The organism is Burkholderia sp. AU18528 (assembly GCF_002223215.2).
Taxonomy (GTDB): Bacteria; Pseudomonadota; Gammaproteobacteria; order Burkholderiales; family Burkholderiaceae; genus Burkholderia; species Burkholderia semiarida.
In genome coordinates, this window is the sequence record NZ_NKFC02000006.1 from 1,769,679 (window position 1) to 1,885,021 (window position 115,343).

The 115,343-nt window shown below is 67.4% G+C and carries 92 protein-coding genes, 1 tRNA gene and 1 pseudogene (2 of these 94 cut by a window edge); 38 read left to right on the top strand and 56 right to left on the bottom strand.

Annotated features, from left to right (window positions below):
• Positions 1–1,506, top strand: partial view of a DHA2 family efflux MFS transporter permease subunit gene (locus CFB52_RS24835; protein WP_099317708.1) — the 3' portion only. Its footprint begins 33 nt before the window's first position; only the last 1,506 of its 1,539 coding nucleotides appear in the window; its start codon lies beyond the left edge, outside the window; the stop codon is at positions 1,504–1,506.
• A gap of 213 nt (positions 1,507–1,719) precedes the next feature.
• On the opposite strand, the gene CFB52_RS24840 is transcribed toward CFB52_RS24835, so the two are convergent.
• From CFB52_RS24840 to CFB52_RS24860, 5 genes are read right to left on the bottom strand one after another with little or no spacing between them, the layout of a single operon-like run.
• Entirely contained in the window at positions 1,720–2,031 is a 312-nt protein-coding gene (locus tag CFB52_RS24840; RefSeq protein ID WP_099317709.1) for a DUF1330 domain-containing protein, read from the bottom strand.
• On the bottom strand, positions 2,028–2,384 hold the full coding sequence (locus CFB52_RS24845) for a non-heme iron oxygenase ferredoxin subunit (protein ID WP_099317932.1): 357 nt from the start codon (positions 2,382–2,384) through the stop codon (positions 2,028–2,030). Before CFB52_RS24845 ends, CFB52_RS24840 begins: the two co-directional genes overlap by 4 nt.
• Before the next feature lie 14 nt (positions 2,385–2,398).
• Positions 2,399–2,926, bottom strand: a complete 528-nt coding sequence (locus CFB52_RS24850) for an aromatic-ring-hydroxylating dioxygenase subunit beta (protein WP_059584605.1) — start codon at positions 2,924–2,926, stop codon at positions 2,399–2,401.
• Positions 2,927–4,186 (bottom strand): Rieske 2Fe-2S domain-containing protein, encoded by a 1,260-nt coding sequence (locus CFB52_RS24855; RefSeq protein WP_050018149.1) that lies wholly within the window; start codon positions 4,184–4,186, stop codon positions 2,927–2,929.
• A gap of 15 nt (positions 4,187–4,201) precedes the next feature.
• Positions 4,202–5,308: a 3-deoxy-7-phosphoheptulonate synthase gene (locus CFB52_RS24860; protein WP_063896793.1), complete on the bottom strand. Its 1,107-nt coding sequence runs from the start codon at positions 5,306–5,308 to the stop codon at positions 4,202–4,204.
• Positions 5,309–5,515: 207 nt separating this feature from the next.
• Between CFB52_RS24860 and CFB52_RS24865 the strand changes: the two genes are divergently transcribed.
• Entirely contained in the window at positions 5,516–5,956 is a 441-nt protein-coding gene (locus CFB52_RS24865; RefSeq protein WP_099317710.1) for a thioesterase family protein, read from the top strand.
• 41 nt (positions 5,957–5,997) lie between these two features.
• Here CFB52_RS24865 and CFB52_RS24870 read toward each other — a convergent pair.
• The 3 genes and pseudogenes from CFB52_RS24870 to CFB52_RS24880 all read right to left on the bottom strand — a co-directional run.
• A pseudogene (locus CFB52_RS24870) lies at positions 5,998–6,195 on the bottom strand (LuxR C-terminal-related transcriptional regulator); the annotation flags it as partial.
• A gap of 306 nt (positions 6,196–6,501) precedes the next feature.
• Positions 6,502–7,779: a LysR family transcriptional regulator gene (locus CFB52_RS24875; protein WP_306532426.1), complete on the bottom strand. Its 1,278-nt coding sequence runs from the start codon at positions 7,777–7,779 to the stop codon at positions 6,502–6,504.
• A gap of 689 nt (positions 7,780–8,468) precedes the next feature.
• Positions 8,469–8,906 carry a hypothetical protein gene (locus CFB52_RS24880; RefSeq protein WP_059584599.1) on the bottom strand — a complete coding sequence of 146 codons (438 nt, stop codon included), beginning with the start codon at positions 8,904–8,906 and terminating at the stop codon, positions 8,469–8,471.
• 297 nt (positions 8,907–9,203) lie between these two features.
• Between CFB52_RS24880 and CFB52_RS24885 the strand changes: the two genes are divergently transcribed.
• Positions 9,204–9,941, top strand: coding sequence for a sulfite exporter TauE/SafE family protein (locus tag CFB52_RS24885; RefSeq protein ID WP_059584597.1), 738 nt, complete (start codon positions 9,204–9,206; stop codon positions 9,939–9,941).
• A gap of 280 nt (positions 9,942–10,221) precedes the next feature.
• Here CFB52_RS24885 and CFB52_RS24895 read toward each other — a convergent pair whose 3' ends face one another.
• The 5 genes from CFB52_RS24895 to ftrA form a co-directional block, all read right to left on the bottom strand.
• Positions 10,222–10,800, bottom strand: coding sequence for an NnrU family protein (locus CFB52_RS24895; RefSeq protein WP_060011822.1), 579 nt, complete (start codon positions 10,798–10,800; stop codon positions 10,222–10,224).
• A gap of 301 nt (positions 10,801–11,101) precedes the next feature.
• Complete coding sequence (locus CFB52_RS24900) at positions 11,102–11,701, bottom strand: TfoX/Sxy family protein (protein WP_099317711.1); 600 nt, start codon at positions 11,699–11,701, stop codon at positions 11,102–11,104.
• A complete protein-coding gene (locus CFB52_RS24905) occupies positions 11,698–12,807 on the bottom strand; it encodes a malate/lactate/ureidoglycolate dehydrogenase (protein ID WP_060012004.1) in 1,110 nt (369 codons plus the stop codon). Before CFB52_RS24905 ends, CFB52_RS24900 begins: the two co-directional genes overlap by 4 nt.
• Before the next feature lie 60 nt (positions 12,808–12,867).
• Entirely contained in the window at positions 12,868–14,322 is a 1,455-nt protein-coding gene (locus CFB52_RS24910; protein ID WP_059639823.1) for a M20 family metallopeptidase, read from the bottom strand.
• 269 nt (positions 14,323–14,591) lie between these two features.
• The gene (gene ftrA, locus CFB52_RS24920) at positions 14,592–15,554 is read right to left on the bottom strand and encodes a transcriptional regulator FtrA (RefSeq protein ID WP_059584588.1); all 963 of its coding nucleotides are present in this window, start codon (positions 15,552–15,554) and stop codon (positions 14,592–14,594) included.
• Between the two features lie 114 nt (positions 15,555–15,668).
• On the opposite strand from ftrA, the gene CFB52_RS24925 reads away from it, so the two are divergent.
• Both CFB52_RS24925 and CFB52_RS24930 read left to right on the top strand, forming a co-directional pair.
• Positions 15,669–16,088, top strand: coding sequence for a rhodanese-like domain-containing protein (locus CFB52_RS24925; RefSeq protein WP_099317713.1), 420 nt, complete (start codon positions 15,669–15,671; stop codon positions 16,086–16,088).
• A gap of 90 nt (positions 16,089–16,178) precedes the next feature.
• Entirely contained in the window at positions 16,179–16,505 is a 327-nt protein-coding gene (locus CFB52_RS24930) for a superinfection immunity protein (RefSeq protein ID WP_006480800.1), read from the top strand.
• Positions 16,506–16,535: 30 nt separating this feature from the next.
• Here the strand turns inward: CFB52_RS24930 and CFB52_RS24935 are convergent, their stop codons facing one another.
• From CFB52_RS24935 to CFB52_RS24965, 7 genes are all read right to left on the bottom strand, one after another.
• Positions 16,536–17,696, bottom strand: a complete 1,161-nt coding sequence (locus tag CFB52_RS24935) for a cytochrome P450 (protein ID WP_099317933.1) — start codon at positions 17,694–17,696, stop codon at positions 16,536–16,538.
• Positions 17,697–17,807: 111 nt separating this feature from the next.
• Positions 17,808–18,074 (bottom strand): YodC family protein, encoded by a 267-nt coding sequence (locus CFB52_RS24940; RefSeq protein WP_059584584.1) that lies wholly within the window; start codon positions 18,072–18,074, stop codon positions 17,808–17,810.
• Positions 18,075–18,418: 344 nt separating this feature from the next.
• Positions 18,419–19,279, bottom strand: a complete 861-nt coding sequence (locus CFB52_RS24945; protein ID WP_059584582.1) for an oxaloacetate decarboxylase — start codon at positions 19,277–19,279, stop codon at positions 18,419–18,421.
• A 144-nt stretch (positions 19,280–19,423) separates the two neighbouring features.
• On the bottom strand, positions 19,424–21,091 hold the full coding sequence (locus tag CFB52_RS24950; RefSeq protein ID WP_099317714.1) for an ankyrin repeat domain-containing protein: 1,668 nt from the start codon (positions 21,089–21,091) through the stop codon (positions 19,424–19,426).
• Positions 21,092–21,293: 202 nt separating this feature from the next.
• The gene (locus tag CFB52_RS24955; RefSeq protein ID WP_059584579.1) at positions 21,294–21,719 is read right to left on the bottom strand and encodes an N-acetyltransferase; all 426 of its coding nucleotides are present in this window, start codon (positions 21,717–21,719) and stop codon (positions 21,294–21,296) included.
• A 54-nt stretch (positions 21,720–21,773) separates the two neighbouring features.
• Complete coding sequence (locus CFB52_RS24960) at positions 21,774–22,634, bottom strand: MurR/RpiR family transcriptional regulator (protein ID WP_099317715.1); 861 nt, start codon at positions 22,632–22,634, stop codon at positions 21,774–21,776.
• A gap of 55 nt (positions 22,635–22,689) precedes the next feature.
• On the bottom strand, positions 22,690–23,043 hold the full coding sequence (locus CFB52_RS24965; RefSeq protein WP_060310603.1) for a NirD/YgiW/YdeI family stress tolerance protein: 354 nt from the start codon (positions 23,041–23,043) through the stop codon (positions 22,690–22,692).
• Positions 23,044–23,276: 233 nt separating this feature from the next.
• On the opposite strand from CFB52_RS24965, the gene CFB52_RS24970 reads away from it, so the two are divergent.
• The 3 genes from CFB52_RS24970 to CFB52_RS34780 are packed head-to-tail and all read left to right on the top strand — an operon-like array spanning position 23,277 to position 25,511.
• On the top strand, positions 23,277–23,939 hold the full coding sequence (locus CFB52_RS24970; RefSeq protein WP_059584573.1) for a response regulator: 663 nt from the start codon (positions 23,277–23,279) through the stop codon (positions 23,937–23,939).
• Positions 23,936–25,312, top strand: a complete 1,377-nt coding sequence (locus CFB52_RS24975) for a cell wall metabolism sensor histidine kinase WalK (RefSeq protein ID WP_099317716.1) — start codon at positions 23,936–23,938, stop codon at positions 25,310–25,312. The genes CFB52_RS24970 and CFB52_RS24975 overlap by 4 nt, the downstream gene beginning before the upstream one ends.
• 19 nt (positions 25,313–25,331) lie before the next feature.
• Entirely contained in the window at positions 25,332–25,511 is a 180-nt protein-coding gene (locus CFB52_RS34780) for a hypothetical protein (RefSeq protein ID WP_180278253.1), read from the top strand.
• Between the two features lie 834 nt (positions 25,512–26,345).
• On the opposite strand, the gene blaPEN-B is transcribed toward CFB52_RS34780, so the two are convergent.
• Positions 26,346–27,284 carry a PEN-B family class A beta-lactamase gene (blaPEN-B, locus tag CFB52_RS24980; RefSeq protein WP_089465705.1) on the bottom strand — a complete coding sequence of 313 codons (939 nt, stop codon included), beginning with the start codon at positions 27,282–27,284 and terminating at the stop codon, positions 26,346–26,348.
• 136 nt (positions 27,285–27,420) lie between these two features.
• Here blaPEN-B and penR point away from each other — a divergent pair, with 136 nt between their 5' ends.
• A complete protein-coding gene (gene penR, locus CFB52_RS24985) occupies positions 27,421–28,311 on the top strand; it encodes a beta-lactamase transcriptional regulator PenR (RefSeq protein WP_099317717.1) in 891 nt (296 codons plus the stop codon).
• Positions 28,312–28,795: 484 nt separating this feature from the next.
• Here the strand turns inward: penR and CFB52_RS24990 are convergent, their stop codons facing one another.
• From CFB52_RS24990 to CFB52_RS25010, 5 genes are all read right to left on the bottom strand, one after another.
• Positions 28,796–29,047: a hypothetical protein gene (locus CFB52_RS24990; protein ID WP_006482135.1), complete on the bottom strand. Its 252-nt coding sequence runs from the start codon at positions 29,045–29,047 to the stop codon at positions 28,796–28,798.
• A gap of 96 nt (positions 29,048–29,143) precedes the next feature.
• Complete coding sequence (locus tag CFB52_RS24995) at positions 29,144–31,366, bottom strand: amylo-alpha-1,6-glucosidase (protein WP_059584565.1); 2,223 nt, start codon at positions 31,364–31,366, stop codon at positions 29,144–29,146.
• Positions 31,367–31,521: 155 nt separating this feature from the next.
• Positions 31,522–38,622, bottom strand: a complete 7,101-nt coding sequence (locus CFB52_RS25000; RefSeq protein WP_099317718.1) for an autotransporter-associated beta strand repeat-containing protein — start codon at positions 38,620–38,622, stop codon at positions 31,522–31,524.
• 684 nt (positions 38,623–39,306) lie between these two features.
• Positions 39,307–39,966, bottom strand: a complete 660-nt coding sequence (locus CFB52_RS25005; RefSeq protein WP_060011829.1) for a YdcF family protein — start codon at positions 39,964–39,966, stop codon at positions 39,307–39,309.
• A 187-nt stretch (positions 39,967–40,153) separates the two neighbouring features.
• The gene (locus CFB52_RS25010) at positions 40,154–41,188 is read right to left on the bottom strand and encodes a rod shape-determining protein (protein ID WP_059639835.1); all 1,035 of its coding nucleotides are present in this window, start codon (positions 41,186–41,188) and stop codon (positions 40,154–40,156) included.
• Between the two features lie 271 nt (positions 41,189–41,459).
• Here CFB52_RS25010 and CFB52_RS25015 point away from each other — a divergent pair, with 271 nt between their 5' ends.
• Positions 41,460–43,862, top strand: coding sequence for a patatin-like phospholipase family protein (locus tag CFB52_RS25015; RefSeq protein WP_060012010.1), 2,403 nt, complete (start codon positions 41,460–41,462; stop codon positions 43,860–43,862).
• Positions 43,863–43,957: 95 nt separating this feature from the next.
• Here CFB52_RS25015 and CFB52_RS25020 read toward each other — a convergent pair whose 3' ends face one another.
• Both CFB52_RS25020 and CFB52_RS25025 read right to left on the bottom strand, forming a co-directional pair.
• Entirely contained in the window at positions 43,958–45,088 is a 1,131-nt protein-coding gene (locus CFB52_RS25020) for an ATP-binding protein (RefSeq protein ID WP_059584559.1), read from the bottom strand.
• 64 nt (positions 45,089–45,152) lie between these two features.
• Positions 45,153–45,863, bottom strand: coding sequence for a response regulator (locus CFB52_RS25025; RefSeq protein WP_059584557.1), 711 nt, complete (start codon positions 45,861–45,863; stop codon positions 45,153–45,155).
• Between the two features lie 220 nt (positions 45,864–46,083).
• Between CFB52_RS25025 and CFB52_RS25030 the strand changes: the two genes are divergently transcribed.
• Positions 46,084–46,998, top strand: coding sequence for a glutaminase (locus tag CFB52_RS25030; protein WP_059584555.1), 915 nt, complete (start codon positions 46,084–46,086; stop codon positions 46,996–46,998).
• Positions 46,999–47,621: 623 nt separating this feature from the next.
• A complete protein-coding gene (locus CFB52_RS25035; protein WP_099317719.1) occupies positions 47,622–49,178 on the top strand; it encodes an ATP-dependent endonuclease in 1,557 nt (518 codons plus the stop codon).
• Between the two features lie 413 nt (positions 49,179–49,591).
• On the opposite strand, the gene CFB52_RS25040 is transcribed toward CFB52_RS25035, so the two are convergent.
• From CFB52_RS25040 to CFB52_RS25060, 6 genes are all read right to left on the bottom strand, one after another.
• The gene (locus CFB52_RS25040) at positions 49,592–49,801 is read right to left on the bottom strand and encodes a hypothetical protein (RefSeq protein WP_099317720.1); all 210 of its coding nucleotides are present in this window, start codon (positions 49,799–49,801) and stop codon (positions 49,592–49,594) included.
• Positions 49,802–49,902: 101 nt separating this feature from the next.
• Positions 49,903–50,352, bottom strand: coding sequence for a hypothetical protein (locus CFB52_RS34365; protein WP_144029758.1), 450 nt, complete (start codon positions 50,350–50,352; stop codon positions 49,903–49,905).
• Between the two features lie 111 nt (positions 50,353–50,463).
• Positions 50,464–51,174 carry a hemagglutinin repeat-containing protein gene (locus tag CFB52_RS25045; protein WP_144029759.1) on the bottom strand — a complete coding sequence of 237 codons (711 nt, stop codon included), beginning with the start codon at positions 51,172–51,174 and terminating at the stop codon, positions 50,464–50,466.
• Positions 51,175–51,358: 184 nt separating this feature from the next.
• Positions 51,359–60,811, bottom strand: a complete 9,453-nt coding sequence (locus CFB52_RS25050) for a hemagglutinin repeat-containing protein (protein WP_099317722.1) — start codon at positions 60,809–60,811, stop codon at positions 51,359–51,361.
• A 72-nt stretch (positions 60,812–60,883) separates the two neighbouring features.
• Positions 60,884–61,786 carry a hypothetical protein gene (locus tag CFB52_RS25055; RefSeq protein ID WP_099317723.1) on the bottom strand — a complete coding sequence of 301 codons (903 nt, stop codon included), beginning with the start codon at positions 61,784–61,786 and terminating at the stop codon, positions 60,884–60,886.
• A gap of 90 nt (positions 61,787–61,876) precedes the next feature.
• Positions 61,877–63,331 (bottom strand): ShlB/FhaC/HecB family hemolysin secretion/activation protein, encoded by a 1,455-nt coding sequence (locus CFB52_RS25060; protein WP_257220629.1) that lies wholly within the window; start codon positions 63,329–63,331, stop codon positions 61,877–61,879.
• 950 nt (positions 63,332–64,281) lie between these two features.
• Here CFB52_RS25060 and CFB52_RS25070 point away from each other — a divergent pair.
• Positions 64,282–64,917 carry an isochorismatase family cysteine hydrolase gene (locus CFB52_RS25070; RefSeq protein ID WP_099317726.1) on the top strand — a complete coding sequence of 212 codons (636 nt, stop codon included), beginning with the start codon at positions 64,282–64,284 and terminating at the stop codon, positions 64,915–64,917.
• Positions 64,918–64,964: 47 nt separating this feature from the next.
• Here CFB52_RS25070 and CFB52_RS25075 read toward each other — a convergent pair whose 3' ends face one another.
• Entirely contained in the window at positions 64,965–65,642 is a 678-nt protein-coding gene (locus tag CFB52_RS25075; RefSeq protein ID WP_180278254.1) for a TetR/AcrR family transcriptional regulator, read from the bottom strand.
• A 145-nt stretch (positions 65,643–65,787) separates the two neighbouring features.
• Here CFB52_RS25075 and CFB52_RS25080 point away from each other — a divergent pair, with 145 nt between their 5' ends.
• The gene (locus tag CFB52_RS25080) at positions 65,788–67,323 is read left to right on the top strand and encodes an FAD-dependent monooxygenase (RefSeq protein WP_099317727.1); all 1,536 of its coding nucleotides are present in this window, start codon (positions 65,788–65,790) and stop codon (positions 67,321–67,323) included.
• Between the two features lie 156 nt (positions 67,324–67,479).
• Here the strand turns inward: CFB52_RS25080 and CFB52_RS25085 are convergent, their stop codons facing one another.
• The 4 genes from CFB52_RS25085 to CFB52_RS34785 all read right to left on the bottom strand — a co-directional run bounded on the left by CFB52_RS25085 (position 67,480) and on the right by CFB52_RS34785 (position 70,797).
• The gene (locus CFB52_RS25085; RefSeq protein ID WP_099317728.1) at positions 67,480–68,211 is read right to left on the bottom strand and encodes a ribonuclease T2; all 732 of its coding nucleotides are present in this window, start codon (positions 68,209–68,211) and stop codon (positions 67,480–67,482) included.
• A gap of 127 nt (positions 68,212–68,338) precedes the next feature.
• On the bottom strand, positions 68,339–68,911 hold the full coding sequence (locus tag CFB52_RS25090) for a hypothetical protein (protein ID WP_099317729.1): 573 nt from the start codon (positions 68,909–68,911) through the stop codon (positions 68,339–68,341).
• Between the two features lie 96 nt (positions 68,912–69,007).
• The gene (locus CFB52_RS25095; protein ID WP_099317730.1) at positions 69,008–70,411 is read right to left on the bottom strand and encodes an HdeD family acid-resistance protein; all 1,404 of its coding nucleotides are present in this window, start codon (positions 70,409–70,411) and stop codon (positions 69,008–69,010) included.
• Positions 70,348–70,797 (bottom strand): hypothetical protein, encoded by a 450-nt coding sequence (locus CFB52_RS34785; RefSeq protein ID WP_180278255.1) that lies wholly within the window; start codon positions 70,795–70,797, stop codon positions 70,348–70,350. Before CFB52_RS34785 ends, CFB52_RS25095 begins: the two co-directional genes overlap by 64 nt.
• Here CFB52_RS34785 and CFB52_RS25100 point away from each other — a divergent pair.
• The 5 genes from CFB52_RS25100 (at position 70,796) to CFB52_RS25120 (ending at position 77,008) form a co-directional block, all read left to right on the top strand.
• Positions 70,796–71,362 (top strand): helix-turn-helix transcriptional regulator, encoded by a 567-nt coding sequence (locus CFB52_RS25100; RefSeq protein ID WP_099317731.1) that lies wholly within the window; start codon positions 70,796–70,798, stop codon positions 71,360–71,362. The genes CFB52_RS34785 and CFB52_RS25100 overlap by 2 nt on opposite strands.
• 78 nt (positions 71,363–71,440) lie before the next feature.
• Entirely contained in the window at positions 71,441–72,043 is a 603-nt protein-coding gene (locus tag CFB52_RS25105; protein ID WP_099317732.1) for an HD family hydrolase, read from the top strand.
• 304 nt (positions 72,044–72,347) lie between these two features.
• A complete protein-coding gene (locus tag CFB52_RS25110; protein WP_059640876.1) occupies positions 72,348–73,544 on the top strand; it encodes an efflux RND transporter periplasmic adaptor subunit in 1,197 nt (398 codons plus the stop codon).
• Complete coding sequence (locus CFB52_RS25115; protein ID WP_180278256.1) at positions 73,541–75,619, top strand: MacB family efflux pump subunit; 2,079 nt, start codon at positions 73,541–73,543, stop codon at positions 75,617–75,619. Before CFB52_RS25110 ends, CFB52_RS25115 begins: the two co-directional genes overlap by 4 nt.
• 6 nt (positions 75,620–75,625) lie before the next feature.
• On the top strand, positions 75,626–77,008 hold the full coding sequence (locus tag CFB52_RS25120) for an efflux transporter outer membrane subunit (protein ID WP_099317733.1): 1,383 nt from the start codon (positions 75,626–75,628) through the stop codon (positions 77,006–77,008).
• 37 nt (positions 77,009–77,045) lie between these two features.
• Here the strand turns inward: CFB52_RS25120 and CFB52_RS25125 are convergent, their stop codons facing one another.
• Complete coding sequence (locus tag CFB52_RS25125) at positions 77,046–78,584, bottom strand: MFS transporter (protein ID WP_099317734.1); 1,539 nt, start codon at positions 78,582–78,584, stop codon at positions 77,046–77,048.
• 177 nt (positions 78,585–78,761) lie between these two features.
• Here CFB52_RS25125 and CFB52_RS25130 point away from each other — a divergent pair, with 177 nt between their 5' ends.
• On the top strand, positions 78,762–79,682 hold the full coding sequence (locus CFB52_RS25130) for a LysR family transcriptional regulator (protein ID WP_099317735.1): 921 nt from the start codon (positions 78,762–78,764) through the stop codon (positions 79,680–79,682).
• Positions 79,683–79,734: 52 nt separating this feature from the next.
• On the opposite strand, the gene CFB52_RS25135 is transcribed toward CFB52_RS25130, so the two are convergent.
• The 6 genes from CFB52_RS25135 to CFB52_RS25160 all read right to left on the bottom strand — a co-directional run bounded on the left by CFB52_RS25135 (position 79,735) and on the right by CFB52_RS25160 (position 87,260).
• Positions 79,735–80,874, bottom strand: a complete 1,140-nt coding sequence (locus CFB52_RS25135) for an enoyl-CoA hydratase/isomerase family protein (protein WP_059584527.1) — start codon at positions 80,872–80,874, stop codon at positions 79,735–79,737.
• Positions 80,871–81,662: an enoyl-CoA hydratase gene (locus CFB52_RS25140; RefSeq protein ID WP_099317936.1), complete on the bottom strand. Its 792-nt coding sequence runs from the start codon at positions 81,660–81,662 to the stop codon at positions 80,871–80,873. The genes CFB52_RS25135 and CFB52_RS25140 overlap by 4 nt, the downstream gene beginning before the upstream one ends.
• A complete protein-coding gene (gene mmsB / locus CFB52_RS25145) occupies positions 81,662–82,561 on the bottom strand; it encodes a 3-hydroxyisobutyrate dehydrogenase (protein WP_060011849.1) in 900 nt (299 codons plus the stop codon). The genes CFB52_RS25140 and mmsB overlap by 1 nt, the downstream gene beginning before the upstream one ends.
• An 18-nt stretch (positions 82,562–82,579) precedes the next feature.
• On the bottom strand, positions 82,580–84,109 hold the full coding sequence (locus CFB52_RS25150) for a CoA-acylating methylmalonate-semialdehyde dehydrogenase (protein ID WP_099317736.1): 1,530 nt from the start codon (positions 84,107–84,109) through the stop codon (positions 82,580–82,582).
• A gap of 112 nt (positions 84,110–84,221) precedes the next feature.
• Positions 84,222–85,928, bottom strand: a complete 1,707-nt coding sequence (locus CFB52_RS25155; RefSeq protein WP_099317737.1) for an AMP-binding protein — start codon at positions 85,926–85,928, stop codon at positions 84,222–84,224.
• A 198-nt stretch (positions 85,929–86,126) separates the two neighbouring features.
• Positions 86,127–87,260 (bottom strand): acyl-CoA dehydrogenase family protein, encoded by a 1,134-nt coding sequence (locus tag CFB52_RS25160; protein WP_099317937.1) that lies wholly within the window; start codon positions 87,258–87,260, stop codon positions 86,127–86,129.
• Positions 87,261–87,397: 137 nt separating this feature from the next.
• Here CFB52_RS25160 and CFB52_RS25165 point away from each other — a divergent pair, with 137 nt between their 5' ends.
• From CFB52_RS25165 to CFB52_RS25175, 3 genes are all read left to right on the top strand, one after another.
• Positions 87,398–88,432 carry an AraC family transcriptional regulator gene (locus tag CFB52_RS25165; RefSeq protein ID WP_059584518.1) on the top strand — a complete coding sequence of 345 codons (1,035 nt, stop codon included), beginning with the start codon at positions 87,398–87,400 and terminating at the stop codon, positions 88,430–88,432.
• A 122-nt stretch (positions 88,433–88,554) separates the two neighbouring features.
• Positions 88,555–90,105 carry a nodulation protein NfeD gene (locus CFB52_RS25170; RefSeq protein ID WP_099317938.1) on the top strand — a complete coding sequence of 517 codons (1,551 nt, stop codon included), beginning with the start codon at positions 88,555–88,557 and terminating at the stop codon, positions 90,103–90,105.
• Entirely contained in the window at positions 90,102–90,875 is a 774-nt protein-coding gene (locus tag CFB52_RS25175; RefSeq protein WP_059584516.1) for a slipin family protein, read from the top strand. The genes CFB52_RS25170 and CFB52_RS25175 overlap by 4 nt, the downstream gene beginning before the upstream one ends.
• An 87-nt stretch (positions 90,876–90,962) precedes the next feature.
• Here the strand turns inward: CFB52_RS25175 and CFB52_RS25180 are convergent, their stop codons facing one another.
• Entirely contained in the window at positions 90,963–92,240 is a 1,278-nt protein-coding gene (locus CFB52_RS25180) for a haloacid dehalogenase-like hydrolase (protein ID WP_059584514.1), read from the bottom strand.
• Between the two features lie 505 nt (positions 92,241–92,745).
• Between CFB52_RS25180 and CFB52_RS25185 the strand changes: the two genes are divergently transcribed.
• The 5 genes from CFB52_RS25185 (at position 92,746) to CFB52_RS25205 (ending at position 97,410) form a co-directional block, all read left to right on the top strand.
• Complete coding sequence (locus CFB52_RS25185) at positions 92,746–93,645, top strand: M24 family metallopeptidase (protein ID WP_099317939.1); 900 nt, start codon at positions 92,746–92,748, stop codon at positions 93,643–93,645.
• Between the two features lie 49 nt (positions 93,646–93,694).
• Complete coding sequence (locus CFB52_RS25190; protein WP_099317738.1) at positions 93,695–95,482, top strand: SDR family oxidoreductase; 1,788 nt, start codon at positions 93,695–93,697, stop codon at positions 95,480–95,482.
• A 29-nt stretch (positions 95,483–95,511) separates the two neighbouring features.
• Positions 95,512–96,417 carry a metal-dependent hydrolase gene (locus tag CFB52_RS25195; RefSeq protein ID WP_099317739.1) on the top strand — a complete coding sequence of 302 codons (906 nt, stop codon included), beginning with the start codon at positions 95,512–95,514 and terminating at the stop codon, positions 96,415–96,417.
• A gap of 79 nt (positions 96,418–96,496) precedes the next feature.
• Complete coding sequence (locus tag CFB52_RS25200; RefSeq protein WP_059525440.1) at positions 96,497–96,784, top strand: hypothetical protein; 288 nt, start codon at positions 96,497–96,499, stop codon at positions 96,782–96,784.
• Positions 96,785–97,035: 251 nt separating this feature from the next.
• A complete protein-coding gene (locus CFB52_RS25205; RefSeq protein ID WP_059585091.1) occupies positions 97,036–97,410 on the top strand; it encodes a DUF2917 domain-containing protein in 375 nt (124 codons plus the stop codon).
• Between the two features lie 158 nt (positions 97,411–97,568).
• On the opposite strand, the gene CFB52_RS25210 is transcribed toward CFB52_RS25205, so the two are convergent.
• The gene (locus CFB52_RS25210) at positions 97,569–97,847 is read right to left on the bottom strand and encodes a hypothetical protein (protein ID WP_006480752.1); all 279 of its coding nucleotides are present in this window, start codon (positions 97,845–97,847) and stop codon (positions 97,569–97,571) included.
• Positions 97,848–98,670: 823 nt separating this feature from the next.
• Between CFB52_RS25210 and CFB52_RS25220 the strand changes: the two genes are divergently transcribed.
• Positions 98,671–99,972, top strand: a complete 1,302-nt coding sequence (locus CFB52_RS25220; protein WP_059584507.1) for an NCS2 family permease — start codon at positions 98,671–98,673, stop codon at positions 99,970–99,972.
• A gap of 243 nt (positions 99,973–100,215) precedes the next feature.
• On the opposite strand, the gene CFB52_RS25225 is transcribed toward CFB52_RS25220, so the two are convergent.
• Positions 100,216–100,503, bottom strand: coding sequence for a DUF1488 domain-containing protein (locus tag CFB52_RS25225; RefSeq protein ID WP_006486743.1), 288 nt, complete (start codon positions 100,501–100,503; stop codon positions 100,216–100,218).
• A gap of 240 nt (positions 100,504–100,743) precedes the next feature.
• Positions 100,744–101,019, bottom strand: coding sequence for a DUF2964 family protein (locus tag CFB52_RS25230; RefSeq protein ID WP_226291178.1), 276 nt, complete (start codon positions 101,017–101,019; stop codon positions 100,744–100,746).
• 184 nt (positions 101,020–101,203) lie between these two features.
• Between CFB52_RS25230 and CFB52_RS25235 the strand changes: the two genes are divergently transcribed.
• The 7 genes from CFB52_RS25235 to CFB52_RS25270 all read left to right on the top strand — a co-directional run bounded on the left by CFB52_RS25235 (position 101,204) and on the right by CFB52_RS25270 (position 106,641).
• The gene (locus CFB52_RS25235; RefSeq protein WP_099317740.1) at positions 101,204–103,108 is read left to right on the top strand and encodes a sigma-54-dependent Fis family transcriptional regulator; all 1,905 of its coding nucleotides are present in this window, start codon (positions 101,204–101,206) and stop codon (positions 103,106–103,108) included.
• A gap of 79 nt (positions 103,109–103,187) precedes the next feature.
• Complete coding sequence (locus tag CFB52_RS25240; protein ID WP_099317741.1) at positions 103,188–103,490, top strand: 2Fe-2S iron-sulfur cluster-binding protein; 303 nt, start codon at positions 103,188–103,190, stop codon at positions 103,488–103,490.
• A 58-nt stretch (positions 103,491–103,548) separates the two neighbouring features.
• Positions 103,549–104,043 carry an SRPBCC family protein gene (locus tag CFB52_RS25245; protein ID WP_059585090.1) on the top strand — a complete coding sequence of 165 codons (495 nt, stop codon included), beginning with the start codon at positions 103,549–103,551 and terminating at the stop codon, positions 104,041–104,043.
• A gap of 92 nt (positions 104,044–104,135) precedes the next feature.
• Positions 104,136–104,513 (top strand): DUF2946 domain-containing protein, encoded by a 378-nt coding sequence (locus CFB52_RS25250; protein WP_099317742.1) that lies wholly within the window; start codon positions 104,136–104,138, stop codon positions 104,511–104,513.
• Positions 104,514–104,806: 293 nt separating this feature from the next.
• Positions 104,807–105,172 carry a copper resistance protein CopC gene (locus tag CFB52_RS25260; protein WP_099317744.1) on the top strand — a complete coding sequence of 122 codons (366 nt, stop codon included), beginning with the start codon at positions 104,807–104,809 and terminating at the stop codon, positions 105,170–105,172.
• A 92-nt stretch (positions 105,173–105,264) separates the two neighbouring features.
• Positions 105,265–105,708: a copper chaperone PCu(A)C gene (locus CFB52_RS25265; RefSeq protein ID WP_099317745.1), complete on the top strand. Its 444-nt coding sequence runs from the start codon at positions 105,265–105,267 to the stop codon at positions 105,706–105,708.
• Between the two features lie 303 nt (positions 105,709–106,011).
• Complete coding sequence (locus CFB52_RS25270) at positions 106,012–106,641, top strand: LysE family translocator (RefSeq protein WP_099317746.1); 630 nt, start codon at positions 106,012–106,014, stop codon at positions 106,639–106,641.
• 14 nt (positions 106,642–106,655) lie between these two features.
• On the opposite strand, the gene CFB52_RS25275 is transcribed toward CFB52_RS25270, so the two are convergent.
• On the bottom strand, positions 106,656–107,969 hold the full coding sequence (locus CFB52_RS25275; protein WP_099317747.1) for a leucine-rich repeat-containing protein kinase family protein: 1,314 nt from the start codon (positions 107,967–107,969) through the stop codon (positions 106,656–106,658).
• Between the two features lie 144 nt (positions 107,970–108,113).
• On the opposite strand from CFB52_RS25275, the gene CFB52_RS25280 reads away from it, so the two are divergent.
• Positions 108,114–108,198 (top strand) — tRNA-Leu (locus CFB52_RS25280).
• 74 nt (positions 108,199–108,272) lie between these two features.
• Here CFB52_RS25280 and CFB52_RS25285 read toward each other — a convergent pair.
• Positions 108,273–109,145, bottom strand: a complete 873-nt coding sequence (locus CFB52_RS25285; RefSeq protein ID WP_089465715.1) for a LysR family transcriptional regulator — start codon at positions 109,143–109,145, stop codon at positions 108,273–108,275.
• A 139-nt stretch (positions 109,146–109,284) separates the two neighbouring features.
• Here CFB52_RS25285 and CFB52_RS25290 point away from each other — a divergent pair, with 139 nt between their 5' ends.
• On the top strand, positions 109,285–110,526 hold the full coding sequence (locus tag CFB52_RS25290; protein WP_060011878.1) for an MFS transporter: 1,242 nt from the start codon (positions 109,285–109,287) through the stop codon (positions 110,524–110,526).
• Between the two features lie 66 nt (positions 110,527–110,592).
• Here the strand turns inward: CFB52_RS25290 and CFB52_RS25295 are convergent, their stop codons facing one another.
• The 4 genes in view from CFB52_RS25295 to CFB52_RS25310 are tightly spaced (at most 22 nt apart) and all read right to left on the bottom strand, a layout consistent with a single transcriptional unit that may run on beyond the window.
• A complete protein-coding gene (locus CFB52_RS25295; protein WP_099317748.1) occupies positions 110,593–111,840 on the bottom strand; it encodes a RhtX/FptX family siderophore transporter in 1,248 nt (415 codons plus the stop codon).
• A gap of 22 nt (positions 111,841–111,862) precedes the next feature.
• A complete protein-coding gene (locus CFB52_RS25300; protein WP_099317749.1) occupies positions 111,863–113,374 on the bottom strand; it encodes a PepSY domain-containing protein in 1,512 nt (503 codons plus the stop codon).
• Position 113,375: 1 nt separating this feature from the next.
• Positions 113,376–113,639, bottom strand: coding sequence for a hypothetical protein (locus tag CFB52_RS25305; RefSeq protein ID WP_059640820.1), 264 nt, complete (start codon positions 113,637–113,639; stop codon positions 113,376–113,378).
• On the bottom strand, positions 113,639–115,343 hold the 3' portion of the coding sequence (locus CFB52_RS25310) for a TonB-dependent siderophore receptor (RefSeq protein WP_218964208.1). 479 nt of this gene lie beyond the right edge of the window; 1,705 of the gene's 2,184 nt are visible here — the last part of the coding sequence; its start codon lies off the right edge, out of view; the stop codon is at positions 113,639–113,641. Before CFB52_RS25310 ends, CFB52_RS25305 begins: the two co-directional genes overlap by 1 nt.

Sequence of the window (115,343 nt, forward strand, 5' to 3'; positions counted from 1 at the left end):
CTGCCGCTGGAGCCGCTTGCCGGCATGCCGCTGGCGCTCGTCGCGATCGCGGTCAGCGTCGCGAATTTCATGCAGACGCTCGACCTGACGATCGCGAACGTCGCCGTCCCGACCATCGCGGGCGATCTCGGCGTCGCACCGGACATGGGCACGTGGATGCTCACCTCGTTCGCGACGCCGCTCGCGATCACGCTGCCGCTCACCGGCTGGCTCACGCAGCGCTTCGGCCAGGTGCGGCTGTTCCGCGTGTCGGTGCTGCTGTTCGTGGTCACGTCGATCCTGTGCGGGATGGCGCCGAACTTCGAGTCGCTGCTGGTGTTTCGCGCGCTGCAGGGCGCCGCGTCGGGCCCGATCACCGCGCTGTCGCAGGCGCTGCTGATGGCGGTGTTCCCGTCGACGCGCCGCCACGTCGCGCTGGCCGTGTGGCAGACCACGACGTTCGTCGCGCCGGTGCTCGGGCCGATCGCCGGCGGCTGGATCACCGACAACCTGAGCTGGCCGTACATCTTCTACGTGAACGTGCCGCCGGGCGTGCTCGTGCTCGGCGTGCTCGCACGGCTGCTGAAGGGGCGCGACAACGCGACGCGGCGGCTGCCGGTCGACGTCGTCGGGCTGCTGCTGCTCACCGCCGCGTTCGGGTCGTTCCAGTTGCTGCTCGATCGCGGCCAGAACCTCGACTGGTTCGCCTCCGACGAAATTCGCATGCTGGCGGTCGTGGGCATCGCGTCGTTCGTCGCGCTGGTCCTCTGGGAGCTGACTGACGACCATCCGATCGTCGACCTGCGGCTGTTCGCGGACCGCAACTTCACGACGAGCACGCTCGCGATCACGGTCGGCTTCGGGCTCTACTTCGGCGCGCTGGTGCTCGTGCCGCTGTGGCTGCAGACCCAGCAGGGATACACGGCCACCTGGGCCGGCATCGCCACCGCGCCGCTCGGCGTCGCCGGGATCGTGATCGCGCCGCTGCTCGGCCGCTTCCAGGGCCGCACCGATCCGCGCCTGCTCGCGACCGTCGCGCTCGTCGGCTGGGGCGCCGCGTCGTTCTGGCGCATGCATTTCAACAGCGACGTGACCCTCGGCGACATCGCCGCCAATTCGCTGCTGATGGGCGCCGCCACCGCGTTCTTCATCACGCCGCTCGTGTCGCTTTCGCTCGCCGGGCTGCCCCGCGAGCGGCTGCCCGCGGCATCCGGGCTGCAGAACGCGCTGCGCCGGATCGGCACGAGCGTCGCGACCTCGGTCGCGCCGACCTACTTCGAGCGTCGTTCCCGCGTGCACAACACCTATCTCGTCGACCACATCACGCCGTACGATTTCGCGTCCGCCGACTGGTTCGCGCGGCTCGATCACGCGGGGCTGTCGCCGTCCGGCGCACTCGTGTCGGTCTCGCATGCGATCGACGTCGAAGCGCACATGCTCGCGCTGAACGATTTCTCGTTCGGCTGCCTGCTGCTGTTCGGCGCGACGCTGCTGGCGGTCTGGTCGATCCGCTCCCGCCACGCGTGACGCGCGACGGAAAACATCCGGAAGCCGTCTCGCCCGGCAGGAGCGACTGACCGGCTAACCGGGCGGCGGGCGGCGCAAGCCCCTGCCGGACCGCATCGCCGTCATGGATGAATCGGCCTGGCGGGCCGCGCTCGACGGCACCGCGAATGAAAAAGGGGCTGCGCGCCGATCGATACGGCGCGCAGCCCCTTCAACTGCGCCGCTTAACGCGGATCAACGCGGGTCGCTGGGCGCCGGCACGTAGCCGTCGGCGAGGATGCCGATCGTCCGCGCGGCCGGCTCGCGCAGGCGCTTGGCCGCCTGATAACCCTCCGACCGATACCACTCGCGGGCGCGCTCCGCCGACTCGAATTCGAGCACGACGACGCGCTTGGGCGCCCAGTCTCCTTCCAGCGTCTCGACTTCGGCGCCGCGCACGAGGAAGCGCCCGCCGTACTTGGCCACCGTCGGCGCGCCGAGCCGGCGGTACGCCTGGTAAGCGTCGACGTCGTGCACGTCGATGTCGAATATCACGTACGCGCTCATGATCGCGCCTCCGCGTGCGCCGGCGCCGCCGCGTCGGCCGGCGCGAGCTGCACGAACACGCGGCCGTTCTCGATCTTCACCGGGTAGGTGTGCACGCACGTCGTCAGCGGCGCGCACAGCGCCATGCCGGTCCGCACGCTGAAGCGCCCCTGGTGCAGCGGGCATTCGATCTCGTCGTCGAGCAGGAAGCCGTCGCTCAATCGCGCGTCGCCATGCGTGCACTGGTTCTCGGTCGCGAAGATCTCGTCGCCGACCGCATACAGCGCGATGTCGCGGCCCCCCACCCAGACGCCGAGTATTCCGTCGGCGCGCACCGTTTCCGGCGCGACTGCATCGATCCATTCCGTAGTCACGTTCGGCACCTCGTTCAGATCGGGTAAATCAGCGAGTTCGGAATCATCTCGCTGTCGTAGACGCAGATGCGCGACTCGAAACGCAGCCCGTGCGGCGTCCGCAGGATGCGGTCCAGGTAGCGCCCGGTGTTGTACACGTCGCTCATCTGCTCGGTCTTCGTGCGCAGCACCGCGTAGTTCGTCTCCGCCTCGATCACCGTGTCGTCGAGATACGTGACGAGCGGCAGCCCGATCACGTGGCGCTGATAGTACGGATCGAAGAACAGCGTCTCCTTGATCCCGTAGACGCGATCCTTCAGCATGCCCTTGCTTTCGAAATCCATCACCGCCAGCGGCAGGTTGCGCTCGTGGTTCTCGCGCGGCACCACCGTGTACCGGCATTGCTCGATGAAGAATTCCGGCCACGCGTCCCAGTCGCCGCCGTCGAGCACGGCCGCATATCTCGCGTTGAGCTGGACGAGCGAATAGAAATCCTCGAAGGTCGCGCCGCCCGCGTGCGGCTCGGCGGCCGGCCGGGCCGTTCTTGTCGTGATCGTGCTCATTCAGGCCTCCATCACTTGGCGCCAGTACTGGTACATGCCGCGCACCAGCGTTTCGCTGACCATGTGTTCGGTCTGCTCGTCGATCTGCCGGCCGCCGAGCTCGTTGTAAACGTTGCCGTGCTGGATCTGCTCGAAGCTTTGCTGCACGCATTCGATGACCTCGCCGTCGTCCGCCGACACGAAGCCGGCCGGCCCGAACAGATTGGCCTGGCGCAGGCGGCGCCGCGTCATCTCCTCGGTGTCGGTCTCGAAACCGAAATGCGTCCACACGTAGTCGAACACGCCCGGGCCGATCGGCCGGATGCGCCGCGTCGACAGCGCATTGACCTGCTGCTGGATGATGACGCTCGGCATCAGCGTGAGCATCACGACAGTCGGATCGCCCCACCACGGTTCGTGCACGACGTCGAGGAAGCGGTCGTCGTGCAGCGTCATGCGCTCCTTGAAGCTCGTCACGTTGTGGGTCACTTCTCCGCCGCCGCCGCCGCTGCGAATCGACACCATCGCGCCGTGCCGGTGATGCGCATCGGTCACGAGCCGGGCGGGATTGTCCGCGCGCCACAGGCCGAAGTTGACGAACCAGGTGTGCAGCAGCCCCGCGTGATACGGATCCTTGATGTTCTCGACCATCAGCTTCCAGTTGCTCGGCACGCGCTGCCGCGTATAGCCGAGCACGGTCAGCTTCGGGCCGTGGAACAGGCGGTCGTAGTAAGGCAGGATGCGCGGGCCGAGGAAATCCTCGAACGATTCGACGTTCTCGTCGAACGACGCGAACACGGCGCCGCCGCGCGTCGACACGCGCAGGCGCCGCAGCGCATGCTTGCCCGGCTCGAAATCCGCCGGCATGCCGCCGTTGATCGTGCCGCCCTGACGCACGCCGCGCCGGAACGGCACGCCGATCAGGTTGCCCTTCAGGTCGTAGTTCCACTGGTGATACGGGCAGTGGAAATCCTTCGCCTTGCCCGAGCGCTCGCGGCAGAACTGCATGCCGCGGTGCGCGCACGCGTTTTCGAAGACGACGATCTCGCCATCCTCCGTGCGCGTCATCACGACGGATCGCTCGCCGACTTCGGTCCGCTGGAAATCGCCGGGAGACGGCACTTCGGCTTCGAGGCCGATGTAGCACCAGTGATTCGCATAGAACAGGCGCTCGAGTTCCCGCTGGTACAGCGCTTCACTCGTATACGCCTCGTATGGCGTGCGGCTGGCGCCGTCGCCTTTCCAGTCGAGCGCGCGGGCGATGTCGATGGGTGAGTTCAAGAGAGCTCCTTTCATTCAGTAAGAAACGGCCTGCCTCGCGACGGCGGCACCGTGCGCGATGAAGCCGGCTGGCGAACGCCGCCGCGCAACCGCCGCGGCAGCCAACTGCTCGATGAGTTCGGCCGTGTGATCCCAGCCGAGACATGCGTCGGTAATGCTTTGGCCGAACACCGGCGGCGTGCCCGGCACCAGGTCCTGCCGCCCCTCGACGAGAAACGACTCGATCATCACGCCCACGATCGCGCGTTCGCCGCGATGCAGTTGCGCGGCGAGGTTGCCGCAGACGTCGATCTGCGCGCGGGTCTGCTTGCCGCTGTTGCCATGGCTCGCGTCGATCACGACGTACGGGGGAAGATGCGCGTCGCGCAGCGCGGCGCAGGCGGCCGCGACGCTGGCGGCGTCGTAGTTCGGGGTCTTGCCGCCGCGCAGGACGATATGCGTGTCGGGATTGCCGGACGTGGTCGCGATTTCCACGCTGCCGGAAACGGAGGGCCTCAGGTAGCTGTGCGACACGCGCGACGCGCGGATCGCGTCGATCGCGACCTTCACGTTGCCGTCGGTGCCGTTCTTGAAGCCGATCGGCAGGTCGAGCCCCGAGGCCGCCTGGCGATGGATCTGCGATTCGGTCGTCCGCGCGCCGATCGCGCCCCAGGACACGAGGTCGTCGAGATACGGCGCGGTCATCGGATCGAGAAATTCGGTCGCGGCCGGCAAGCCCAGCGCATTGATGCCGAGCAGCACCTTGCGCGCGACGCGCAGGCCGTCCTCGATCCGGAAGCTGCCGTCGAGATACGGGTCGTTCACGAGCCCTTTCCAGCCGACCGTGGTGCGCGGCTTTTCGAAATAGACGCGCATCACGATCTCGAGCACATCGGCGTACCGCTCGCGCAGTGGCGCGAGCCGGCGCGCGAACGCCAGCGCGGCGTCCGCATCGTGGATCGAACACGGGCCGACGATCAGCGCAAGCCGGTCGTCCTCGCCCGCGATGATGCGCGCCAATGCGCGCCGCGCATCGCCGATCGACCGTGCCAGGCCGGGATCGCACGGCAACTCGGTGCGCAACCGCTGCGCACTGATCACCGCCACGCCTTGCGTCAACGCTGCCTCAACGGGTTTTTCCATTTAACGCTCCACTCTCGCTGATCGGATGCCGATTTACGGAGGCAATTAGAGCGCGGTCAAATCCCCGGTGATACTGTCATTTATCTCAGAAGCATTTCACATGGTGGATATCTGTGATTTCCGACAGTATTCGGATATGCGGATCACGTCTAACTTAACTCCTGACAAAACACGTTCTCACCTGCTGTTCTGCCAAGGAGCCTCGCAATGAAAAGAAAATATTTTGAAACGCGAATCGACGTGAAGTATCGGGAAACGGACGCGATGGGCCATGTGAGCAGCCCCGTCTATTACGACTATCTGCAGCACGCGTACCTGACCTACATGCACGATCTGCTCGAGCTGCCCTATTCGGAAAAGCTGCCGCACATCATGGTCAAGACCTCGTGCGAATATCTGAAGCCCGCGCAGTACGGCGATACGATCACGGTCCGCAGCAGCGTCACGCGCTTCGGATCGAAGAGCTTCGAACTGGAATACCTGATGGTGCGCGACGGGCAGGCGGACGCCGACGATTCGGCCGACGATCATGCGGTGGTTGCGCGGGCCGTATCCACACACGTGATGTTCGACTACGGCAGCAAGACCACGGTGCCGGTGCCGGAAGAGTTCAGGACGCGCGTGCTGTCGTTCCAGGGCGCGATCTGATGCCGCAGCCGGGGGGCCACGAACGGCCACCCCGGCGCCGTTCAAGCAAACACGATCAGGCCCATCAACACGGCTTTCACGACCGCATTGGTCTTGTTGGACGCGTTGAGCTTGACGATCGATCTCGAGATGTGGAAATTGATCGTCCGCTCGGTCAGGCCGAGAATGATGCCGATCTCATACGCGGTCTTCCCCTCCGCCGCCCATCGCAATACCTCGCATTCGCGCATGCTCAACGCGACATCCACGGGAGCCTCTATATTCGCCGCACACTGAATCATTCGTTTCTCCATCTAGAATAAGACGCCAATGTTTCAGATTCATTTCCGCCGCTCATCTCGATTCACATGCCCCTCGGATTGGATGTTTATTATTTAAAGGCGTCACGAATATTCGGCGAATTCAAAAGCAACGATCTTCCCACCCATTATCTCCGGTGTTGTCACAATGGAATCGAGCATACCGAATCGATTTACGCTTCGGAAGATGCACGAGACGCAATGTATCAATGACGTTGACGCACGCCACCAGAGTTGCACGACACGTCATATCGAAACGGCCGCACGACTGGCGGGCGCGATCGCATCGGCCACGCGCGGCGCGCAGATACTGCGCACGCAATCGCGCAGCCAGCGATGCGCGGGGTCGCGATCGAAACGCGGGTGCCAGATCTGCGAGACGGTCAGGTCCGCGATCGGCAACGGCAGCGTGAAGCTGTACATGCCGGCGCGGGACCGCTCGGTCTGCCGCTCCGGCACGCTGGCGACGAAGTCCGAGCTGCGCGCGAGCGACAGCGCGGTCGGGAAGCTCGATACGACGGTGGTCACCGAGCGCACGATGCCGAGGGAATCGAGCAGCGTGTCGATCGGGCCGTTGAACTGCCCGCGGCGCGACACGCCCACTTGCGGGAACGACGCGAAGCGTTGCGGCGTGATTTCGCCGGTCGCCAGCGGATGATCCGCGCGGACCACGCCGATGAAGCGGTCGCGAAACAGCGCCTGCACGCGCAGTTCCGGGCCGGCCTGGCCGATCACGCCGACTTCGAGGTCGATGTCGCCGTTGCGCAGCGCATCGACATGCTTGTTGGGTTTCGGCGCGAAGCGCAGCCGCACGTCGGGCGCGACGCGCGACGCGTGTTCGAGCAGCGCCGGCGCGAACGTCTCGACGAAGGCCTCGTTCGCGCGAATCGAGAACGTGCGCTTGAGCGTACGCATGTCGACCCGCTCGCACGGGCACATGACCGAATGCGCCTCAACGACGAGCGCATGCACCCTGTCGCGCAACTCGAGCGCACGCGGCGTCGGCACGAGATCGCGCCCGGCCCGCACCAGCAACGGATCGCCCGTCATCACCCGCAGCCGCGCGAGCGACCGGCTGAGTGCGGACGGACTGAGGCCGAGCGCGTTGGCCGCGCCCACGACGCTGTTCTCGGACAACAACGCGTCCAGAACGACGAGAAGATTGAGGTCGATGGAAGTCGCCATGTTGCGCTCTTGCTGTACTGTCGGGACCGGCCGGCCGATGGGCCAGCGGCATCGTGCCTCGGGCGTATGTGCTCCGTGATTCGCGATAGACCGGAAATCGGCAGTCGCGCCGCCGAGCCCGACGCACGATCGTGCGTCCGCCGAAATGGCGGGCAGTGAATGGCGGGGAGTATTCGTGCCGCTGAGAAAAATCCGCTGCGGATTTATTGCACTTGTGAACGATTGTGCACCGCGTTGCAATAAATCGCAACCCGACACGATGCGTATCAGGTTTAAATGAAACGATGAACGCGAATGAACAATAAAACAAAACCGATTCGATTGCGTCGCGCCGCGCATCGCGCACGCAAGCAGGCCGGTGAAGCAAGGCCTGCCGCGGCGGAGCCCGCGCGAGCCTCGGCAGGCGCTGCACGGCCGGCCGGCACGGCGTGCGCGCAAAGCACCGCACGGTGCGCTCATCGCGATCGAATAACAGAACTTTTAGACTCTTCTATTGACTTTCTCGTCAATATTCCGTCGTGGCTCGCATACGTTTCACGAAACAAATCCCGATCAACCGATTTTGCGAAAATCTTCCGGCGATTCGAGAAAACCGGCTGGAGTGTCCGCCGCGCCCGTTTTGCGACTCGATCGGCATTTCACCAGAGTTCGGTGATGTTTCGTCCGACTCGCCCGGCCGGAATGTCCACCGTTGTCAAAACCGCGCTTCAATCTGGCCGGTCCGGCCGCGTATGCAATCGGCGCCGCACTCGCCCATACCTCGCTGCTGCAGCTTGCCCGTGCGCTCTCCCGCGAACCGTCCGCCCCAGGGTGAACGATTCCGCTGTGGCCTCGCCCGCGCCGCAAACAACAGGAATCCTCATGAAATTCGTCGACGCCGGATTACCCAGCGTCCGTCGCGATTCATGCTCGGCGATCACGGAGGCTTGCCGGGCCACCCGGCGCCATCGGCGCTTGCCGGCGGACGTGCGAAACGACGGCGCGACGATGTGCGCTCGACCCATCGCCGCTCGCGGGCGAACCGCCGGTCAGTCGTCGTGCTTGTGGCGCTTTTTGTTCTTGTGCTTGTTGCCGTGGTAATGATCGCTGGAACGCGAGTTGTTGCGCGACACGTGGCCGCCCAGCGCCGCACCTGCGCCGCCGCCCACGGCAGCGCCGACGAGGCTGCCGGCCGTGCCGCCCATCGCGTTGCCCGCAGCGGCGCCGGCGCCGCCGCCCAGAGCGCCGCCGACGACCGCGCCCGTGCGTTCCCGCTTGTTCGACGTCACCGCACCGCCTGCGCCACCGCCCACGGCCCCGCCGATGATCGCCCCCGTGCTCCCGCCGACCGCGTTGCCGACCGCCGCGCCGGCGACGCCACCCAGCGCGCCGCCCAGTGCGTTATTCGTGTCGCCTGCCACGGCAGGCAGCGACGCCACCGCAGTCGCACCGACCACCACTGCCATCCCGGCCAATTTCTTCAGCATTTTTTTGCCCCTTCCGCTTGATGAGATATCGGTGCGCGAATCTAGCACCTTTCCGCTAAGCCCATCGTAATGAAGCGTTAAATCGGGTGTTTTTTCTGACCGGGATCGCCGCGACGGCGCATCCCGTCGGCACGTTCGCCCCCTGCCACGACGCGACGGACGCTTCGTATCGCAGCCCCGGCCTCTCCCGCCGCGTCGGTCCTTCCCGCGCCCACGATCCTGCATTACCATCGTGCGTCCGCCGCGCCTGCCCGCTTCCGGCTGGCGAGCCCAGCCACCTCCCCGTTCCCGCAACCGATGCTTGCCCTCATCATCCTCGCCGGCCTCTGGGCCGGCCTCCAGAACGCCCTCGCGGGCGGCGGCTCGTTCATCACGCTGCCCGCGCTGATCGTGTCGGGGATGTCACCGCTCGCGGCCAACATCACGTCGACGGTCGCGCTGTTTCCCGGCCAGGTCACGACGGGCTGGGCGAGCCGGAACATGGTGAGCGGCGTCGGCAGGCTGCCGTTTCGCGCACTGTTCGCGATCAGCGTGGCCGGCGGCGCGCTCGGCGGCCTGCTGCTGCTCAAGACGCCGTCGTCGATCTTCTCGCACCTGGTGCCGTGGCTCGTGCTGTTCGCGACGGTCGTGTTCGCGTGGGGCAGTTTCTTCCGCAAACCGGGCGCAGGCGCGCAACATCTCGGCCCCGTCGCGGCCGGGGTCTCGCAGTTCCTGATCGCGGTCTACGGCGGCTACTTCGGCGGCGGCATCGGGTTCCTGATGATGGCCGCGCTGACGATGGCCGGCCTGCCGCCGCGCCACGCGATGTCGACGAAGAATGCGCTCGCGGGCGTGATGAACGCATCGGCCGTCGTGCTGTTCGTGACGTCGCCCGAACTGCACTGGCGGGCGGCGATCGCGCTCGGTGCGGGCGCGATCGTCGGCGGCCTGCTCGGCGCGTGGGCGCTGCATCGCGTGAACGAACGCGTGCTGCGCATCGCGATCGTCTGCATCGGCGCGCTGCTGACCGTCGGGTTGTTCGTCAAACCAATCTGACGCACGCCCGTTGCCGCCGCGATCGCGGCAAGCGACGCACAAACCGCAACACGTCTTTCGCGATCCGGTGCCGAACCGGGTCGCGCTGCCAGGGCTTGTCGCCGTGCCGGAGTCGCAGGCGTTCAACCCGGATTCGCGCGTCCCGTGTCGGTTCGCGGTCCTGACGGCGCGCGCGAACGTCGCGGCGCATTGCTTGCGGCGAAGGCAGCCGTCGTTCGGGCCGGCCGCCGGCGTGAAGCATCGCAGGCCGGCGCAAGGCCGACTGGTGTGTGCATTCCGTTCAGCCGAACGGCCGCACGCCGATCAGCGGGCCGTGCAGGAACCGCGCGAACACGGCCCAGGCGACGAGTCCGGCCACAACGGCCGCGACGTCGCCGGCCAGCCCGCCGGCCGGATAGCGGACACCGTCGCGGCGATCCCGCGCACGCGACACGACGAAATCGACGATCGACCACACGAAGAACGCGCCGAACAGCACGACTGCGTGCACGGTGCCGTTCACCAGCAGGTGCGCCACCGCCCAGACCATCACGCCGGCCAGCATCGGATGGCCGACGAGCGTCTTGATCCGGTTGCGCGGCACGTACGACGCGGCGATCAGCACGAACGCGACCGCAGTCAGCATGCCCGTCAGGTGGCGCACGCCGACCGGCGACACCCACAGCAGCGTCGCGCCCGCCCGGGCGATCCCGTACCCCCAGATGATCAGCGCGAAACCGACGATCGACGCGATCGCGTAACCGCCCTTCCAGCCCCTCTCGCCGATCCGCTCGATCGTCGCGGACCGCCAGCCGTCGGCGACGATCCGGATCGAGTGCACACCGAGGAAGATCGCTAAACCGAGAATCAGGACGAGCATCGGCTGTCTCCGTCTGGGATGGTGAGTGGGGAAGCGTTCCGCGCGGCGTACGGTGCGCCGTTCGCGGGGCCGGCGGCGAGGCCGGTGCGGGTCGCCAGGCACGGGCGCAACCCGCGCCGATCATAAACGCCGGGGCGGCCGTTGTGAAGCATGCAGGACGTGCGGTGCGTCAAGCTCGATGCATTCGTGCGCCGGATCGTGCGGGCGAGTCGGCACGCGCAGCGTGCGGGTGGGCCGCGACGGGCATACCTGAAATTCAGGAACGCGAAAATCGCGACGCCGTCGCTTCTCGTAACCGGTACTACGCCTGCTTGCGCTTCGCCGCAGGTTTCGGTGCCGGCGCGGGCGATGATTTCGATGCCGGTTTCGCTTTCTGCGCCGACACCGGTTTCGATGCGGATTTCGCCGCCGGCTTCGTTTTCTGTGCCGACGCGGGTTTCGTTGCCGGCTTCGTTGCCGGTTTCGTTGCCGGTTTCGCCGCAGCCTTCGCAGCAGCTTTCGGCGCGGCCTTCGGCCCCGCCCCGGCTACCGTCTTCGACGCCGCCCTCGCCTTGCGCTTCGGCGGCCCGGCCAGCAGCGCCGCGCGATACGCGCCGCGGCACCAGTCGAACAGCGCGCCCGCATCCTCGAGCACGTCGGCCGGCGTTTCGTAATAGCCCTCGAGCGCGACGGTGCGCGTGGGCCGCGCATACGAGAACGGCCCCATCCCCGCCGCGACGAACGCCGGCCGGTTCACGTCGTCCACACGCAGGAACAGCGACCCGCGCGACAGGAAGCCGAACATCACGCCGTCGAGCCGCAACGCCGCACCGCTGAAGAACCGTGCAACGGTGACCGTGCCGAGCGGCGCAAGCCGATACGCGATTTCCTCACCGTGCGCCTTCTCCGCCTGCCAACTCATGCGGACACCTCGCAGCGCCGCGTCCACGCATCGAACTCCGCCGCGTCGACACCGACGGCCGCCGCGCTCTCGCGAATCTGCCGCCACGTCGCGCGGTCGACCGGAATGCCGGCCGTGCCGCGCGCGGCGCGGCTCGCTTCTTCAGGTTCTCCAGGCATCCGCACCGGCGTATCGCCGGCCTGCGGCGACGCCTTCGCCCATGCAACGAATGCATCGGCTTCGCGTTCGGCATCGGCCGCGTCGAACGCGTTCGGATCGATCAGCACCGACAGCATCCCGTTGACGATCGCACTCGTCTTCTGCAGCGTATCGCCGTACGTCGTATGCCCGCCCACCAGCGCACCGCCGAAGATCTCGCACATCGCCGCGAGCGCATAGCCCTTGTGCAGCCCGAACGGCAGCAGCGCGCCGAACGGCTGCTCGTGCATCACGGCCGGATCGTCGGTCGGCTGGCCGCGATGGTCGATCAGCGACCCGGCCGGCACGCGCTTGCCCTGGTTGTAGGCGACGCGCGTCTTGCCGTACGCGATCGCGCTCGTCGCGAAATCGAGCAGCAGCGGCGGCTTGCCCGCTCGCGGATACGCGGCGCAGAACGGGTTCGTGCCGAAACGCGGATCGGTGCCGTGCAGCGGCGCGACCAGCAGGTCGCCCGGCACGTTGACGAAATGGAACGACACGAGCCCCGCGCGCGCGCACTGTTCGGCCCAATGCCCGATGCGGCCCAGGTGGTGAACGTCGCGCAGCCCGATCGCGCAGATGCCCATGCGTCGCGCGCGCTCGATCCCTTCGACCATCGCCTCGAACGCGATCACCTGGCCGAAGCCGCGCCCGCCGTCGATCGTCAGCACCGCGCCGCCGTCGCGGACGATCGACGCGTGCCCGTTCAGCTGCAACTGCCCTTCCCGCCACGACGCGACGTAATTCGGGATCATCCCGATCCCGTGCGAATCGTGTCCGGCGAGATTCGCGCCCACCAGATGATCGGCGACGAGCGTCGCCTCGCGCGGGTGGCTGCCGGCCCGTTCCCAAAGTGCCGCGACGAATGCATGCAGCGGTTCGGCGCGCATGCGCAGCGGTTCGGTATCGGGCGTCGGCAATGCGGTCATCGGCAACACTCCATCCAGTCGGTTCGGGTCGGGCAACCGGTACGTCGAACGTCGCGACGATCAGCGCGCGGTCGCGATCACGTCGGCCACCGCCGCCGTGAGCTTCTTCGCGTACGGCACGTGCAGGAACTCGTTCGGGCCGTGCGCGTTCGACTTCGGCCCGAGCACGCCGCACACCATGAACTGCGCCGCGGGAAAGCCTTCCTGCAGCACGTTCATCAGCGGAATCGTGCCGCCGAGGCCCATGTACGCGCAGTCGGCGCCGAAGTGGCGGCGCGACGCGGCGTCGAGCGACGACGCGAGCCACGGCGCGAGATCCGGCGCGCTCCAGCCGGTCGCGGCGCCCGCGTCCGGCTTGAACGTGACCTTCGCGTTGTACGGCGGATCGAGTTCGAGCAACGCCTTCAGTTGCTGTACGGCCTGCGCGGCGTCGACGAGCGGCGGCAGCCGCAGCGACAGCTTGAACGCGGTGCGCGGACGCAGCACGTTGCCCGCATCGGCGAGCGCCGGCATGCCGGCCGCGCCGGTGACCGACAGCGACGGACGCCACGTCGAATTCAGCAGCGCCTCGCGCGGATCGGTCGTGGTCGGCAGCACGGGCTTGCCGTCCTGGCCGCACGCCCACGGCAGCCCCTTCCACACCGTGTCGCCGAGAATCGCGGCGGCGGCCTCGGCTTCGCGCACGCGGCTGGCCGGAATCTCGCAATGGAACGCGCCCGGCAGCAGGTTGCCGTTCTTCGCGTCCTCGAGGCGTTCGAACAACTGGCGCATCACACGGAAGCTCGACGGCGCGATGCCGCCATAGACGCCCGAATGAATGCCTTCTTCGAGTACCTCGACCTGCAGGTCGCCGGACACGAGGCCGCGCAGCGACGTGGTGAGCCACATCTGGTCGTAGTTGCCGGCGCCCGAATCGAGGCACACGACGAGCGATACCTGGCCGAGCCGGTCGCGCAACGCGTCGACGTACGGCAGCAGGTCGTAGCTGCCCGACTCTTCGCAGGTCTCGATCAGGCCCACGCAGCGCGGCCGCTCGATGCCCTGCTCGTCGAGCGCGCCGAGCGCCGCGAGGCTCGCGTAGATCGCGTAGCCGTCGTCCGCGCCGCCGCGGCCGTACAGCTTGCCGTTCTCGAACTTCGGCGTCCACGGGCCGAGGTCCGCGCGCCAGCCGTCGAATTCGGGCTGCTTGTCGAGGTGGCCGTACAGCAGGATCGTGTCGGTGCTGCCCGAGCGCGTGGCCGGCGACTCGAAGAAGATCACCGGCGTGCGGCCCGGCAGACGCACGATTTCGAGCTTCAGGCCCTTCACCGGCTGCCGTTCGGCCCACTGCGCGGCGTCGGTGACGACGCGCTCGAGATAGCCCCGCTTCGCCCAGTCGGGGTCGAATGCGGGGCTCTTCGCGGGAATCGCGATGTAGTCGGTCAGCGCGTGGAGGATTTCATCGTTCCACTTGCGCTCGATGAAGGTCACGAGCTTGTCATGGTCGAGGACGCGGGTAGTGTCGACGGATGTCATGGTGGGGGTGCCTGGATCGGGCTGACGAAAACCCAGATCATACGCCGATGCTTCCCCGCCGGCGCCCCCTTCCCGGCTGTTCGGACCGCGGTCGGCAACGCGTCGCGCAGCCCGGCCGCGCAGGCGAGCGCGTCTCGCCACAGCCGCCGCGTCGGTTCACCCGCATCCTTCTTCGCGTGCGGGACGGCATCGTTGTTCGGAATGAGCGGCCGCCGCCACATGAGTCGCGCTTTTCATCGTCGCGCACGCGCGGCCCTGCCCGGCGCGCGCTACGTGCCGCCGCGATCCATCCCGCGCCGGTACGCGGCCGGGCTCGTCGCCGCGACGCGCCGGAAATGCCGGCGCAGCGATTCCTCGGAACCGAACCCCGCGCGCGCCGCGATCTGCGCGAGCGACAACGCGGGCTGCGCTTCGAGCATGTCCTTCGCGACGTTCACGCGTTCGCGGATCAGCCACGCGAGCGGCGACATCCCCGTCGCATCCGCGAACTGCCGCTGCAGCGTGCGCGTGCTCATCGCGGCCTGCGCGGCGAGCGATGCGAGCGTGTGCGGCTCGGCCGCATGCGCGCGCATCCAGTCGATCAGCTTCGCGAGCCGGTCGGTGCCGCCCGGTGCGACCGGACGCGGCACGAACTGCGCCTGCCCGCCGTCGCGATGCGGCGGCAGCACGAGGCGCTGCGCGACGCGGTTCGCGATCGCGCCGCCATGATCGCGGCGCACGAGATGCAGCAGCATGTCGAGCCCCGCCGCCGAGCCGGCCGACGTGACGATCCGCCCTTCGTCGACGTACAGCGCATCCGGATTTACGCGCAGCGCCGGATAACGCGCCTGCAGACGTTCCGCATACCGCCAGTGAGTCGTCACGGTCAGGCCGTCGAGCACGCCGGCCGCCGCCAGCACGAACACGCCCGAACAGATCGAGCAGAGCCGCGCGCCGCGCCGGTGCGCGGCCCGCAGCTTCTTCAGCAACGGCTCGGGCGGGCGTTCGTCCGGATCGCGCCAGCCGGGAATCACGATGGTGTCCGCGCGATCGAGCATCGCGAGCCGGTAGGGCGCGGCAACGGTAATGCCGCCTGCCGCGCGCACGGGCCCCGGCTCGCTCGCGCACACCGCGAAGCGATACCAGTCGACGCCGAGTTCCGGGCGCTCGAGCGCGAACAGTTCGACCACGCAGCCGAATTCGAACGTGCAGAGGCGATCGTAGGCGAGCGCGACGACGAGATGATTGTGCATGGCGCGATGTTACCGGAACTTGTCGATCGCGCCACTGCCGCGAAACCGGCCGAACCGCGATACTGCCCCTCATTGCGGCGCGTTTCGTGCCCGTTCAACCCGGAGAGCCCGACCATGTCCCACGTCACCGACATCCCCGCCGCCGACAGCCCGGCCGCCCTCGCGCATTTCGAGGCATCGCTGCGCTTCGAGACCGACTGCTGGGACGTACACGATGCCCTCGCGTCCGGCACGCCCGATTTCGTGCTGCTCGACGTGCGCGGCCCCGACCTGTTCGCCGCCGGCCACGTGCCCGGCGCGCGCAACCTGCCGCACCGCAAGATCATCGAAAGCAAGCTCGCCGGTTACCCGGCCGACACGCTGTTCGTCGTCTACTGCGCGGGGCCGCACTGCAACGGCGCCGCGCGCGCGGCGGTCCGGCTCGCGCGCCTGGGCCGCCCGGTCAAGCTGATGATCGGCGGCGTGACGGGCTGGCTCGACGAAGGTTTCGCGCTGAGCAACGACGACCAGCCGGCGGACGCCGAAGCCGCCTGATCGTCACTAAAAGCGCAACAATCAATTGCCTGCACACGAGCGGAAAAAGCGCGACAATCAGCCTCATTGCAGTTTGGACGGAGCAGCACCATGCATGATGCAGTCCTGATTCAAGTGGCCGGTTCAGTCGCGGCGATCGCGCTCTATTTCCTGCCGGCCGTCATTGCAGACCGGCGCGGCCGGCACGACAAGCTGACGATCGCGATGTTCAACGCACTGTTCGCATGGACGGGCATCGGCTGGCTGATGACGCTGTACTGGGCATGCCAGCCGAACCCGCGCACCGACGTCGCGCAGACGATCCTCGCGAAGCGCCGCGGCGTCAGCATGCGGACCTTCTCGACCGGCCTCGTCGAACGCGTGCAGCGCCGCGTCGCCGCGCAGGAGCAATGGGCGGAAAAGCAAGGCTGCCGTTAAGCCCCCGCCGTCAAGCCACTCTTCCCCGCTTCACCGTATCGCGTCGAACTTCGGCATCCTGACGTTGGTCGACGCGCGGTAATCCCACTTCAGCGCGTCGCGCGGCGGCCAGCCGCCCGCACGCAGCCGCGCCGCGAACGCCCCCGCCGTCACCGCCCGTGCGATCCGCTCGCCCGGACACCCATGCGGCCCCGTGCCGAAGCCGAAATTCGGCCCCGCCGCGCGGCCCGGCATCAGCCGGTGCGGATCGCGATGCACGGCCGGATCGCGGTTCGCCGCGGCAAGCACGACGAGGATGGCATCGCCGGCGTCGACGCGCACGCCTTCGATCGTCGTGCGCGCCGCGACGAAGCGGCGCGTGTTCTGCACCGGCGCATCGAAACGCCCGACTTCGGCGACGAATGCGTCGAGCGCGGCGGCATCCGGCACCGTGCCCGCTTCGCCGTTCCATGCCACGAGTGCATTGCCGAGCCATGCGGCCGTCGCCTCGCACGTCTGCGACAGCAACCCGACGAGATTCGCGACGAGCGCGCCGCTCGCGTGCCAGCCCGACGCACGGGCCGCCTGCTGTACCGCGGCGACCAGCGTGCCGTCGTGCGCACGCGACCGCGCGAAGCGTTCCGTCATCCGGTCGAGCAGGTGCCGCGCCGCGTCGCTCGCGCGCGCCAGCGCTGCGGCATCCGATAGCGGCGACAGCGCGACGACGAACTCGACGACCCGAGCGGCAATGTCGTCGAGCTGCGTTTCGTCGAAGCCGAGCAGATCGGCAACCGCGCACACGGGCACCGTCATGCACCACGCGTTCAGCGCGTCGACATCGCCGGGCGCCGGTAACCGCCGCGCGGCAAGCACGTCGGCGCGATCGCGCAGCGCATCCGTACCGATCGGCGCGAACGCCGCGCGCAACGCCTGCTTCGGTACGTCGTGTCGCGACGGGCCGTCGTTCATGCGCACGAGGTCGCCGAACAGCGCGCCGGCCGTCGTGCCGCGCAACGCGGGCGGCACCGGCGCGTCCAGCGGCCGCACGCGGCAGGCCGGATGGCCGAGCACGGCCGTCACGGCGGCCGCGCGGCTCGCGACCCACAGGCCGAGCGTCGCGTCGAACGCGAGCGGCGGCCCGTCGACGAGCGCTGCGTAATAGGGATAGGGATCGCGGTGCGTGACCGCGGCAACAGGATCGGTCGGGTTCATGCGCTCAGTATCGGCGCCGCGCGCCGCCGCATGTTTCGGGATGGCGCGAAATGTCGTCGCACGGGCGCCGCGCGCCACGCGTGACACGTCGCGGCATCGCGGCGGCCGGCGTCAGGCCGCCGACCGCGAGCGGAGCGACTGCATGCGCAGCCGGACCCGTCCGGCCGAAATCGCGCGCGGCTCGGGCACCACCGTGTCGTGATGGAACATTTCCTGCCGGAACTCGCCGCTTTCGTCGAACCACTGGCAGATCAGCCAGTCGCCGTCGTCGAACACGACCGGCCCGGCATACGTGACGGTCATGCGCGGCCCGCCCGTTTTCAGCGTCACGACATCGCCCACGCGAAATCCGACGCGGTGATTTTCTCGGATCGTCATCGCTCTCTCAGCTTTTTATATATTGAATATATTGATATTCCCGGCAGGCACTCGCCGATCATTGGAACGTGCCGCAGATTATCAATCAAAAAATCATCCCGCAACTCCCACGCACTGAAACGTTCTGAACTGGAACCTGCAACAATGCGCGGTATCGTCGCGTATGAAGGCCCGCCAAGCCTCAGATCCGGCGCGGTTTGCGCGCCGGCGGCAGCCGATCGGAGCGGAATGCGGAGAATAAACGACGATTTTCGCGTCAGCGTCGGCGATTAATGCGGACGCGAAACCGATTGATTATCGTCAACCAATGCTTAAGCGGAAGCGATTCCGGATTTTATTGGGGCTCATTCATCGAACAAAATCGGCGAATTATCCGGCGCCGCAAACCAGCGGTTGATATCGCGCCCCGGCACGGCTGCCCGGCTGAAGGTGAACGTGCCGTCGCGCCGCATCTCCGTCGCCGCGCGCAGGAACGCACCGAACGCGGCCCGCGCCAGCGCGCCGCCGACGCTGACACGCTTCACGCCGAGCGCCGCCAGCGCGTCGAGGCTCAGCAACCCGCCCTGCAGACCCATGACGACATTGACGGGCGCGCCGACCGCCCGCGTCACGGCCGCGATTTCGTCGGGATCCGTGATGCCGGGCGCATAGAGCACGTCCGCGCCGGCGTCGCGATAGGCGACGAGCCGCGCGATCGTGTCGTCGAGGTCGCGGCGGCCGTGCAGGTAATTTTCGCAGCGGGCGGTCAGCGTGAACGGAAACGGCAGCGCGCGCGCCGCGTCGACGGCCGCCGCGATGCGCTCGACCGACGCGTCGCGCGCATAAATCGGCGTATCGGCACGGCCGGTCGCGTCCTCGATCGAGCCGCCGACCGCGCCCGCCTCGGCCGCCAGCCGGATCGTTTCGGCCACCGTGTCGGGCGCGTCGCCGAAGCCGTTCTCCAGATCGGCGCTCACCGGCAGGCCGCCCGCGGCGACGAGCTCGGCGATATGAGCGAGCATCGCGTCGCGCTCGATCGCGTTGTCGGGGCGCCCTTTCGAAAACGCGTAGCCGGCGCTCGTCGTGGCGAGCGCCTCGAAGCCGGCCATCGCGAGCAGGCGCGCGGTGCCGGCATCCCACGGGTTCGGGATGATGAACGCGCCGGGGCGCGTGTGCAGCGCACGGAAAGCTTCGGCGTGGCGGGCTTGCAGGTCGGAACGGGTCATCGCGAACTCCCGGGAAGGTGTTGACGGATGAGCTTACGCCGGTCGTGCACGCGACGTTTCAGCTTTCGCCGAAATGTCGTCGCGCAACAGGAAAGACGCTGGCGTCGAAGCGGCCCGCCACTACGCCGGGCCGCCCACGTCGGTTCACGTCGATGCGGGCGGTCCGCCGCCGATGCCGAGCAACACGTCGGTGACGGCCTCGGAGAACCGCATCGCGCGACCGTCGATCAGCACGCCCTCCGGATTCGACGGATCGCGTACCGCTTGCGGCACGCCGTGCGCGATCAGCACGCGCGCGCACGCTTCCCAGTCGGGATCGCCGACGCCCTCCGGTTCGTTGACGGACGCCCAGGACAGCGTACCGAGCGCGTCGCTGCCGAATCCGTGCATCTCGCGCCAGCTTGCGCCGTGCGCGAGCAGGAACGCCAGCAGTTCGGCATCGCCGCGGAACACCGCGTGATTCAGCGCGCTCGCGTCCCAGTCGCCGCCTCGCGCGGCGATCGGCCAACCGAGTTCGACCATCGCCTTCACCGCGTCGCGCGAACCCCATGCGGCGGCGTCGGGCAGCAGCCGCAGCCGGTCGTCGGACAGCGCGCCGGGCAATTCGGGATGCTTCGCCTGAATACGCCGTGCGTCGTCGGCATCGGCGCGCGCGCAGGCCGCCATGAACGCGTCTTGCGCATCGAGCGCCTCCTGCGCGCCGGCCGCGCGCAACAGCGCCGCGACCTCGGACAACCCGGTCTGCATCGCGAGCCGATACGCGCTGACGCCCGCGGCGGTCCGCGCGCCGGGATCGGCGCCGGCCGCCAGCAGCGCGGCGACGTGGCGCGCCGGGCAACGCACGGCGATCGCGCGCAGCAACGGCGCGCCCCACGTCTTCGTCGGCCCTTCGCCGGCCGGCTCGTTCGGGTCGCCGCCATGCGCGAGCAGCAACTCGAGCGCGGCCGCGTCCGGCATGTCGAGCGCGCGCCGCAACGCATTGGTCCCGCCCACCCGGGCGCCGTGCTCGAGCAGCAGGCGCGTGCATGCCGGGTTCTCCACCGAGTGATACAGCGATTCGCCGTCGTTCGGATCGGCGCCGGCTTCCAGCAGCATCGCGGTGAGCGCGGGATCGCGATTGACGCCGGCGGCGCCATACAGCGCCGACAGCGGCGCCGACTCGTCGGGCTCGGCGAGCGAGGCCGGCGGATACCGGTTGCCGATCCGCTGGTTCGGATCGACGCCCGCGTCGAGCAGATGGCGCGCGCACGCACGCAACCTGGCCGCGAATTCGGGAAGCTGCCCGAGCCGCGAATGCGTGACGGCGACGAGCGGCGGCAGCTTCAGCACACCGCCGGCGCGCGCGATCCAGCCGGGATCGGCGGCCAGCGCCGCCTTCACCGCGGCGAGATCGCCGGCCGCGCATGCGATCGCCGGGTCCGCCGACACGAGATCGGGATGGTCGAGCAGCAATTGCGCGGCCACGCGCGGCCGGGCCGCGTCGACGCCGCCGGTCACGTCCGCGCCGTACGCGTGGTCGAGCCAGCGCCGCATCAGCAGCGACCGCGCTTGCCGCGCGAGCGCATGCGTTTCGACGAACGCGCCGAGATCGGCCCAAGAAGCAAAACCGTACTCGCGCGCGATGCACGACTGCGCGTCGTGCAGACGAAGCCCGAGCGCGAGCGTTTCGGCATGCGTGCGGTTCGCGGCGGCGGGCAGGAATGCGACGAAGCGTGCGACGGCATCGGCGTCGCCCTGCCGGTACAGGCGCAACAACGCCTTGGCCTGCTTTTTCAGATGATCGGGATGGGCGTCGGGAGGCAGCTTTTTCATGCGGATCCTTGTGCATGGATGGCCGAAGGTCCGCAATACCGCCAGCACGAAGGATGGGGAAAGACCGGGTTTGCCGCGACAGGTGGGTTGAACCCTTTCCGCGGACCCGGAAGCGACCTGCATCGCTGCCCGGTATCGTAGGCGACGGCCGTCGGCATCGTCAATCGCGCGGCATCGCGCATGCGCGCAGCAGCGACGCCGTTCAGCCCGCGAGTTTCTTCGTCAGGAAGATGCGCGTGTGCCCGACCGGATAATCGGGCAGCTCGCCGAAGCGGACATAGCCGCGCTTCTCGTAGAACGGCCGCGCCTGGAAGTCGAACGTGTCGAGCCATGCGCTATGACAGCCGCGCGCGACGGCCTCCTGTTCGGCCAGATCCATGATGCGCGTGCCGGCGCCCTGCCCGCGCGCGGCCTCGGGCACCACGAGCAGGTCGACATGCAGCCAGCCGAACGCCGTGCCGCCCCACAGGCCGCCGACCACCGCGCCGGCCGCGTCGGTCGCGATCACGGCCAGCGGCCGGAAGTCGACCGGGCCGGCCTGGCTTTCGTTGAAGCGAATGAGCGGCGCGACGATCTGCTTGCGCACGTCCGCGTCGCCCGCGTCGGTCACTGCATAGGTCAACGTCATCGATTACGTCGGGTCATCAATGAAGGTTCGCTGAAACCGCACATCCCGCGCCCGTCAAACGACGTACGCGCCCTTCGCGTGCAGTTCCGCCTCGGTCCGCTCGAGCGCGGCGATCGCATCGCTGCCTTCGAGCGCCAGCAACTGCGCGACCAGCGCCTCGGCCATCGCGTGCGCGGCCACCAGCGACGGAAAGAACGACGGGCTGTCGTGCGTGAAGATCAGTTGCGCGTCCGCGTGCAGCGCGATCGGCGACACCGCGCTGTCGGTGATCGCGACGATCCGGCTGCCCTGCGCCTTCGCGGCCTGCGCGACGCGCGTCGCCTCGGCCGAATACGGCGCGAAGCTGACGATCACGGTCACGCTCTGCTTCGCGATCGTCCGCAACTCCATTTCGAGCGAACCGGCGACGCCGTTGAGCAGCGACACGGTCGGACGGAACAGCCGGTAGCCGTAGACGAAACCGAACGCGACCGGATAGCACGAGCGAAAGCCCGCCACGTGCACGTGCGATGCCTTGCGGATCAGCCTCGCCGCATCCGCGAGCGCGTGCGCGTTCTGCGCGGCGGTCGCCGACAGGTTGTGCTGCTGCGCGGCGAGCAGATCGTGCGCGAGCGACGCCTTCGCGTCGGGCCGCACCAGCGAGCGCGCACGCTGCGTGAGCGGCTCGGGCCGCGTGCGCACGCGCGCGACGCACAGGTCGCGCAGCTCGTTCCAGCCTGGAAAGCCGAATTGCTGCGCGAGCCGCACGAGCGACGCGGGCTGCACCTGCGCGCGCTGCGCGACCTTGCGCATCGACGACGTGGCGACTTCGTCGGGATGATCGAGCAGGAAGGCGGCGCCCGCCTGGAATTGCGGGCTCAGCTCGGAAAATTGCGCCCGGATCCGGGACGCGAGTTCGTCGAAATTGGCGGCCATCTTGGTGGGAACGGGAACCGGTCGTCCATGGTATCACCGGCCCCGCGCCCACCTGTCAGCGCAGCACTTCGACGTGATCGGCGTCGACCTTCACGCTGCCCGACCATTTGCGCTCGAATTCGCCGGTCAGCTTCACTTCGTTCTTGTCGCTGACGGGCTGGCCGGCTGCCCACAACTTGTGGTCGATCTCGACGCGGATCGTACCGGTGGCATCGGCGAATTCGTAATCCTCGCCGCCGACGTGCTTCACGATGCGCCCCTGCAACTGCACGTGCTGGTCGTCCTTGCCATTCGCGAGCAGCTCCTTCACCGTCGTCGTGGTCAGCGCGGACGGCCCCGTGTATTGCGCATGGACGGCGGCAGGCAGCGTGGCGAGTGCAATCATCAGGATTCTGGCCAGGTGTTTCATGATCTCGTTCCTCTTCTTCGATGTGGCGCCGCGCTTCGTTGAACGCGACGGCGCCAGATTACGGACCGTAAGATTAAGCAAACCTGAAGGGCATGCCGAAGTGACACGGCGCCGCATCGGACGAGTACGAAACGAGGCCGCGCACCGCGCGCATTTAAGCCAGACCTAAGATGCGCACGCTTATCATGGGAACCCCGGGCGCCGCGGCGCCCCCGTTGAAGAGACACGAATCCATGCGCGTACTGCTCGTCGAGGACGATCCGCTGATCGGCAGCGGGCTCGAACAGGGCCTCAAACAGGAAGGCTTCGCGGTCGACTGGGTGAAAGACGGCGACGCCGCGTCGCTCGCGCTGCGCACGACCGGCTACGGGCTGCTGCTGCTCGATCTCGGGCTGCCGAACCGCGACGGCCTGTCGGTGCTCGCCGCGCTGCGCCGCCGCGACGAAAACCTGCCCGCGATCATCATCACCGCGCGCGACGGCGTGCCGGACCGCATCGCGGGCCTCGACAGCGGCGCGGACGACTATCTCGTCAAGCCGTTCGAGCTCGACGAACTGCTCGCCCGCATCCGCGCGGTCAACCGCCGCCATGCGGGCCGCGCGCAGACGACGCTCGCGATCGGCCCGCTGCGGCTCGATCCCGTCAAGCACCTCGTCTGGCTCGACGACGACGAAGTGCCGCTGTCGCCGAAGGAATTCGTGCTGCTGCACGAGCTGATGCGCGAACCGGGCGCGGTGATTTCGCGCGAACAGTTCGAGGAACGGCTGTACAGCTGGGGCGAGGAAATCGAGAGCAACGCGGTGCAGGTGCATATCCACAACCTGCGCAAGAAACTCGGCCACGACGTGATCCGCACGGTGCGCGGCGTCGGCTACCGGATCGGTGACGGCACGTGACGCGCGTGCAACGCGCGCTCGCGCGCTGGCGCAACGCGTCGCTGCGGCGGCGCCTGCTGACGTGGCTGATGCCGGCCGCCTGCGTGATCGGCCTGGTCGCGAGCGCCGGCACCTACTGGGGCGCGCTGCGCGAACTCGACGACCTGCTCGACGACCAGATGCGCAGCATGTCGAAACAGATCGTCGTCGGCCCGAACGGCGAGCTGTCGTTCAGCAACCATGCCAGAGGCAAGCACGGCTTCGAGGCGAGCGACCCCGATGCGGTGCTGCTGCAGGTGTGGCGCAACGGTACGCTCGTGTATTCGACCGACCGCGACTCGAAGCTGCCGCCACCCGCGCAGCAGGGCATCGCGAGCGTCGACGTCGGCGGCCAACCGTGGCGCACCTATGTGACGGAGCGCGGCGGCACGACGATCCGGCTCGCGCAGGCGCGGCATGCGCGCTGGGAAGCGATCGCGGGCATCGCCGTCCATCTGCTGTGGCCGGTGTTCTCGATGCTGCCGCTGCTCGCGCTGGGCCTGTGGTTCGGCATCGGCGCGGGGCTGCAGCCGCTGCGGGCGATCGCGGCAGGCCTGAAACGCAGGAATGCGAACAACCTCGAGCCGGTCGACGTCGCATCGATGCCGAACGAGGTCCGTCCGCTCGCCGAGGCGATCAACGACCTGCTCGCGCGCCTCGACCGCTCGTTCACGTTGCAGCGGCACTTCATCGCCGATGCCGCGCACGAGCTGCGCACGCCGATCATGGGGCTGTCGATCCAGTCCGAACTGCTGCGGCGCGCGGCGACCGCGGAGGAGCGCGAGCGCATCCTCGCGCAGATCCACGCGGGCACGACGCGCCTCGGCCACCTCGCCGAGCAGTTGCTGACGCTCGCGCGCCTCGAACCCGATGCGCAGGCGGCCGTCGCCGCGTCGGCGCCGGTCGATCTCGCCGCGCTGTGCCGCTCGGTGGTGTCGGACCGCGCGCGCGTCGCCGACGCGCACCGCATCGATCTCGGCGCGATCGTCGACGCACCGGTGATGGCCGCTGGCAATGCCGACACGCTGCACGTGCTGCTGAACAATCTCGTCGACAACGCGATCCGCTATGCAGGCGAAGGCGCGCGCGTCGACGTGTCCGCGCGCATCGACGGCGCGACGCCCGTGCTCGAGGTGGCCGACGACGGCCCCGGCATTCCGGAGGCAGAACGCACCGACGTGTGGGAGCGCTTCTATCGCGGCGAAGGCGCGCAGGCAGTCACGTCGTCGGGAAGCGGGCTCGGGTTGTCGATCGTCAAGCGGATCGCCGAACAGCATCGCGCGACCGTCGCGCTCGCGACCTCGCGCGGCGGGCGCGGGCTGACCGTCACGGTGCGCTTCCCGCGGCCGGCCTGATGCGCGGGCGGCGGGCGGCTTGTCCACAGATTATGTTGGCAAGCTTGTGGACAACCCCTCCATTAACGGCACCAAGCCGTTGATCGGAAAGGGTTTGTCATCGGTGCGCGGCAAACGCGCCGGACTGCGGCAAGCACGCGCTCACATCGGCCGCTTCACGCTGGCGGCCGCCGACGAAACCGACTTGCTCGTCGTCTGAAGGCCGACGCGGCGTTCATGAAGCGGCAGCCGGGATTCATCTCGACGCAGCCTCATCCAGAAGGTCGGCGTGGCCGATATCTGCACGGCGCGAGTCCGCGTGTGCGACGTGTGGCGGCGCGTGACATCGGCCGAATCGCGACCGCCGACTTCTCCACAGAAAATGTTGGCAAGCTTGTGGATATCCTGCGCACCGCGACGCTAAACCCTTGATCCGATGGACTTTGGCACGCGTGATGCAGACGCGGCGCACGTGATGGCCGTCGCGCGCACCCTTCGCCGCACATCGCGTCACGACGCCGCGACAACGGACGCCCGATCCCCGTCATGTCATGACCATCGCATGCGGACCGAACCTGCATCGCCCACTTACCCACAAATTTTGTTGGCAAGCATGTGGATAGCCTGCGCATACCGCGATCAAGCATTTGATCCGAAAGACTTTGTCCGCGCCGCCTAGAAAACGGCACACGGGCGGCCAAGCGCCGGTTGCATGCCGCTGCGGTACGTGATGCGCCGCCCGCCGTGCCGGCCGCGGTGCTTGTCCACAGATTGTGTTGGCAAGCGTGTGGATAGCCTGCGCATACCGCGGCCAAGCGCTTGATCCGAAAGACTTTGTCCGCACTGCTTCAAACGCGGCACGACGGCGCGCGCCGCGCGGCGCGCCCGCCGTTCGGGGGCTTGTCCACACTTTTTGTTGGCAAGCATGTGGATATCCTGAGCATGCGCGAGCTAAGTCGTTGATCGCACAACGTTTGGTCGCGCGGGTCACGACTGCGGCACGATGCGCCCGCGGCGTGCGCGATGCCTGTCGCGCCCTGCCGTGCCGCGCTGCTCAGCCGAACGTCCGCGCGACGATGCGTGCGACCGACGCGATCACGTCGTCCTTCGCCCGCGCATCGGCTCGCGTCTGCGTGTAGTACACGGCCAGCACGATCGGCGCGCGCGACGTCGGCCAGATGACGCCCGCGTCGTTCGTCGTCCCGTAGTCGCCGGTGCCGGTCTTGTCGCCGACCGTCCACCCGGCCGGCACGCCCGCGCGGATCCGCTTGTCGCCGACCTTGTTGCCGCGCAGCCACGTGACGAGTTGCTCACGCTGCGCGGCCGGCAACGCGTCGCCGAGCGTCAGCACGCGCAGGCTGGCGGCCATCGCGGCCGGCGTCGTCGTGTCGCGCGGGTCGCCCGGCAACGCGGTATTCAGTTCGGTTTCCCATCGATCGAGACGGAACGTGTCGTCGCCGATCGAGCGCGCGTAGGCGGTGACCGCCGACGGTCCGCCGATCAGCTTCATCAGCAGGTTCGCGGCCGAGTTGTCGCTGTACTGGATCGTGGCCTCGCACAGCGCGGCGACCGTCATGCCCGCGCCGACGTGCTTCTCCGATACCGGCGAATAGTTGACGAGATCGGCCTTCGTATACGTCACGCGCTGTTGCAGCAAGCCCGGTTGCTCGACGCTCCGCGCGAGCACCGCCGCGCTCAGCATCGCCTTGAACGTGCTGCAGAACGGGAAGCGCTCGCCCGCGCGATGCTCGATGACCCGGCCGCTCGCCGTGTCGATCGCGCACACGCCGAGACGGCCGCCCGCGTCGCGTTCGAGATCGGCCAGCGTCGTCGCAGCAGCAACAGGCGCAATGGCGTCCGCGGCAGCCGCCGCTGCCGCCGTGGCGGCGTCCGGCGCAGCGGCCTGTCGCGACGCGCATGCGGTGACGGTAAGAACGAGCGGCGCCGTCGCGGCGGCCAGCAACAGGGATCGACGTTTCGATGAGTAGGTCATGTCGGTTGTCTCGTGGTGGAATGGCGGCGAAACGTGGTTGGCGCGTTGAAAACGGCCGGCCGCCGAGGCAGCACTATCGGCACTTTACGGTTGCCTGACAAGCAACGATAATTGAGCGCTGACAAAAGAAATTCTTATGACGAAGCTTCGCCCTCATCTTCCGCTCAATGCGTTGCGCGCGTTCGAATCGTCGGCGCGCCACCTGAACTTCACGCGCGCCGGCCTCGAGCTGAGCGTGACCCAGGCCGCCGTCAGCCAACAGGTGCGCTCGCTCGAGGAGCGGCTCGGCTGCACGCTGTTTACGCGGCTGCCGCGCGGCCTCGGGCTGACCGACGAGGGGCGCGCGCTGCTGCCGGTGCTGAGCGACGCGTTCAGCCGCATCGAGACAGTGCTCAAGCAGTTCGACGGCGGGCGTTTCCACGAGGTGCTGACGCTCGGCGTCGTCGGCACCTTTGCCCTAGGCTGGCTAATGCCGAGGCTGAAGCAGTTCGGCGACACGCACCCGTTCGTCGAGCTGCGGCTGCGGACCAACAACAACGTCGTCGACCTCGCCGCCGAGGGCCTCGATTTCGCGATCCGCTTCGGTGAAGGCAACTGGCCGGCCACGCGCAACGAGCGGCTGCTCGATGCGCCGCTCACCGCGCTGTGCGCGCCGGACATCGCGGGGCGCGTCGCGCGGCCGGCCGATCTCGCGAACGAAACGCTGCTGCGCTCGTATCGCACCGACGAATGGCACGGCTGGTTCGACGCCGCGCGGCTCGAACCGTGGGCCGTCAACGGGCCGGTGTTCGATTCGTCCCGGCTGATGGTCGAGGCCGCGATGCAGGGTGCGGGCGTCGCGCTCGCGCCCGCGTGCATGTTCTCGCGCGAACTGCAGCTCGGCCAGCTCGCGCGGCCGTTCGACATCGACGTGCGCGCGGGCGGCTACTGGCTCACGTCGCTGAAGTCGAAGCCGCTGACGCCGGCGATGACGCTCTTTCGCGACTGGATCGTGGCGGAAGCGGCCGGTACGGCGCCGGGCGCCTAACGCGGCCGCGCTTGTCCACAGAAAGTGTTGGCAAGGATGTGGATATCCTGGGTACGCGGTACCTAACCCCTTGATCGCGCAAGCATTCGCGCGCCGACGCACGGCGCGGGCAGCCTTTGCACGCGGGCTTCGCGCACCGCTCGCATTCGGGCCGGATCCTCAACCCGTGCGACGCAATCGATTGCGAGTTGTCCACAGATTTTGTTGGCAAGCCTGTGGATATCCGCCAGATCGGACGCGTAACATCTTGATACACAAGGGGATTCCATCCATGGACCTTGACCGGTCAATGGCGTGGCACCGGAATGATTGTGGAACCGCGCGCCGCGCATGCGTGGCGCGCCCGGCCGAGGGCCGGGGCAGTTCTCCACAGATTGTGTTGGCAAGCGTGTGGATATCCTGCGTATCGGGCACCTAACTGATTGAGCGCACGGGGTTTTGTGCCGCGTGCGCAGAATCGGGCAGCGCCTGCGCCACCCGTACGTCAATGGCGGTCGAGCCCGCCGCGCAATTCGCTCGCCTTGTCGCGCAGCGCTTCGTAGCCCGAACGCGCATGCTCGGGCAGGTCGGGATCGCCGATCAACGCGCCCAGCGTTTCGATCAGGCTGAACAGAATGCCCTTCGCCGCGCCGACCGCGATGCTCTGCGATTCGATCGACTTGTGCAGGTGGTCGACCGCCGCTTCCAGATTCTCGAGCTTGTGCTCGCCGTCGTCGGGCCGGTTGTCGGTCGTCATCGTCTACCTCCGCCATTGTTCAAGGGTCATGTCACGATTCTATGCCGCCGCGCGCGAACGTGGCGCGACATCGCGCAACGTTCGCGCGGCGCCCCGCTACAGCACCGCGACCACCTTGACGCGGCCCGGCCGCTCCGCCGCCGCGACGACTTGCCCGTCGACCCGGCGGAACGTCAGCGACACGGTTTCGTCGCCGACGCGCAGCGCATCGATCCGCAGCCAGTCGACGCCTTCCGGCAATGCCGGGCGTTCGACGCGCACCTCGTGGCGCGACGCGTCGATGCTCACGCCGAGGCACGCCTGCAGCATCATGAACGGCGCGCCGGCCGCCCACGCCTGCGGCAGGCAGGCCACCGGATACGCGGTCGGCGGTTCGCCGCGTCGGCGCGGGAACCCGCAGAACAGTTCCGGCAGGCGCATCTCGAAGCTCACCGCCGCCTCGAACAGCGCACGCAGCAGGTTCACCGCGGCCGTCTTGTCGCCGTAGCGCGCCAGGCCGCGCGCGATGAGCGCATTGTCGTGCGGCCACACCGAACCGTTGTGATAGGCCATCGGGTTGAAGCGCGGCTGGCCGGCCGCCAGCGTGCGGATGCCCCAGCCCGTCTGGAACAGCGCCGAGCCGAGCACGCCGGCGACCGCCGCGCCGCGCTCGGCGTCGGGCAGCCCGAACGCAAGCAGATGGCCCGCGTTCGATGCGAACACGCGGCACAGCTCGCCATGCCCGTCGAGCGCGATCCCGTAGAAATCGCCTTCCGGCATCCAGAACAGCGCATCGACCTGGTCGCGCAGCGTCTTCGCGCGCAACGCGTAGCGCGTCGCGTCGGCCGCATGGCCGCGCCGGTGCGCGCACGCCGACATCGCGTCGAGCGCCGCGCACGCGTAGGCCTGCACCTCGACGAGCGCGATCGGCCCGTCCGGGAAACGGCCGTCCGCATGGAACACCGAATCGTGGCTGTCCTTCCAGCCCTGGTTCGCGAGGCCGCGCTCCGACGTGCGCTGGTAGTCGAGCAGTCCGTACGGATTGCGGTCGCACTTGTCGATCACCCATTGCACGGCCCGCTCGAGCGCGGGCCACAGCTCGTCGATCAGCGCATCGTCGCCGGTGCGCTCGGCATAGGCGCCCGCGAGCACGATGAACAGCGGTGTCGTATCGACGCCGCCGTAGTACAGCGCGAACGGCACCTCGCCCGTCGCGGCCATCTCGCTGCGGCGGAACTCGTGCATGATCTTGCCGGGCTCCGCGTCGCGGAACGCGGAGGTCTCGCGCGCCTGATGCTCGGCGAGAAAGCGCAGCACGCCGCGCGCGAGCGACGGCTGCAGCCACAGCATCTGCAGCGACGTGATGATCGCGTCGCGGCCGAACGGCGTCGAGAACCACGGAATGCCCGCATACGGGTACGGCCCCGTGTCGAGCTGCGTCGTGAGCAGCCCGAGATCCGCGAGCGAACGATCGAGCCACGCGTCGAACAGCGGATTGCCGGTGTTCACGCGCGCCATCGACTCGCGCCGTGCCCGCATCTCGCGATGCACGCCGACGAGCGCCGTGCGCAGCGCGACGCGGCCGCACCCGGGCCCTTCGCCCTGCGCGGGCCCGAGCGTCGCATCGACGGTCAGGTAGATCGACACGCACGCCTGCGCGGCGATCGTCAGCGTGTAGTCGGCACGATCGACCGACAGCGCGTCGGGCGCCGGCGAAAAATGCACGGTCACGTTGCGCTCCACGCCGTCGAGGCCGTCGTAACGCAGCCGCACCGCGCCCGCGTCGACGCGCGGCGCGCCCACCGTGCCGCGCTTGGGCCGCCGCGTGCCGCGCACTTCGAACATGTCCTTGAAATCGGCCGCGAACGACAGCGACAGCGGCACCTCGGCTTCGCTCGCGCCGTAGTTCGTCAGCGTCAGCGCTTCGTGCAGCACGTCGCCCGCGAGCACGCGCATGCGCTCGATATGGATCACGCCCTCGGGCGTCTCGTGGCCGCCGAGCGGCGGCAGCGGGCGGTTCGTCAGGTGCGCGGTGAACGACGCGTTGTCGGCGCTCGTCGCGCCCGACAGCAGCGACGGCGCGCGGCCGCCGAACGTCAGGCGCCACGTCGACAGCACGCGCATGTCGTCGACGAACAGGCCGTCGTCATGGCCGGCGATGTCGCCGAGCGCGTCGCTGACCACGAACGCGTCGCCGGATTTCAGCACGTACTGGTTGTTGCGCGCGAGGACCTGCGGATCGGCTTCGGGCGCGATGAAAGCGGGACCCGACGCGGTGGCCGGGGGAATCGGCGCGACTTGCGGCGCCTGCGTCGTCGTGGCTTCGGCGTGATTCGGCATCGATGCTCCTGTGTCGAGGCGCAACGCGCGGCGCGCGTCGCGTGTTTCGCACAGGATAGGCCAGAACGGCGAACGTGCGCAGCGACGAAACGGCCGCGGCGCCAGACGACGTTGCTTCGTCGCATGGCGCCGCGGACGGGCACGTCAGTCGCCGGTCAGAATTTCCACAGGATGTTGCCGAGGATCGCGTTGTCGCGCACGCCGCTGCCGTATTGGCCGCTGTACGTGAGGCCGAGCGTCAGGCGCTTCGTGATGTTCGCGTCGATGCCGGCTTCGAGCACCGCGCTGTCGCGAGCAATCGGCACGCCCGATACCTGGAACGACGTGCCGCCGTTCGCGAACGTGAACGCCGACGACGGCCGCACGTTGCCGAACGCATGCCGCCAGCCGACCGTCCCGCGCGCGGTGAACGTGCCGCTCGCGATCGAGCCGAGCTGCGACGCCGCACGCAGGCCGAGCGTCGAGAAGCCGACGTGGGCCGTCTCGCCGCCGGCGCGCAGCGCGGCCGCGCCGCCGGTTTCCGTATAGCCGTCGGTATGCAGGTTCACGTACGCGAGGCCCGCGAACGGTTCGATCGCGACCGGGCCGACCGGCAGCGCGTAGCCGACTTCGCCGAACACCTGCGCCGAATGCGCGTTGTAGCCGGCCGAGTCGTGATCCGAGAAGCCCGCGAAGCCCGGATACCGGTCGCTGTTGATGCGATACCACGTGTACGACGCGCCGCCGCGCACGCCGAGCGCGCCGTACTGCGCGCCGCCGTACAGCGACAGGTAGTAGCTGTTCACCGCCGCCGACGAACTCTGGTCGTTGTCGAGCGAGCTGTGCGTGACGCCCGCGGCCAGACCCGCACGCCACTTGTCGTTGAACGCCATGTCGGCGCCGGCGATGAAGCCCGTCATGCTGCGGTTGATCGACGATGCGTTGCCGTCGCCGGCGAGCCGGCTGCGGCCGCCGAACGCCTGCCCCCACACGACCGGCTGATAAGGCGTCCCGCCGTAGCACCCGTCGCGCGAACCGATCCGGCGCTCCGGCGGCAGCGTCGGGTCGGCCACGCCGGCCGTGTTGTCGCCGCACAGCGCGGCGCCGCCCGACGACAGCGCCGCGAGCGGGCCCGATCCGGGCGCGAGACCCTGACGGACGCGATCGGTCACCGCGTCGCGCACATAGCGGCTGTCGAGCAGCAGCATGCTCTTCAGGCTCGCCTGCAGTTCGCCGCCGAGCAGCCCGTACGCGCGGCGCGCGGTCGGCGCGTCGGCCGTCAGCACCGTGTCGTACAGCGGATTGCCGGTGCCGAGCGCGGCCACCGCGGTCGCGACCGAGCGTTGGTTCGGCGTGGTGGCGACGTCGGGCAGCGACGTGCCGTTCTGAGCCAGTTGCAGATACACGTGACCCGGATCGTAGCTGAGGGTCGGCGTGAGGAACGCATAGTTCGCGCTCACCTGGGTGAACGCGCCCTGCACGCCCGACGACGCGCTGAGGATCGTGTACGTCGTGCCCGGCTGATAGGTGCTCTGGTTCGCGAGCACCTGCACGGTGCCGCCATTCAGCGTCGCCGTGCCGCTCGCCGCGAGGCTGCCGCTTTGCTGCGGCGTGGCGGCGACCTGGAACGTCGAACCCGGCTGGAACGTGACGTTGCCGCCTACGTTCAGCGCGGCGCCCGGCTGCGTGGCGGCCGCCGTCGCGCCACCTTGCACCACGAGGCCGCCGATCGTGCCGGTGCCCGTCAGCGTCGCGCCGTTCTGCACGGTGACGGTCGACTGGCCGAGCGAACCGTTGACGGCGAGCGTGCCCGCGGCGACCGTGGTCGGGCCGCTCAGCGTGTTCGTGCCGGTCAGCGTGAGCTGCCCGCTGCCGGCCTGGGTCAGCGAACCGGTGCCGGACAGCACGCTCGCGATCGTCACGTTGCCCGATTGATTGACGATCAACGCACCGTTGTCGACGACGTCGCCGGCCACGCTGCCCGACGTGCCGCCGTTGCCGAGTTGCAGCGTGCCGCCGGCTGCGATCGTGGTGCCGCCCGTGTACGTGTTGGCGCCGGTCAGCACCTGCGTGCCGCTCGCCACCGTCACGCCGCCCGAGCCGCCGATCGTGCCGCCGAAGGTATTGCTGCCGCTGCCGTTCAGCGCCAGCGCGTTCGCACCGAGATTCACGTTCGTGCCGGCCGCACCCGACAGCGCACCGATCGTTTGCGTGCCGGTCGCGCCGCTCACGTCGAACGTCGCACCCGTGCCCGCGAGATTCACCGCGCCCGTCGATGCGAGGCTGCCGCCCGCGCCGAGCGCGAGCGTGCTGCCGCCGGCGATCGTCGTGCCGCCCGTGTACGTATTCGCACCCGTCAGCGTTTGCGTGCCCGTGCCGGCGAACGTCACGCCGCCCGTCCCGCCGATCGCGCCGCCGAACGTACCGTTGCCGCTGCCGTTCAGCGTCAGCGCATTCGCGCCGAGATTCACGTTCGTGCCGGCCGCGCCGGCCAGCGTGCCGATCGTCTGCGCGGCCGTCGCCCCGCTCACGTCGAACGTCGCCCCCGTGCCCGCGAGGTTCACGGCGCTCCCCGACGCGAGGCTGCCGCCCGCACCGAGGGCGAGTGTGCTGCCGCCGGCGATCGTCGTGCCGCCCGTATACGTGTTGGCCCCCGTCAGCGTTTGCGTGCCCGTGCCGGCGAACGTCACGCCGCCCGTCCCGCCGATCGCACCACCGAACGTACCGTTGCCGCTGCCGTTCAGCGTCAGCGCATTTGCGCCGAGATTCACGTTCGTGCCGGCCGCGCCGGTCAGCGTACCGAACGTCTGCGCGCCCGTCGCGCCGCTCACGTCGAACGTCGCCCCCGTGCCCGCGAGGTTCACGGCGCTCCCCGACACGAGGCTGCCGCCCGCGCCGAGTGCGAGTGTGCTGCCGCCGGCGATCGTCGTGCCGCCCGTGTAGGTGTTCGCCCCCGTCAGCGTTTGGGTGCCCGTGCCGGCGACCGTCAGGCCGCCGGCGCCGCCGATCGTTCCTCCGAACGTACCGTTGGTGGTGCCGTTCAGCGTCAGCGCATTCGTGCCGAGGTTGACGTTCGTGCCGGCCGCGCCGGTCAGCGTGCCGATCGTCTGCGCGCCCGTCGCGCCGCTCACGTCGAACGTCGCACCGGCGCTGGCGAGGTTCACCGCGCCGGTCGAGGCGAGGCTGCCGCCCGCGCCGATCGCCAGCGTGCCGCCGCCGCTGATCGTCGTGCCGCCGGTGTATGTGTTCGCGCCGGTCAGCGTCTGTGTGCCGCTGCCGGCCAGCGTCAGGCCGCCGGTGCCGCCGATCGCGCCGCCGAACGTGTTGCTGCCGTTGCCGCTCAGCGTCAGCCCGTTGCCGCCGAGGTTCACGCTCGTGCCGGCCGCGCCGGTCAGCGTGCCGAGCGTTTGCGAGGCGGTCGCGCCGCTCAAGTCGAACGTCGCCCCCGCGCCCGCCATGTTCAGCGCACTGCCGGACGCAAGGCTGCCGCCCGCGCCGAGCGCCAGCGTGCTGCCGCCAGCGATCGTCGTGCCGCCCGTGTAGGTGTTCGCGCCGGACAGCGTCTGCGTGCCGGTACCCGACAACGTGAGGCTGCCCGTGCCGCCGATCACCCCACCGAACGTGCCGCTCGCCGTACCGCCGAGCGTCAGTGCGTTGGCGCCGAGGTTCACGTTCGTTCCCGCGACGCCCGACAGCGCGCCGAGCGTCTGCCCGCCTGTCGCACCGCTCAGATCCAGCGCCGCGCCGGCACCGGCGAGATTCATCGTGCCCGTCGGCGCGAGGCTGCCGCCCGCGCCGAGTGCCAGCGTCCCCGCATTGACCGTCGTGCCGCCCGTATAGGTGTTCGCGCCGGTCAGCGTCGTGGTCGCCGCGCCGTTCTTCACGAGGCCGCCGCTTCCGTTGATCGCGCCGGTCAGCCCGAGATCGTTGCTGCCGCCGAGCGTCAGCGTCGAGCCGGTCGCGAGATTGACCGCATTGCCGACCGACAAGGCCGCATTCGTATCGAGCGTGGCCGCGCCGCCGACGGTCAGCGCGCCGGAACCCAGCGCCCCGCCGTTGCCGAGCACGAGGCTGCCGCTATTGAGGTTCGTGCCGCCGCTGTAGGTATTGACGCCGTTCAGCGTCTGCGTGCCGGTGCCCGACAACGTGAGGCTGCCCGTGCCGCCGATCACCCCGCTAAACGTGCCGCTCGCCGTGCCCCCGAGCGTCAGTGCATTGGCGCCGAGGTTGACGTTCGCTCCCGAGACACCCGACAGCGCGCCCAGCGTCTGCCCGCCCGTCGCACTGCTCAGATCCAGCGTCGCGCCGGCGCCCGCGAGATTCATCGCGCCCGTCGATGCAAGGCTGCCGCCCGCGCCGATCGCCAGTGTCCCCGCATTGATCGTCGTGCCGCCCGTATAGGTGTTCGCACCGGTCAGCGTCGTGGTCGCGGCGCCGTCCTTCACGAGGCTGCCCGTGCCGGCAATCGCGCCACCGAGCGTAAGGCTGTTGCTGCCGCCGAGCGTCAGCGCGGCGCCCGTGCCCAGATTGACCGCATTGCCGACCGACAAGGCTGCATTCGTATCGAGCGTAGCCGCGCCGCCGACGTTCAGCGCGCCGGCGCCCAGCGCCCCGCCGTTGCCGAGCACGAGACTGCCGCTATTGAGGTTCGTGCCGCCGCTGTAGGTATTGACGCCGTTCAGCGTCTGCGTGCCCGTACCCGACAACGTGAGACTGCCGGTACCGCCGATCACCCCGCCGAACGTGCCGCTCGCGGTGCCGCCGAGCGTCAGCGCGTTGGCGCCGAGGTTCACGTTCGTTCCCGCGACGCCCGACAGCGCGCCGAGCGTCTGCCCGCCCGTCGCACCGCTCAGATCCAGCGTCGCGCCCGCGCCCGCCAGATTCATCGCGCCGGTCGATGCAAGGCTGCCGCCCGCGCCGAGCGCAAGTGTGCCCGCATTGATCGTCGTGCCGCCGGTGTACGTGTTCGTGCCGGTCAGCGTCGTCGTCGCGGCGCCGTCCTTCACGAGGCTGCCCGCGCCGGCAATCGTGCCCCCCAGCGTAAGGCTGTTGCTGCCGCCCAGTGTGAGTGCGGCGCTCGCGTCGAGATTGATCGCATTGCCGACCGACAGGTTCGTGGTCGTATCGAGCGTCGCCGCGCCGCCGACGGTCAGCGCGCCGGTACCGAGCGCCGAGGCGTTGCCGAGTACCAGTCCGCCGGCGTTCAGCGTCGTGCCGCCCGCATAGTTGTTCGCGCCCGACAGCGTGAGCGCCGCCGCGCCGTTCTTCACGAGACCGCCGCCGCCGGAAATCACGCCGCCGAGGCCGAGATCGGTGCTGCCGCCGACCGTCAGCGTCGTGCCCGTCGCGATGTTGACGCCGTTCGCGAGCGACACGTTGGCAGTCGCATCGAGCGTCGACGAACCGTTGACATTCACCGCACCGAGGCCGAGCGACGTATTGCTGCCGACGACGAGGTTGCCGCCGTTCAGGTTGGTGCCGCCCGTGTACGTGTTCGCGCCCGTCAGCGATTGCGTGCCGGTACCCGACAGCGTCACGCTGCCCGAACCGCCGATCGTGCCGGCATAGGTGGCATTGATGCTGCCGCCGAGCGTCAGCGAATTGGCGCCGAGGTTCACGCTCGTTCCCGCGACACCCGACAGCGCGCCGAGCGTCTGCCCGCCCGCCGCACCGCCCAGATCCAGCGTCGCGCCGGCGCCGGCCAGGTTCATCGTGCCCGTCGACGCGAGGCTGCCGCCCGCGCCGAGTGCAAGTGTGCCCGCATTGATCGTCGTGCCGCCCGTGTACGTGTTCGCGCCGGTCAGCGTCGTCGTCGCCGCGCCGTTCTTCACGAGGCCGCCGCTTCCGCCGATCGCGCCGGTCAGCCCGAGATCGTTGCTGCCGCCGAGCGTCAGCGTCGAGCCGGTCGCGAGATTGACCGTGTTGCCGAGCGTCACGTTCGCGCTCGTGTCGAGCGATGCCGACGCGTTGACGTTCAGCGCGCCGGTGCCGAGCGACGAATTGTTGCCGACCACCAGGCCGCCGCCGTTCAGGTTCGTGCCGCCCGTGTAGCCGTTCGCGCCGGACAGCGTCAGCGTGCCGCCATCGTTCTTCGTCAGCGCGCCGCCGCCCGACACCGTGCCGGACAGCGTCAGACCGGTCGCGCCCTGCACCGTCAGGCCGCCCGCGCCGAGCGACACGTTGTTGGACACGTCGAGCCCCGCCGTGCCCGCCTGCAACGCACCGCCGTTGCCCGTGACGGTCCCGGTGCCGAGCGACGCGTTGTCGTTGATGATCGCCACGCCGCCCGTCAGCGTCGCGTCCTGCGCGGTGGACGCGCCGTTGATGGTCCAGTTGCCGCTCGTGACGTCGAGGTGATTGAAGTTGATGTAGTTGTTGACCGCGATCGTGCCGTTCGCCGCGGCGCCCTGCTGCAGGTTGAGCGTATTGTTGCCGCCCGCGCCGCCGTCGACGACGCCGGTTGCGGCCACGCCGAGCGTGACCGGGCCGATCGTGATGTTGAACGCGCCGCCGGTGCCGCCGGCCGTGTTGACCGACGAGCCCGTCACGGCATTGAACGTGTTCGTGCTGTTCGCCCCCATCGACACGCCGCCGTTGATCGTGCCCGAGTTGGTGAACGTATTGCCCTGCCCCGGCGTGCCGTTCGAACCGAGCGACACGCGGCCGGTGATCGTCCCGCTGTTCGTCATGTTGACCGTGCCGCCGCCGTATGCGGCGACCACCGGCGCATCGGCGCCGACGAGGGTCGCGCCGGGCAGTGGGGACGAGCCGATCGTGCCGGTGTTGTTGATCGTCGACGTGCCGCCCGTGCCGTTCTGGACCGACAGCGCCATGCCGGTCACGCCGCTGATCGCGACGCCGGTCGAGCCGTTCATCGTGCCGTTGTTGGTCACGGTCGTGGTGCTCGCCGCCGCGTTGCCGACCACCGCACCGCTCGACAGCACGCCGAGCCCCGAGCCGAGCACGGACGGGTCGATCGTGCCGTTGTTGGTCAGCGTGACGTTACTGCCGGTCAACGACATCGCCGTGCCGCCGACGCCGAGCAGCACACCGACGCTTGCACCGGGGTTGACCGTCGCATTCAGGTTGTTGGCGCTGTTCGAATAACTGGGCGCCAGCGGGTTCGCGGCGCCGGAGCAGGTCACCGTGGTGCCCGCGGTGCTGCAGGTCGCCTGGGCGGGAACGATGCCCGCGCCCGACAGCGCCAGAAACACGCCCGTGGGCAGCAACAGTCTCGGAAACGGCTCACTCGCTTTTCTCGAACGGGCAGGATTCATGCTTTCCCTCTTTATTGATTTCGGTTTTTGGTATGGGTATGAAAATCGCGGATAAAAGCGTCCTCCCCGGCAATCGCGATGCGCTGTCGGTTTATTCGTGATGATTGTTTTGATCGGCCCGGAAATGCGGCTGCGGAACTAGTCGAATGACATGGTGACGGCCCCTGTTTTTTTGCAGCGACTTTCTGGTTGATTTGATTACTGCCCGCTTTCGTCAGACTAGGCTATATCAAACTCAAACCGTTTTCCAGTCGATATTTTCCTGTCAGATCAACGGCCGACGGTTGTGTAGTTTTTTACTTTCTGACAGATGCGCAGCGATAACATGAAACACACTCTTCGCCGGCCTTCTTGATTTTTCGCAAAGACAACGATTGTTCCGCATCGGTGGAAACACCGATATATCGCCCCGATTCAATACACGCTGATTTTGCAGTGCAATATTCTTACCGCGACGAATGATCCATGCAGATAATCAACATCCGCTTAATAAATCGATCGGACCTCGATTATGGAACTGTCGGCGAAACTGTTTTGATTTTTGTCCCCTCAAGACATCTGAAACGAGAATCGCTATTATTTATTCAGTGCCTATGACACCCGCGCGGCCGGCGCGGACGACAGAAAACCGGAAAAAACAACGAAACCACCCGCACCGGAAGCGCGCGCTTCCGGGCCGCCCCGTCACGAAAACAGGCGCATCAGATAAAGCATCGGCCGAAACGAAACCGGCCGCGCATCGGGATTCACCCACAACCGCACCGCATACACCGCGTAGGCCGGCACCTCGCGCCAGCTCGAATAGAGATCGCGCCACTGGAAGCGGCGCGGATACGCGGCGGAGATGTTCGACCGCGCAATGCCGACGCGCTCGAACGCGAGGCGCGCCCGCGCGAGGTGGTAATACTGGCTGACGATCAGCACGCGCGACAGGCGATGCGCGCGCAGGTAGGCAAGCGTGTGCTGCGCGGTCGCGAGCGTGTTGTCGCCCTGATCGTCGACGGCGATCCGGTCCGCCGGCACGCCGCGCGCGACGAGGTAGTCGCGCATGGCCGTCGCCTCGTTCAGCCCGGGCCCGTCGATCGCGCCGCTGACCAGAAACGCCGGGCACTGCCCCGCGCGGTAACAACCCACGCCGACATCGAGCCGGGCCGCGAGCACGGGCTTCGGCGCGCCGGTTTCGTCGAGCGCGTTGCCGAAGATCACGGCGACGTCCGCCGGGTCGCCCGGCATCCGCATGCCATGGACGACGATCGCGGCCGCCGCCGCGCCCCAGACGCACGCGACGACGGCCAGCACGCGGCCGGCCCGGGCCGCGAAGCCCCGTTTGGTTCGATATTTCAAGGTATTCGGTCTCTCAGGTGTCGCCGGGGGCGTCTGCCGGCCCGGCCCCGAACGGGCGCGTCACGCTAGCACGGCGCGCCCGCGCCTGTCCATGCGATGGACCGATGCCGGCCGAGCGGGCCGGCCACTGGAAGATCAAAAGAATGTGAGAGCGTGCGCCCGGCCGCGGCAGGCAGCACCGCCCGGCTCAATCCGCCGGACACATCGCGAGCCGCCCCATCGCCTCGCCGGCGCCGCGCACCGCGCAGGTGGACGGCTCGTCGGCGATCCGCGCGACCAGCCCGGTCTCGTCGTACAGCAGGCGTTCGAGATCGGCGAGCAGCGCGCCGCCGCCCGTGAGCACCGCGCCGCGATTCGCGATGTCGGTCACGAGTTCGGCCGGCGCGTTTTCCAGCACCGACTTCACCGCACCGATCACCTGCTTGAGCGGCGCGGCCAGCGCGTCCGCGACGTCATGGTTGGACAGCTCGACCGAGCGGGGCAGGCCGTCGCCGATGCCGCGGCCGACGGCGCGGGTCGACGTGCGCGGCACCGCGCTCGTGGCCGAGCCGATCGTCTTCTTCACGTGCTCGGCCGTCTGTTCGCCGAGCAGCACGCCGTACAGGTTGCGGACATGGTTGACGATCGCGGCGTCGAACTGGCTGCCGCCGACGCGGATCGCCTCGCGGTACACGATGCCGCCGAGCGCGATGACCGCGACTTCGGTCGTCCCGCCGCCGATGTCGATGACCATCGAGCCGACCGGCTCGGTCACCGGCAAACCGGCGCCGAGCCCGGCCGCCAGCGGTTCCTCGATCAGTTCGACCTCCGATACGCCGGCCGCGAACGCGGCCTCGCGGATCGCGCGGCGCTCGACGGCCGTCGCGTCGGACGGCACGCACAGCGTGACCTCGACGCGGCGGCCGAAGCGCGAGCGGGTGCGCGACATGTCGATGAAGCTGCGGATCATCTGCTCGGCCGCGTGCGCGTCCGCGATCACGCCATGCCGCATGGGCCGCACGGCTTCGAGATGCCCGGGTTCGCGGCCGAGCAACGCCTTCGCGAGCTCGCCGACGGCCTCGAGGGTGGGCCGCGCATCGCTCGCGCCGCCCTTGCGGAAGCAGACGACCGACGGCTGGTTCAGCACCACGCCGCGTTCGTGCGTATAGATTCGCGTACTCGCCGTTCCCGGGTCGATCGCAACGGGTTGCGCAAACAACTTTCCGAACAGCGGTGTCGACATATCAAACCTTTGTGAAGGAGCGGGCCGGGACAGCCGCGCCGCACTTTTCGCCGCGCGTGCATGCCGCCCCATCACGAGCTTAGCGGCAAATCGTTCCGATACTTTAGCCAATTCCAATGATTTTTTCGCGACGAAATTGCCGAAAACGGCGTCCCGCGCACGTCCGGCTACGCAACAGCCGCTCGCATCGGGCCTGTAAAACACGGTAATCTCTCGGTCTTGCCTGTTCCCGGCAGGCCTCCGACGCACGATCACGCCAGGTATGTTCACCATGACAGCGACCGTTTCCTTCCGCTGGGCGCCGCTGCGCCCGCTCTGCACGACGCTCGTTGCCTTCTGGTGCTGCGCGGTTGCCGCGCAACCGCTGCCGGCCGCCGAACCCGCCGCCGCCCCGACCGTTGCGGCCGCAGCCAACGCCGCGGCTGCCGCCGCACCCGCCGCCGCGGCGCACACCTGCGCGGCCGACGGCGGCCCGGCCGGCCGCCCGTCGATCGGCCTCGTGCTGTCCGGCGGCGGCGCGCGCGGCTACGCACACCTCGGGGTCCTGAAAGTCCTGGAGGACAACCGGATCCCGATCGACTGCATCGCGGGCACCAGCATGGGCGCCGTGGTCGGCGGCCTGTACGCGAGCGGGATGGCGGCCGACGAGATGCAGAAGCGGCTGTCGGAGGTCAACCTGGCCGATATCGCGTTCGACGTGACGGACCGCGCGGACCTGCCGCAAACCAGCCGGGAAGACGAACGCCTGTACATCAACGGGCTGACGCTCGGCTTCGGCAAGAAAGGCGTCAAGGCGCCGGTCGGCCTCGTTCAGGGCAACCGGCTGCAGGCGCTGCTCGCGAACTGGACGGCCGCCGTGCCGACCAACCAGCCGTTCGACCACCTGCCCATTCCGTATCGCGCGGTCGCGACCGACCTGCAGACCGGCCAGATGGTCGTGCTCGACCACGGCTCGCTGCCGCTCGCGATTCGCGCGAGCATGGCGATGCCGGGCCTGTTCGCGCCGGCCGAGATCAACGGGCGCGCGCTCGTGGACGGCGGGCTCGTCAGCAACCTGCCCGTCGACACCGCGCGGCAGATGGGCGCGAACATCGTGATCGCCGTCGACATCGGCTCGCCGCTGCGCCCGCTCGATGCGCTCGCGTCGCCTGCCGACGTGATGCAGCAGATGGTCGGCATCCTGATCCGCCAGAACGTGACCGCGCAGCGCAAGCAGCTCGACGCGCACGACGTGCTGCTCACGCCGGACCTCGGCTCGCTCGCGTTCACCGATTTCCAGAACGCGAAGCAGGCGATCGCCGCCGGCGAGATCGCCGCGACCGCGGCGCTGCCGAAGCTGCGGCGTTTCGCGCTCACGCCGGAACAGTACGCGGCCTACCGGTCCGCGCATGCGCAGCCGCTGCCGCCGCCGATCCGGATCACGCGCATCGACATCAAGACCAGCGGCGGCGTGCCCAAGCGCGTCGTCAGCAACGCGCTGCACGTGAAACCCGGCGACATCTACGATCCGAAGACCGTCAGCCAGGATCTGCTCGGGCTCACGACGGGCGGCAACTTCGAGAGCGTCACGCAGCAGATCGTGAGCCGCGGCGACGACAACGTGCTCGAGATCGACGCGCGCGAGAAGTACTGGGGGCCCAACTTCCTGCTGTTCGGGCTCGGCATGTCGAGCAGTTCGACCGACGAAGGCGGCTTCCGCCTGCACGTCGGCTACCGGCGGCCGTGGCTCACGGAATCGGGGCTCGAATTCCGCGCGGACACGACGATCGGCAGCGACCTGCAATCCGCGCGCATCGAGTTCCGTCAACCGCTGTCGATGGCATACGGCGTCTATCTGTCGCCGTACGCGGAATACCAGCGCCGCTACGCGAACCTGTACGACGACACCGGCGACGTGAAGATCACGCAGTACCTGATGCAGACGGCGCGCGCCGGGCTCGATCTCGGTTTGCCGATCGGGCGGCTCGGCGATTTCCGGATGGGCGTCGGTTACGTGACCGGGCACGGCTCGCCGACCTACAACCTGCCGTTCGACGACGGCAGCGGCCAGGCGCTGCTGTGGCCGAGCTTCACGTCGCAGGCGCTGATCGCGCGCGCCCGGCTCGTGATCGACCAGCTCGACGATCCGCTGTTCCCGCGCAAGGGCTATTTCACCGAGCTGCGCGTCGAACGCTCGCTGGTGTCGCGCAACGGCGGCTCGGCGCAGGAATTCTCCGACGGGATCAACAACGCACCCTATACCGAGATCTACGGCAAGGCGATGATCGCGCAACAGTTCGGCCGGCACAGCGTCAGCGCGACGATCGAGGGCGGCAAGAGCATCGGCGGCACCAACCTGATCAACGCGTTCAACTTCACGCTCGGCGGCTTCCAGCATCTGTCCGCGTACGCGGCCGACCAACTGAACGGCAACGAGCTCGCGTACGGGCAGGTCACGTACATGAACCAGTTGATGACGTTCAACGCGTCGCCGGTCAAGGCGCTGTCGGTGGGCGCCAGCGCGGAAGTCGGCAACGTGTGGTCGAGCGGCCAGCAGATCGGCGGCGGCGCGCTCAAGCAGAGCTATACGTTCTTCACGAGCCTGTCGACCGCGTTCGGGCCCGTCTATATCGGCGTCGCGCTCGCCCCCGGCGGCCGACGCAACTTCTACCTGCAGCTTGGCCGCACTTATTGAGCATGCGCGGATGCCGCTGCGGCGGTATCCGCGGCGCCGTCTCGACGGCGGCCATCGACTTCACGGTTGCCGCGGATCGGCCTCGCGGCGTGGCGCTAGACCGGCCAGCTGATCTCGAACCGCGCGCCGCCGAGTTCGACCGGATCGACGACCGCGATGCGGCCGTTGTGGGCGTGGAGCACCTGTCGCGTGATCGACAGGCCGAGCCCGTAGCCGCCGGTACGGCGGTCCAGGCGCACGAATGCGTCGAAGATCCGTTCGCGCTCGCTCTCGGGCACGCCGGGGCCGTCGTCCTCGACGAAGATCCCGATGTTGCCGTGCACGAGCGAGATCCCGACGACGATCCGCGATTGCGCGTACTTGCTCGCGTTGCGCAGCAGGTTGCGCATCGCATACGACATCAGCCGCCGGTCCATCTTCACGCGCAAATCCGACCCGATCGCGATGCGCGACTCGATCGCACGGTCCGGATACAGCAGTTGCGCGTCGCTCACCTGATGCTCGAACCACGCGACCGGCGCGGTCATCTCGAGGTTCGACTGCAGCGAGCTGTATTCGAGCCGTGCATACGTGAGGCTCATGTCGATCAGCTCCTCGAGCTCGGTCACGTCCTGCGCGATGCTCTCGAGCGCGCCCTGGTATTCGGCAGCCGAACCCGGTTCGCGCAGCATTTCGAGCGCGAAGCGCACGCGCGCGAGCGGCGTGCGCAGTTCGTGCGAGATCCCGTTCGTCAGGTCGCGCTGCGCGGCGATCAGCCGCTCCATGCGCATCGCGAGCGCATTGAGCGTGCGCGCGAGCGGGCCGATGATCACGCTGTGCGATTCGCGCGCACGCGTGTTGAAGCGCCCGCCGGTGAAGTCGATCGCCCGCTCGCGCACCATCACGAGATCCGACCAGACCGGCCGCATCCACCGATACGCGGCGAGCGCCGGCGCGGTGAACACGAACGCGAGCACGATCCAGATATCGCCCGGCAGCGAATCGAACGCATGCCACACGACCTGCGGCGACAATTCGACGCACAGCGCGAGCGCGGGCACCAGCGCGGTCAGCAGGACGAGGCCGAGCAGATGCAGGTAGGTGCGCAGGTACAGCCGCGACCAGCTCGGAATGCGGTCGGCGCGCGTGTCGGTCCACGCGCGGCGGAAGTGCAGCCAGCGCCATTTGACGTAGCGCAGCGTCGGCAGCGGCGGTGCATCGGGGTGCGAACGGGTTCGTCGGATCATCGCGGCTCCCGGCCGGCGGGCGGCATGCTCGCGCGGAACGTGGCGGCGTCGCGCGAAGGCGGCCTCATTCCCACGCGTGCTTGCTGAATTGATAACCCTTGCTGCGGATCGTCTTGATCCGCTGCGGGTTGCTCGCGTCGTCGCGCAGCTTGCGGCGCAGCTTCGAGATGCGCCCGTCGATCGTGCGGTCGAGGCCGTCGAATTCGACACCGCGCAACTGCAGCATCAGATCGTCGCGGCTGACGACTTCGCCCGCGTGACACACGAGCGCCCACAGCAGGTCGAATTCGGCCGACGTCAGATCGGGCGTGCTGCCGTCGGGCAGCACGACGGTGCGGTCGGTGCGGTCGATCGAGAACTTCCCGAACGCGTAGCGCTCCGGCTGCGGCGCGGTGCCTTCGGCCACGCGCGCGGGCGCGCGGCGCAGTTGCGCCTTGATCCGCGCGAGCAGGATGCGCGGCTCGACCGGCTTGTGCACGTAGTCGTCCGCGCCGAATTCGAGGCCGAGCAGCTCGTCGAACGGCTCGTCGCGCGCCGTCACCATGATGATCACGCCGTCGTACTGCTTGCGGGCCTCGCGGCAGATTTCGAAGCCGTCCTTGCCGGGCAGATTCACGTCGAGGATGACGAGATCGGGACGAATGGACAGGATCGCCGGCACCGCGGCGTCACCATGCAGCACAGTGTCGACTTCATAGTCGTTCTTGCGCAGGTAGCCGGCGATCAGCGTGGACAGACGGGTGTCGTCTTCGACGAGCAGGATGCGAAAAGACATGGGCAGCGGTCGGGTCATCGGGGAAGCCGCGGCGGCGCCGGCCGGTGCCGGACGCCGGCCATCGGCCGAAACGTACCGCATGATACTGCGCCCGCCGCTTGCCTGTTTGGCTGTCTCGAAAATAAGGGCGCGACTCGGGCCGCGCTTGACGAATCGGCGCCGGGACGGTTCCATACGGGCTCGCCGGAATCCCGGCCCTGCTTCCATCCTGCCTGACGTGATGAATTACCAGACGATTCTTGAACGCATCCACACCGAACTCGCCCCCTGGATCGGCCAGGGACGGGTGGCCGACTACATTCCCGAACTCGCGAAAGTACCCGCCGACAAGTTCGGGATGGCGGTCGTGACGCTCGACGGAAACGTTTACACGGTCGGCGATGCGCACGAGCGCTTCTCGATCCAGAGCATCTCGAAGCTGTTCGCCTGCACGCTCGCGTTCCAGTTGCTGGGCGACGCGCTGTGGGAACGGGTCGGCCGCGAGCCGTCCGGCACCGCGTTCAATTCGCTGGTTCAGCTCGAAAGCGAACGCGGCAAGCCGCGCAATCCGTTCATCAATGCGGGCGCGCTGGTCGTCACCGACGTGCTGTGCCGCCGCTTCGTGAAGGCCGAGACGGCGCTCGTCGAATTCGTGCGGCGGCTGATCGGCGCGAACGACATCGACTACGACTCGCGCGTCGCGACGTCGGAGTTGCAGCACGCGGAGCGCAACCGCGCGATGGCGCACTTCATGGCGAGCTTCGGCAACATGCAGATGCCGCCCGATACGGTGATCGACGCGTATTGCCGGCAGTGTGCGATCGAGATGAACTGCGTCGAGCTCGCCAGCGCCGCGCTGTTTCTTGCGAACGGCGGCGTCGCGCCGGCGACCGGCGAGCGGATCGTCGATTCGAGTTCCGCGAAGCGGCTGTCGGCGCTGATGCTGACTTGCGGCACCTATGATGCGGCCGGCGATTTCGTGTATCGCGTCGGGCTGCCGGCGAAAAGCGGCGTCGGCGGCGGGATCGTCGCGGTGCTGCCCGGGGAGATGGCGGTGTGCGTGTGGGCGCCGGGGTTGGATGCGAACGGGAATTCGTTGGCGGGGACCAGGGCTTTGGAATGGTTGACGACCTATTCGGGGCGCTCGATCTTTTGAAGCGTCGAAGTCAAGCATGCCTCATGTGGCGCGACGGCGGCAGATTCCTGTCGGCGCGCGCCAGAGCGCTCAATGGGAAATTCGGCCATCGGCAGCAATCGACCCGAACGCGTCGTTCTTCAGAGAGCTGACGAAGGTCTGCTGACAAGCCAGATTGAGACGCGCGCGGTCGGAGATGAATATGATCACTGCCTGCAAAGCACCAAAGTATGTCGACCCGATATATCGGCATGAGTTCATGCGATGCCGTTTCCCTTTTCAGATTGGCCCGAAAGCAGTCCCTCTAGCGCTTCCCGTCTCTTCATCCCGTTGAGGCGTTCAAGGTGCTGGCGTAAATGGACTACGCTTCTTGATCATTGTCCTCCCAGCGTATCCAGTAGATTGGCCTTGGTATAAAATTGGGCCAGTCCAGCTGCCTCTAACCAACAGCATTGCTTCGCGAGTGTTACCATCATCCAACATCGTGCGTAAAAATTCTGTGGACACCAAGCATCAGGATCTCCTTAGTCGACGAGAGTCGCGCCCCGCCCTTGTGGGCGCGTGTTGTCAATGCATGTGATTGCAATTACCGATTGAGGGGACCGTCGTGCGGCAATACCAATAAAACCCGCGAGTGAGACAGCATGAAATACAAAGAAAACAAAATAGACAAAGAGCTAAGGCAATGGTTTGTCAACGATTTTTCGAAAGCATTGCTTCGAGAAATTGAAATAACAAAAGGTGCTTTGAGAGGAATTGGCTCGCTTCATGTCGAGTTCAATTACCCAATAACGGCGTTTGCGGGGGTGAATGGCGCAGGAAAGTCGACGATTCTGGCGATTGCTTGTTGCGCGTTTCATGGTGACAAAACCACTTACAAACTACCCCGAAGAAGATATCCATATTACACTTTTTCAGATTTTTTTATCCAGCACAAAGAAGAGAAGACCCCCGACGGCATCGTGATATGGTACTTAATTGCTCACAACGGATGGGTGCCTTCAGAAAGAGTGCCAGATGGGAAAGGGCTTGGCTATCAAACAAGAAGAAAAAATAAGGGAGGAAAGTGGAACGACTATGACTCCCGCGTCAATCGAACTGTAGTTTTCCTGGGTATTGAGCGCATCGTTCCTCACAGCGAACGAAGCCAGTCTCGGTCTTATTCCAAGGCATTTGCGAGCGTTAAGCCCAAAGGATGGGAGAAAAAAGTACGAGATACAGTTGGTTATATTCTTGGAAAGAAATATGACGACTTTCGATATCTCGAACATTCTCGCTATAGCCTTCCAATAGTGAAAGTTGGAGCGATCACATATTCCGGCTTCAATATGGGTGCCGGGGAAAATGCCCTATTTGAGATATTCTCGACCATATACTCCGCGGGAGAGGGCACACTACTGGTCATGGATGAGATTGAACTGGGTTTGCACGCAAAAGCTCAAAGGCTTTTTATGGCGAAGCTCAAGGAAATCTGTTTGGAGATGAAAACCCAGGTCATTTGCACAACACATTCTAAAGAGATTTTCGAGTGCTTGCCAGACGATGCGAGATTTTATGTTGAAACGGTGAGTGATAAGACAAAGTTAATCGCGGGAATTTCCCCAGATTTTGCGTTCGCCAAGATGGGTGCACCGGGTGGCAATGAACTGGATATCTTCGTCGAAGATGAAGTAGCCCAATCATTATTGCAGGCAATTCTTCCAGCTGCTATCCGTACTAGGGTGACCATCAAGGTAATTGGCTCGGCAACGTCGATTGCTAGACAGCTTGCTGCACTTTATGTTCGAAAGGATGAAAAGCCCACTCTTGCCGTTTTTGATGGTGATCAACGCGCTCTGGAAAAAGAAAATTTCAAACATGCGAAGAGCATGGCGGAAAAAACAGATGCCGAATTTCAAAAATGGTTTGCGGACCGCGTTGCATATTTGCCAGGTGAGACGTGGCCGGAAGCGTGGATTATTCAGAAGGCGACTGAGGTTAGCGATGCGGCGGCTGCCGCTCTTTCTGTAGAGCCCGAGGAAGTAAAAGGCATCCTCGAATATGGCCTGCAGGCAGGCAAGCATAGCGAATTCTATGAAATTAGCAAAAATGTTGCCCTTTCAAAGCAGCAATGCCTCGACCGATTATCAGCAACAGTTTGTGCAAAATTTAATGGTGACTTCGACGGGCTAGTCGATGTGTTAAGAAATAAATTGAATTGATGCCAACGGAAGGGGTCCTAGTTTCGGGGCGGCGGAAACCGCCACCGCACTGTGTTCCCTAACCTGCTCGCGGGCATCACGCAGTGCCGTGACGAACGTGGGCGTCTCTAGCTGCACTGCGGAGCTGATCGAGTGCCATATAGTAGGTCGCAACGATCGACTGCATATGCGCCGCGAGCACCATAAGGTCAAAAGCGAGTGATTTCTACCGCCCGGCACTCGGCCGTCTAAATGTCTCTTGCCCAAGCCTTAACCTCTGCTCGAATGAATGAACGCCGGTGACGGCGAGCAACTGGAGTTGACTGAAACCGGTCGTCGAAGACAGCGCGGCACTTGCCCACTTGGTCAGCGCCGGAATGACACAGTCGGTTTATATTGCCGGAGTGCCAGCACCAGGGCTTTGGAATGGTTGACTACGTATTCGGGGCGGTCGATTTTTTGAGGTGTGCTTCCCTCGTTTTTTCGCCTTCCATCAGGCCGGACCTGTCCGCGTTTTTGTGGGCGAAGGGGTTGAACAGCGGGTTATCCGCGCGCCTGCGTGAATTGATTTTCGCCTCCGGCTTGCCGTTCGGATCGCTCAATGCCTTGGTCATATTGCCGGTCGCGCCGACCAGATCGGCCATGCCGCGGGCCGCCGCAATGGCGTGGAGCGCGGGGGCATGTAGTCTTCGACTTGTCTTTCGCTCACTATCGCTCGTCCTGATTCGATTACCGATTAAACCGATCAGCGCATTCTCCGACGACAGAGATCCTCTGTTCCAGAATTGAATTCCATGCTTACAGAAAGGACACGTCTTCCTACCCTATTCAATTCCGGATTGTCAGTTTTTTCATAAAGAGACGCTCTCATTCCACTCTTGCACATTACATATGCCCCACCATCTATCCCCCAAAACACCCACCCCTTTTCTTCTAGAGAATTTTTGAGACGTTTTTCTTCCCTTTCACCGAAAGTCGATGCATCCACATCATAGAGCGCAAGAGCCGACCCCGTTTTTGCACTTTCACGCCGGGACAAAATTGTTGCATTATCAAGAAGGTAACTCAAATCCGAAATCATAATTTCCAATTTTGATTTAGAAGTTGAAATTGTTGGAGTCTGGGAAACAACCAAAGCCCCCATCACAATCCAAATAAGGAAAAAAATTAATTTCTTTTCAGACAACTTCTTCATATCTCCGCTCTATCATTTCACGAATGGATTGGGTACCTGACCGGAATAACCACCCGCAGCGTTCCCATTGAAGTTGGGAGCCTTTGTAACACCACCGAAACCAACTCCGAACTAGAACGCAGTGGATCCCCCGACGTGGCGACTCCACTTCCTCCCTACTGGATCGTAGGTGATTTGCTTCGACACGCTACCGTCGGTGCTGCCGATCAGGCCGCCCTGCGCCCCCTTCACCGTGTCGCGACTGGTATCGATGGTCTGGTTCGTGCCGTACGAGATCCCGGCGCCCGCGCTACCGAGGCCCGACTTCTTCACGTCCTTGTAGTGATATTCGCTCGAGGCCGTGTCCCCTGTCGTAACCGTCAGGTCGTGACCCGCAGAAAGACTCACATCGTTGGTTGCCGCAATCGTCGCGGCCTTCGCCGTCAGGTCATTGCCTGCCTGCACCGCGACGGTATTGCCCGACAACGTCGTGCCCACCGCATTGGTGTAACTGCTCGAATCGATCGTGTGCGTCGATTTCGACGACAGGAAGCCATTTTCCTTGCGATAGTGCTCGTCGTTCGCGCTCGCGCTTTGTTCACCGGCATTCAGATTGACATCGTGCCCGGCGCTCACGCCAATCGCACCCTGCGCATTCGCATACGCGGCCGTCGCATTCACGTCATGGCCCGCCACGATCGCCAGATTGCCGCCCGTCGCGATCTGCGTGCCCGTGTCGATCGACGCCGAATGCTCGGCATGATTGCGCGCATCCCACTTCACCGCATCCTGACTGCTCTGGCGAACCGCATTCAAATTGGCGTCGTTGTTCGCCGCGAGCACGGCATCGCCGGTCGTCGCAATCACCGCCGCATTGGCGTTCAGGTTCCGACCGGCAGCATTCAGCTAAAGAAGATGTTCTTCAACACCACGTACACGATGAAACCCATCAGGGCAACAAAGACGATAACCCCGACTATCTTTTGCGCACGTGTTTTAGGAGTCGAACCTGGAATTCCAACCATATTTACCACCTAATTCCCGTCTTACCTTGATCATTACTGAACCCGCCACCGACACCACCGACATTGGTGTTCTTCCCGGCGCTAACCCCACCGCCAACACCAATAATAGTCGCCGTTCCATTACCCGGTGAATTCATGATACCTGCGCCAAATATTCCATAAGCGCCAGTCATGCCACCGGCATAGCCTCCAGCGAAGTTATTCGTCTGGCCAGGAGCAACACTCGTTCGATTGAGCCAGCCCGCAGTAATACTTGCCGATGCCTGAACGGGATTGGGAAGCGCCATATTGACACCAGTTCCGAAAAACGCGTTCCCATCCCGCGTAAACGTCCCCCACACACTACCCACGAAATAATCAATCTGGAAGTTCACGAAGTCCGGAGCACGAGCCAAGCCCGGATTCTTGCCCGTCGTCGTCGCGTGATACGCGAACCCGCTACCCTGCGCTCCCTTCACAATATACGCCTGCAAATCCGGATCACCCGGCCCCAGCGATTGCGTCCACACCGTCTGACCGGCCTTGTTCACGCCGTACCGTGTCCACTCCGTCCCGTCTTGCGGCTGGTCGCCCGATGCAACGCGTACATTGCCCGGCAGCACACCACCATCGCTCATCGCCAGATCCATTTGCGCCATCTGCTCTTGAATCTGCTGCTCCGTATATTTCCCGCCGCTCTCCGCCGCCAGTTTCTTCGCTAGCGTCTGTTCCTTCGCTTTGCTGTCCTCGTGTAACTGCCGATTAAACCGATCAGCACTCGCCCCGGTCAACGCCCCAGTCCCGCCACCGACCAACGCCCCAGCTCCACCAGCCAGCACATTCGATGTCAAGTTCCCCAGGAGCTCATCGACGTTCGCGTTACCAGTCGGCCCTGAATCCTTGATCGACTGCGCAATCTCATTCAGTTGCGGAGCGAGCTTCGCCGACACACCAGCACCGGCAGCGCCACCAATCGCACCCAAGCCACCGCCGGTCAACCCACCCGTCAGCGCACCGCCGGCAATGTGCAGCACAACACGATTGTCACCACCCTCGGCCCAACTGTTGGCCTCCTGCTGGTACTGTGCCTTGAGCGTCGGATCGGTCGTGTTGTTTGCATACGTCTGCGCCTCCTCGCGCTTCTTATCGGCATAGCTCCCAATCTGCTTCGCAATCGTCTCCGCCGCCGCCTGCGCCGCGTTGATCAAATCCGACTGATTGCTCAACACCTGCTGCAAATCCGGCGTCTTGCCAACCGTCCCGTTCAGATTCGAGGTATCACGATTGAGCGTCGCCACATCCTGCTTCTGGTTCGCTCGGTCCGTAATCGTGATGGTACCGGCACTGATCGCGCTCTTCGTACTCGCGCTGCTGCTGTCGCTCTCGCTCACATACAGCGGCTGACCGCCACCGGTATTCTTCCCGCTCGTCTGACCGTGTGTCGCGTAGTTATTGCCCCCATCACCCACACCACCACCAGCACTGATCCCGAAGCTACTCGCGTTGTAACTCGAACTATTCTGAATATCCGAGAACGACAACGTCCCCGTCGTCAGCTGATTCTTGTCCGGCGTCGCCGTGCTCGCGATATACGCTCCCTTCAGGTCGGTATTACCCTTCACGTTGATGTCAAAACCACCGTCCCCGGCCCGAATCCCAGCCTGCTCGTTCACGCCCGCATAGTTACCGCTCGCATGGCCGTTCTGCATGCTGACGCTGGCGCTCGCACCGCCCTGACTGACGCTGAACCCGCCACCCGAACTGCTCTGGTGGGCCTCGCTGCGGCTCGTATCCTGCACCGACGCGAGATTCAGGTTGCCGCCCACGTCCGCAATCACCTTGTTGGCGTTGACGTTGGCCCCAACGATATTGGTATCGCCGTCGCTGATGATCGTCGCCGTATTGCTCGCGTTGACGTGTGTATTGTTCTGCGTCGCCGCATCCGAATTCGCGTCGCCGTGCGCACGCGACATCGACGCCGAGACACCAAATCCGCCGGTGCCATACGACACCCCCACGCTCGCGCTCTTCGATTCGTTCGTGCTGCGCGTGCTGTCGGTATCCGTGCTGTTGACCAGATTGACCTTGTTCGTCGCCTGCAGCAGCACGTCCTTCGCGTTCACGTCCGATCCCTGGATCGTCACGTTTCCTTGGCCCGCGTTCTTGTCGCCCGTCGCGACGAACGCTGCCGTACCGCCCGCCTTCACGCTGCTGCCGTTGTTCTGCCTGCTGTCCTCGGTGAACGTCGTCTTGCTGTGCGAGGAACCGAAACTCAACTCGATCTTCGCCTCCGGCTTGCCGTTCGGATCGCTCAGCGCCTTGGTCATATTGCCCGTCGCGCCGACCAGGTCGGCCATGCCGCCGGCCGCCGCAATCGCATGGAGCGCGGCGGCACGTCCGTCCTGGCTGCCGCCCGCACCCTGCGCCTGCTGATTCACGTTCTGAATTGCATCGATCACCGGCGACTTCACCGCCAGCGTGAAACCCGAACTCTTCACCTCGTGCGTTTCTTCGTGATGGCGGTCGGTCTGCGACGCATCGATCGTCACTTCCTTCGCGATGCCCGTCACGTCCTTGCCCGCAACAATGTCGGAGCCCGTCACGTGCAGTTTGTTGCCCGCTACCATCGACACGCTGCCGTCAGTGCTGCCGATCAGGCTGCCCTGCGAACCCTTCACAGTGTCGCGGCTGGTATCGATGGTCTGGTTCGTGCCGTACGAAATCCCCGCGCCCGCACTGCCGAGGCCCGACTTCTTCACGTCCTTGTAGTGATATTCGCTCGAGGCCGTGTCCCCTGTCGTAACCGTCAGGTCGTGACCCGCGGAAAGACTCACATCGTTGGTTGCCGCAATCGTCGCGGCCTTCGCCGTCAGGTCATTGCCTGCCTGCACCGCGACGGTATTGCCCGACAACGTCGTGCCCACCGCGTTCGTGTAACTGCTCGAATCGATCGTGTGCGTCGATTTCGACGACAGGAAGCCGTTTTCCTTGTGATAGTGCTCATCGTTTGCGCTCGCGCTTTGTTCACCGGCATTCAGATTCACATCGTGCCCCGCGCTGATGCCAATCGCACCCTGCGCATTCGCATAAGCGGCCGTCGTATTCACGTCATGGCCCGCCACAATCGCCAGATTGCCGCCCGTCGCGATCTGCGTGCCCGTGTCGATCGACGCCGAATGCTCGGCATGATTGCGCGCATCCCACTTCACCGCATCCTGGCTGCTCTGGCGAACCGCATTCAAATTGACGTCGTGGTTCGCTGCGAGCACGGCATCGCCGGTCGTCGCAATCACAGCCGCATTGGCGTTCAGATCCCGGCCGGCGACGGCTTGAAGCGTACCCGCATTGACCGTCGATACACGGTCGATGCCGGTCGCGCTACCATTCGCAGCCTTCGCCGAGCTGGTCGTGCTCGTCAGATTGAGGTCGCGGCCAGCCGACAGCGCTACAGTGTTGCCTTGAATCAACCCGCCGAGATTATTGAGGTCCTGGTTCGCGCTCGCGAGCACGGTTCCACCCGATACCGTGCCGCTGTTGTCGATCGAATCGGCATGAATGATCGTGACGTTGCGGCTGGCGATCGTGCCGGAGTTCTTGTACGCGCCATTGGCATCGACCGTGACGTTCTTGCCGGAGATGATCGTGCCTTCGCCAGTCACGTCCGCCGCGTTCGCGCGCAGATATACCTGCGGCACCAGCACCGTCTGCTGACTGCCGTTCGGCAATGTCACCGTCTGATTCACAAGCCACACGATGTCGCTCGTCAGCGCAGCCATCTGCGCGTCGGTCAGCGCCGTGCCGACATTCAGCCCGAACTGCTGCGACGCCTTCACGCCGTTCGCCATCAGCGATTCGTATTCCTTCTGATTGTCCGTATAGTCACCGATGAACCGCTGGCCGGTGGTCTGGATGATCTGCTGCTGAACGAGCTGCTGCTCGTAGAAGCCATCGCCGATGCGCTTGAGGACCGTATTCGGATCGACCTTGAGTGCATCCAGCATCGTGTCGCTGGACAACCACTTCCTGTAATCGGTAAAGCGCGGGTCCGTCTCGATCAGGAAGTGGCTGCCCGGGTCGCTCGTCACCCGATACAGCGCGTTGTTCGGCAGGCGCGTATTCGGCGTGACCGTGCGCACGACTACATCGCCGACATTGGCCTTCACGGCCGATACGGTCCCGACGCCGACGCCCGACACACCCGAGCCGACCAACACTTGCCCGCCAACTTCCTTGCCCGCTACTGGCGTCACGCCCGTACCGCTTGCACCCTGCGCAGCGGATGTCGCCGCCGCCACGCTCTTGATCGGATCGGACGGTTTGCCCGGATCGGCCAGCACCACCGGCAGATCGATCGTTTGTGACGGAATAGCCGGCGAGTAGTTGGTCGTCGAGGTCGCGCGTTCATCACCGCTGAAGGCCCCGCCGGACTGCACCCAGGTATAGATCGCCTTGCCCGAGCCCGTGAACGTTTCAGTACCGGTCGCGCCGATGTTCTGCACGTTCCTCGGATGGTTGCCGTCGCCGGCCACGATCTGGCTCTTGTCGTTGACGCCGGACGGCGTGTTGATCGTGATATGACGGCCAGCGGTAACCGTGCCGGGTTGCGAAGCCGTTACCACGTCCCTGGTCGATTTCACGTCTACCGTGTAGACGGTATAGGTCTGGACGAGCCGGCTCGACACGTCCGCGTTATAGCCGGCGAGCGCCTGATCCAGCTTCTGGTAAGCGGCAACCGTAGCGTTGTACCACTGCTGGAACGGTGCGCATGCCGCGTTTTTCGAGGTGAGGCACGATGGGCTCGGGGGATCGAAGGGCTTCGGCTTCACGCCAGTCACGTCGGCTTCGGTGGGGGGATTGATCGAAAACCAGTTGCTACCGACATTGCTTCGACCAGCAAACAGTGCGGCGGGCCCCGTCATCGCGAACGGCCCCTGCGTGACCCACGCCGGGGTTGCATCGGGCGGCGGCGTCACGCCGAACGTCGTCCAGATATCGGTCGGCACCGTCCGATACGCACCGGTCTGCGCGGCGACCGCCCCGCTACCGAAGTACTTGGCGGGGTACGCCGTGTTATCGATCTTGCCCGCCACCCCGTTCATCGTGTACTTCGCATACTCGGCAAACGGATATTTCGTCGATGGCAGCAGAATGAATTTCTGATCGTCGTCCAGCGCCCACTGGTAATCCGTGCCCGGATGGATTTCCTGGCTGTTCTTCTGGTACAGGTAGACCGTCGACGGGTCGATCTTCTCCGTCGAGCCCGGCACCTGATACCAAAGCTGATTCCCGCTGTCGGTCGTGACGGTCGTGGTCTGGAAGTTCGAATTTAGGTTCTCGAACCGGTTTGCGCCGATCGTGACGTCGCGACCGGCGTCGATCTGCGCGCCGTTGTTCGTCACGGTCTGCGCAGCACCGGTTGCCTGATGGTTCGCGTCCAGCGCGCCGCCGACACGAATGTCGTTGCTCGCGTACATCAGCGCGTTGTTCTGGTTCATGAGCGTCTGCGCCCCGATGTCGAGGTCACCGCGAGAAGCAATCACACCACCGACACCCTCGGCATTCCGGTCGTTGACAACCGTGTTCGCGCCCACTGCGACCGTGTCGCCGTAAATCCGGCCACCGGCATTCGTGATCGTGTCCCCGGCCGTCACCGTCGTTGTGCCGCCATCGATCAGACCTTCGTTCGTGATCGACTGGTTCGCGTGAATGTTGGTCGCGTTGCCACCGATAATCTCACCGGTCGCACGGTTCCGGATCGAATTGGCGCTCACATTGGCGACATTGCCCGCCGACAGCGTGCCGCTGTTGTCGAGCGTGCCGCCGGCCGTGGTCGTCAGATCATGACCGGCCACGATCCGGCCGGTGTTGGTCAGATCGCCTTGCGCCGTTACGTCGACGTCGCCCGATGATTGGAGCTTGCCGTCGTTGCTCAAGGTCCCGGTCGAGACCGTCAGTTGCTGACCACCATTGATGTCGCCCTGGCTGTTGACCAGCGTATTCGCTGACGTCAACGTTGCAGAGCCTTTCGACTGGATGCTGCCCGACGTGTTGTCGATGATCGGTGCGGTCAGCTTCGCATTCCTGTCCGCTCGAATCGAGCCGGACGTATTGTCGATCGCCTGATTCGCATCAACGGTGACGGTTGCGCCTTCCATCCCGGCAGTCAACCCCGGCACGCCTGCGGTGGTAGGCAGCGTTGAATTGGCAGTCTGCGCATTGCGAATCGTATCGCCCGTCACCCACAGCGCGCCGCGCGCATGCATGGCGCCGCGCGTGTTATCGACCGTCGTACCGGACACCGTGACATCGCTGTTGCCGCCGATCTGGCCGGCCACGTTCGACACCGTACCGGCGCTTCGTACCGTCAGTACGCCGTCCGCCACGAGCGATCCCGCATCGTTCGTCACGGAAGCAGCGTTGACGGTTGCCGCACCGCTCGACGAAATCGCACCACCTGCGTTGCTCAGTGCTCCCGTTGTCAGCGTGACGCCATTGCCGAGAACCTGACCACCCGTGGATTGCCCTGCCAGTATGCCGTTGTCGAACGTCTGGCCGTGCGTATCGAGATCGACCGATCCCGTCGCCTGCACCAATCCCGACCGGTTATCGAACGCCCCCGAACGGCTCGTCAGCGATTGGCTCGCTGCCACGTTGCCGAGCGTGTTGTCGATCGCACCTTGTCCGGACGCGAGCGTGACGTTCGCCCCCGTGATCGTACCGCCCGAGTTCAGCAGGCCGGAATTGGTGAGCGTCGTGTCCCCCGAGGCCAGCAGCTTGCCCCCAGCATTGTCCGTCGTACCGGATGTCGCCACCGACAATGCGCCGGAGACGGAGCCAATGGTGCCACCGCGGTTCGTCACGGTGTGCGCCGCCACGGTCGTGTCGTGTGTCGTCGCGATCGTACCGGCTGCATTCGTCAATGCGCCTGCAACATTGAGCTTCGCTGCATCCGCCGAAACCGCGCCTTGCGAATTGTCGAACGTGCCGGCCTGCGTGTTCAGCGCACCGGCAGCGGTAATCTTGCCTTGGGTATTGTCGAGTACCTGCGAGACGATCAGCGTCATGTCGCCGTTGGACGCGCCGATCTGGCCTGCACGGTTACTGAGGATGCCGGCTGTCGCGGACAGCCCGCTCGCCCCCACCAGCTTGCCGCTGTCGTTCGACACCGTGCGGGTTGCGGTCAACGACAACGCATCAGACGATGACCCGATCTGACCGCCCGCATTGACGAGATCCCCCGCCTGGACCTGTACGCCGCGCACGGCCGTCATACTGCCGTTCGAGTTGTCGATCGTGTCGCTTGCAACGACGAGCGCATTGGCCGAACTTACCGTACCGCCAACGTTCGTCAGAGACTTCGTCGCACGCAGCGCCGTGTCGCCGGCGGCCGATCCGATCACGCCCGCCGCATTGCCAACGCTGTTTGCCGTCACCGACAGACCATTGCCGCCGACTATCGCGCCGGACTCATTCGAGACCGCGCCCGTCGCCGTCACGGTCAGCATATCGGTGGTGCCGATCTTGCCGCCCGTATTGACGACATCGGTCGCGGTGATCCGTGCGGCGTGCGCGCTCACCGATCCAGCCGAGTTGTCGAGATGGGCCGTGTGAATCGACAGATCGTTTCCGGACGCGACCTTGCCGTTTGCGTTGTTCAGCGATTGCGTGACGTCGAGCGAGGTATCGCCCGCGACGGAGCCGATCTGGCCCTGTGCGTTGGAAACCGCATTCGCCGTCAGCGTGAGACCATTGCCGCCCGCGAGCTTCCCGTTGTCGTTCGACACGTTCCCGGTCGCCGTCAATGTCAACGCGCCCGTCGACGTGCCGATCTCGCCGGCCACATTCGTGAGGTCGGTTGCGGCGATCTGCGCCGTGCGCGCAGTCATGTGCCCCTGCGTATTGTCTAGCACGCCGGCCGAGTTCAGGGACAGTGCGTCCGCCGCCACCGTCCCCGACCGGTTCGAAACCGATTGCGCGGTTACGTTCGCGAGGCTGTGGGAACTGATGGTGCCGGAGTCGTTGACCAGTTGCCCCGCACTCAGCGTCACGTTCTGCCCGCTCATCGTGCCGGCGACATTCGACAACGTACCATTCGTCGTGACGTTGACCGCGCTGGCCGCGTTCACGGTTCCGTGGTCGAGCGTGACGTCGTTTGCGAACAGATTGACGTTGTCGCCCGCTGCCAGTGTGCCGCTGCTCGTCACGTTCGCGGCGCGCGCCGTGACGGAGCCACCGCCGACGAGATTGCGTGCGGAATCCGCGCCCGCGTATGCCTGCCCGCTATTGTTGAACGACGTGGCGGCTGTCAGGTTCGTGTTGCCGGCCGACGAAATCGTTCCGGCGTTCGACAGCGCCCGAGACGCGTTCAGATCGGTGGCCTGCGTACTGACAATCGTGCCTTGCTGGGCGACGTTGGCGCCATCGATCCGGGTATTCGCGGCCGACTGAAGACGCGCCGTCGGCGCAATCGTCACATCGCCGTTGTTCGAGACTTGAATATCGCCAGTCAGTGACGTGATGGAACCGGCATCTCGCACACCCACGCCGGCCTCGGTCCCGATCATCCGGACGCTATTGGCGAACATGCTTCCCAACGCCTGCACGTCGATCGCGACGCCCGGCGCGTCACCGGTACCGTTCCGCGCCTGCGCGGTGTTGCTCGCATAGTCGACCCGGTTCGCCCCCGCCACCGCGGTGATCGAATCCGCCCACACCTGGCCGTTGATCGTCATCGCGCGTGCGATCAGGTCGATCGCGCTGCCATGCGCGTCGAGCCCCGCACCGGCGATGCCGATCTGCCCCTGCGTCACGTTGAAACCTGCCAACGTGCCATCCGGATTGAAAGTCGGCACGCCGGTCGTCAGCGTGACACGCGGAACATTCAGAAAGCCGCAACCCGCACAGGTGATGCCTGCCGGATTCGCGATCACGAGATTCGCGCGATTGCCGGCGATCTCGGTGGGCCCGAGCAGTTGACTGGGGTTGCCCGACGTGACCTGGTTGACGATCACGCGCGCGGCGTTGTTGCCGAGGAATGGATTGCCTTGCACCCAGCCGGCGAGTTGCGTCCGCGAATCCAGGCCGCTGTTGACCAGCACGGCCCCCTTCGTGCCGACGTTGTACTGCGTGAAGTTGTTCAGCGAGACGCCGTTCTTCGGTGCGGTAATGTTGACGAGCGGTACGCCCGATGCCGACACCCCGACGACCGGATGGGTCGGACCGCTTCGATCGGGCGTGATCGGCAGCGTTGCCTGCGCTTCGGCGACGAGCGGCTGCATGCCGAACGTACACAGTGCGGCGAACGCGGTTGCGCGTGCCGCAAACCAGATCGAGATTCCGGAATCCACCGACACGGGTCGAGTGGCTGGCCGCACGCGAGCGCGTTCACCGCCCCCGTGCGCCGATGCGTATTCGTCAACCGCTACCAGCATGCCGCGCACGGCACTGAAGACCAAGCGAAAGATTCCGGAATTCATGATCGTCTTATTCTTGAATGCATGTCGAGCCGGCCGTCCACGCATCGCGAGAATGACCGGCCGCTACTCACGTTACTTGCAGCTCAGTGCCGCCAGACCGTTGATGTTGCCCGTCGTCGCGGCCGGGATGCCGTACGACACCACCAGATACGGTTGCTTCGCGTCCGTGCCCATGACCGTGCTCATCAGCGCCGATCTGGTTTTCGAGCTGAGCTCCGCCAGACCAATCGCGGAGGTTCCAACGAACGACTGGTTCTGGTCGCTGCCGATCGAGTACTGCAGATTCAGCGTGTAGTTGATGGCCGGATGACCAAAGGTGTCGGTATCGCTCGTCAGCGTCGCCGTGGCGCCATTCAGCGAACCCGGCGCCGTATTGCCGTCCGTCGACGTCGGACGCGTTGCGAAGGCCAGCGAGCATTGCATTTGCACGGGCGACGTCGTATCGATCGCAACCGGCACACCGATTGCCCATACTTGCCCCTGATTGGCGTTGTACGTCGCACCTGCCGAATCGGCGCCGTCCGTCCAGCGGCCGATGGCGATGTCCCCATTGCCGGCGAGATCCGTCAAGGTGCCTTTGGTCAGGGTCTTGATCGTGCCCGACGAGTCGTAGGGGATCGCGACATAAGCACCAGGCGCCTGCTCCTTGAGCGACGCGGTCGGCTGGGACAGGGCTCTGAGCGTGTAATTCCCGTTCGGCATCTGTCCACCGTTCCACGATGCGGGCGGCATCAGAATGCGGACCGTCGAAATCTGGCTCGAGATCGATTGGGATTGCCCTTCCACGCGAATCCCCGTCGAAGACGACGCACTACCCGACGGCGCTCCGTTCGACGACGCGCCATTCGCTGCCGCGCTGCCACCGCCACCACCGTCGTCACCACCGCCACATGCGCTCAGGCCAAGCGCCGCCACCACCGCAAACGTTGCCGTCGCGGCTTGCAAAAGCCGATGCTTCTCGTACCGGTGCTGCATGGTTCCTCCTTCTTCTGATTGACGATCTGATTGACGATCAACAGGACACCGAGTCGAGATCGACACCCCGCTCGGCCCGCCCCGCTACGCTCAGAACAACGTGCTGACCTGGAACAGCAACGTCGGTGACCCCGTCTTGAATCCTTCCGGCTTCGACAACGGGAAGCCGAGCGATACGTCGTAGTTCAGCGCTGCGCCGAGCATGTTCTTCGGTGCGAGATTGCCGCGCATGCCGACGACGGCGCCGACCAGCGTTTCGCCGAGCAGGTATTGGGCGGCCGGTCCCCGCACGCGCCCGGCATCGATGCCGGCATAGAGCGCCTGCGTACCGACAGGCGTCGGCACGTACCAGTCGAGTTCGTTGGAAACCACCCAGCCGCTCTCGGCGGCGAGCGTCAGTTGCTGATCGAAGCCGCGCACCGCGTAACGCGTGCCGATCGCGAAATAGTCGGAAGGGGTCAGCGGCGTACGTGCGTTCTGCATGTTCCAGCCGAACTGGTACGAGAACGCCTGACTGCCGATCCTGAAAGGAACTTGAGCGCCGAGGCTTGCCAGTTCGACCTGCGTCTTGCCGTCGAAGTCGGGAGTGCCGACCACCGTGCCCGAATGGCTGGAGACGCCCGGCAACGATGCGCGCCACGCGAATGAGCCGTCGAGCACGACATTGCCGATGTACTGGCGATGCGCGATACCCAGTTCGTAACCGATGATGTCGCGATGCTGCACCGGAATGTCGACACCGTCGATCGCGTTGCGGCTGATCTTGTGGAACAGGTTGCCGTGAATTTCGGTGCGCGCGTGCGCGTTCCGATAGATCACGCCGGACAACCCGGCCTGAAGTTGAGACTGAACACCGCTGTATTCGATCGGCTCGTCAAAACCCGCGACCGTCTGCTTGTACCGCGAGCGGCTCGCGTTCAGCGTCAGCATCGCGTAACCGATCGGCACGCTGTAGTTCGCGGAGACGGACTGATTCCCCTTCGCGGATGCGCCAATGTTTGCGTTCGTCGTGCCTGCGATCTGCAGTTGATCGTACAAGTGAAACGGGGAATCGAAGGTGAACGAGCCCGACAGCTCGTACTTGCCGGTCGAATCGAGACCCGCGTTGTCCGCGCCGATGACGGCATGCCAGCGCTTGCCGGTGCCCGGATGGAACACCAGCTCCGAGTCACCCGGATTCATGCCGGGTGCGATGTCGAACGTCGCATCGGACTGTGACTGGAGACGGCGCACGTTCTCGAGCCCCTGATCGATGTCGCGCTGATTCAGCAACGCACCGGCCGATGCCGGCAATGCCGCGCGCGTCCAGCCGATCGTCGGTTTGCCGGCGCGGATGTCGCTGATCCGCCCGGGAACCACGCGAAGCGTCAGCGTTCCGGCTTGCAGCGATTGCACTGGCACGAGCACGCGTGACGTCACGTAGCCACGGTCGATCAGTGCGTTATTGGCCGCGTCCTGAATCTGCTTGAGCGCGGCCTTGCCGACGCACTGGCCGACGACCGGTTGCAGAAAACGCGCAAGCCATGCGAACGCATTGTCTTCCAATGCGATTGCCTTGATCGGAAAGCACGGATTATCGAGCGGCAAGTTGTCGATGCCTTCTCGCCCGTCGGCGTCAGGACGGTCGGACGAGGATTCAATTCCTTCGTCGCGTCCAGTTGCTGTTGTTGCAAACGCTGGATTTGCGGGCCAGACGTGATCTCGGACGGCGGAATGCCTTGCGCGAACGCAGAAACGCTCGCCAACGCCGAAATCAACGCTGCCGAAGTTTCTCGTTTCTTCACTTGTTAGCCGCGTAATGATTGGTCTCTCGCGCCGCAATTTATCAAAACACTCGAAAGCACAGTGTCAGGAATTGCAATGCCGTACCAATATTCTCAGCCGTGAATGTTCACCCGCCGTGGCTGCATGGTCGGCGATCGCGGCATACTCCAATCAAATATGCACAAGTCAATCCCTCTAAAAAGCAAAAAATTTGACACTTCGAAAAGGTTATCCAATAAAAAATCACGTATCAAAAACGAAGCAGTTCCCGTAGGGAGACCGTGAGGCAAGGAGGCGCCATTACCCTCACATCAGCTCAATAAATCATTGATTTATTTAGACCACTCGCAAATCAACAAGGAGTACCAGGCACATCTCCGTGGAGTCGCCCTGCGAGACTTCATCGTTCTCACGAAGATCCCAAAAACCACCCTTAATACTGAGATAGGAAATATCAAAATCTGGACGATTGACATTCCTCACCGCCGTTAATCCACTGATCATCGACAAGTGACAGTAGACGTCCGTGCGATACTAAACGTCTCCAATTTGCAACACGACTTTCGCCAAACGCCCTGTTTGGCTCCGGAATGTAGAATTTTTGAGACACATATCACTTTCCCGAACACGGCCAGCTGCGGCCGCTCCGCCGATGTACTGTTCAAGGCTGAGCGGGCCGAATCGGTTTTGGGTGTCCGACCTTCCGCAGCGATTACCGGAGAACGCCACGCATGGATCAAGACAACGCATCGGAAGTCGTCGCTTCTTCCCCCATACACGCCGGCAGCGGCGCATCCGCGTCGATCCCGGCCGTCGCGCCATCCAGAACCGCGCTGCTCGTCATGCATTACCAGACCGACATCCTCGGCCTCTTCCCGTCGGTCGCGGCCGAGTTGCTCTCCAATACGCGCAAGCTATGCGACGCCGCACGAGCGGCCGGCGTCGGCGTCTGGTTCGCGAACCTCCGCTTCAGCCCCGGCTATCCGGAAGTCAGCCCGCTGAACAAGAACGGCCAGGGCATCAAGAAGCTCGGCCTGTTCATCGACGACGGCCCGTGTCCCGAACTGGCCCGGCAACCCGACGAACCGCTGATCATCGCCCACCGCGCGAGCGTCTTCTTCGGCACCGATCTGCAGGCGCGGCTGATCGCACGAGGCATCGATACGCTGGTCATGGTCGGCATCGCGTCGACCGGCGTGATGCTGTCGTCGATCGCTCACGCGAGCGACGCCGATTTCCGCCTCTATACGGTCAAGGATTGCTGCTACGACCCGGACCCGATCGTCCACGAGCATCTGTTCGCCACCGCGTTCGAATCGCGCACGACGGTGCTGTCGCTCGCGGATGCGCTGCGGCTGCTGGCGTAACGACGGACTCGTGGCACCGCCGTTCGGAATCGTCCGCCGGACGCCGCTTACCGAGCCGCCGCCCCGATTCCCGCCAGAATGAGATCGATGCCAGCCAGGAACTGCGCGCGCTCGTCGTGCGCGGCCAATTGCGCCGCCACCTTGCGCACGAACGGGTACTGCGCCGGATCGAGCTGCGTCCACCGCTGGGCAACGGCCGCGGCGATCTCCGGCTGACCCGTCTCACGCGGATGCAGCCGCGCGCCGGCCGCGTACTGGCCGGCCAGCCCGAAGATGTAATGCATCAGCGCGGACGCGCCGTCGAATTGCGCGGATTCCGGCACGCCCAGCGCCTGAAGCTGCCCGCCGACGCGCTCCAGGATCCGCAGCACCGCGTGCTGCCACGGTTCGCGGAACAACTGCGCCCCCACCCACGGATGCGCGCTGAACGCGTCGAACAGACGCAGCGCGATGCGCCGGAGCGCGTGCGCCGCATCGCCGTCATGCTCCGTCGGCACGTCCGTCAGCGCAGCCGCGATCACTTGATCCGCGGCCGCCGCGAGCAGGTCGTCCTTGTCGGCGACGTGCCAGTAGATCGCGCCGCTTCCGGTCGCCAGGTGTGCCGCGAGCGAGCGAAACGTCAGCGCGCCCTCGCCTGCATGGTCGAGTATCCCGATCGCGGCCTCGACGATCCGCTCTTTCGACAACGCATCCGCGCGCCGCTCGGTCCGGTTGCTGGTTTTCATGCGCGTCAGCTTGACACATCTGGAACATCGTTCCAATATCTCGTCAGTGGAACACTGTTCCATTACTTTTCCGAAACAGGCGCGATGCCGGGGGTACCGCCTTCTCGATCACACCGGGCCGCCTTGGCCTGAAACCGAGCCACCGATGAATCCGCCCGTGACCCATGATGTCGTGATTGCCGGAGCCGGCCCTGTCGGCCTGTTTCTCGCATGCGAGCTGCGCCTCGCCGGTGTGTCCGTGCTGGTGGTCGAGCAGACGGACGATTCCGAATCTCCGCTGAAGCGTCTCCCGTTCGGCATGCGCGGCCTGTCCGCGCCGACCATCGACGCGCTCTACCGTCGCGGCCTGCTCGACGGCATCGCATTGCCGGCCCACGCAAAGGACACCGCGCACTGGATGCAGCAAGCACGTCGTCCGGCCGGCCATTTCGCCGGCATCCAGTTCTTCCACGACGACATCGATGCGTCGCGGTGGCCGTATCACCTGCCCGGCCCGGCCGGCACGCACATGGCGACCGACATGGCGCGCGTCGAATCCGTGCTGACCGCCCGTGCGGGCGCAACGGGCGTCCAGATTCGCCGCGGCCTGGCGGTTGAAGGCTTCGATCAGTCGGCCGATGCGGTCACGCTGCGCGTGGGCGGCGAGACTTTCCGCGCACGCTGGCTCGTCGGTTGCGACGGCGGCCGCAGCGCGGTCCGCAAGGCCGGCGGCTTCGCGTTCACCGGCACCGACGCCGAGTTCACCGGTTATTCGATCGAAGCCGGGTTCGCCGATCCGGGCGCGCTGCCGCCGGGACGTCACTACACGCCGGCGGGCATGTACACGTACACGCCGCCCGGTACCGTCGCGCTGGTGGAGTTCGACGGCGGTGCGTTCCATCGCAGCGGGCCGGTGACGCGCGAGCATGCGCAGGCCGTGCTGCGTCGCGTGTCCGGCGCCAGCGTCACGTTGAACACGCTTCGGCTCGCCGCCACGTGGACCGACCGCGCGTATCAGGCCGCGACGTATCGCAACGGACGCGTGCTGCTCGCAGGCGATGCCGCGCACATCCACTCGCCGCTCGGCGGGCAAGGGCTCAATCTCGGGCTCGGCGACGCGATGAATCTCGGCTGGAAACTCGCCGCGACGATCCGCGGCGACGCGCCGGCGGGCCTGCTCGACAGCTACACGGACGAACGGCATCCGGTGGGCGCGCGCGTGCTCGACTGGTCGCGTGCGCAGGTCGCGCTGATGCGGCCGTCCTCGGGTTCGCGCGCGCTCGCGGCGATCATGCGCGATCTCGTCGATACGCGCGACGGCGCGACGTACTTCGCCGAACGCCTGTGGGGCGTGTCGCTCGCGTACGATCTCGGCGGCGGCCATCCGCTCGTGGGCCGCAGCGTTCCGGACTTCGAACTGACTGATGGCACGCGGCTCGGCGAACGCGCGAGGCTTGGCAAGGGTGTGCTGCTGGAGTTCGATGTCGGCCGGCCACTTCACGCTATGGCAAACCGCTGGCGCGACCGCATCGCCTATATCGCGAGCGACGCGAAGGACCGGCTCGGATTGCGCGCGGTGCTCGTGCGCCCCGACGGTTTCGTCGCCTGGGCGTGCGAAGACGATGTACACGCGGACGCGGACATCGACGCCGCCACGCATGCGCTCACACGATGGTTCGGCACGCCGCGCGCGGCACATTGAGCGCCGCCGCCCGACGCAGGAAGCTGCCGACCGACAAATCTCCATGCGTGCCATCGACGGCACGCCCGACATTCTCGAACGCCCACGCGATCCGCCCTGCCGCAGCCCGGACCGCCCGCGACGTGCGCGACATCGCGCACGTCAGCCGCGTCCGCCTCACTTCGCGATAAACACCCCCGACGTCGGGCACGTGCCCTGCGTATTGCCATCCGTCACGAGTGACGCCGCGCTCGGAAACTGCGCGGTCGCATTCGTCTTCACGGCGATCCACGCTTCGGTGAAGTAGCTCACGCCGTTCGTCTTCGTGCATTTCAGCGACACCGCGCTGCGCGTGTTGCTGCCGAACGCGCCTTCGAACGCCGACAGCAACTGGTTACGCGTGACCGTCTTGCCCGCGTTCGCCTGCAGGAACGCGTTGAACGACGTGTTGCCCAACCGGCTGATCATGCCCGACGCCTGGTTCCAGTAAGCATCGGGCGTCGCCGAATTCGAACAGGTGCCGTGCTTGAACCATTCGTGCTTGTCGAGACACGACGCAACGCCCGGCATGTACGTCGACAGCGTGTCGCGGGTCGCGCTGCTGATCGGGTACGCGTCCATGCTGCACCACTGGTGCGCGTTGTCGAGATCGATGTCGTTCTGCGGCACGCCGCAGTAGAACGGCTGGTTGCCGTCGTAGCGGTTCGGCCACAGCCCGTGCAGCGACAGGCTCGTCGCCGCATACGAGCCGGCGAGGCTAGTGCATTCCGGCGTGTCGTGCGACGCGCAGAAGCCGGGCTCCCACGAGGCGGCGAGCAACAGGTAGTCGTAGCTGGTCTGCGCGGCGGCGTGCAGTGAAACGGAAGCGACGGCGAGTGCGGCAGCGGCGCGGGCGAGCGTCTTCAGCATGGCGTGTTTCCTCGGAAAGGGCTTGCGGGCGCGAGATGCGCCGCAAGGTTGTCGAATGTCTGCTCGCGATTGTTGCTGCCGCAACGTGGCACGAATGTGAAGGTGCACGAAAGAATGCGGGGATCGCTCAGGCGCCGAGCTGCGTGCACGCACGCGCCGACGCTTCCGGGCCTTCGAGCGCGAGAATCTGCCACACGCCGATGCTGACGCGCCGGCGCGCCGCCGTCGACGCGTCGGCCAGCAACGCCTCGACGCGCGGCGCGGCATCGGGCGCCTTCTGCTTCAGCGCCGCATGGTGCCGCGCGCGCGACGCCGGTTCGGGCTCGTACACGTCGCACAGGCGCACCATGCCGGCGAGGCCGGCCAGATCGTCGTCCTTGTCGATCGCACCCGGCTCGACAGGCGCGAGCCCGTTGCGTTCTTCCAGCGGCAGCCTGTTGCGCGCGCCTTCGTCGATCGCCGCGGCGGAAGCCGGCGGCAGGCCGCCCATCGCCGCGACGATCCGGCTGCCCGCGGCGATCATGTCGCCCTGGCATGCGATCTTCTCGGCGGCCGCGACGTTCGAGCAGAACGACACCGACGTCCGGTACACGTCGTCGCTCATGCGCAGCACTTCGTCCGTGTCCGCCTGCGCGAGGCCCGCGCTCGCCAGCGCCAGCGCGGCCGGAATCAGGATGCGGAACGCCCTCGTCTCGTTCATGGTTGTGTCATCCGTGGGTGCTGATGGCGGACAATCTCGCCGGGCCGTGCGCAAGCGCCCCTTGTGATGCCGGGCCCGCGGCCGGCGCCACGCGTTTCACTTCATCGACGCCGCCTCCGATCCGCCAGGCGACAACGCCGCGCTGTCCTGCTCGCGCCACGCGCGGCGCGACGCCATGATCGCGCTCACCGCCGAGCGCGCGACCTTCCACCATGCGAACGGGCGCGGATCGGCGAGCATGCTGAGCGCGCGCGCATAGTCGAGCGTGAGGCCGGGCGTCCACGCCATCGTCACCGCGCGCTTGCGGATCTGCGCGGCCACCCACAGCTCGGGCGTGAGCAGCAGCCGCACGAACGCGCCCCACCCGGCCCGCTCGCCCTTCAGCCGCCACACCGCACCGTCGAGCGCAGCCTCGAGCGCATTCGACACGGTACTCGAGCAGTTGCGGTGCGTGAGGTTGTACGTCGTGTTCTGCCGGTACGACGACCAGAACGCGTCGAGCTTGGCCGGATCGTAGTTGCGGATGCGCACGCGCACGGTCGACGGGCACCACGCTTTCGACTCGGTCGCATAGTCGGGCTGGAACAGGCCGGGCACGTCGTTCTCGCGCGTCGCACGCAGGATGCGCGTGAATTCGTCCGGAGAACGATCGATTTCGACGCCCGGATACAGGCTGATGTAGATGCCCTCCGGCGATTCCAGCGCCGCATGGCCGGTCGAGATCACGCCGTTGACGTCCACCGCCGCGATGTAGCGGTCGATCACCGGATAGCGCTGCGCTTCGGCCTTCGACGTGCCGGTCGGCGTCCATACATGCACGGTGAGCGCCCGCTCGCCGTCGGCCGGCGGGCCGTCCCATTCGGATTGCGCGAACTGCGGCAGGCCCTGCGCATCGTCGAGATCCGGCGCGAGCGCCGGCGCGGGCGACGTCACGAACGCCGGGTTGCGCGTCAGCCGGCGCACGCGTGCGGCGAGGCTCAGCATGTGCATTCCGCCGAACATCAGCAGCAGGCCGAGGCAGTACGGCACGGTGCCCGCGTAGTGCGTCGGGTACGGCTGGAAGAAGAAGATCGCCAGCAGAATCTCGACGACGCCCCACGCGAACGCGACGTGCCAGCGGCGATAGCGCACCATCCACGCGGACGTGCACTGCAGCAGCCCGTCGACGAGAAACAGCGTGCCGAAGATCATCGACAGCAGGAAGTGGCCGTGATGATGGCCGGCGAACACGAGCCCCGCGGCCACCACGACGGCGACGCCCTTCACGTAGCGCAGGATGCGCTGCCCGCCGACCCCGCTGCCGGCCACCGCAAGCGTCGCGAGCCCTTCGATCAGGAACAGCCACGCGAACAGCTCGATCGGGAAATGCAGCGCGCCGTCGAGCGCGTCGAGGAAAATGCCGACGCCCGCGGCCACCCACAGCCAGCCGAGCACGGTCAGCCCGCGCCAGCGGGTTCGCAGATATTCGATGCCCAGCAGCAGCAACACCAGTCGTACCATTGCGCCCTCGTTTTTTTCGGGATACGCGCGGCCTCGCGTTCCCGGTCGTTTCGGCCGCGCATGGTGCGACGCGCCTGCCGGATGGCGGTCATCGTTGCCGGCGCGTCATGCCGTCGACATGACCGATAGCGGCCGGCACGCGCCGCTCTGGCCGAATAATAAGATATGACGGAGCCGGGTGAAAGCGCCGCGAAAACGTTTTCGACCGGCGCGAACGCGCCAGGCCGCCCGCTGCCGCAGCAGACTTCCGGTTCGACAACGTGCGGCGGATACGCGAGAATCCGGCTTCCGAGGGCGAAAGCCACTGAACTGAAGCGAACCGCACGGACGGCGTAGCCGTCGCGACGTGCGCCGCGCGACGGCAGCATCGACCGGAGCACCACCATGCCCGCCTCCCCGCTTCATCCCCCACCGCTCGGCCCGCAACTCAGGCGCTGGCGCGCGCTGCACCGCGTGAAGCAAAGCCACGCAGCCGAACTGTTCGGCGTCGCGCAATCGACGATCTCGCGCTGGGAGGCCGGCCTTCAGCAGATGTCGCCCGACGAGCGCGCAACGGCCGAACGGCTGCTCGCCGCGCGCCTCGACTCCGCAGGCGACCACGCGCTCGCGCGGCTGATCGCCGGCAGCGCGGGCCGCATGCATCTCGTGTGCGACCTCACGCACCGGCTGCTGGCCAGCTCGCCGGCGCGTGCGGCCGAATTCTCGCAGCCGCTTTCGGCACTGCTCGGCACGTCGCTGTGGCGCTACGCGACGCCGGCAATCGTCCGCATGGAAGCCGCGCTCGATCCGCTCGGCTGGCACGACCGCGCGGGGCCGCCGAGCGTCGAGTTCGACACCGGCGCGAATGCGTCGCGCGTCGTGCCGATTCGCGGCAGCCGGTGCCGGTGGACGCGGATGACGCTGTCGGACGGCTCGGCCGTGCGGCTCGTGGAAACGCTCGGCGCGCGCTGACGCACGCGCATATTTCATGCGTGGACGAAGCGCGTCCGGCCGGCGTACGCTTGGCGGTTCATCGCAAGGACGCCGATCATGAATCCCGATACGATCCACGCGCGGCTCGCTTTCCTGCGCGAAGCCGAGCGCCTGAAGGACGTGCTGCGCAGCGGCCATACGTCGGCCGGCCGTGCGGAAAGCACGGCCGAGCACAGCTGGCGGCTGTGCCTGATGGCGCTCGTGTTCGCCGACGCGCTGCCCGGCGTCGACGCGCTGAGGCTGCTGAAACTGTGCGTCGTCCACGACCTCGGCGAGGCGCTGCATGGCGACATCCCGGCGATCGAGCAGGCCGCGCACCCCGACAAGAGCACGCACGAACGCGACGACCTGCTGACGCTGACCGCGTCGCTCGACCGCACGATGCGCGACGAGATCGTCGCACTGTGGGACGAATACGAGGCAGCCGCGTCGCCGGAAGCCCGCGCGGCGAAGGCGCTCGACAAGCTCGAAACGATCCTGCAACACAACCAGGGCCGCAATCCGCCCGATTTCGACTACGCGTTCAACCTCGGCTACGGGCGACGCTACACCGACGCGCAACCGCTGTTCAGCGCGATCCGCGCGATCGTCGACGCCGATACGCAACGCCGGATCGACGCGAGCGGCCAGCGCTCGACGAGGAACGCGACCGGCCGATGATGGCGATCGTCGCCGCGCAGCGCTAGCACCGGGCGCCGCACGCGCGGCGGGCCCGTTCCACGAATCGCGACAAACTCGCCGTTTCGCCCGCCCGATGGTGCGGCGTCCACACAATTCAGCACAAATTCCACACGATTTGGCGCGAATTCCTCGCTTACCATGAGCGCCTGATTCGATTCGGCACGCCCGCGCGATGCGTACGCGGAACCCGTTGCGCGCAACACGCCCGGCACGCGACGCCTACCGGATCGTTCCGCCCGGCCGCACGCATCGCCGGCGCACGCTTCATCCTCGCTGCATGCTCATGACCCAGAAGACCCATCGCCGCCGGCGCATCGTGCTGGCCACCCTCGCCGTCGTCGCGATCGCCGCCGGCGTCACGCTGAAGGCCTGCGCGCCCGACAAGCATCCGCAGTACCTGTCCGCGCCGGTCACGCGCGGCAACCTCGAGAACGCGGTGCTCGCGACCGGCGCGCTGCAGGCGTTCAGGCAGGTCGACGTCGGCGCGCAGGTGTCGGGGCAGTTGAAGACGCTGAAGGTCAAGCTCGGCGACAAGGTCACGAAGGGCCAGTGGCTCGCCGAGATCGACCCGGTGATTTCGGAAAACGCGCTGCGCCAGGCGCGCGCCAGCGAAGAAAGCCTGCGCGCGCAGCAGCAGTCGACCGCCGCGCAGCTCACGCAGGCCGAACTCGCGTTTCGCCGCCAGCAGGCGATGCTGCCCGACGACGCGACGTCGCGCGAATCGTTCGAGGCCGCGCGCGCAACGCTGGACGTGCAGCGCGCGACGCTCGCGTCGCTCGCCGCGCAGATCCGTTCGGCCCGCATCCAGATCGAGACCGCGCAGGCCAACCTCGGCTACACGCGCATCGTCGCGCCGATCGACGGGGAAGTCGTCGCGATCGTCACGCAGGAAGGCCAGACCGTGATCGCGCAGCAGCAGGCGCCGGTGATCCTGAAGCTCGCGAATCTCGACACGATGACGGTCAAGGCGCAGGTGTCGGAAGCCGACGTGATCCGCGTGAGCGCCGGCCAGACCGCGTATTTCACGATCCTCGGCGAACCGGACAAGCGCCACTACGGCAAGCTGCGCGCGATCGAACCGGCGCCGCAGAACTATGCGGAAGCGCAAAGCGCGCTCGGCGGCGGGGGTAGCGGCGGCAGCACGAAGCCGAACAGCGCGGTGTTCTACAACGCGCTGTTCGACGTGCCGAATCCCGGGCATCGGCTGCGCATCGCGATGACCGCGCAGGTCAACATCGTGCTCGGCAACGCGCGCAACGCGCTCAGCATTCCGGCCGCCGCGCTCGGCGACAAGCGCAAGGACGGCACCTACGCGGTGCGCGTGCTGCGCGCCGACGGCGGCACGGAAACGCGCCACGTGCGCATCGGCATCAACAACAACGTGCGCGTCGAAGTGCTGGCCGGCCTGAAGGACGGCGAACGCGTGGTGATCGGCGAGGCGTCGCCGGACGAGCGCGCGCCGCTGGCGGACGCGGTATGACGATGAGAAGCCAGCCCCTGCTCAAACTCGCCGCCGTCACGCGACGCTTTCCGGCCGGCGACAAGGACGTCGTCGTCCTGAACAACGTGAACCTGTCGATCGACGCGGGCGAGATCGTCGCGATCGTCGGCGCGTCGGGCTCCGGCAAGTCGACGCTGATGAACATCCTCGGCTGCCTCGATCATCCGAGCGAAGGCACGTACACGGTCGGCGGGCGCGACACGCACATGCTCGACAGCGACGAGCTCGCGCAACTGCGCCGCGAGCACTTCGGCTTCGTGTTCCAGCGCTATCACCTGCTGCCGCACGTCGACGCGGTCGCGAACCTCGAAATGCCGGCGATCTACGCGGGTACGCCGCGCGCCGAGCGGCACGCCCGCGCCCGCGCGTTGCTCGCGCGCCTCGGGCTCGCGGATCGCGCGCATCACCGGCCCGGGCAACTGTCCGGCGGCCAGCAGCAGCGCGTGAGCATCGCGCGCGCGCTGATGAACGGCGGCCAGGTGATCCTCGCGGACGAACCGACCGGCGCGCTCGACACGAAAAGCGGCCAGGACGTGATCCGGATCCTGCACGAACTGAACGCGCTCGGCCATACGATCGTGATCGTCACGCACGACAAGGCCGTGGCGCGCCATGCGCGGCGCATCATCGAGATCAGCGACGGCGAGATCATCGCCGACCGGCCGAACCGCCACTACGCGGAAGCGCTTGCCGAAGCGCTTGCGGAAGCGCCTGCCGAAGCGCTCGCGGAAGTGGGCGCCGACGCGGCCGCGAGTACGCCGTCCGCGCCCGCCGCTGACGATGCACGGCCGCCCGTCGGCGCCGATCCCGTCGCCAATGCCGATCCCGCCCCGCCCGCCCGCCGCTTCGCGGCCGGCACCGGCCGCTTCGCCGAAGCGTGCCGGATGGCGTGGATCGCGCTCGTGTCGCATCGGCTGCGCACGCTGCTGACGATGCTCGGCATCATCATCGGCATCACGTCGGTGGTATCGATCGTCGCGGTCGGCGAAGGCGCGAAGCGCTACATGCTCGAAGAGATCGGCAGCATCGGCACCAACACGATCAACGTCTATCCGGGCACCGACTGGGGCGACAGCCGCGCGGATACGATCCAGACGCTCGTGCCCGCCGACGTCGCCGCGCTCGCGGAGCAGCCGTACGTCGACAGCGCGACGCCCGAAACGTCGCGCACGCTGCTGCTGCGCTACCGCAACATCGACGTCAACGCGCTCGTGAGCGGCGTCGGCGATCGCTACTTCCAGGCGCGCGGGATGCGCTTCGCGCTCGGCGTCGCGTTCGACGACGATGCCGTGCGCCGCCAGGCGCAGGTGGCCGTGATCGATCAGAACACGCGCCGCAAGCTGTTCGGCGCGACGCGCAATCCGGTCGGCGAAGTGATCCTGGTCGACAACGTGCCGTGCGTCGTGATCGGCGTGACCGCCGACAAGAAAAGCGCGTTCGGCAGCGTGAAGAGCCTGAACGTGTGGGTGCCGTACACCACCGCGAGCGGGCGCCTGTTCGGCCAGCGCTATCTCGACAGCATCACCGTGCGCGTGCGCGACGGGCAGCCGAGCGCCGCGGCCGAGAAAAGCCTCGAGAAGCTGATGATCCAGCGCCACGGCCGCAAGGACTTCTTCACGTACAACATGGACAGCGTGGTCAAGACCGTCGAGAAAACCGGCCAGTCGCTGACGCTGCTGCTGTCGCTGATCGCGGTGATCTCGCTCGTGGTCGGCGGGATCGGCGTGATGAACATCATGCTGGTGTCGGTCACCGAGCGCACGCGCGAGATCGGCATCCGGATGGCGGTCGGCGCGCGCCAGTCGGACATCCTGCAGCAGTTCCTCGTCGAGGCCGTGCTCGTTTGCCTGCTCGGCGGCACGATCGGCATCGCGCTGTCGTTCGGGCTCGGCGCGCTGTTCTCGATGTTCGTCACGCAGTGGAAGATGGTGTTCTCGGCCGGCGCGATCGTCACCGCGTTCGTGTGCTCGACGCTCACCGGTGTGATTTTCGGGTTCATGCCCGCGCGCAACGCGTCGCGGCTCGACCCGATCGATGCGCTCGCGCGCGACTGACGAAACATGGCCATCATCACGCACACCTCCCCGCTTCACCGTCTCGGCGCATTCGCGTGCGCGGCCGCGCTGCTCGCCGGCTGCGCGGATGCGCGCCACGCACCGCCGCCGGCCGTCGCGATGCCCGCGAACTGGGCCGCGCCGGTCGCAGCCGACGCGCCGGCCGCCACGCGCGACTGGTGGCGCAGCTTCGGCGATCCGCAACTCGACGCGTTGATCGACGACGCGCTGCGCGCCAACAACGACCTCGCGATCGCGGCGATCCGCGTGTATCGCGCGCAGTTGCAGGCCGGGCTCGTCGATACGAATCTGACGCCCAGCGTGACGCTCGGCGCGAACGGCGCCGTGTCGCGCACGCTCGATACGCACCGGATGAGCCGCTCGAGCGGCCTCAACGGTTCGCTCAGCTACGAAATCGACCTGTGGGGCCGGCTCGCCGCGCTGCGCGATGCCGCGCGCTGGGAAGCCGACGCGACGGCCGCCGATCTGGAAGCCGCGCGGCTGTCGCTGATCGGCACGACCGCGGCGCTGTACTGGCAGATCGGCTATCTGAACCGGCAGATCGCGCTTGGCGACGCGAACATCGCGTATGCGCAACGCACGCTCGCGCTCGTCCGGTCGCGGCACGCGGCCGGCGCCGTGTCGGGGCTCGATCTCGCGCAGGCCGAACAAAGCCTCGCCGCGCAACGCGCGGCGCAGACGCAACTGATCCAGCAGCGCACCGAGAACCGCCACGCGCTCGCGATCCTGTTCGACCGGCCGCCGCAGCAGCGCGCGGCCGAACCGTCGGCGCTACCCGACGCGGCGCCGCCCGAGGTCGCGGCCGGCCTGCCCGCGAGCCTGCTCGGCCGGCGCCCCGACCTGCGTGCGGCGGAATTCCGGCTGCGCGAGTCGCTCGCGCAGGTCGATGCGACGCGTACGAGCTTCTACCCGACCTTCACGCTGACCGGCAACGCCGGCACGACGAGCACGAGCCTCGAGCGCGTGCTGACGAATCCGGTCGGCACGCTCGGGCTCGGCCTCGCGCTGCCGTTCATCCAGTGGAACACGATGCAGTTGCAGATCCGGGTGTCGAAGTCGCAGTACGAGGAAGCGGTGGTCGGGTTCCGCCAGCGGCTCTTCACGGCGCTCGCGGAAGTCGAGAACGCGCTGTCGGCACGCGTGCAGCTCGAACGCGAAGCCGAACAGCGCGCGCTGTCGCTGGCCCAGGCGCAGCGCGCCGAACGGCTGGCCGCCGCGCGCTTCGCGGCCGGCGCGACCGCCGTGCAGCCGTGGCTCGACCAGCAGCAGGTGCTGAGGAGCGCGCAGAGCGCCGACGAACTGACGCGCCTGAACCGGCTCAACAACCAGATGAAGCTCTACCGCGCGCTCGGCGGCGGGACCTCCTGACCGGCCGTCACGCGTCATACGTCGCGCGCCGCCCGCGTCATTCGCACACGGCCGCCCCGCGCCGCACCGGCGCGAACGCCACCGCGCTCGCGGTCGCGAGCACGGCCACGCCCGCCGCGCCGTACAGCATCACCCAGCCGAAGCCGTGCACGAGCGCCGCATGCAGCGCCGCGCCGCTCGGATCGGCCTGCGCGAGCGCCGGCGCGATCGCCTGCAGCCCGTCGGTGCGGCCCGATGCGATCTCCTGCGCGAGCCGGCGCAGCGCCGCGTCGCCGATCGCGCCGGCCGGCCCGCCCTGCAGGCTCGCGACGATCCCCGCCACCAGCACGAAGCCCATCGTCGCGATGTTCAGCGCGAGCGAGATCATCCGCGCGCTCATGTCGATGCCCGACGCCATGCCGGCGCGCGCACTCGGCACCGCGCCCGTCGTCGTGTTGGTGACGGGCGTGTTGGTCAGCCCGAGCCCGATGCCGGCGATCACGCAGCCCGGCAGCATCGTCAGCCAGTTTGCGTGAACGGCCGCGCTGCCGAGCCGCATCAGCACGAAACCGGCCGCGATCGTGAACAGGCCGCCCGGAATCACGACGCCGGGCCCGTACCGCAGCGCAAGCCGTTCGCCGAACGGCGGCGCGATCAGCGTCGGCAACGTGTACGCGAGCAACGCGAGGCCGGCCGTCACGCTGTCGTAGCCGAGCGTGACCTGGAACCAGATCGGCAGGTAGATCATGAACGGCCAGAAGCTGAAATTCATCCCCATCGAGCCGAAGATCGCGCCGGTGAACGCGCGGATCCGGAACACCGAAAAGTCGAACATCGGCCGCGCGCTGGCGCGCTCCGCGATGAAGAAACCGATCAGCGCGAGCATGGTCGCGCCGAGCACGCCGAGGCCGGCCGCGCTCGCGAGCCCGAGTTCGGCGCTCTGGGTGATGTAGAAGGCAAGGCCGAGCACCGCGAGCGACAGCGTGACGATGCCCGCGACGTCGAGCGTGCCCGCATGCGGATCGCGCGATTCCCGCACCGCGCCGCCGATCAGCACGAGCGCGACGGCCGCGAGCGGCGCATGGACGAGAAACACCCACGGCCAGCTCGCGAGCGCGACGATCGCGCCGCCGACGATCGGCCCGAAACCGAGCCCGATGCCGAACACGATCCCCCAGATCCCGAATGCGCGGCCGCGCTCGCGCCCTTCGCGGAACTGGTGCGACAGCACGGCGATCTGGCAGATCAGCATCGCGCCGCCGCTCGCGCCCTGCAGCAGCCGGCCCGCGACGAGCACCGGCACGTTCGGCGCGAGCCCGCACAGCAGCGACGTCGCGCCGAACAGCACGGTGCCGATCACGTACACGCGTTTGCGGCCGAACCGGTCCGCGAGCGTGCCGGCCGCCATCAGCACCGTCGTACAGGCGATCGTGTACGCGTTCATGATCCACTGCATGCCGTTGAAATCGCCATGCAGCACGTGTTCGAGCGTCGGCAGGATCACCGGCACGCTCGAGATCTCGAGGCCGAACATCAGCGACGTGAGACAGACGGCCGCGAGCGCGACCGCATTCCTGCGGGAGTCGGATAGCGTCATGCGTATTTGCGCGGCGGCCCGGCAACGGGCCGCGCGCCTCCAGGTCAGTAGGATTCGCCGCGCGCGGCCGGCGACGCACGCTGGGCGGGAATCGGTACTATAGTGAGAATTCGCCTCCCCATTGACGCACGCATTTCCACGCACTGGGGAATTTACGGACCCAATCGACGCAACGCGATGACCGACAGACTCGACGGCGTAACGACCTTCGTCCAGGTGGTGGAATCAGGCAGCTTCGCGCTGGCCGCGGAGCGGCTCGACATGACGCGCTCGGCGGTCGGCAAGGCGATCGCGCGGCTCGAGAAGCGGCTCGGCGCGCGGCTGCTGCAGCGCACGACGCGCAGCCAGAGCCTGACCGACGACGGCCAGGCGTACTACGACCGCTGCGTGCGCGCGCTCGCGGAACTGGAAGCGGCGGAAGCCGATCTCGACTGCGGCCGCCACGAGGCACGCGGCAAGCTGCGGCTGAGCGTGCCGCTCGCATTCGGGCACCACTGCGTGACGCCGATCGTGCTCGATCTCGCGCGCAGCTATCCGCACCTGCGCATCGACGTGTCGATCACCGACCGATTCGTCGATCTCGTCGAGGAAGGGATCGACCTCGCGGTGCGGATCGGCACGCTCGCGGACAGCACGAGCCTCGCGGTACGGCGGCTCGGCACGCAGTACGGCAGCCTCGGCGCGGCGCCGTCGTATCTCGCGCGCCATGGTGTGCCGAAGACGCTCGACGATCTGAAGCACCACCGCACGATCGCGTATTCGCGTTCGGGCGTGGTGCAGCCGTGGGATTTGCGCGCGCCGGACGGCTCGACAGTGCGGGTCGACATGCCGCATCAACTGAGTTTCGACGACGTGCAGGCGATCGCCGCGGCCGGCGCGGCCGGGTTCGGGATTGCGTGGGTGCCGAGCTGGCTGCTGGATCAATACGTGAAGCGCGGGGAGATGGTGGTCGTGCTCGATCGCTGCTTCGTCTGCGAAGGCGACATTCACGCGATCTGGCCGAAGACGCGCTACCTGCCGCGCAAGACGCGCTGCGTGATCGACGCGCTCGCGCAGGCGATTCCGCCGATGATCGAGCGCGCGGAAGAACCGCGATGAGATGAATGGAAACCGACGCGCCGCACGGGCGCGCCGGACCATCACGCAAGGATCACGCCGCGCCGAGATCGGCGAGCGGATGTGCGAACAGCTTCCACGGCGACGTCAGGAAATGCCGCACGCGTTCGGCGCGCAGCTCGACGAGCGACGCGGGCGCCCAGCGCGGCTTGCGATCCTTGTCGACGAGATGCGCGCGCACGCCTTCGCAGAAATCGCCTTCCTCGATCGCACGCGCGACGATGCCGAGCTCCATCCGGAACGATTCCGCGAGCGTCATCTGCCGGCCGCGCAGCAGCGCCTCGCGCGTCACCGCGAGCATCGTCGGCGAATGGCTCGCGAGCGCGTCGAGTGTCGCCTGCAGCCATTGGCGGTGCTCGCGCGCGAGTTCGTCGCGCGCCAGATCCTGCGTGAGCGTCGCGACGATCCGCTCGACGGTCGAGCGCTTGTCGAAGTGGCGGACGATCCACGGCATCTGGCTGTCGAGCGCCGCATGCGGCACGACGTTGCACGGCGGCTCGAACACCTTGCGCAGCAGCGGCAGCACATCGCCGTCCCACTTGACGCTTTCGATGCGCGTCTCGAACGTGTCGAGCCACGCGGACGGCACGCAGAGGTCCGCGAGCTTCGCGGCGAGCGCGTCGGCGCCCGACAGCATCGCGCCGGTCAGCCCCACGTACAGTTCGAGTTCGGCCGGCATGCGCGACAGGAAATGCGTCGCGCCCACGTCGGGTACGAGGCCGATGCGCGTTTCCGGCATCGCGATCTTGCTGCGCTCGGTCGCGACGCGCAGCGCCGCGCCCTGCGCGAGCCCCATGCCGCCGCCCATCGTGATGCCGTCCATCAGCGCGACGACCGGCTTCGGGAACGTGTGGATCGCGTAGTCGAGCCGGTATTCGTCGACGAAGAACGGCAGCCAGGTTTCGCGCTGCGCGACCATCTTGTACAACGCGCGCACGTCGCCGCCCGCGCAGAAGCCCTTCTCGCCCGCGCCGCGCAGCACGACCGCGACGATCCGGTCGTCGCGGCGGCAACGCTCGAACAGTGCGGCGAGCTCGCCGATCATCGCGTACGACAGCGCATTGAGCGCGGCCGGCCGGTTCAGCGTGATCAGCGCCACGCGGTTCACCACGCGAAACAGCACCTCGGGCGCATGCTCCGCGAATGCATCGTGATTCGTCACCGGCGTGCTCATCGTTGCGGCTCTCCATCGGTGCGCCACTGCGGCGCGCGCTTGCCCAGGAACGCCGCCACGCCTTCGCGCGGATCGGCCGTGTCGAACAGATCGACGAAGCGTTCGCGCTCGACCGCGAGCGCCGCGCCGCGCGGCACGCCGCGGCGCGCGAGGCCGATCAGTTCCTTGCTGTAGGTCACGGCATGCGGGCTTTGCCGCGCGACGTTGCGAGCCAGCGCGAGTGCCGTCTCGCGCGCGGCGCCGCTTTCGACCACGTCCTCGACGAGGCCGATCCGCAGTGCGGTGGCCGCATCGACGCGCGCGCCGGTCAGGATGATCTTCTTCGCCCAGCCTTCGCCGACGAGCCAGGGCAGCGTCTGCGTGCCGAGCCCGCACGGCAGCAGGCCGACCGACGGCTCGGGCAGCGCCATCTGCGCATGCGTCTCGGCAATGCGCAGGTCGCACGCGAGCGCGCATTCGAGGCCGCCGCCCATTGCATAGCCGTTGATCGCCGCGATCGTCACGACGCGTACGTCGTGCAGCGCCTCGAACGCCGCGCCGAAGCGCGACGCCATCGCACGCGCGACCGCGCGATCGCCGTCGGCGAACGTGTTGAGGTCGGCGCCCGCGCTGAAGAACTTCGGGCCGTCGCCGGTGATCACCAGCGCGCGCACGCGCGGGTCCGCATTCAGTTCGGCGACGGTTTGCTGCAGTTGCCGCAGCCCGTCGGCGGTAAAGGCGTTCGCGGGCGGACGCTTGAGCGTCGCGCACGCGATCGCGCCGTCGTCGACGTAGTCGAGTTCGATCATCATGCGTCCTTCTTCGTGGCCGGTTGGTACAGGCGGATCACCGCCGAGAAATCGAGCTGGCCGTCGCCGCGGCTGCTCATCGTCTGATACAACTGCTGCGCGAGCGCGCCGAGATAGACGGGCTGGCGCGCCTGCTTCGCCGCGTCGTTCGCGAGGCCGAGATCCTTCAGCATCAGGTCGGTGCCGAAGCCGCCCGAGTAGCCGCGCGACGAAGGCGCGGTCTCGATCACGCCCGGATACGGGTTGTACGTGTCCGAGCTCCAGCAGCGGCCCGTCGACGTGTTGACGATGCCGGCCAGCACCTTCGGGTCGATGCCGAGCGCGACGCCGAGCGACATCGCCTCCGACACCGCCGCCATCGAGATGCCGAGCACGAGGTTGTTGCACACCTTCGCGACCTGCCCCATGCCCGTCGCGCCGCAGTGGACGATGTTCTTGCCCATCCCGGCGAGCACCGGTTTCACGCGCTCGAAATCCGCGTCGCTGCCGCCGACCATGAAGGTCAACGTGCCTGCCGCCGCGCCGCCGGTGCCGCCCGACACCGGCGCGTCGACGAACGCGCCGCCGTGCTCGCGCACCAGCGCGCCGAACGCCTGCGCGCTCGCCGGGTCGATCGTGCTCGAATCGATCACGGTCGCGCCGGCGCCGAGGCCGGCCAGCACGCCGTTCTCGCCGGCGAGCACCGAGCGCACGTGCGGCGCGGCCGGCAGCATCGTGATCACGAACGTCGCGCCCGACGCCGCATCGCGCGGCGACGCGGCCACCTGCGCGCCGGCGTCCTGCAGTGCGCGCAATGCGTCGGCGCTCAGGTCGAACGCGTGCACTTCGTGGCCGGCTTTCAGCAGGTTCAGCGCCATCGGCGCGCCCATGTGGCCGAGGCCGATAAATCCGATTTTCATGGTGGTGTCCTCCGCCGCTCAATGCAGCCGGATCGTCGTGTTCACCGGGCCGGCCGTCGTATCGTCGTCGAACCAGCGCGCGGTGACCGTCTTGGTCTGCGTATAGAACTGCACGACCTGCTTGCCGTACGGGCCGAGATCGCCGAGCTTCGAGCCGCGCGAACCGGTGAAGCTGAAGAACGGCACCGGTACCGGGATCGGGATGTTGATGCCGACCTGGCCGACGTCGATCTCGCTCTGGAACCGGCGCGCGGCCGCGCCGCTCTGCGTGAAGATACCCACGCCGTTGCCCATCGGGTTCGCGTTGACGAGCGCGATCGCCTCGTCGAGCGTGTCGACTTCCATCACGACCAGCACCGGCCCGAAGATTTCATGCGTGTAGATCGTCATGTCGGTCGTCACGCCGGAGAAGATCGTCGGCCCGATGAAGTTGCCTTCCTCGAAACCGGGCACCTTCACGTCGCGGCCGTCGAGCTCGAGCTTCGCGCCTTCCTTGATGCCCATGTCGATCAGCGACAGGATGCGCGCCTTCGCGCCGCGCGACACGACCGGCCCGACGTCGGTGCCCGCTTCCGATCCCGCGTTGACCTTCAGCGTCTTCGCCTTCGCGACGATGTCCGGCAGCCATTCGCGCGCCTTGCCCACCAGCACCGCGACGGACGTCGCCATGCAGCGCTGGCCGGCCGCGCCGAAACCAGCGCCGACGAGCGCGTTGATCGCCTGTTCGCGGTTCGCGTCGGGCAGCACGACCGCGTGGTTCTTCGCGCCCATCATCGACTGCACGCGCTTGCCCTGCGCGCTGCCGAGGTTGTACACGTGCGTGCCGACCGTGGTCGAGCCGACGAACGAGATCGCCTTCACGAGCGGATGCGTGCAGATCGCGTCGACGACGTCCTTGCCGCCGTGCACGACGTTCAGCACGCCTTTCGGTATGCCGGCTTGGAGCGCGAGCTCGACGAGCTCCATCGTCGACATCGGGTCCTGCTCCGACGGCTTCAGCACGAACGTGTTGCCGCACACGATCGCCATCGGGAACATCCACAGCGGAATCATCGCGGGGAAATTGAACGGCGTGATGCCCGCGCACACGCCGAGCGGCTGGCGCAGCGTGTAGGTGTCGACGCCGCCCGCGACGTTCTCCGCGAATTCGCCGAGCTGCAGCGTGCCGATCGAGCACGCGTGCTCGACCACTTCAAGGCCGCGGAAGATGTCGCCTTCGGCGTCGGGAATCGTCTTACCCTGCTCGGCCGTCAGCGTCCTGGCGATGCGCTGCTGGTTCGCGCGCACCAGATCCTGGAACTTCAGCATGATGCGCATGCGCGCGGAAATCGGCGTGTTCTTCCACGTCGCAAACGCGGCGTGCGCGGCCTGCACGGCCGCGTCGACTTCCGCGACGGTCGCGAACGGCACGCGCGCGAGCACCTGTTGCGTCGCCGGGTTGACGATGTCGCGCCACTCGCTCGTGGCGGACTCGGCGAAGGCGCCGTCGATCAGCAGCTTGACCGTCGGCACGTCTTGCCCCGTACGGGGCGTCGGATTCGCGTTCATCAGTGCAATCTCCTTGCAGTGGGCCGCGACGTAACGGCATGCCGCCGCGCGACCGTTTCAATTCGGCTGCGGGCGGCCGCCGCGGCATGCGGCGCGCACGGCCCGCGGCCGGTCATTTCAGTTCGGCGGCGAAATCTTCTTCCCAGTACTCGCCGGGCATGCGCGCGCTCGCGTCATCGCCGCGCTCGATCTCGCGGCGGCGCAGCTCGACGCGGCGGATCTTCCCCGAGATCGTCTTCGGCAGCTCCGCGAACTGCAGGCGGCGAATGCGCTTGTACGGCGCGAGCTTCTCGCGCGAGAAGCGAAAGATCTCCAGCGCGAGCGCCGGGCTTTCTTCATAGCCCTCGCGCAGCGTGACGAACGTCTTCGGCACCGACAGCCGCACCGGGTCCGGGCTCGGCACGACGGCCGCTTCCGCGATCGCCGGGTGCTCGATCAGCACGCTCTCCAGCTCGAACGGGCTCAGCCGGTAGTCGGACGACTTGAACACGTCGTCCGCGCGGCCGATGTACACGTAGTAGCCGTCGTCGCGACGCATCGCGATGTCCGACGTGCGGTAGTGGCCGTCGCGCATCGCATGGGCCGTCGCGTCGGGATTGTTCGCGTAGCCCTTCATCAGCCCGACCGGGCGCGCGACGCCATCGCCGATCGGCAGCGCGACCTCGCCTTCGGTCACCGGCGCGCCGTCCGGGTCGAGCAACGCGATCCGGTAGCCGGGCAGCGGCCGGCCCATCGAGCCCGCGACGACCGGCTGGCCCGGCGAGTTGCCGATCAGGCAGGTCGTCTCGGTCTGGCCGTAGCCGTCGCGAATCGTGATGCCCCACGCGTTCTTCACGCGCTCGATGATCTCGGGATTCAGCGGCTCGCCCGCGCCGACGATCTCGCGCAGCTTCACGTCGAACGACGCGAGCGGCTGCTGCACGAGCATGCGCCACACGGTCGGCGGCGCGCACAGCGTGGTCACGCGGTATTTGACGAGCGCATCGAGCACGGCCTTCGGCTCGAAGCGCGCGTAGTTGAATACGAACACGCACGCCTGCGCATTCCACGGCGCGAAAAAGCAGCTCCACGCGTGCTTCGCCCAGCCCGGCGAGCTGATGTTCCAGTGGATGTCGCCGGGCTGCAGGCCGACCCAGTACATCGTCGACAGGTGCCCGACCGGATAGGTGCGGTGCGTATGCTCGACGAGCTTCGGCTTCGACGTCGTACCCGACGTGAAGTACAGCAGCATCGGATCGTTCGCGTGCGTGACGGCGTCCGGCTCGAACGCGGCGCTCGCCGCATAGCCGTCGTTCATCGCGAGCCAGCCTTCGCGCGGCGCGCCGGCGACGATCTTCTGCTCGAGGCCGAGGCCGGCCTGCTCGAACTTCGCGGTTTCGTTCTCGTCGACGATCGCGTAGGTCGCGCCGCCGATCTGCACGCGGTCGCGCACGTCGTCGGGCGACAGTTGCGTGGTGGCGGGCAGCACGATCGCGCCGAGCTTCATCGCCGCGAGCATCGCGTCCCACAGCTCGACACGGTTCGGCAGCATCAGCAGAATGCGGTCGCCGCGCACGACGCCGATCGAGCGCAGCCAGTTCGCGATCCGCGACGAACGCTCGGACATCTGCGCGAACGAATACGGGTCGCCCGTGCCGGTTGCCGCATCGACGATCCACAGCGCGGGCTGGTCGTTGCCGCGCGCCATCGGGTCGAAATAGTCGAGCGCCCAGTTGAACGCGTCGAGCACCGGCCATGCGAAATCGCGATACGCGGTGTCGTAGTCGGTGCGATGGCGCAGCAGAAAGTCGCGTGCGTCGAGGAATGCCTGTACCGTCATGTGTCGTCTCCGTCCAGTCTCCATGCCCAGCGGTCAACCGGCGCAGGTGCTGCAGCACCTGCCCGGTTCCGTGTCGCCCGGCGCACGGTCACGTCGCTGCGTGCCGCGTTTGCCGCGCTGCCCTCGTGCCTGCGTTGTATGCCTGCTCGTTCGACCGTTTGTTCGACTGCGTGATGCCGGATGGGCGCGTGCCGCGACTCACAGCTGCCGCGCGATCACCATCCGCTGCACTTCGCTGGTGCCTTCGTAAATCTGCGTGATGCGCGCGTCGCGATAGTGGCGCTCGACTTCGTAATCGGCGAGATAACCGTAGCCGCCGTGGATCTGGATCGCATCCGAGCACACGCGCTCGGCCATCTCGGACGCGAACAGCTTCGCCTGCGACGCTTCGGACAGGCACGGCAGCCCGGCCGTGCGCAGCTTCGCCGCGTGATGCACGAGCAGGCGCGCGGCGTTGATCTGCACGGCCATGTCGGCGAGCTTCTGCTGGATCGCCTGGTGCTCGGCGATCGGCTTGCCGAACTGCACGCGCTCGCCCGCATAGCGGCGCGCCTTGTCGAACGCGGCGCGCGCGATGCCGAGCGCCTGCGCGGCGATGCCGATCCGGCCGCCTTCGAGGTTCGACAACGCGATCTTCAGCCCTTCGCCGCGATGGCCGAGCAGGTTCTCTTCGGGAATCGCGCAGTTCTCGAACGTGATCGGGCACGTATCCGACGCGCGGATGCCCATCTTCTTCTCGGGCTTGCCGACGATGAAGCCCGGTGTGTCGGTCGGCACCAGGAACGCGGAAATGCCGCGCTTGCCCGCTTCCGGATCGGTCATGGCAAAAACGATCGCCACGCCCGCGCGCTGGCCGTTGGTGACGAACTGCTTCGCGCCGTTCAGCACCCATTTGCCGTCGCGCAATTCGGCCCGCGTGCGCAGGTTGTTCGCCTCGGAGCCCGCCTGCGGCTCGGTCAGGCAGAATGCGCCGATCACGCGGCCGGCCGCCATGTCGGCCAGCCAGCGATCCTTCTGCGCGGGCGTGCCGAAACCGAGGATCGGCCCGCAGCCGACCGAGTTGTGCACGCTCATCATCGTCGCGCACGCGGCGTCGCCGGCCGCGACTTCCTCCATCGCCAGCGCATAGGCGACGTAATCCGTATACGAGCCGCCCAGTTCCTGCGGCACGATCATCCCGAGCAGCCCGAGCTCGCCGAGCTGCGCGACGATCGCGTCGGGCAGGTGCGCGTCGTGGTCCCACTGCGCCGCGTTCGGCGCCAGCATCTCGGTGGCGAACGCGCGCGCGGCGTCGCGGATCATCCGCTGGTCTTCGGTGTAAAGCTCGTCCATGGTGCTGCTGTCTCCCGCGGCCGCCGGGCGCGACCGTCCTTGCGTTTCGATGCAACAAGTGTAGGCAAGCACGCGCGACTGTTCGATGCTCGCGCCGCTCATTTACACTGAGCGTTTTTGCCATACCGGCGACACCGATGAAGCAGGAAGACAAGGGAACCGTCGCGATCAGCCTCGTCGCGTACAGCGTCGCGCTGGCCACGCGGCGCGGCGTGGCGGCCGAGCCGCTGCTCGCGCAAGCGGGCATCGCCCCGGCGCTGCTCGGTCAGCCGCGCGCACGCGTGTCCGCGCAGCAATACGGCGCGCTGTGGAACGCGATCGCCCGCACGCTCGACGACGAGTTCTTCGGGCAGGACAGCCACCCGATGCGCAGCGGCAGCTTCATCGCGATGAGCCAGGCGGCGCTATCCGCGCGCGACGGGCTGCACGCGATGGCGCGCGCGGTGAACTTCATGCACTGCGTGCTCGACGACCTGCACGCGGAGCTCGACGCGAACCCGCAGCGCGTGCGGCTGCGCTTCGTGCACCGCAACAACGGCGCGACGCCCGCGATGTTCACGTACGCGACCTATTTCATCATCGTGTACGGGCTCACCTGCTGGCTGATCGGGCGGCGCATCCCGCTGCTGCATGCGAGCTTCCGCTGCGACACGCCGCCCGCCGACCACGAATACCCGTCGATGTTCTGCGACGACATGCGCTTCAACGAGCCCGATTCGTATGTGGATTTCGATCCCGAATTCGCGACGCTGCCGGTCGTGCAGAACGCGAAGACGCTGAAAACGTTTCTGCGCAACGCGCCGGCCAGCTTCATCGTCAAGTACCGCAACCCGAACGCGCTCGCGCAGCGCGTGCGCGCGGTGCTGCGCGGAATGCCGCCCGCCGCGTGGCCGGGCGCGGGCGGGATGGCCGCGCGGCTGCACGTGGCCGAGGCCACGCTGCGCCGCAAGCTGCACCAGGAAGGTCACGCGTACCAGTCGATCAAGGACACGCTGCGGCGCGATCTCGCGTTCGAGGCGCTGGCCGACCCCGCCCGCACGATCGCGGACGTCGCGGCCGCGACCGGCTTCGCGGAGCCGAGCGCGTTCTACCGCGCGTTTCGCAAATGGAGCGGACGCAGCCCGGCCGACTATCGCGACGAAGTGCTCGCGCGCGGCGGCGGCGCAAGCTGACGCCGGCCGGTGCGGCCGCAACTTCGCGCTTTCGGCCGAAACCGCCTAATCTTCAAGCATCGGGCCCACGCCCTTTTTCGCGAGCCGGACGGCACGCGGCCGTGCGCCGCCCGGACGTCCCGATGCGCTTTCACCGTCATGGGCCGCCGCCGGCGCCTGCCGCGCCCGACGGCCGCCCCCGTCACCCGCTGTCCGCGCGGGTCGCGCGCGCCGCGCTGTTCGCGGCGCTGCTCGTCGTGTGTGCCGCGGTCGCCGCGCCGCCATCGGCCGACGCGCCCGCCGCGCATCCGGTCGTCGTGATTCCCGTCAACGGCGCGATCGGCCCCGCCAGCGCCGATTTCATCGTGCGTTCGCTCGCGCGCGCCGCTCGCGAGCACGCGCCGCTCGCGATCCTCCAGCTCGACACGCCCGGCGGCCTCGATACGTCGATGCGGCAGATCATCAAGGCCATCCTCGGCTCGCCGGTGCCGGTCGCCGCATTCGTCGCGCCGGGCGGCGCGCGCGCGGCGAGCGCGGGCACCTACATCGTCTATGCGAGCCACTTCGCGGCGATGGCGCCCGGCACCAATCTCGGCGCGGCGTCGCCCGTGCAGTTGGGCATCGGCGGCGCCGCGCCGCCGGGCGCGAACCCCGCCGCGCCACATCCCACCGGTGCGCCCGGTGCATCGGGTGCGTCCGCCACGCCGGCCGCGCTGCCGACCGATACGCAATCGACCGAGATCCGCAAGGCGATGCAGGACGCTTCCGCGTACATCCGCGGCCTCGCGCAGTTGCGCGGACGCAATGCCGAATGGGCCGAGCGCGCGGTGCGCGAGGCCGTGAGCCTGTCGGCGAATGAGGCGCGCGCGCAGCACGTCGTCGACCTGATCGCGCAGGACGCGGCCGATCTCGCGCGCCAGCTCGACGGCCGCGCGGTGACGACCACCGCCGGCACGCTGCGTCTGGCGACCGCGCACGCGCCGCTCGTCGCGCTCGCGCCCGACTGGCGCAGCCGCTTCCTCGCGATCATCGCCGATCCGAACGTCGCGCTGATCCTGCTGACGATCGGCATCTACGGCCTCTTCTTCGAATTCGCGAACCCCGGTTTCGTGCTGCCGGGCGTCGCCGGCACGATCTGCCTGCTGGTCGGGCTGTTCGCGATGCAGTTGCTGCCGATCAGCTATGCGGGCCTCGGCCTCGTGCTGCTCGGGCTCGGCTGCCTCGTCGCGGAGGCGTTCCTGCCGACCTTCGGCGTGCTCGGGTTCGGCGGAATCGTCGCGTTCACGATCGGCGCGCTGATGCTGATCGACACCGACGTGCCCGGCTACGGGATTCCATGGCCCGTGATCGCGAGCCTCGCGCTCGGCGGCGGGCTGCTCGTCGCGGGCGTGTCGGGCGTCGCGCTGCGCGCGCGGCGCCGCCCGGTCGTGACGGGTGCCGAGGCGCTGCTCGGCAGCATCGGCGAAGTGCTCGACGACGGCCTGCAGCCGGACCAGCCGCCGGGCGCGGCCGGCGCCGCGCCGTCGGCCGCCGGCTGGGCGCGCGTGCATGGCGAGCGCTGGCGCGTGGCGAGCAGCATGCCGCTGGCCGCCGGCTGCCGCGTGCGCGTGACCGGCCGCCACGGGCTGACGCTGACGGTCGCGCCGCTCTACGACGTGCCCGCGCCGGTCCATCCCCAGGGAGAACCTTCATGATCGGTTACACGTTCGGCTTCAGCAGCGTCCTCATCGTCTTCGTCGTGGTGCTCGTCGCATCGTCGATCCGCATCTTTCGCGAGTACGAACGCGGGGTCGTGTTCATGCTCGGCCGGTTCTGGAAAGTGAAAGGGCCGGGGCTCGTGCTGATCATCCCGATCGTCCAGCAGGTCGTGCGGATCGACCTGCGCACCGTCGTGTTCGACGTGCCCGCGCAGGACGTGATCACGCGCGACAACGTGTCGGTGAAGGTCAATGCGGTCGTGTATTTCCGCGTCGTCGATCCTGAGAAGGCCGTGATCCAGGTCGCGCGCTTCTTCGAGGCGACGAGCCAGCTCGCGCAGACGACGCTGCGCGCGGTGCTCGGCAAGCACGAACTCGACGCGCTGCTCGCCGAGCGCGAGCAACTGAACGCGGACATCCAGAAGACGCTCGATGCGCAGACGGATGCGTGGGGGATCAAGGTGTCGACGGTCGAGATCAAGCACGTCGACCTGAACGAGACGATGATCCGCGCGATCGCGCGGCAGGCCGAAGCCGAGCGCGAGCGGCGCGCGAAGGTGATTCACGCGGAAGGCGAATTGCAGGCGTCGGAAAAGCTGCTGCAGGCCGCGCAGCGGCTTGCGCTGCAGCCGCAGGCGATGCAGTTGCGCTACCTGCAGACGCTGACGACGATCGCGGCGGACAAGAACTCCACGATCGTGTTTCCGTTGCCGGTCGATCTGCTGGGGGCGTTGCTGGATCGGTTGGGCCCCGCGCGCGAGCGTTGAGACGCGCGCGTGCCGGGCCACATGACGCCGCGGCCGGTGCCGATGGGCGCGGGGGCCGACGCCCCGCCGCCCGGCGCCCCGCCCGCGTCAGGCCAGCAGCTTGCGCTCGGCCTTGCCGTACTTGATCGACTTCTCGTCCGGAATCATCAGGCCCGTGTGCTCGTCGCGGCCCTGCAGCAGGAAGCGTGCGTCCGGGTTGCCGATCTGTTCGGCCGCGAGCTTGCTGTCCGCGCCGATCTCGCCCTTCTTCATTCGGTTGACGATCACGCCGGCCGCGGTGTCCTTGAAATCGCGCAGCATCCACGCGTCGCCGTCGCTGTCGCCGAACACCAGCAGCGGGCCGTAGCCCTTCTTCGACGCGAGGACGTTGCGAATGCCCACCGTCTTGCCGGGCCCCCAGTTGAAATGCCAGCCGGCCGGATAGGTGCTCGTGTACTTGCCGTCCTGCATGTCGAGACGCAGGCCGATCACGTTCTCGGGCGGCACGCCGTAGCCGTAGTTCGGATTGCCGGCAAATACGCGCACGACGTCGTCGAGCGACGCGGTGCTCACGTACACGTCGATGCCGTTCGCGCGCAGCGTATGCATCACCGCGCGGATTTCCTCGTGAATGCGGATGCCGTGGAAATGCGTGTCCGCGACCACGCCGGCCTTGCCCGGCAGCGTCTTCGGGCTTTCGTAGCGGACCTTGCGCAGCGCGTCGCCGATACCGTAGTTGTTCGACGCTTCCGCCATCGCCTGCAGCTCGGCGGTCGTCATGTTCTTGTAGAAGTAGATGATCCACTTGTAGCCGACTTCGAGCGGATGCGTGTCGCAGATCGCGTCGTACATGAAGTACAGCTTCGCGCGAAAATCCTTGAACTGGTCGGTCTCGCGGATCTCGTCGAGGCTCTTGTCGCCGCCGAGGCCCTTGTAGTTCGCATGGAGCCAGCGGTAATCGGACTCGACGTCGGCGGCGAGGTCCTCCATCGTCACCGGCTTGCCGTCGAGGGTCGTGTAGTCCTTCATGAACGCGCCCTTCGGCACGTCCTTCCACATCACGCCGACGAATTCATCCGGCGTCAGCTTGTACTGCAGATGGTTGATCTGGTACATCAGCAACGCCTCTTCACAGTCGTTCATGATGCACGTGTTGTCCCAGTCGAACACCGCATACGGGCGGCGCTTTCCGTCGTAGTGCGCGCTCGCGACACCATGCCGGTCGAGCACCGCCTGCAGGCGCGCGGCGTTGAACGGCGACCAGCGGCCCGGGTCCAGCGCGTCCGGCGCGGCTACGCTCTTCGCGCCGGACGTGCCGGCCTTGAGCATCAGCGGCGTCGCGGCGGTCGCCGCGGCAAGGGTGTTCATGAACCGGCGGCGCTGCATGGTCTCTCTCCGTGGAAATGTCGAATGCGCTTCGATCGCCCCGCGCGACGCGCGACACACCGGCCCCGCGAAGCCGCCAAGGCGTCGGATCGGGCGGGTGATGTGACGAAATTATTTCGGCAATTTGACAGCGTCGCGCCGCGACGCGACGGAGAGTTGATCCGGCGCGACATCCTGGGCCCGCGCGAAACCCCGCGCCGCGCTCCCCGGCCGGCTCCCGCCCTTCGAAACACGTGCGCAGCGATGGCCATTCGGCCCCCACCGCCGGAAACCTAGAGCAACCCCTCCATTTCGGCCCTTCATTAGGAGAAGCCCTCATCTCCGGGGGCTGGCGCGCGACGTCGAACCGGCTATTATCGTTACATCACACAATGGCACATTAAATGCTGACTGAATAATCCGCCTCCGAATCACCGGCGGAAGCGATCCGGATCAGCGCCCAGCCTTGCACAAGGACCCGCATCGCGCCGACACGCAAACGCGGGCCGACACATGGAGACGCATCATGACCGCCCACCACCCGCTGCCGGAAGTCCACCTCGACGAGCTGCCGCAATTCCGCGCGGTCCAGCAACTGGCCTACCGCTGCGTCGAGACCGTCGGCGCGATGCTCTACCCCGGCATCACCGAGAAGGAAGCCGCGCGCCTGCTGACCGAATGGCTGCAGGATCACGGCGTGCACGACTGGCTGCACAAGCCGTTCGCGTGGTTCGGCGACCGCACCGCGTTCGACGGCTTCTCGGGCCTCAAGCACATGGGCGGCTTCAATCTCGCGTTCTTCCCGAGCAACCGTCAGCTCGAAACCGACATGCCGGTGATCCTCGACGTCGCGCCCGTGCTCGACGGCATCGTCGCCGATGTCGGCTACGCGCACTGCGTCGGCCGCAACCCGATCCTCGAGCAGTTGCAGGACGACCTGATGGACCATCGCGACATGATCGTGCGGCTCGTGAAGGCGCGCCGGTCGATGGCGGAAGTCGCGCAGGAAGTCGACGCGCTGTGCCGCCGCCAGGGCGTCGAGCCGCGCCACAAGGCCTATCCGTTCAAGGTGCTCGCGCATCGTGTCGCGAAGATCCACAAGCTGTCGAAGCCGCGCTTCGTCGCGCGCTTCGGGCTGAACGCGACGCGCAACCTGCTGCTCGACCAGGGCCGCGCGGCGAAGCAGCAGGGCTGGTCACCGCTGTGGTCGATCGACCGCCGCTCCGAGCATGCGCCGGTGCCGGGCCTGTGGGCTGTCGAGCCGCATCTCGGCTTCGCGGGCGTCGGCGCGAAATTCGAGGAACTGCTCGTGATCACCGACGACGACGCGTACTGGCTCGACGACGACCTGCCGCACGTGCGCCGCTGGCAGCGCCGCCAGGCCGAGCGCGCGCAGGCGGCGGCGAACGTGCCGGCCGCCGCTTGACACGCACGTCACGCGCCCTCCTCCCGACTCCCTGAACGACGGACTCACGATGCAGCCTCTTTCCGACGAAGCGCCGCTGGCCCTGTTCGAATCGGTTCACAGCGAAACGGCGGTCGCCTCCGGCGACCTGACGCTCGCGGTGCGCACCTGGGGCGACCCGGCCCGCTCGCCGGTCGTGCTGGTGCACGGCTATCCCGACGACAGCAGCGTCTGGCGGCACGTCGCGCCGCTGCTTGCGCGCAAACACTACGTGATCGCGTACGACGTGCGCGGCGCGGGCCTGTCCGGCGTGCCGACGCGCACGGCCGACTACCATCTCGCGAAGCTGACCGACGATTTCGTCGCGGTGATCGACGCGCTCTGCCCCGGCCGCGCGGTGCACCTCGTCGCGCACGACTGGGGGGCGATCCAGGGCTGGGAATTCGTCACCGATCCGCGCCTGGCCGGCCGCATCGCGTCATATACGTCGTGCTCGGGCCCGTGCCTCGACCACGTCGGCTTCTGGCTGCGCGAACGCGTGCTGCACCCGACGCCCGCGTCGCTGGCCAGGCTCGGCGGCCAGCTCGTGCGCTCGTGGTACGTCTACCTGTTCCACCTGCCGCTCCTCCCCGAACTCGGCTGGCGGCTGTGGCTCGGCCGCGCGTGGCCGGGCCTGCTGCGCCGGATCGAGAAAACGCCCGCCACGCCGCGCCCGACGCAGGCCGACGACGGCGCGCGCGGCGTGCGCCTCTACCGTGCGAACTTCATCCGCTGCCTGTTCGCGCCGCGCGAACGCTATGCGCATGCGCCGGTGCAGACGATCGTGCCGCTCGGCGACAAGTACGTGAGCCCCGCGCTGTCCGAGAACCTGTCGCGCTGGGTGCCGCGGTACTACCGCCGCGAAGTCGCGGCCGGCCACTGGCTGCCGCTCGCCGATCCCGCGCGCTTCGCGGATCTCGCCGGTCAATTGATCGATTCGGTCGAATCCGGCGACGAACCGCCCGCGCTCGCGAACGCGCGCCGCCGCGCGACCAGCGGGCGCTTCAGCGGCAAGGTCGCGGTCGTCACCGGCGCGGGCAGCGGCATCGGCCGCTGCGCGGCGCTGGCCTTCGCACGCGAAGGCGCGACGGTCGTCGCATGCGACATCGATCTCGCGAGCGCCGAGCGCACCGCGCTGCTCATCGGGCTGACCGGTGCGCACGCGCATGCGAAACGCGTCGACGTCGGGTCCGCCGACGAAATGGAAGCGCTCGCGACCTGGGTCGGCAGCGAACTCGGCGGCGCGGACGTCGTGATCAACAACGCGGGCATCGGGATGGCCGGCGGCATCCTCGACACGAGCACGCGGCACTGGGAGCGCATCCTGCACGTGAACCTGTGGGGCGTGATCCACGGCTCGCGGCTGTTCGCGCGGCAGATGGCCGCGCGCGGCGCCGGCGGGCACATCGTCAACACCGCGTCGGCCGCCGCGTTCGGGCCGTCGCGCGACCTGCCCGCGTATGCGACGACGAAGGCCGCGGTGCTGATGCTCAGCGAATGCATGCGCGCGGAACTCGCCGGAAAAGGCATCGGCGTGACGGCCGTGTGCCCCGGGTTCGCGGAAACGGGAATCATGGCGTCGACGCACTACGCGGGTGCGAGCGGCCAGGACGAAGCGCGGCTGCGCAAGCGCGCGACCAGGCTATACCAGATGCGCGGCCTGAAACCCGAAACCGTCGCGCAGGCGATGATCGACGGCGTGCTGCGCAACCGTCCCGTCGTCGCGGTCGGCGGCGAAGCGCACGCGATGCGCTTCGTCGGCCGCTTCATGCCGTGGCTGGGCCGGATGATCGCCCGCGTCAGCATGGCATCGCATTGACGGCGCACGACGCCGCACAGGGAGACGACATGAACGATACCGCCGACTACCACAAGATCAGGGCCCGACACGTGAAGTTCGACTTCAGCGACACGCCGGTCACCTGGGTGCCGAACGATCCGGGCAGCACGCACATCATCAACACGCTGAACCTGCTGTTCCCGGAGGGCGAGCTGTGGTTCTGCCGCGTCTACAACAAGGCGCTGCCGCTGATCGCCGATGCGCGCCTGCGCGACGAAGCCGAAGGCTTCCTGCGCCAGGAAGCCGTGCATTCGCGCTCGCACGGCGGCGTGCTGAAGCACTACTACGACCGTCACGGCATCGACACGAAGCCGTTCACGCAAAAGCTCAACCGGTTGTTCACACGCGTGCTCGGCGAACGGCCGCTCGGGCTGAAGATCGGCCATACGCGCTTCTGGCTGCGGCAGCAACTGGCCGTGATCGCGTCGCTCGAGCATTTCTTCGGCTATCTCGGCAACTGGGTGCTCAACGCGCACGGCCTCGACGAAGGCCGTGCGGACCCGACGATGGTCGACCTGCTGCGCTGGCATGGCGCCGAGGAAGTCGAGCACCGCACCGTCGCGTTCGACATCTACCGGCACCTGGGCGGCACCTATCCGGAGCGCTGCGTGCACATGGCGTTGGTGATCCTGCTGCTGCTCCACTACATCACGACCGGCGCGAAGTTCATGTACCTGCGCGATCCGGACGCCGGCCGCTACCCGGGCTTCGTGCTCGCGTGGTGGCGGGGTTCGCGGCGCGGGCACCTGCCGTCGTTCTGGAAGGTGATCGGCGCGGCGCTGCGCTATTTCAAGCCCGGCTATACGCCGCACCACGAAGGCTCGACCGAGCAGGCGCTCGCCTATCTCGCCCGCTCGCCGGCCGCGCAGGCGGCCGCGCACGGCGGCAACTGGGGCACGACGAAAGGCGCGTGACCGGGTTGCCGGCCGGTTCGGCGGGCGGCGCCCGCCGAAATGCGTACAATCGCGGCTTCAATTTCCCGGAGGTGCCGCGATGGCCATGAAGAAAACCGATCTCGAAAAGAACAAGGCGCTCAAGCTGACGCACGCGATGAAACAGTCGAGCTCCGCGCGTTTCGGCAAGGGCGCCGAAGAAGCGGCCAAGCTGGACCGCCGCGCGCAGCGCAAGCTCGACCAGGAACAGGGCCTCGTGCCGTTCGCGTGCAAGCTCAACGCGGAGCTGGTCGAACAACTGAAGGCACGCGCGGCCACGCACCCGGAAGGGATGACGGGCCTGCTGTCCGAGCTGCTCGTGAACGGCCTCGCGCAACGCGACGCGTAATTGCCACGTATCTCGAAATTTCCGTTGACAGGGCCCTGCGGCCACGACACACTCGTTCGCATACCTATGCTCAAGCCCATCGCCATCGCGCATCAAAAACGAGTGAACGCCCATACGTGGCGATCGCCGGAGGCGCTTGTGCATTAGCATCGAGATTTCAGTCATGCATGTCACGAGGCCTCGCCGGAACCGGATGAGGCCTTTTTGTTTTGGTGCGCGTCATCCCGCCCGGCTCAACGATGGAGATGACGATGGACCAAGCAAGCCGGCTGGTTGTTTGCCCCGATCGGTGCCGCACCGATACGATCTCGTTGCCGAGAGTCGAGTTGCATTTCACGGTCGCGCCGCGCAAGACGCTGACGTGGCGCGCGCAGCACGACGCCGAGATCCGCGTGCATGATGCGACGCTGTGGATCACGCGGCTCGGCAGCGTCGACGATTACTGGATCCGCTCCGGCGACGTGCTGCGCGTGCAACGCGGCGAACGCGTGTGGATCGGCACCGACGGCGACCAACCGGCGCAGGCATCGATCACGACCGCGTACGTACGGCACGGCGAACGCGTCAGGCGCACGCTCGCGCAAGTGCAACGTTTGCTCGTGAAGGTAGGGAGAAGGAGTGGATGACGCGCGCCGTTACACGCGCGATACGCGGAACGGCCGCGACCGGAAACGGGCGCACCCGCGGCGCAATGCGCCGCGGGTGCGCATCGAAGAACGCGGCACGCCGATGCGTGCCGCGAGCGATCGCGCGCCATGCGCAGCGAGAGGATGCTGCAGGTGCATCAGGTGCTGGCGGCGAGACGCGGGCCCGTGCTTCGTGGAGTGGAATCGAGGTCGGGGCGTTGCGCAGCCTGCGAGGTCACCCACGGATCGATGCCCTGCTTCTGCACCTCTTCGAGGAATGACACACGTGTGCGCCAGTAATCCGCCTGTAATTTCGCATCGATGACGCGCTGTTCGGCTGCGAACAGTTCCATGCGCGCCGTCACGAGCATCGACGCGGCGGTTTTTTCCGGCGTGGGGGCGTGTCGCATCGCCCAACGGCTGATCCAGTTCAACATGCTGACCTCCGTGATTACGGACGAACCCGCATCGGGCAATCGCAATCGGCCGTGCCTGACCGGCCGTGCCTAACCGGCCATGGCTGCCCGAACGCGCAACGGCCTTGACCGCCATTCACCGCCTGGCCTGCACGGACTGCGACTTCCCCGCGTCGGCAATGATCGGCCGGCGTGTGCATGTGCGGTGTATCTATCCTAGAAAGACTTGCCGGTTTACGCGATGGGGTCTTGCATTCTTTTACACAGAAACCACAGTCGCCCCCGCATCGCGAAATGACAGTTGCGGACGGGACGGCTTCGGCGCACGATAATCCGGTCCCTGCCGCCGCCTGGACAGACGAATGGCCGCCGCACGCGGTTGCCGGGTCGTGTGTCCGCACCGGCGGCACACGTGCGTTCGCACGAACGCGCCGCCTGCACCGCATTCGTGCAGCATGCGGGCGCTCCGTTTCAGTCGCATGTCGTCGCGCACCGGGTGCGCGCGACGCAGCCGGCATGCCGTTGCGCACGCATCGGCTGGTTTCGCCCGCCTGCCGGGCGCCCCTTCCGCTCGTTTCCTTCGTTCCCGCCGTTTCGGCCATTTCCGCCGGCCGGTGCCGCACGAACCGGTAAAATGCGCGCCTTCGTCGCGCGGGCGGGCTGCCGGACCGTTTGCGCGCAGGCAACCGATCGTGCCCTCCAACTATATCGTCCGAGCTATCCACGCTATTACAATCCGCCGATAGCCGGACAATAGTGGCTGGTTACAGTTAGCCGGCCGCGCTGCCTGTACAACAATTCGGCACAACAATCAACACGACAACCCGACCGGAGAAACGCCTTCATGGAATCCATCAAGCGGTATTTCGGCTTCGCTGAAGCCGGCACCGATTTCCGCACCGAAATACTCGCGGGCGTCACCACGTTCCTGACGATGGCCTACATCATCTTCGTCAACCCCGCGATCCTCGGCGACGCCGGCATGCCGAAGGAATCCGTGTTCGTCGCGACCTGCCTCGTCGCGGCGCTGGCGTCGATCATCATGGGGCTGTACGCGAACTACCCGATCGCCTGCGCGCCCGGCATGGGCCTGAACGCATATTTCGCGTACACGGTCGTCAAGGGAATGGGCTTCACGTGGCAAGCCGCGCTCGGCGCGGTGTTCATCTCCGGCTGCCTGTTTCTGCTCGTCACGCTGTTCCGCGTGCGCGAGGCGATCGTCAACGGCATTCCGAAATCGCTGCGGATTTCCATTACCGCCGGCATCGGCCTGTTCCTCGGCATCATCTCGCTGAAGACGTCGGGCGTGATCGTCGGCAACCCGGCCACGCTCGTCACGCTCGGCGATCTGCACAAGCACGAGACGATCCTCGCGATCGTCGGCTTCTTCGCGATCGTCACGCTCGACCATCTGCGCGTGCGCGGCGCGATCCTGATCGGCATCATCGGCGTGACGATCCTGTCGTTCTTCTTCGCCGGCAACCAGTTCCACGGCGTGTTCTCGGCGCCGCCGTCGATCGACGCGACGCTGTTCAAGCTCGACATCGGCGCCGCGCTGTCGACCGGCATCATCAACGTGATCCTCGTGTTCTTCCTCGTCGAGCTGTTCGACGCGACGGGCACGCTGATGGGCGTCGCGAATCGCGCGGGCCTGCTCGTCGAAGGCAAGATGAACCGCCTGAACAAGGCGCTGCTCGCCGACAGCACGGCGATCGTCGCGGGCTCGGTGCTCGGCACGTCGTCGACCACCGCGTACATCGAAAGCGCATCGGGCGTGCAGGCCGGCGGCCGCACCGGCGTGACGGCCATCACCGTCGCGGTGCTGTTCCTCGCGTGCCTGTTCATCGCGCCGCTCGCCGGCGTCGTGCCGGGCTACGCAACCGCACCGGCACTGCTCTACGTGTCGTGCCTGATGCTGCGCGAGATGGTCGAGGTGCCGTGGGACGATGCGACGGAAGCCGTGCCGGCCGCGCTGACCGCGCTGCTGATGCCGTTCACGTACTCGATCGCGAACGGCGTCGCGTTCGGCTTCATCGCGTACGGCGGCCTCAAGCTGCTGACGGGCCAGGCGCGCACGGTCAAGCCGATCGTGTGGATCATCGCGGCCGTGTTCCTGTTCCGCTTCTTCTATCTCGGCAGCGAGTAAGCGCGGAACGCACACCGACGCAATGCACGATGAAAACGCCACCTTCGGGTGGCGTTTTCGTTTTCGCACGATTGCTCTGCGATCCTCATGAATCGACGTGCACGAGCGCGCCGACGCTCGGGCAATCCCGCACGGCCCGCATACGAAAATGCCGCGCGGCCCCGCCGAACGGCATTGCGTGAAGGCAATGTCCTCGCGTGCGCCGCGCTCGAGCGCATGCGCCGCCGGACGGGCGTCGTGTCGTCAGCGCCAGTTGGCCTCGTAGAAACGCACGTAGCCGCTGCGCAGCGTCACGCATTGCGCACGTGTTTCCGACAGCAGGCGCCGTGCGGCCGCCTCGATGCGCTCGCGGTGCTGATCGAATGCGCCGACCATGTCCTCGAAGCGCGGCGATGCGGCGCCGAAGTGGTCTTCCAGCGCCTCGGCGGTGATCTGGCACTGGACGCGCTCGCCATTGACCAGTGCCGTGAACCCCAGCATCAGGTCACGCCCCGAATACTCGGGCTTCTCGTTCGTGAAATGGATCTGCATGGGCGCTGCCTCGACCGGTAGAAAACGAATGACCGCGTCCGTCGTCCGCTACCGGCCGGACGAAATGCACGCGGGCTCGCCGGCGGAGGCCCCGGCCGCGGAGTGTGGCGCGGTCGATGCATGCCGGTTGAATTCCACTTTAGACGGTTTCGCGCGGGAGACAAAAATTTCGGTGTGCGTCGTTCCGACGCGCATTTCGTCTGATCTGCGCGGCATCCGGCACTGTTTCGCCAACGGACGTCAGTGCGGATCGGTCGGCCAGACGTTGAGCGCGATCGCGGCGGTCGTGACGCCCACCGCAATCGCGGCCGCCCCGTATCTCACCGCATCGGTCAGATCGAACAGCAACCCGTGGATCGCCACGGCAATGCCGCCCAGCATGATGAAAGTGGCGATGGCCGCCAGCACGACTCTCAGTTCCGCCCGAACCATGATGCGTCTCCCGAACGGATGCATGTCGCGTCGCATGCATGTTGCACCGCGGAACACGGCGCGCGCGTGCTCCATTTCCATCATTGCAGGCGGGCGCTTAAAAGCAAGGGGATTTTGTTGGCAGTCGCGCATCGCACGTGGCGCTTGTATGATGATGCGTACCCGGACGGACGGCTGGCGCGCCGAATGGTGCGCCGCGAGCGGAGCCGCACTGCGCCGCCGATGCCGATCCGGTTGCCCCGGCGGCCCCGGGAACAGGAGACAAACCATGCCGCAACCCTTCGTGCTGCCCGCCACCGCCGGGCGTACCGACCTGCTCGCGCAGGCGCATGCGCGTTCGACCGCGGTCGGCCTGCGCGCGCACGAACGCCCCGATTTCTCGCCGCTGTCGCGCGTCGCACTGCGCGAACTGCTCGACACGAATCACACGCTGTTCTCGCACGCGCGACCGGTGATGGAGGACCTCCACGCGCAGATCGCCGATACGCAAAGCCTCGTGCTGCTGACCGACGCCGACGGCGTGATCCTGCACAGCATCGGCGATGCGGACTTCATCGAGAAGGCAAACCGCGTCGCGCTGTGCAATGGCGTGTCGTGGGCCGAAGGCGCGCGCGGCACGAACGCGATCGGCACCGCGCTCGCGTCCGGCCAGGCCGTCGTCGTGCACGGTTCCGAACATTTCCTGCGCGCGAACCATATCCTCACCTGCGCCTGTGCGCCGATCGTCGATCCGTTCGGCCGCACGCTCGGCACGCTCGACGTGAGCGGCGACCCGCGCGGCTCCAGCCCGCATACGCTCGCGCTCGTGCGGATGTCGGCGCAACTGATCGAGAACCACCTGTTCGCGAACCAGTGCAGCGAAGCGCTGCGGCTGCGCTTTCACGCACACGAGGATTGCGTCGATTCGCTGTTCGCCGGGCTCGTCGCATTCGGCGCCGACGGCAGGCTGATCGCCGCGAACCGCAGCGCCCAGTTTCAGCTCGGCGCGTCGTTCGACACCCTGCAGCACCAGGCGAGCGACGCACTGTTCAGCATGCGCTTCGGCGAGCTCGCACGGCAGGCCGCCCGCGCGCCGGGCGCCACGTTCCGCCTCACGCTGTCGACCGGCGTGCGCGTGCTCGCACGCTGCGAATTCCCGGAAGCGCAGAAAACGACCGTCGCCGTCACGCCGCCCGCGCCGGCCGCACGCATGCGCGCACCGGACCCCGATGCGATCACGTTCGCGACGCTCGACACCGGCGACGCGCGCATGGCCGCCGTGCTCGAACGCGTCGCGAAGATCCGCGGGCGCGACCTCCCGCTGCTGATCCTCGGCCAGACCGGCACCGGCAAGGAATGGCTCGCCCGCGCGCTGCATCAGGCGTCGCCGCGCGCGGACGGCCCGTTCGTCGCGGTCAACTGCGCGGCGCTGCCCGATTCGCTGATCGAGGCCGAGCTGTTCGGCTATGAAGACGGCGCGTTCACCGGCGCGCGCAAGCGCGGCAGCCCCGGCAAGATCGCGCAGGCCGACGGCGGCACGCTGTTTCTCGATGAAATCGGCGACATGCCGCTCGCGCAGCAGGTACGGCTGATGCGCGTGCTGCAGGAGCGCGCGGTGATGCCGCTCGGCGGCGCACGCGCGGTACCGGTCGACGTGCGCGTGGTGTGCGCGACCCACCGCGACCTGCGCGCGATGATCGCGGAGGGCACGTTCCGCGAGGATCTGTTCTACCGGATCAACGGGCTCGCGGTCACGCTGCCGGCGCTCGCGACGCGCACCGACCTGCCCGCGCTCGTCGAACGGATCCTCGCGCGGCTCGCGCGCAGCGAGCCGATGCCGCGCCGCCTCGCGGCCGACGTGCTCGACGCGTTCGCGCGCCACCGCTGGCCCGGCAACCTGCGGCAGATGACCAACGTGCTGCGCACGGCCGGCATGCTCGCCGAAGACGAAGCGGAAATCACGCTCGCGCATTTGCCCGACGATTTCTGGCTCGACTGCGACGATGCGCCGGCTGCGCCGGCGGCAGCCGCATCGGTCCCGCCGGCGGGCAGGCGCGAAGGCACGACGCTGCAGAGCCATCAGGCCGCGATGATCGACGCGGTGCTCGCACGCCATGGCGGCAACGTATCGGCGGCCGCGCGCGAGCTCGGCCTCGCGCGCAATACCGTGTACCGGTATCTGCGGCGGCACTGACACCCGCGGCGGGCGGCCCTCGGCCGCCGGCGGGTTCGGGTATGCTTGGCGCGATGCCGCCGAACCGCCCGCTTCATTCATGACCGATCCAGATCACCCGCCCCTCGTGCGCGTCGACCCGCTCGGCGCCAGCTTCGACGCGCCCGATTCGCTGACCGTGCTCGAAGCCGCCGCGTTCGCGCGCGTGTCGCTGCCGCGCTCGTGCCGCAACGGCACGTGCCGAAGCTGCCTTTGCCGGATCGTCAGCGGCAGCGTACGCTATACGATCGAATGGCCGGGGCTCTCCCGCGAGGAAAAGGCCGACGGCTATACGCTGCCGTGCGTGGCCGTCGCGACGTCGGACCTCGTGCTCGACGTGCCCGACGCGGTCATGCTCGACTAGACGCGGCGTGCGCCCGCGCACGTCGTCCTGCAACGCTCGATCCTGCATGGAGAACGTGATGGCCCAGCCAACCGATCGCATCGAAAAACAGACGCTGCTCGCCGCACCGCCCGACCGCGTCTGGGCGGCCGTCAGCGATTCCGACGAATTCGGCCAGTGGTTCGGCGTCGCGTTCGACGGCCCGTTCGAGGCCGGCCAGCCGCTGTTCGGCCGCATCACGCCGACCCGCGTCGACGACGACGTCGCCAAGGCGCAGGAGCCCTATGCGGGCACCGTGTTCGAAATCGTCGTCGATCGTATCGAGCCAAAACGACTGTTCTCGTTTCGCTGGCATCCGTTCGCGATCGATCCGAATGTCGATTACGCGTCCGAGCCGATGACGCTCGTCACGTTCACGCTCGCGGCGCAAGCCGGCGGTACGCTGCTCACGGTCACCGAAACAGGCTTCGACCAGTTGATCGAAGCGCGTCGCGCGACGGCGCGCGACATGAACGACCAGGGCTGGGCCGCGCAGATGACGCTGATCGCGAAGTATCTGGCGAAGCACGCGTAGCGCGCCGCGATGCCGCACGCGCCGGCCGACTCGCGAATCGACGTGCGTGGCATAATCGGCTCCATCGTCGTCCACTCGCCGCCGCGCATCGCATGCTGAGTCGTCGTCTCCGGAAGATCGGCAGTCTGATCGGGATGCTCGCCATCCTGATGACGGCGCTCGCGCCGACGATCTCGCAGGCGCTGACCACGCAAGGGCGCGTCGACGCACTGCTGGCCGGCTACTGTTCGGCCGCGCCGGCCGCTGGTGACCGCTCCGCCGACGCGTCGACGAAAAACCTGCAGGCCCATCTCCAGGCATGCGGCTACTGCAGCCTGCTTGCCCATACGCCCGCGCTGCCCGCGCCCGAGTTGACGTTCGCGGCCCACGTGCACGCGATCGAGCATCGCGCGGCCACCCGCTTCGAAAGCCTGCGCCGCGCGCTGCCGCTCACGGCCGCGCAACCGCGCGCCCCGCCGTTCCCGTCCTGATCCGTCGTCATTGCGCGTGATGCCGCAGCGCATCGCGCAGCCCGCGCACGCCGCCCGCGTGCGCGACATGTCACGTTTCGAAGGACGATCATCATGTGTCACCCTGCTGCGTGCGGCGTTGTGCCGGGTGCGTGGTTGGCCGTCTGCAGCCCGGATGGCCGCGCCTGCATTCGCCCGCATGCGAATGTCCGGCCGCGCACGTCCGTACCGACCGCCACCGGCCGCGATGCCGCGCGCGCAGCCGTCCGTCGAATCCGTCTGTTCCATCCGATTCGTCACTCGCTCATCCACCCATGAAAACCGCCACTTTCGCTCGCGGCGCACTCGCCGCGCTCGGCTTCGTCATCATCCACGCCGCCCATGCGCATGCGCTTCCGAAAACGCAGGACCCGGCCCCCAACGCCACGCTGTCGAGCGCGCCGCACGCGGTCACGATCGATTTCGGCGAGGCGCTCGAGCCGGCGTTCAGCTCGATCGCCGTGACCGACAGCCACGGGCAGTCGGTCGTCGACGGGAAGTCGGCCGTCGATGGCGGCAACCGGAAGCGGATGCGCGTCGCGCTGACGAGCCTGAAGCCCGGCACCTACACCGTCGCGTGGATCGCGGTGGCCAGCGACGGCCATCGCACGCACGGCCGCTACGCATTCACGCTGAAGTAACGCATGTCACCCACGCGATGCGCGTCGGCGCTCGATGCCGGGCGCATTCGCATCGATGCCCTCGGCATCGCACCCGACAAGGAGAACACACGATGAAACACTCGATTCCGACCGGCCTGCTCGCGGCGCTGGCGCTGCACGCGTCCGCCACGTTCGCCGCGCCGGCCATCCAGGCCGACGCCTGCTGGATCCGCACGATGCCGGCGACCGTACCGTCCTCCGGCTACTTCACGCTGAAGAACGACGGCGACGCGCCCGCGACGCTGACCGGTATCGACACGCCCGCATACGGGATGGCGATGGTGCATGAAACGCGGACGAGCGGCAGCACCGCGAAGATGGTTCACGTCGACTCGGTGCTCGTACCCGCGCACGGCACGCTGACGTTCAAGCCGAAGAGCTATCACGTGATGCTGGAGGAGCCGCGCCAGGCCGTCGCGCCTGGCGCGAAGGTGCCGGTCCGGCTGCATTTCGCGGACGGCTCGACCGTGTCCGTGACCTGCGACGCGAAGGCGCCGACCTACGCCGGCCAGTAACGCCGCCGGCTCACGACAGAAGGAGATGCTGATGAAAAACCGCTTGCCGCTGGCCGACCTGATCGTCCGCTAGCGGACGCCGCTGAATGTCGCGGTACTGATCGCCTGCGGGTCATGGGCCGCGTGGATCGCATGGATGACGCGGCCTGCCGCCATCGATACGCCACCGCCGATTCCCGCGTACTGCATGCGCGACGCGCGCTGACGCGCGGCGACCGCACGGTTCCGGCGGCGGCGCGCGCCATTATTGGCGTGGCACCATCGCTTCACCCCAATCGCCGGAACCGCCTCTCGGAGCGCCGCATGTCCATTCAGACCTGGATGCTGTTTGCCGCCGCCTATCTCGCCACGACGCTGTCGCCGGGGCCCAACGTGCTGCTCGTGATCCGCAACACGGTGCGCTACGGCGCGCACGGCACCGCCGCGACGATCGCCGGCAACCTCGTCGCGCAGGGCGTGGTCGTGCTGCTCGTCGCGCTCGGCGTCGGCGCGGTGCTGGCCGCGATGCCGCCGCTATTCGTCGCGATGAAGGTGATCGGCGCCGCGTACCTGATCTTCCTGGGTGTCCGGCAGTTGCGCGGCGACCGCCGCGCCAGCGCATCGAGCAACGCCGCGGAGATCGCCGTGCCCGATCGCCGGAAGCTGTTCCGCGAAGCGCTGCTCGTGTCGGGCAGCAATCCGAAGACGATGATCTTCCTGTCCGCGTTCATGCCGCAGTTCATCGTGCACGACCGCCCGCTCGCGCTGCAGTTCGTCGTGATGTACGCGACGATCGCCTGCATGGTCGTGGTCGTTCACAGCGTCTATTCGGCCGGCGTGCGCCGCCTGCATCGCGGTGTCGGCATGAGCCGCGCGGTGCGCGCGCTCAAGCGCGCGAGCGGGCTGCTGTTCGTCGGGCTCGGCATCAAGCTGCTGACCGCGCGGCACGCGTAAGCCGGCGCCCTCCGTCAGCGCATCCGAGCGGCCAGCGCGGCCGTGATCTCGTCGAACGACGGCCGCGCATCGACGTCCTCGTTCACGCACGCCGCCGCCAGCGCGTCGAGCGCGCCGGTGCGCGATTCGCAGCGTTCGAGCAATTCGCCGAGCAGATAGCCGAATGCGCGCACTTCGAGCCGCTCGAACCTTGCGCCGCGCGTGCGCTCGTTCACGTCGTACAGCGAAGCCGCCCCGAAATCCCCGAGCAGCGCGCCGCCCGCGCCGTCGTGCAGGATGTTGTGCGCATACAGGTCGCCATGCATGATGCCGCGCGCGTGCAGATGGCCGGCCGCCGACGCGATGCCGTGCGCGATCCGCAGCGCTTGCGCCGGATCGAATGTCGCATCGGCGGCATAGACGTCACGCGTGCACGACGCGAAGCTCGGCGGCCCGGCGAGGTTCGTCAGCGCAGGATCGACCCGCTCCATCACGAGGCCATGCGTGCCGTCCGGATGCCCGCGCACCTTGCCGATCACCGGAATCAGGTTCGGGTGGCGGCCGGCATGCAGGCACGCGGCCATTTCGCAATCGGGCAGGCCGTCGCTCGTCACCGCACCCTTGAACAGCTTCACCGCGACCGTCCGTGGCGGATGGCCGTCCGCACGCCATTGCGCGCGATAAATGACACCCGACGCGCCCTCGCCCAGTTTCTGTTCGCACGACAGCGCGGCCCAGTCGATCTCCGCGACGTCCGGCCCGGCGGACGCCGCGGCCTCCGGCGCCGCGCCGAACGGATTGCCGGCCACCGCAAGCCATGCGAGACGCGGCAGGCGCGGCAGCCACTCGGGCAACGCGTCGAGCCGGCTCGCCGACAGGCGCACCAGTTCCAGCGCGCGGCAGGCGGCCATTTCCACGGGTAGCGCACGCAACTGGTTGCCGGCCAGCATGAGCTTCTGCAAGCGCGCACAGTCGCCGATATCGGCCGGCAGTTCGTCGATCGCGTTGTCGGTCAGGATCAGCCAGCGCAGCGCACGCGGCAGCGCGCCGCGCGGCACGGTGCGGATCCGGTTCGCCTTGAAGCCGATCATGTCGAGCCGATCGCACGCGCCGAGCACGTCGGGGAACGCGGTAAAGCGGTTGCCCGACGCGAACAGGATGCGCAGCCGATGCAGCCGCGGCAGGTCGTCCGGCAGCGCGGACAGCGCATTGCCGGTCAGGTCGAGCACTTCGAGCGTATCGGCCAGATCGAAGATCTCGCGCGGAAATTCGGTCAGTCCGCACGCGAGCTTCAGTTGCCGCGCGCCCGACAGTTGTCCGGCCTGCAGTTGTTCGAGGGTGTGGGTCACGGGGAGAAAAACGGGTGGCGGTTGCGGGGACCCGTCGGGTCGATCGGACGAATTCTACCGGGATCGATCGGGCGCCCGTACACGACCTTGCCATACCCCCTTCACAAACGCGCGATGTGACGTTAGAATTGCGCCCCTTGCAGTGCCGACGTGGTGAAATTGGTAGACACGCTATCTTGAGGGGGTAGTGGCGAAAGCTGTGCGAGTTCGAGTCTCGCCGTCGGCACCAGATGCGTTTTCCTCGCATTCCCGCATTTCCGAAACCCGCGACAGCACACGGCTTCGCGGGTTTTTTGTTGCCCGCTACGCGAGCAGCAGAAAATTCCGCACCACCGCGGACGGCTCGTCGCACCGCGACGCAATGGCGAGCCTCGCGCGAAACCGGTTGCCCGCGAACGGCCGGTATACGACCCCGGGCACCTGCACCTGCGTAATCGCCTTCGGCACGACCGACACGCCGAGGCCAGCCGCCACCAGCGTCACCGCGGACGCGATCTGCGGCGCCGGTTGCCCCATGCGCGGCTCGAACCCGGCAGCCTTGCACGCCGCGACGATATCGTCGAACAGCGCGGCGCCGGCCGCGCGCGGCACCTGCACGAACGACTCGTCGGCGAGTTCCGCCAGTTCGACGCGCCGCCGCTGCGCCAGCCGGTGCGCGACGGGCAGCGCGACGAACATCGGCTCCTCGTCCCAATCGGATACCCGCAGCGTCGCGGCGACACGGCGCTCCGGCCGCACGATCGCGACGTCGAGGCGCCCGGCCTCCAGCGCCTCCAGCAGCACACCGGACGTCGCTTCCTGCAACGTCAGTTCCGCATCCGGAAACGCCTCGCGAAAGCGGCGAATCAGACCCGACACTTTCGGATTGAACGCGGCCGTCCCGGTGAAGCCGACGCGCAGATGGCCGGTTTCCCCGCGCGCGGCGCGCCGGGCCGCCCGTGCCGCGCGCTCGGCATCGTCGAGCACGCGCCGCGCCTCTTCCGCGAAAACTTCGCCCGCCAGCGTCAGCTCGGCGCCGCGCGCGGTGCGTTTGAACAGTTCCACGCCGAGCTCGTTCTCGAGCGCCTTGATCTGCTGGCTCAACGGCGGCTGGCCGATGCCGAGCGCTTCGGCGGCCTTCGTGAAATTCGACGCGGCCGCGACGGCCAGAAAGTAGCGCAGATGCCGGAGTTCCATGCGTGACGTGACCTCGCGATGAGTCGGGCTGGCCTGCCAGCCAGTGTTAAAACATATTGCTGCGGTTCATTTCATATATTGGACATATATATGACCGTGCGCAAGAATTCGTGTATTCCGTCGCACATCGAGTGCCCTCATGTCCTCCGCTTCGATTTCCCGCTCCATGCCCGGCACGCAGAACACCACGCCCGATGCGCTGCCGGCCGGCGTGTCCCCGCGCTCGGCCGCGTACAAGCGCATCGCGTTCGCGCTGTTCCTCGCCGGCTTTGCCACTTTCTCGCTGCTGTACTGCGTGCAGCCGCTGCTTCCCGCCTTTGCACGCGAGTTCAACGTCGGCGCGGCGTCGAGTTCGCTGTCGCTATCGCTGTCGACCGGAATGCTCGCGGTGTCGATCCTGTGCGCGGGCGCGCTGTCCGAACGGGTCGGGCGGCGCGGGCTGATGTTCGCGTCGATGACGCTGGCCGCGCTGTTCAACCTGCTCGCCGCGTGGTCGCCGAGCTGGCACCTGCTGCTGCTCTGCCGTGCGCTCGAAGGCTTCGCGCTCGGCGGCGTGCCGGCGGTGGCGATGGCCTATCTCGCGGAAGAAATCGCCGCCGACGGGCTCGGCCTGTCGATGGGGCTCTATGTCGGCGGCACCGCGTTCGGCGGCATGATCGGACGGATCGGGATGAGCGCGCTCGAGGAGCACTTCTCGTGGCGTACGGCGATGCTGTCGATCGGCGTCGTCGATCTGCTCGCGGCGCTCGCATTCGTGATGCTGCTGCCGGCGTCGCGACGCTTCGTGAAGCGCACCGACCTGACGCTGCGTCACCACCTGCGGCTGTGGCACGCGCAATTGCGCCACGCACGCCTGCCGTTCGTGTTCTCGATCGGCTTCCTCGTGATGGGCGCGTTCGTGACGATCTACAACTACGCCGGATTCCGGCTGATGGCGGCGCCGTTCAACCTGAGCCCGACCGCCTGCGGGCTGATCTTCGGCGCGTACCTGTTCGGCATGGTGTCGTCATCGAGCGCCGGCGCGCTCGCCGATCGCCTCGGGCGCGCGCCGGTGCTGGTGAGCGGCATCGTCGTGTTCGCGGCGGGCCTCGCGCTGACGCTGTCGCATTCGCTCGTCGCGATCGTCGTCGGCATCGTGCTCGTGACGATCGGCTTCTTCGTCGCCCATTCGGTGGCGAGCGGCTGGGTCGGCGCGCTCGCGGGCGCCGCGAAGGGGCATGCGGCTTCGCTGTATCTGCTCGCCTACTATGTCGGGTCGAGCGTGCTCGGCTCGGTCGGCGGCGCGTTCTGGCAACACGGCGCGTGGGCGGGCGTCGCCGCGTATGTCGCGGTGCTGCTCGTCATCGCATTGCTGGCGGCGCGGCGCTTGAGCCGCGCTTGAACCACACGCGATGCGGCGCGGTACGGCACGGTGCGCACCCCGCACCGTGCACCGGCCGCGCAGCCGTCACGACACCAGCGCATCGTCCCCCTTCATCGCATACGCGGCCTCGCGCCGCCGCAGCTTCATCGCGATCAGCGCCGCCAGCACCGCCAGCGCGACGCCGGTGAGAAAGCCGCCCGTATAACCGACCTTCGCGGTCAGCGACAGGATCGTCGACGACGCGATCAGCTCGCCGAGATCGCGCGTGCTCTGCACGGCCGTCACGTCGGTGCCGGCCTGATCGCTGCCGCCCGCGAAGCGCATGCCGGCCGTCATGATCGACACGGACGTGATGCCCGTCGCCAGCGAGCCGAGCACCGTGCAGAGCCATGCCCACGACGGCGACACCGGCAGCCACCCGCTCGCCTGCGCGAACCACAGCAGCGCCGCCGCGCCCGCGCAGCTCACGCCGGCCGTAAACGCGCGCCACAGGCCGAGCGCCCTGACGAGCCACGCGCCGCCGCCGCAACCGAGCACGACCGTCACGACACCGCCGGCCATCCCGAGTTTGCCGATCGCGTCGAGCGACCAGCCCGCGTCGTTGAGGAACAGCTTCGACAGGCCGAAGCCCGACACGGCCGTCATCGCCGACAGCAGCGCGAGCGACAGCAGCGACCACGAGCGCGGCCGCTTCGCGAAGCGCACGAGGCTCGCCGCGTGTTCAGGCCGGGCGCGGGCACGATCCGCGTCGCGCGGCAAGAGCCACAGCACGCAGACGAGGCTCGCGAGCGGGACGGCCGCCAGCGCGAGAAACGCGGTTGACTGGCCGAACAGGCCGATCAGCGTCAACGTGCCCGCGCCGCCGCCGAAGAAGCCGATCATCACGCCCGCGATCTGGATCGCGTTGATCCTCGCGAGCGTGTCGCCGCTGAAATGCTCGGCGGCCATGCCGTCGTTCGCGATGTCCTGCGTCGCGCTCGCGAACGACGCGACGGCCAGCAGCCCGACCGCCCAGCCCGCCGTCGCGACCGTCATCCCGATCTGCGCGAGGCTGACGAGACACAGCACGACGATCGTCTGCATCGGTAGCATCCAGCTGCGCCGGCGGCCGATGCGGGGCGACCAGCGGTTGTCGACGACGGGCGCCCACAGGAATTTCACGACCCACGGCAGGCCGACGAGCGGCAGAAACGCGAGTGCGTGAAGCGGCGCGCCGTCGTGGCGCAGCAGCGTCGGCATCGCGTCCATCGCGATGCCGATCGGGATGCCCTGTGACAGGTACAGCAGCGTGATCGTGATGACCAGGCGGCGATGTTCGAGCAGATCGCGCATCGGAGTCTCCAGTTGCATGAGGTTAAAAAGGTTCGGCGCCGGCCGGCATGCGCGCCGGCTGCATCGCGTCGCGCCGCGGACGGCGCGCCGCCCGCAGCAGCAACGCGCCGAATGCGACGAGCGCCAGGTCGATCGGCCAGTACACGGGTTGGCCCGCGCCCAGCAGCGCGAGCGCGCAATGGGTCGCGCCGGCGAGCGCGTAGGCGGCGCCGGCCGCACGCATCAGCACACGCAGCCATGCCGCGCGATCGGCGACACACGCGGCGAGCGCAATCGCGCCGCCCCACACGGCCCAGAACAGCAGCGCGAGCGCATGATCGACGTGCACGCCGTCGGGCAACGCACGGCCAGCGAACAGCAGCGCGCCGCCCGCGAGCACGAGCCCGCCGCACACACCGACCGCGGCGGCAGCCAGCACGTGCGCCGAGCGATCGCGCTGCGCGCGCCGCCGCTCGATCCACAGATGCAGCCCCGTCGCGCACAGCGCACACGCGGCGAGCCCCATCAGGAAATGCAGCACGCGCAGCACTCCACCGGCCGCACCGACCCAGCCGTATTGCGCGAAATGCAGCGGCTGCACCGCGATGAACGCGCGCAGCCAGAAGCCGCGGCCGCGCGACGTCGCATCGGCGAGCCATTGCCCGTCCGTCGCGCGGTACAGGTGGCGCTCGAACACGGCCGTGCTCGGCAGGCCCGCGCGCGTGCCGGCGATCTCGACGCGCGCATTCACATCGCCCCAGCGATGCAACGCAACGGCTTCGGGCCGAAAATCCGGCCGGCGCGCCGCGTCGCGCCGCAACAGCGCATCGAGATCGGGCGCATGCCGCCACTGGCCGCCGGCCTCGACGGGCGGCGGGCCGCCGAGCAGTTCCGCGAACGCACGCTGCGGCTGCCCCGGATACGCGATGCCCGCGAGCGACACGGTGCCGAGCGCGCCGAGCCCCGACAACGCGCCGGTGAACGCGAACAGCACGAGCCACGGCATTCCCCACAGGCCGATCCACGCGTGCAGGTCGAACAGCGCGACGCGCAAGCCGTTGCCGCGCCGGAGGCGCGCCGCGTCGGGCCAGCGCTTGCGATGCACGACGACGCCCGCGACGATGAGCACGAGCAGCACGATGCCCCACAGGCTGACGAAGATGCGCCCGGGGAAACCGGCGAACAACGTCTTGTGCAGCGTGACGATCACGTTCGCCCGCCCCGTATCGGGCAGCGGTGCGCCGGTCGCCGGATCGAGCGCGAGCGTACACGTCTGGCGTGCATCGCAGAAACGGATGGCCGGATCATCCGGCCGCGGCAGCACGATGCGCGCGTCGCGCAACGCCACGCCGAGCGCCGCCGCGCGCGCGACGAGCGCATCGAGCGGCAGCGTCGGCCGTGCGACGGCGACCGATGGCGGCCGCCACCAGCCCTGCATCGAATCGAACGCGAGACTCCAGGTGCCGCTGAACAGCACGACGAACAGCACCACGCCGAACAGCGCGCCGGCGCCGCGATGCAGCGCGTGCCAGCGCGAACGCGACGACGCGTCCATGTCAGCGTCCTCCCCAGATCACCGCGCACGGCACGAGCACCGCGAGCCACGCACCCGCGCGCCACGCGGCCTGCCGCCAGCCGGGGGCGACGAGCACCCACAGCAGCGCGGCGACGCTCGCCACGAGCGTCATCAACACGGCCGCATAGAGCCGGTTCAGGCCGTCGCCGGGGTAATGACGGGCCAGCGTCACCGCGAGCGCGGCCGCACCCGGCAGCACGCCGCCGATCGCGATCGCCGCCCGCGCGCCCCAGCCGGACGCCATCAGAATTGGCCGCGTACGGTCAGCATCACGTTGCGCGGTTCCCCGTAACGGTTGTTCCAGCCCGGCTGGCTCAGGCTCAGGTAGTAGTTCCGGTCGAACAGGTTGTTGACGTTGAGCGCGGCGCTCCAGTGCTTGTCGTAGCGGTAGCCGAGCCGCACGCTCGCGAGCGCGTAGCCGCCCTGGCGCATCGTGACGCCGTTCGCCTGCGCCGAATAACTGCTCTGCACCTGCACGCCGCCGCCGATGCTCCAGCGCCGCTCCTGCCAAGGCAGGTCGTAGTTGGTCCACAGCCGGAACAGGTGGCGCGGGTTCAGCAGCGGCGCGAACGTGCCCGCGTTCGCGAGGTTGTCCGCATAGCGCATCGTGTCGTACGTGTAGCTCGCCCATACGCTCCACCACGGCGTGATGCGGCCGTTCGCCTCGAATTCGAAGCCCTGGCTGCGCACGCTGCCGCCGTTCACGTAATAGCAGCTCGGCCCCGCGCACGGATGCGCGAGATCGACCTGCGGGTTGTTGTCGAGATCGATGCGGAACGCCGCGAGCGACACGTCGAGCTTGCCGCCCGCCAGTTCGCCCTTCACGCCGGTTTCATAGGTGCGCCCCTTCACCGGCGTCAGGATGCCGCCGCCCCACATCGACTTGGTCTGCGGCTGAAACACCTCCGCATAGCTCGCGTACCACGACCAGTCGCGCGCGAAATCCCAGATCAGCCCGCCATACGGCGTGAGCTGGTGGCCGGTGTTGTAGTGCGCGCCGAGACTGTCCTGGTTCCACCAGCTTATCCGGCCGCCGAGCACGAGCGTCACCGGTTCCGCGAGCTTGATGCGGCCGAGCCCGTAGACGCCCTTCTGCGAAATGTCGTTCTGCTGCGACTGCTGGTACGGCCCGATGCCGGGCTCGGGCACGCTGCTCGGGTTCCAGCGGTACACGTTCACCGGCGTGCCGGCCACGTTGCCGAGCAGCGGCGCCGTCATCTGCCCGCTGCTGCTGTTCGCATACGTGATGCCGAACAGCAGGTCGTGCGTGAGCCCGAACGCATGCACGGGGCCCTGCACGTTCGCATCGACGCTGCGGCTGTAGCTGCTGAACCGGTACGCGGCGCCGGTCAGCCGGCCGCCGGCGCCCGTCGCCGGATCGATCGCGCCGAACGAACCCGCGTACTTCAGGTCCGAGCGCACGCTCTGGTATTCGCCGCTGACCTTCGCCTTCCAGCCGGCGCCGAGCTTCTGTTCGACCGACGCGAACGCGCGCGTCGTGTCCCAATTGAAGCGGCCCCACGCGGTGTCGAGGAACGTCGAGCGCGACAGGCCGAGGCTCGACCCGTCGCGCGCCATCGGCACGCCGGACATGTCGGGCACCGACGACGTCGTCTGGTACTGCGCGCCGAACGTGAGCAGCGTGTCGCGCGTCACGTCGACTTCGGTGACGCCGTAGATCGAACGCGTGTCCTGCTTCGCGTGGTCGTAGAAGAAGTGGCGATCCTCGTACGCGGCGACGAGCCGGCTGCGCACGGTGCCGGCCGCATTGAGCGGGCCGCCGATGTCGGCTTCCGCGCGATAGCGGTCCCAACTGCCGACGCTCGCGGTCGCATGCGCGGAGAACTGGTATTGCGGACGCTTGCGCACGAGGTTGACGGTCGCGGCCGGATTGCCCGAGCCGTGCAGCAGCCCGTTCGCGCCGCGCAGGATTTCCACGCGCTCGTAC

Coding starts and splice junctions, on each gene's coding strand:
- CFB52_RS24840 (WP_099317709.1), bottom strand. CDS start 2,031: ATGAGCGCGTACGTGATATTCGACATCGACGTGCACGACGTCGACGCT.
- CFB52_RS24850 (WP_059584605.1), bottom strand. CDS start 2,926: ATGAGCACGATCACGACAAGAACGGCCCGGCCGGCCGCCGAGCCGCAC.
- CFB52_RS24860 (WP_063896793.1), bottom strand. CDS start 5,308: ATGGAAAAACCCGTTGAGGCAGCGTTGACGCAAGGCGTGGCGGTGATC.
- CFB52_RS24865 (WP_099317710.1), top strand. CDS start 5,516: ATGAAAAGAAAATATTTTGAAACGCGAATCGACGTGAAGTATCGGGAA.
- CFB52_RS24875 (WP_306532426.1), bottom strand. CDS start 7,779: ATGCGCGGCGCGACGCAATCGAATCGGTTTTGTTTTATTGTTCATTCG.
- CFB52_RS24880 (WP_059584599.1), bottom strand. CDS start 8,906: ATGCTGAAGAAATTGGCCGGGATGGCAGTGGTGGTCGGTGCGACTGCG.
- CFB52_RS24885 (WP_059584597.1), top strand. CDS start 9,204: ATGCTTGCCCTCATCATCCTCGCCGGCCTCTGGGCCGGCCTCCAGAAC.
- CFB52_RS24895 (WP_060011822.1), bottom strand. CDS start 10,800: ATGCTCGTCCTGATTCTCGGTTTAGCGATCTTCCTCGGTGTGCACTCG.
- CFB52_RS24900 (WP_099317711.1), bottom strand. CDS start 11,701: ATGAGTTGGCAGGCGGAGAAGGCGCACGGTGAGGAAATCGCGTATCGG.
- CFB52_RS24905 (WP_060012004.1), bottom strand. CDS start 12,807: ATGACCGCATTGCCGACGCCCGATACCGAACCGCTGCGCATGCGCGCC.
- CFB52_RS24910 (WP_059639823.1), bottom strand. CDS start 14,322: ATGACATCCGTCGACACTACCCGCGTCCTCGACCATGACAAGCTCGTG.
- ftrA (WP_059584588.1), bottom strand. CDS start 15,554: ATGCACAATCATCTCGTCGTCGCGCTCGCCTACGATCGCCTCTGCACG.
- CFB52_RS24925 (WP_099317713.1), top strand. CDS start 15,669: ATGTCCCACGTCACCGACATCCCCGCCGCCGACAGCCCGGCCGCCCTC.
- CFB52_RS24930 (WP_006480800.1), top strand. CDS start 16,179: ATGCATGATGCAGTCCTGATTCAAGTGGCCGGTTCAGTCGCGGCGATC.
- CFB52_RS24935 (WP_099317933.1), bottom strand. CDS start 17,696: ATGAACCCGACCGATCCTGTTGCCGCGGTCACGCACCGCGATCCCTAT.
- CFB52_RS24940 (WP_059584584.1), bottom strand. CDS start 18,074: ATGACGATCCGAGAAAATCACCGCGTCGGATTTCGCGTGGGCGATGTC.
- CFB52_RS24945 (WP_059584582.1), bottom strand. CDS start 19,279: ATGACCCGTTCCGACCTGCAAGCCCGCCACGCCGAAGCTTTCCGTGCG.
- CFB52_RS24950 (WP_099317714.1), bottom strand. CDS start 21,091: ATGAAAAAGCTGCCTCCCGACGCCCATCCCGATCATCTGAAAAAGCAG.
- CFB52_RS24955 (WP_059584579.1), bottom strand. CDS start 21,719: ATGACGTTGACCTATGCAGTGACCGACGCGGGCGACGCGGACGTGCGC.
- CFB52_RS24960 (WP_099317715.1), bottom strand. CDS start 22,634: ATGGCCGCCAATTTCGACGAACTCGCGTCCCGGATCCGGGCGCAATTT.
- CFB52_RS24965 (WP_060310603.1), bottom strand. CDS start 23,043: ATGAAACACCTGGCCAGAATCCTGATGATTGCACTCGCCACGCTGCCT.
- CFB52_RS24970 (WP_059584573.1), top strand. CDS start 23,277: ATGCGCGTACTGCTCGTCGAGGACGATCCGCTGATCGGCAGCGGGCTC.
- blaPEN-B (WP_089465705.1), bottom strand. CDS start 27,284: ATGACCTACTCATCGAAACGTCGATCCCTGTTGCTGGCCGCCGCGACG.
- penR (WP_099317717.1), top strand. CDS start 27,421: ATGACGAAGCTTCGCCCTCATCTTCCGCTCAATGCGTTGCGCGCGTTC.
- CFB52_RS24990 (WP_006482135.1), bottom strand. CDS start 29,047: ATGACGACCGACAACCGGCCCGACGACGGCGAGCACAAGCTCGAGAAT.
- CFB52_RS24995 (WP_059584565.1), bottom strand. CDS start 31,366: ATGCCGAATCACGCCGAAGCCACGACGACGCAGGCGCCGCAAGTCGCG.
- CFB52_RS25000 (WP_099317718.1), bottom strand. CDS start 38,622: ATGAATCCTGCCCGTTCGAGAAAAGCGAGTGAGCCGTTTCCGAGACTG.
- CFB52_RS25010 (WP_059639835.1), bottom strand. CDS start 41,188: ATGTCGACACCGCTGTTCGGAAAGTTGTTTGCGCAACCCGTTGCGATC.
- CFB52_RS25015 (WP_060012010.1), top strand. CDS start 41,460: ATGACAGCGACCGTTTCCTTCCGCTGGGCGCCGCTGCGCCCGCTCTGC.
- CFB52_RS25020 (WP_059584559.1), bottom strand. CDS start 45,088: ATGATCCGACGAACCCGTTCGCACCCCGATGCACCGCCGCTGCCGACG.
- CFB52_RS25025 (WP_059584557.1), bottom strand. CDS start 45,863: ATGTCTTTTCGCATCCTGCTCGTCGAAGACGACACCCGTCTGTCCACG.
- CFB52_RS25030 (WP_059584555.1), top strand. CDS start 46,084: ATGAATTACCAGACGATTCTTGAACGCATCCACACCGAACTCGCCCCC.
- CFB52_RS25035 (WP_099317719.1), top strand. CDS start 47,622: ATGAAATACAAAGAAAACAAAATAGACAAAGAGCTAAGGCAATGGTTT.
- CFB52_RS25040 (WP_099317720.1), bottom strand. CDS start 49,801: ATGGCCGATCTGGTCGGCGCGACCGGCAATATGACCAAGGCATTGAGC.
- CFB52_RS34365 (WP_144029758.1), bottom strand. CDS start 50,352: ATGAAGAAGTTGTCTGAAAAGAAATTAATTTTTTTCCTTATTTGGATT.
- CFB52_RS25050 (WP_099317722.1), bottom strand. CDS start 60,811: ATGAATTCCGGAATCTTTCGCTTGGTCTTCAGTGCCGTGCGCGGCATG.
- CFB52_RS25055 (WP_099317723.1), bottom strand. CDS start 61,786: ATGCAGCACCGGTACGAGAAGCATCGGCTTTTGCAAGCCGCGACGGCA.
- CFB52_RS25070 (WP_099317726.1), top strand. CDS start 64,282: ATGGATCAAGACAACGCATCGGAAGTCGTCGCTTCTTCCCCCATACAC.
- CFB52_RS25075 (WP_180278254.1), bottom strand. CDS start 65,642: ATGAAAACCAGCAACCGGACCGAGCGGCGCGCGGATGCGTTGTCGAAA.
- CFB52_RS25080 (WP_099317727.1), top strand. CDS start 65,788: ATGAATCCGCCCGTGACCCATGATGTCGTGATTGCCGGAGCCGGCCCT.
- CFB52_RS25085 (WP_099317728.1), bottom strand. CDS start 68,211: ATGCTGAAGACGCTCGCCCGCGCCGCTGCCGCACTCGCCGTCGCTTCC.
- CFB52_RS25090 (WP_099317729.1), bottom strand. CDS start 68,911: ATGAACGAGACGAGGGCGTTCCGCATCCTGATTCCGGCCGCGCTGGCG.
- CFB52_RS25095 (WP_099317730.1), bottom strand. CDS start 70,411: ATGGTACGACTGGTGTTGCTGCTGCTGGGCATCGAATATCTGCGAACC.
- CFB52_RS25100 (WP_099317731.1), top strand. CDS start 70,796: ATGCCCGCCTCCCCGCTTCATCCCCCACCGCTCGGCCCGCAACTCAGG.
- CFB52_RS34785 (WP_180278255.1), bottom strand. CDS start 70,797: ATGGTGGTGCTCCGGTCGATGCTGCCGTCGCGCGGCGCACGTCGCGAC.
- CFB52_RS25105 (WP_099317732.1), top strand. CDS start 71,441: ATGAATCCCGATACGATCCACGCGCGGCTCGCTTTCCTGCGCGAAGCC.
- CFB52_RS25110 (WP_059640876.1), top strand. CDS start 72,348: ATGACCCAGAAGACCCATCGCCGCCGGCGCATCGTGCTGGCCACCCTC.
- CFB52_RS25115 (WP_180278256.1), top strand. CDS start 73,541: ATGACGATGAGAAGCCAGCCCCTGCTCAAACTCGCCGCCGTCACGCGA.
- CFB52_RS25120 (WP_099317733.1), top strand. CDS start 75,626: ATGGCCATCATCACGCACACCTCCCCGCTTCACCGTCTCGGCGCATTC.
- CFB52_RS25125 (WP_099317734.1), bottom strand. CDS start 78,584: ATGACGCTATCCGACTCCCGCAGGAATGCGGTCGCGCTCGCGGCCGTC.
- CFB52_RS25130 (WP_099317735.1), top strand. CDS start 78,762: ATGACCGACAGACTCGACGGCGTAACGACCTTCGTCCAGGTGGTGGAA.
- CFB52_RS25135 (WP_059584527.1), bottom strand. CDS start 80,874: ATGAGCACGCCGGTGACGAATCACGATGCATTCGCGGAGCATGCGCCC.
- CFB52_RS25140 (WP_099317936.1), bottom strand. CDS start 81,662: ATGATCGAACTCGACTACGTCGACGACGGCGCGATCGCGTGCGCGACG.
- mmsB (WP_060011849.1), bottom strand. CDS start 82,561: ATGAAAATCGGATTTATCGGCCTCGGCCACATGGGCGCGCCGATGGCG.
- CFB52_RS25150 (WP_099317736.1), bottom strand. CDS start 84,109: ATGAACGCGAATCCGACGCCCCGTACGGGGCAAGACGTGCCGACGGTC.
- CFB52_RS25155 (WP_099317737.1), bottom strand. CDS start 85,928: ATGACGGTACAGGCATTCCTCGACGCACGCGACTTTCTGCTGCGCCAT.
- CFB52_RS25160 (WP_099317937.1), bottom strand. CDS start 87,260: ATGGACGAGCTTTACACCGAAGACCAGCGGATGATCCGCGACGCCGCG.
- CFB52_RS25165 (WP_059584518.1), top strand. CDS start 87,398: ATGAAGCAGGAAGACAAGGGAACCGTCGCGATCAGCCTCGTCGCGTAC.
- CFB52_RS25170 (WP_099317938.1), top strand. CDS start 88,555: ATGCGCTTTCACCGTCATGGGCCGCCGCCGGCGCCTGCCGCGCCCGAC.
- CFB52_RS25175 (WP_059584516.1), top strand. CDS start 90,102: ATGATCGGTTACACGTTCGGCTTCAGCAGCGTCCTCATCGTCTTCGTC.
- CFB52_RS25180 (WP_059584514.1), bottom strand. CDS start 92,240: ATGCAGCGCCGCCGGTTCATGAACACCCTTGCCGCGGCGACCGCCGCG.
- CFB52_RS25185 (WP_099317939.1), top strand. CDS start 92,746: ATGACCGCCCACCACCCGCTGCCGGAAGTCCACCTCGACGAGCTGCCG.
- CFB52_RS25190 (WP_099317738.1), top strand. CDS start 93,695: ATGCAGCCTCTTTCCGACGAAGCGCCGCTGGCCCTGTTCGAATCGGTT.
- CFB52_RS25195 (WP_099317739.1), top strand. CDS start 95,512: ATGAACGATACCGCCGACTACCACAAGATCAGGGCCCGACACGTGAAG.
- CFB52_RS25200 (WP_059525440.1), top strand. CDS start 96,497: ATGGCCATGAAGAAAACCGATCTCGAAAAGAACAAGGCGCTCAAGCTG.
- CFB52_RS25205 (WP_059585091.1), top strand. CDS start 97,036: ATGGACCAAGCAAGCCGGCTGGTTGTTTGCCCCGATCGGTGCCGCACC.
- CFB52_RS25210 (WP_006480752.1), bottom strand. CDS start 97,847: ATGTTGAACTGGATCAGCCGTTGGGCGATGCGACACGCCCCCACGCCG.
- CFB52_RS25220 (WP_059584507.1), top strand. CDS start 98,671: ATGGAATCCATCAAGCGGTATTTCGGCTTCGCTGAAGCCGGCACCGAT.
- CFB52_RS25225 (WP_006486743.1), bottom strand. CDS start 100,503: ATGCAGATCCATTTCACGAACGAGAAGCCCGAGTATTCGGGGCGTGAC.
- CFB52_RS25230 (WP_226291178.1), bottom strand. CDS start 101,019: ATGATGGAAATGGAGCACGCGCGCGCCGTGTTCCGCGGTGCAACATGC.
- CFB52_RS25235 (WP_099317740.1), top strand. CDS start 101,204: ATGCCGCAACCCTTCGTGCTGCCCGCCACCGCCGGGCGTACCGACCTG.
- CFB52_RS25240 (WP_099317741.1), top strand. CDS start 103,188: ATGACCGATCCAGATCACCCGCCCCTCGTGCGCGTCGACCCGCTCGGC.
- CFB52_RS25245 (WP_059585090.1), top strand. CDS start 103,549: ATGGCCCAGCCAACCGATCGCATCGAAAAACAGACGCTGCTCGCCGCA.
- CFB52_RS25250 (WP_099317742.1), top strand. CDS start 104,136: ATGCTGAGTCGTCGTCTCCGGAAGATCGGCAGTCTGATCGGGATGCTC.
- CFB52_RS25260 (WP_099317744.1), top strand. CDS start 104,807: ATGAAAACCGCCACTTTCGCTCGCGGCGCACTCGCCGCGCTCGGCTTC.
- CFB52_RS25265 (WP_099317745.1), top strand. CDS start 105,265: ATGAAACACTCGATTCCGACCGGCCTGCTCGCGGCGCTGGCGCTGCAC.
- CFB52_RS25270 (WP_099317746.1), top strand. CDS start 106,012: ATGTCCATTCAGACCTGGATGCTGTTTGCCGCCGCCTATCTCGCCACG.
- CFB52_RS25285 (WP_089465715.1), bottom strand. CDS start 109,145: ATGGAACTCCGGCATCTGCGCTACTTTCTGGCCGTCGCGGCCGCGTCG.
- CFB52_RS25290 (WP_060011878.1), top strand. CDS start 109,285: ATGTCCTCCGCTTCGATTTCCCGCTCCATGCCCGGCACGCAGAACACC.
- CFB52_RS25295 (WP_099317748.1), bottom strand. CDS start 111,840: ATGCGCGATCTGCTCGAACATCGCCGCCTGGTCATCACGATCACGCTG.
- CFB52_RS25300 (WP_099317749.1), bottom strand. CDS start 113,374: ATGGACGCGTCGTCGCGTTCGCGCTGGCACGCGCTGCATCGCGGCGCC.
- CFB52_RS25305 (WP_059640820.1), bottom strand. CDS start 113,639: ATGGCGTCCGGCTGGGGCGCGCGGGCGGCGATCGCGATCGGCGGCGTG.